General features: G+C 39.1%; 106 protein-coding genes, 13 tRNA genes and 2 pseudogenes (2 of these 121 cut by a window edge). 70 read left to right on the forward strand and 51 right to left on the reverse strand.

Translation table 11 applies throughout. The annotated features are described in order from the left end of the window. The 3 genes from I6F43_RS20095 to I6F43_RS06905 all read right to left on the reverse strand — a co-directional run. Positions 1 to 301, reverse strand: the 5' portion of a protein-coding gene (locus I6F43_RS20095) for a hypothetical protein (RefSeq protein WP_231614035.1). 14 nt of this gene lie to the left of the window's left edge; 301 of the gene's 315 nt are visible here — the first part of the coding sequence; it begins with the start codon at positions 299 to 301; its stop codon lies off the left edge, out of view. A gap of 512 nt (positions 302 to 813) precedes the next feature. After that, positions 814 to 2,679 (reverse strand): DEAD/DEAH box helicase, encoded by a 1,866-nt coding sequence (locus I6F43_RS06900; protein WP_007585469.1) that lies wholly within the window; start codon positions 2,677 to 2,679, stop codon positions 814 to 816. A 160-nt stretch (positions 2,680 to 2,839) separates the two neighbouring features. Then, positions 2,840 to 3,103 carry a GrxA family glutaredoxin gene (locus tag I6F43_RS06905; RefSeq protein WP_007585470.1) on the reverse strand — a complete coding sequence of 88 codons (264 nt, stop codon included), beginning with the start codon at positions 3,101 to 3,103 and terminating at the stop codon, positions 2,840 to 2,842. Positions 3,104 to 3,360: 257 nt separating this feature from the next. Between I6F43_RS06905 and I6F43_RS06910 the strand changes: the two genes are divergently transcribed. The 9 genes from I6F43_RS06910 to I6F43_RS06950 all read left to right on the forward strand — a co-directional run bounded on the left by I6F43_RS06910 (position 3,361) and on the right by I6F43_RS06950 (position 13,174). Next, positions 3,361 to 4,398 carry a response regulator gene (locus I6F43_RS06910; RefSeq protein WP_010554674.1) on the forward strand — a complete coding sequence of 346 codons (1,038 nt, stop codon included), beginning with the start codon at positions 3,361 to 3,363 and terminating at the stop codon, positions 4,396 to 4,398. Between the two features lie 22 nt (positions 4,399 to 4,420). Further along, positions 4,421 to 5,029: an isochorismatase family cysteine hydrolase gene (locus tag I6F43_RS06915; RefSeq protein WP_024608891.1), complete on the forward strand. Its 609-nt coding sequence runs from the start codon at positions 4,421 to 4,423 to the stop codon at positions 5,027 to 5,029. Beyond that, the gene (locus I6F43_RS06920) at positions 5,022 to 7,832 is read left to right on the forward strand and encodes a PAS domain-containing hybrid sensor histidine kinase/response regulator (protein WP_197101588.1); all 2,811 of its coding nucleotides are present in this window, start codon (positions 5,022 to 5,024) and stop codon (positions 7,830 to 7,832) included. Before I6F43_RS06915 ends, I6F43_RS06920 begins: the two co-directional genes overlap by 8 nt. A gap of 602 nt (positions 7,833 to 8,434) precedes the next feature. Then, a complete protein-coding gene (locus tag I6F43_RS06925; RefSeq protein WP_024591629.1) occupies positions 8,435 to 8,725 on the forward strand; it encodes a hypothetical protein in 291 nt (96 codons plus the stop codon). Positions 8,726 to 9,152: 427 nt separating this feature from the next. After that, positions 9,153 to 9,965, forward strand: a complete 813-nt coding sequence (locus I6F43_RS06930) for a putative bifunctional diguanylate cyclase/phosphodiesterase (RefSeq protein WP_231388455.1) — start codon at positions 9,153 to 9,155, stop codon at positions 9,963 to 9,965. A 108-nt stretch (positions 9,966 to 10,073) separates the two neighbouring features. Continuing rightward, complete coding sequence (locus I6F43_RS06935; RefSeq protein WP_101216632.1) at positions 10,074 to 10,448, forward strand: Hpt domain-containing protein; 375 nt, start codon at positions 10,074 to 10,076, stop codon at positions 10,446 to 10,448. A gap of 9 nt (positions 10,449 to 10,457) precedes the next feature. Continuing rightward, positions 10,458 to 11,855, forward strand: coding sequence for a sigma-54-dependent transcriptional regulator (locus I6F43_RS06940; RefSeq protein ID WP_197101590.1), 1,398 nt, complete (start codon positions 10,458 to 10,460; stop codon positions 11,853 to 11,855). A gap of 112 nt (positions 11,856 to 11,967) precedes the next feature. Next, complete coding sequence (locus I6F43_RS06945; protein ID WP_007585494.1) at positions 11,968 to 12,498, forward strand: peroxiredoxin-like family protein; 531 nt, start codon at positions 11,968 to 11,970, stop codon at positions 12,496 to 12,498. A 229-nt stretch (positions 12,499 to 12,727) separates the two neighbouring features. Then, positions 12,728 to 13,174: an Hsp20 family protein gene (locus tag I6F43_RS06950; RefSeq protein WP_007585496.1), complete on the forward strand. Its 447-nt coding sequence runs from the start codon at positions 12,728 to 12,730 to the stop codon at positions 13,172 to 13,174. Positions 13,175 to 13,234: 60 nt separating this feature from the next. On the opposite strand, the gene I6F43_RS06955 is transcribed toward I6F43_RS06950, so the two are convergent. Further along, positions 13,235 to 14,791, reverse strand: coding sequence for a cryptochrome/photolyase family protein (locus I6F43_RS06955; protein WP_101217269.1), 1,557 nt, complete (start codon positions 14,789 to 14,791; stop codon positions 13,235 to 13,237). 191 nt (positions 14,792 to 14,982) lie between these two features. Next, entirely contained in the window at positions 14,983 to 15,444 is a 462-nt protein-coding gene (locus I6F43_RS06960) for a globin domain-containing protein (RefSeq protein WP_007585499.1), read from the reverse strand. A gap of 430 nt (positions 15,445 to 15,874) precedes the next feature. Between I6F43_RS06960 and I6F43_RS06965 the strand changes: the two genes are divergently transcribed. From I6F43_RS06965 to I6F43_RS07085, 25 genes and pseudogenes are all read left to right on the forward strand, one after another. After that, a tRNA-Met gene (locus tag I6F43_RS06965) sits at positions 15,875 to 15,951 on the forward strand. A 281-nt stretch (positions 15,952 to 16,232) separates the two neighbouring features. Further along, positions 16,233 to 16,688 (forward strand): ribosome maturation factor RimP, encoded by a 456-nt coding sequence (gene rimP, locus I6F43_RS06970; RefSeq protein ID WP_002958482.1) that lies wholly within the window; start codon positions 16,233 to 16,235, stop codon positions 16,686 to 16,688. Between the two features lie 39 nt (positions 16,689 to 16,727). Then, positions 16,728 to 18,227: a transcription termination factor NusA gene (gene nusA / locus I6F43_RS06975; RefSeq protein WP_007585502.1), complete on the forward strand. Its 1,500-nt coding sequence runs from the start codon at positions 16,728 to 16,730 to the stop codon at positions 18,225 to 18,227. Between the two features lie 25 nt (positions 18,228 to 18,252). Further along, the gene (gene infB, locus I6F43_RS06980) at positions 18,253 to 20,913 is read left to right on the forward strand and encodes a translation initiation factor IF-2 (protein WP_007585504.1); all 2,661 of its coding nucleotides are present in this window, start codon (positions 18,253 to 18,255) and stop codon (positions 20,911 to 20,913) included. Positions 20,914 to 21,069: 156 nt separating this feature from the next. Beyond that, positions 21,070 to 21,555: a 30S ribosome-binding factor RbfA gene (gene rbfA, locus I6F43_RS06985; RefSeq protein ID WP_007585506.1), complete on the forward strand. Its 486-nt coding sequence runs from the start codon at positions 21,070 to 21,072 to the stop codon at positions 21,553 to 21,555. Next, entirely contained in the window at positions 21,539 to 22,498 is a 960-nt protein-coding gene (truB, locus tag I6F43_RS06990) for a tRNA pseudouridine(55) synthase TruB (RefSeq protein ID WP_007585508.1), read from the forward strand. Before rbfA ends, truB begins: the two co-directional genes overlap by 17 nt. Before the next feature lie 153 nt (positions 22,499 to 22,651). Then, a complete protein-coding gene (gene rpsO / locus I6F43_RS06995; RefSeq protein WP_007585509.1) occupies positions 22,652 to 22,921 on the forward strand; it encodes a 30S ribosomal protein S15 in 270 nt (89 codons plus the stop codon). Positions 22,922 to 23,541: 620 nt separating this feature from the next. After that, on the forward strand, positions 23,542 to 25,668 hold the full coding sequence (gene pnp / locus I6F43_RS07000; RefSeq protein WP_197101592.1) for a polyribonucleotide nucleotidyltransferase: 2,127 nt from the start codon (positions 23,542 to 23,544) through the stop codon (positions 25,666 to 25,668). 142 nt (positions 25,669 to 25,810) lie between these two features. Beyond that, complete coding sequence (gene nlpI / locus I6F43_RS07005; protein WP_197101594.1) at positions 25,811 to 26,689, forward strand: lipoprotein NlpI; 879 nt, start codon at positions 25,811 to 25,813, stop codon at positions 26,687 to 26,689. Next, positions 26,676 to 27,851 (forward strand): hypothetical protein, encoded by a 1,176-nt coding sequence (locus I6F43_RS07010; protein ID WP_197101596.1) that lies wholly within the window; start codon positions 26,676 to 26,678, stop codon positions 27,849 to 27,851. The genes nlpI and I6F43_RS07010 overlap by 14 nt, the downstream gene beginning before the upstream one ends. A 215-nt stretch (positions 27,852 to 28,066) precedes the next feature. Continuing rightward, on the forward strand, positions 28,067 to 30,859 hold the full coding sequence (locus I6F43_RS07015; RefSeq protein ID WP_033027043.1) for a monovalent cation/H+ antiporter subunit A: 2,793 nt from the start codon (positions 28,067 to 28,069) through the stop codon (positions 30,857 to 30,859). Beyond that, positions 30,859 to 31,212: a Na+/H+ antiporter subunit C gene (locus I6F43_RS07020; protein WP_010554685.1), complete on the forward strand. Its 354-nt coding sequence runs from the start codon at positions 30,859 to 30,861 to the stop codon at positions 31,210 to 31,212. The genes I6F43_RS07015 and I6F43_RS07020 overlap by 1 nt, the downstream gene beginning before the upstream one ends. Further along, on the forward strand, positions 31,209 to 32,726 hold the full coding sequence (locus tag I6F43_RS07025; RefSeq protein WP_197101597.1) for a monovalent cation/H+ antiporter subunit D: 1,518 nt from the start codon (positions 31,209 to 31,211) through the stop codon (positions 32,724 to 32,726). Before I6F43_RS07020 ends, I6F43_RS07025 begins: the two co-directional genes overlap by 4 nt. Then, positions 32,726 to 33,262, forward strand: coding sequence for a Na+/H+ antiporter subunit E (locus I6F43_RS07030; RefSeq protein ID WP_007585523.1), 537 nt, complete (start codon positions 32,726 to 32,728; stop codon positions 33,260 to 33,262). Before I6F43_RS07025 ends, I6F43_RS07030 begins: the two co-directional genes overlap by 1 nt. Then, on the forward strand, positions 33,256 to 33,525 hold the full coding sequence (locus I6F43_RS07035; protein ID WP_007378493.1) for a K+/H+ antiporter subunit F: 270 nt from the start codon (positions 33,256 to 33,258) through the stop codon (positions 33,523 to 33,525). The genes I6F43_RS07030 and I6F43_RS07035 overlap by 7 nt, the downstream gene beginning before the upstream one ends. Positions 33,526 to 33,534: 9 nt before the next feature. Further along, positions 33,535 to 33,867 carry a Na+/H+ antiporter subunit G gene (locus tag I6F43_RS07040; RefSeq protein ID WP_007585525.1) on the forward strand — a complete coding sequence of 111 codons (333 nt, stop codon included), beginning with the start codon at positions 33,535 to 33,537 and terminating at the stop codon, positions 33,865 to 33,867. A 130-nt stretch (positions 33,868 to 33,997) separates the two neighbouring features. Continuing rightward, complete coding sequence (locus I6F43_RS07045; RefSeq protein ID WP_010554687.1) at positions 33,998 to 34,495, forward strand: DUF2059 domain-containing protein; 498 nt, start codon at positions 33,998 to 34,000, stop codon at positions 34,493 to 34,495. A 508-nt stretch (positions 34,496 to 35,003) separates the two neighbouring features. After that, complete coding sequence (locus I6F43_RS07050) at positions 35,004 to 35,447, forward strand: MerR family transcriptional regulator (protein ID WP_010554688.1); 444 nt, start codon at positions 35,004 to 35,006, stop codon at positions 35,445 to 35,447. Then, positions 35,437 to 37,683, forward strand: coding sequence for a heavy metal translocating P-type ATPase (locus tag I6F43_RS07055; RefSeq protein WP_197101599.1), 2,247 nt, complete (start codon positions 35,437 to 35,439; stop codon positions 37,681 to 37,683). The genes I6F43_RS07050 and I6F43_RS07055 overlap by 11 nt, the downstream gene beginning before the upstream one ends. Before the next feature lie 20 nt (positions 37,684 to 37,703). Beyond that, complete coding sequence (locus I6F43_RS07060; protein WP_197101601.1) at positions 37,704 to 38,057, forward strand: cupredoxin domain-containing protein; 354 nt, start codon at positions 37,704 to 37,706, stop codon at positions 38,055 to 38,057. 70 nt (positions 38,058 to 38,127) lie between these two features. Next, complete coding sequence (locus I6F43_RS07065) at positions 38,128 to 38,343, forward strand: TIGR02450 family Trp-rich protein (protein ID WP_007585532.1); 216 nt, start codon at positions 38,128 to 38,130, stop codon at positions 38,341 to 38,343. Between the two features lie 615 nt (positions 38,344 to 38,958). Next, the gene (locus I6F43_RS07070; RefSeq protein ID WP_007585535.1) at positions 38,959 to 39,171 is read left to right on the forward strand and encodes a calmodulin; all 213 of its coding nucleotides are present in this window, start codon (positions 38,959 to 38,961) and stop codon (positions 39,169 to 39,171) included. 178 nt (positions 39,172 to 39,349) lie between these two features. Beyond that, the gene (locus I6F43_RS07075; RefSeq protein ID WP_197101603.1) at positions 39,350 to 39,556 is read left to right on the forward strand and encodes a calmodulin; all 207 of its coding nucleotides are present in this window, start codon (positions 39,350 to 39,352) and stop codon (positions 39,554 to 39,556) included. A gap of 382 nt (positions 39,557 to 39,938) precedes the next feature. After that, positions 39,939 to 40,133, forward strand: a pseudogene (locus I6F43_RS07080) (EF-hand domain-containing protein); the annotation flags it as partial. A gap of 233 nt (positions 40,134 to 40,366) precedes the next feature. Further along, positions 40,367 to 41,314, forward strand: a complete 948-nt coding sequence (locus tag I6F43_RS07085) for an EAL-associated domain-containing protein (protein ID WP_165725690.1) — start codon at positions 40,367 to 40,369, stop codon at positions 41,312 to 41,314. 35 nt (positions 41,315 to 41,349) lie between these two features. Here I6F43_RS07085 and I6F43_RS07090 read toward each other — a convergent pair whose 3' ends face one another. Next, a complete protein-coding gene (locus tag I6F43_RS07090; protein ID WP_165734803.1) occupies positions 41,350 to 42,969 on the reverse strand; it encodes a M28 family metallopeptidase in 1,620 nt (539 codons plus the stop codon). A gap of 142 nt (positions 42,970 to 43,111) precedes the next feature. Between I6F43_RS07090 and I6F43_RS07095 the strand changes: the two genes are divergently transcribed. After that, positions 43,112 to 43,261 carry a hypothetical protein gene (locus I6F43_RS07095; protein WP_007585545.1) on the forward strand — a complete coding sequence of 50 codons (150 nt, stop codon included), beginning with the start codon at positions 43,112 to 43,114 and terminating at the stop codon, positions 43,259 to 43,261. 105 nt (positions 43,262 to 43,366) lie between these two features. Here the strand turns inward: I6F43_RS07095 and I6F43_RS07100 are convergent, their stop codons facing one another. Continuing rightward, positions 43,367 to 43,606 carry an RNA recognition motif domain-containing protein gene (locus I6F43_RS07100; RefSeq protein WP_007585551.1) on the reverse strand — a complete coding sequence of 80 codons (240 nt, stop codon included), beginning with the start codon at positions 43,604 to 43,606 and terminating at the stop codon, positions 43,367 to 43,369. Positions 43,607 to 43,862: 256 nt separating this feature from the next. Here I6F43_RS07100 and I6F43_RS07105 point away from each other — a divergent pair, with 256 nt between their 5' ends. Continuing rightward, positions 43,863 to 45,149, forward strand: a complete 1,287-nt coding sequence (locus I6F43_RS07105) for a VCBS domain-containing protein (protein WP_197101605.1) — start codon at positions 43,863 to 43,865, stop codon at positions 45,147 to 45,149. An 80-nt stretch (positions 45,150 to 45,229) separates the two neighbouring features. Here the strand turns inward: I6F43_RS07105 and lipA are convergent, their stop codons facing one another. The 13 genes from lipA to leuS all read right to left on the reverse strand — a co-directional run bounded on the left by lipA (position 45,230) and on the right by leuS (position 57,983). Then, a complete protein-coding gene (gene lipA, locus I6F43_RS07110) occupies positions 45,230 to 46,195 on the reverse strand; it encodes a lipoyl synthase (RefSeq protein ID WP_002958515.1) in 966 nt (321 codons plus the stop codon). Then, positions 46,192 to 46,845, reverse strand: coding sequence for a lipoyl(octanoyl) transferase LipB (gene lipB / locus I6F43_RS07115; protein ID WP_197101607.1), 654 nt, complete (start codon positions 46,843 to 46,845; stop codon positions 46,192 to 46,194). Before lipB ends, lipA begins: the two co-directional genes overlap by 4 nt. 19 nt (positions 46,846 to 46,864) lie before the next feature. Then, positions 46,865 to 47,143, reverse strand: coding sequence for a DUF493 family protein YbeD (gene ybeD / locus I6F43_RS07120; protein WP_002958517.1), 279 nt, complete (start codon positions 47,141 to 47,143; stop codon positions 46,865 to 46,867). Positions 47,144 to 47,318: 175 nt separating this feature from the next. Next, positions 47,319 to 48,482, reverse strand: coding sequence for a serine hydrolase (locus I6F43_RS07125; RefSeq protein WP_010554697.1), 1,164 nt, complete (start codon positions 48,480 to 48,482; stop codon positions 47,319 to 47,321). Between the two features lie 99 nt (positions 48,483 to 48,581). Continuing rightward, a complete protein-coding gene (locus I6F43_RS07130) occupies positions 48,582 to 49,346 on the reverse strand; it encodes a septal ring lytic transglycosylase RlpA family protein (RefSeq protein WP_010554698.1) in 765 nt (254 codons plus the stop codon). After that, positions 49,346 to 50,452: a rod shape-determining protein RodA gene (gene rodA / locus I6F43_RS07135; RefSeq protein ID WP_007585558.1), complete on the reverse strand. Its 1,107-nt coding sequence runs from the start codon at positions 50,450 to 50,452 to the stop codon at positions 49,346 to 49,348. Before rodA ends, I6F43_RS07130 begins: the two co-directional genes overlap by 1 nt. Next, positions 50,449 to 52,317 (reverse strand): penicillin-binding protein 2, encoded by a 1,869-nt coding sequence (gene mrdA, locus I6F43_RS07140; protein WP_033012431.1) that lies wholly within the window; start codon positions 52,315 to 52,317, stop codon positions 50,449 to 50,451. Before mrdA ends, rodA begins: the two co-directional genes overlap by 4 nt. Before the next feature lie 9 nt (positions 52,318 to 52,326). Then, positions 52,327 to 52,797 (reverse strand): 23S rRNA (pseudouridine(1915)-N(3))-methyltransferase RlmH, encoded by a 471-nt coding sequence (gene rlmH, locus I6F43_RS07145; RefSeq protein ID WP_007585562.1) that lies wholly within the window; start codon positions 52,795 to 52,797, stop codon positions 52,327 to 52,329. Between the two features lie 37 nt (positions 52,798 to 52,834). Next, on the reverse strand, positions 52,835 to 53,152 hold the full coding sequence (rsfS, locus tag I6F43_RS07150; protein WP_007585564.1) for a ribosome silencing factor: 318 nt from the start codon (positions 53,150 to 53,152) through the stop codon (positions 52,835 to 52,837). A 55-nt stretch (positions 53,153 to 53,207) separates the two neighbouring features. Continuing rightward, positions 53,208 to 53,843 carry a nicotinate-nucleotide adenylyltransferase gene (gene nadD / locus I6F43_RS07155; protein ID WP_024609291.1) on the reverse strand — a complete coding sequence of 212 codons (636 nt, stop codon included), beginning with the start codon at positions 53,841 to 53,843 and terminating at the stop codon, positions 53,208 to 53,210. Between the two features lie 21 nt (positions 53,844 to 53,864). After that, the gene (holA, locus tag I6F43_RS07160) at positions 53,865 to 54,902 is read right to left on the reverse strand and encodes a DNA polymerase III subunit delta (RefSeq protein WP_010554702.1); all 1,038 of its coding nucleotides are present in this window, start codon (positions 54,900 to 54,902) and stop codon (positions 53,865 to 53,867) included. Then, positions 54,902 to 55,393, reverse strand: a complete 492-nt coding sequence (locus I6F43_RS07165) for an LPS-assembly lipoprotein LptE (RefSeq protein WP_010554703.1) — start codon at positions 55,391 to 55,393, stop codon at positions 54,902 to 54,904. The genes holA and I6F43_RS07165 overlap by 1 nt, the downstream gene beginning before the upstream one ends. A gap of 1 nt (position 55,394) precedes the next feature. After that, positions 55,395 to 57,983: a leucine--tRNA ligase gene (gene leuS / locus I6F43_RS07170; RefSeq protein WP_007585573.1), complete on the reverse strand. Its 2,589-nt coding sequence runs from the start codon at positions 57,981 to 57,983 to the stop codon at positions 55,395 to 55,397. 196 nt (positions 57,984 to 58,179) lie between these two features. Here leuS and I6F43_RS07175 point away from each other — a divergent pair, with 196 nt between their 5' ends. From I6F43_RS07175 to I6F43_RS07195, 5 genes are all read left to right on the forward strand, one after another. Continuing rightward, positions 58,180 to 58,638, forward strand: coding sequence for a zinc ribbon-containing protein (locus I6F43_RS07175; protein WP_007585575.1), 459 nt, complete (start codon positions 58,180 to 58,182; stop codon positions 58,636 to 58,638). 77 nt (positions 58,639 to 58,715) lie between these two features. After that, positions 58,716 to 61,139, forward strand: coding sequence for a Lon protease family protein (locus I6F43_RS07180; RefSeq protein ID WP_231614036.1), 2,424 nt, complete (start codon positions 58,716 to 58,718; stop codon positions 61,137 to 61,139). Then, the gene (locus I6F43_RS07185; RefSeq protein ID WP_007585579.1) at positions 61,139 to 61,615 is read left to right on the forward strand and encodes an FKBP-type peptidyl-prolyl cis-trans isomerase; all 477 of its coding nucleotides are present in this window, start codon (positions 61,139 to 61,141) and stop codon (positions 61,613 to 61,615) included. The genes I6F43_RS07180 and I6F43_RS07185 overlap by 1 nt, the downstream gene beginning before the upstream one ends. A 25-nt stretch (positions 61,616 to 61,640) precedes the next feature. Beyond that, positions 61,641 to 61,895 (forward strand): hypothetical protein, encoded by a 255-nt coding sequence (locus I6F43_RS07190; protein ID WP_101164092.1) that lies wholly within the window; start codon positions 61,641 to 61,643, stop codon positions 61,893 to 61,895. A 146-nt stretch (positions 61,896 to 62,041) separates the two neighbouring features. Continuing rightward, entirely contained in the window at positions 62,042 to 62,578 is a 537-nt protein-coding gene (locus I6F43_RS07195) for a hypothetical protein (protein WP_197101609.1), read from the forward strand. A 21-nt stretch (positions 62,579 to 62,599) separates the two neighbouring features. On the opposite strand, the gene I6F43_RS07200 is transcribed toward I6F43_RS07195, so the two are convergent. Next, positions 62,600 to 63,124: a CIA30 family protein gene (locus I6F43_RS07200; RefSeq protein WP_197101610.1), complete on the reverse strand. Its 525-nt coding sequence runs from the start codon at positions 63,122 to 63,124 to the stop codon at positions 62,600 to 62,602. 82 nt (positions 63,125 to 63,206) lie between these two features. Beyond that, a complete protein-coding gene (locus I6F43_RS07205) occupies positions 63,207 to 63,974 on the reverse strand; it encodes a hypothetical protein (RefSeq protein WP_197101613.1) in 768 nt (255 codons plus the stop codon). A gap of 180 nt (positions 63,975 to 64,154) precedes the next feature. Between I6F43_RS07205 and I6F43_RS07210 the strand changes: the two are divergent. Then, a pseudogene (locus tag I6F43_RS07210) lies at positions 64,155 to 65,230 on the forward strand (alkene reductase). Between the two features lie 65 nt (positions 65,231 to 65,295). On the opposite strand, the gene I6F43_RS07215 reads toward I6F43_RS07210, so the two are convergent. Then, positions 65,296 to 65,844 carry a hypothetical protein gene (locus tag I6F43_RS07215; protein WP_197101615.1) on the reverse strand — a complete coding sequence of 183 codons (549 nt, stop codon included), beginning with the start codon at positions 65,842 to 65,844 and terminating at the stop codon, positions 65,296 to 65,298. Between the two features lie 17 nt (positions 65,845 to 65,861). Beyond that, positions 65,862 to 66,437, reverse strand: a complete 576-nt coding sequence (locus I6F43_RS07220; protein WP_165721397.1) for a hypothetical protein — start codon at positions 66,435 to 66,437, stop codon at positions 65,862 to 65,864. Between the two features lie 223 nt (positions 66,438 to 66,660). Here I6F43_RS07220 and I6F43_RS07225 point away from each other — a divergent pair, with 223 nt between their 5' ends. Both I6F43_RS07225 and I6F43_RS07230 read left to right on the forward strand, forming a co-directional pair. Further along, a complete protein-coding gene (locus tag I6F43_RS07225) occupies positions 66,661 to 67,671 on the forward strand; it encodes an RDD family protein (RefSeq protein WP_197101617.1) in 1,011 nt (336 codons plus the stop codon). A 41-nt stretch (positions 67,672 to 67,712) separates the two neighbouring features. Continuing rightward, positions 67,713 to 68,978, forward strand: coding sequence for a hypothetical protein (locus I6F43_RS07230; protein ID WP_007585594.1), 1,266 nt, complete (start codon positions 67,713 to 67,715; stop codon positions 68,976 to 68,978). A gap of 54 nt (positions 68,979 to 69,032) precedes the next feature. Here the strand turns inward: I6F43_RS07230 and lnt are convergent, their stop codons facing one another. The 5 genes from lnt to miaB are packed head-to-tail and all read right to left on the reverse strand — an operon-like array spanning position 69,033 to position 74,491. Then, entirely contained in the window at positions 69,033 to 70,583 is a 1,551-nt protein-coding gene (gene lnt, locus I6F43_RS07235) for an apolipoprotein N-acyltransferase (RefSeq protein ID WP_197101618.1), read from the reverse strand. Then, on the reverse strand, positions 70,564 to 71,448 hold the full coding sequence (gene corC / locus I6F43_RS07240) for a CNNM family magnesium/cobalt transport protein CorC (protein WP_007585597.1): 885 nt from the start codon (positions 71,446 to 71,448) through the stop codon (positions 70,564 to 70,566). The genes lnt and corC overlap by 20 nt, the downstream gene beginning before the upstream one ends. 22 nt (positions 71,449 to 71,470) lie before the next feature. Beyond that, complete coding sequence (gene ybeY / locus I6F43_RS07245) at positions 71,471 to 71,929, reverse strand: rRNA maturation RNase YbeY (RefSeq protein ID WP_002958542.1); 459 nt, start codon at positions 71,927 to 71,929, stop codon at positions 71,471 to 71,473. Positions 71,930 to 71,933: 4 nt separating this feature from the next. Continuing rightward, entirely contained in the window at positions 71,934 to 72,992 is a 1,059-nt protein-coding gene (locus I6F43_RS07250; RefSeq protein WP_007585598.1) for a PhoH family protein, read from the reverse strand. A 50-nt stretch (positions 72,993 to 73,042) separates the two neighbouring features. Continuing rightward, positions 73,043 to 74,491, reverse strand: coding sequence for a tRNA (N6-isopentenyl adenosine(37)-C2)-methylthiotransferase MiaB (gene miaB / locus I6F43_RS07255; RefSeq protein ID WP_101216148.1), 1,449 nt, complete (start codon positions 74,489 to 74,491; stop codon positions 73,043 to 73,045). Between the two features lie 169 nt (positions 74,492 to 74,660). On the opposite strand from miaB, the gene I6F43_RS07260 reads away from it, so the two are divergent. After that, a complete protein-coding gene (locus tag I6F43_RS07260; protein ID WP_197101619.1) occupies positions 74,661 to 75,917 on the forward strand; it encodes an FAD-dependent monooxygenase in 1,257 nt (418 codons plus the stop codon). Between the two features lie 154 nt (positions 75,918 to 76,071). Beyond that, positions 76,072 to 77,655, forward strand: a complete 1,584-nt coding sequence (locus I6F43_RS07265; protein ID WP_197101620.1) for a putative bifunctional diguanylate cyclase/phosphodiesterase — start codon at positions 76,072 to 76,074, stop codon at positions 77,653 to 77,655. Between the two features lie 41 nt (positions 77,656 to 77,696). On the opposite strand, the gene I6F43_RS07270 is transcribed toward I6F43_RS07265, so the two are convergent. The 18 genes from I6F43_RS07270 to lolB all read right to left on the reverse strand — a co-directional run bounded on the left by I6F43_RS07270 (position 77,697) and on the right by lolB (position 84,523). Beyond that, positions 77,697 to 77,771 (reverse strand) — tRNA-Gln (locus tag I6F43_RS07270). 39 nt (positions 77,772 to 77,810) lie between these two features. Continuing rightward, positions 77,811 to 77,895: transfer RNA gene (locus tag I6F43_RS07275), tRNA-Leu, on the reverse strand. 71 nt (positions 77,896 to 77,966) lie between these two features. Then, positions 77,967 to 78,041: transfer RNA gene (locus I6F43_RS07280), tRNA-Gln, on the reverse strand. 38 nt (positions 78,042 to 78,079) lie between these two features. Next, positions 78,080 to 78,164: transfer RNA gene (locus I6F43_RS07285), tRNA-Leu, on the reverse strand. Between the two features lie 71 nt (positions 78,165 to 78,235). After that, a tRNA-Gln gene (locus I6F43_RS07290) sits at positions 78,236 to 78,310 on the reverse strand. Positions 78,311 to 78,348: 38 nt separating this feature from the next. Continuing rightward, positions 78,349 to 78,433 (reverse strand) — tRNA-Leu (locus I6F43_RS07295). 71 nt (positions 78,434 to 78,504) lie between these two features. Continuing rightward, a tRNA-Gln gene (locus tag I6F43_RS07300) sits at positions 78,505 to 78,579 on the reverse strand. 38 nt (positions 78,580 to 78,617) lie between these two features. Next, positions 78,618 to 78,702, reverse strand: a tRNA-Leu gene (locus tag I6F43_RS07305). 90 nt (positions 78,703 to 78,792) lie between these two features. Then, positions 78,793 to 78,869 (reverse strand) — tRNA-Met (locus tag I6F43_RS07310). Between the two features lie 5 nt (positions 78,870 to 78,874). Next, positions 78,875 to 78,949: transfer RNA gene (locus I6F43_RS07315), tRNA-Gln, on the reverse strand. 39 nt (positions 78,950 to 78,988) lie between these two features. Then, positions 78,989 to 79,073 (reverse strand) — tRNA-Leu (locus tag I6F43_RS07320). 47 nt (positions 79,074 to 79,120) lie between these two features. Then, positions 79,121 to 79,197 (reverse strand) — tRNA-Met (locus I6F43_RS07325). 332 nt (positions 79,198 to 79,529) lie between these two features. Next, positions 79,530 to 80,621: a redox-regulated ATPase YchF gene (gene ychF / locus I6F43_RS07330; protein WP_007583951.1), complete on the reverse strand. Its 1,092-nt coding sequence runs from the start codon at positions 80,619 to 80,621 to the stop codon at positions 79,530 to 79,532. Positions 80,622 to 80,674: 53 nt separating this feature from the next. After that, complete coding sequence (pth, locus tag I6F43_RS07335) at positions 80,675 to 81,259, reverse strand: aminoacyl-tRNA hydrolase (RefSeq protein ID WP_007583954.1); 585 nt, start codon at positions 81,257 to 81,259, stop codon at positions 80,675 to 80,677. A 19-nt stretch (positions 81,260 to 81,278) separates the two neighbouring features. Then, a complete protein-coding gene (locus I6F43_RS07340; RefSeq protein ID WP_008171830.1) occupies positions 81,279 to 81,890 on the reverse strand; it encodes a 50S ribosomal protein L25/general stress protein Ctc in 612 nt (203 codons plus the stop codon). A gap of 149 nt (positions 81,891 to 82,039) precedes the next feature. Continuing rightward, on the reverse strand, positions 82,040 to 82,987 hold the full coding sequence (locus tag I6F43_RS07345) for a ribose-phosphate pyrophosphokinase (RefSeq protein ID WP_007583957.1): 948 nt from the start codon (positions 82,985 to 82,987) through the stop codon (positions 82,040 to 82,042). Positions 82,988 to 83,075: 88 nt separating this feature from the next. Then, positions 83,076 to 83,933, reverse strand: a complete 858-nt coding sequence (gene ispE / locus I6F43_RS07350; protein WP_010554716.1) for a 4-(cytidine 5'-diphospho)-2-C-methyl-D-erythritol kinase — start codon at positions 83,931 to 83,933, stop codon at positions 83,076 to 83,078. A gap of 2 nt (positions 83,934 to 83,935) precedes the next feature. After that, entirely contained in the window at positions 83,936 to 84,523 is a 588-nt protein-coding gene (lolB, locus tag I6F43_RS07355) for a lipoprotein insertase outer membrane protein LolB (RefSeq protein WP_101164113.1), read from the reverse strand. Positions 84,524 to 84,606: 83 nt separating this feature from the next. Between lolB and hemA the strand changes: the two genes are divergently transcribed. The 14 genes from hemA to I6F43_RS07425 all read left to right on the forward strand — a co-directional run bounded on the left by hemA (position 84,607) and on the right by I6F43_RS07425 (position 99,911). Next, a complete protein-coding gene (gene hemA, locus I6F43_RS07360; RefSeq protein WP_010554718.1) occupies positions 84,607 to 85,863 on the forward strand; it encodes a glutamyl-tRNA reductase in 1,257 nt (418 codons plus the stop codon). 7 nt (positions 85,864 to 85,870) lie between these two features. Further along, positions 85,871 to 86,956: a peptide chain release factor 1 gene (gene prfA / locus I6F43_RS07365; protein ID WP_007583962.1), complete on the forward strand. Its 1,086-nt coding sequence runs from the start codon at positions 85,871 to 85,873 to the stop codon at positions 86,954 to 86,956. A gap of 2 nt (positions 86,957 to 86,958) precedes the next feature. Further along, the gene (prmC, locus tag I6F43_RS07370; protein ID WP_010554719.1) at positions 86,959 to 87,798 is read left to right on the forward strand and encodes a peptide chain release factor N(5)-glutamine methyltransferase; all 840 of its coding nucleotides are present in this window, start codon (positions 86,959 to 86,961) and stop codon (positions 87,796 to 87,798) included. Between the two features lie 54 nt (positions 87,799 to 87,852). Further along, a complete protein-coding gene (locus tag I6F43_RS07375; RefSeq protein WP_007583964.1) occupies positions 87,853 to 89,397 on the forward strand; it encodes a response regulator in 1,545 nt (514 codons plus the stop codon). A gap of 29 nt (positions 89,398 to 89,426) precedes the next feature. Beyond that, complete coding sequence (locus I6F43_RS07380) at positions 89,427 to 89,801, forward strand: SirB2 family protein (protein WP_007583965.1); 375 nt, start codon at positions 89,427 to 89,429, stop codon at positions 89,799 to 89,801. A 149-nt stretch (positions 89,802 to 89,950) separates the two neighbouring features. Continuing rightward, positions 89,951 to 90,778: a tetratricopeptide repeat protein gene (locus I6F43_RS07385; RefSeq protein ID WP_007583966.1), complete on the forward strand. Its 828-nt coding sequence runs from the start codon at positions 89,951 to 89,953 to the stop codon at positions 90,776 to 90,778. 14 nt (positions 90,779 to 90,792) lie between these two features. Continuing rightward, positions 90,793 to 92,046 carry a DUF819 family protein gene (locus I6F43_RS07390; protein ID WP_007583967.1) on the forward strand — a complete coding sequence of 418 codons (1,254 nt, stop codon included), beginning with the start codon at positions 90,793 to 90,795 and terminating at the stop codon, positions 92,044 to 92,046. A gap of 9 nt (positions 92,047 to 92,055) precedes the next feature. Beyond that, positions 92,056 to 92,910 carry a 3-deoxy-8-phosphooctulonate synthase gene (gene kdsA, locus I6F43_RS07395; RefSeq protein ID WP_007583968.1) on the forward strand — a complete coding sequence of 285 codons (855 nt, stop codon included), beginning with the start codon at positions 92,056 to 92,058 and terminating at the stop codon, positions 92,908 to 92,910. A gap of 121 nt (positions 92,911 to 93,031) precedes the next feature. After that, positions 93,032 to 93,934 carry a transcriptional regulator GcvA gene (locus I6F43_RS07400; protein ID WP_002958561.1) on the forward strand — a complete coding sequence of 301 codons (903 nt, stop codon included), beginning with the start codon at positions 93,032 to 93,034 and terminating at the stop codon, positions 93,932 to 93,934. A gap of 2 nt (positions 93,935 to 93,936) precedes the next feature. Further along, positions 93,937 to 94,572, forward strand: coding sequence for an alpha/beta family hydrolase (locus I6F43_RS07405; RefSeq protein ID WP_165721403.1), 636 nt, complete (start codon positions 93,937 to 93,939; stop codon positions 94,570 to 94,572). Between the two features lie 19 nt (positions 94,573 to 94,591). Beyond that, positions 94,592 to 94,960, forward strand: a complete 369-nt coding sequence (locus tag I6F43_RS07410) for a DUF423 domain-containing protein (protein WP_165721404.1) — start codon at positions 94,592 to 94,594, stop codon at positions 94,958 to 94,960. 17 nt (positions 94,961 to 94,977) lie between these two features. Further along, complete coding sequence (gene rlmM / locus I6F43_RS07415; RefSeq protein ID WP_007583974.1) at positions 94,978 to 96,063, forward strand: 23S rRNA (cytidine(2498)-2'-O)-methyltransferase RlmM; 1,086 nt, start codon at positions 94,978 to 94,980, stop codon at positions 96,061 to 96,063. 16 nt (positions 96,064 to 96,079) lie between these two features. Further along, positions 96,080 to 99,388 (forward strand): PKD domain-containing protein, encoded by a 3,309-nt coding sequence (locus I6F43_RS07420; RefSeq protein WP_197101621.1) that lies wholly within the window; start codon positions 96,080 to 96,082, stop codon positions 99,386 to 99,388. 1 nt (position 99,389) lies between these two features. Beyond that, entirely contained in the window at positions 99,390 to 99,911 is a 522-nt protein-coding gene (locus I6F43_RS07425) for a hypothetical protein (RefSeq protein ID WP_024593858.1), read from the forward strand. A gap of 72 nt (positions 99,912 to 99,983) precedes the next feature. Here the strand turns inward: I6F43_RS07425 and cysZ are convergent, their stop codons facing one another. Further along, positions 99,984 to 100,694 (reverse strand): sulfate transporter CysZ, encoded by a 711-nt coding sequence (gene cysZ, locus I6F43_RS07430; protein WP_010554723.1) that lies wholly within the window; start codon positions 100,692 to 100,694, stop codon positions 99,984 to 99,986. Positions 100,695 to 101,006: 312 nt separating this feature from the next. Between cysZ and I6F43_RS07435 the strand changes: the two genes are divergently transcribed. The 6 genes from I6F43_RS07435 (at position 101,007) to speB (ending at position 109,087) form a co-directional block, all read left to right on the forward strand. Next, the gene (locus I6F43_RS07435; RefSeq protein WP_197101651.1) at positions 101,007 to 103,259 is read left to right on the forward strand and encodes a sensor domain-containing phosphodiesterase; all 2,253 of its coding nucleotides are present in this window, start codon (positions 101,007 to 101,009) and stop codon (positions 103,257 to 103,259) included. Positions 103,260 to 103,602: 343 nt separating this feature from the next. Further along, entirely contained in the window at positions 103,603 to 104,064 is a 462-nt protein-coding gene (locus I6F43_RS07440; protein ID WP_007583982.1) for a GNAT family N-acetyltransferase, read from the forward strand. A 233-nt stretch (positions 104,065 to 104,297) separates the two neighbouring features. Continuing rightward, on the forward strand, positions 104,298 to 105,167 hold the full coding sequence (locus I6F43_RS07445) for an MYG1 family protein (RefSeq protein WP_197101622.1): 870 nt from the start codon (positions 104,298 to 104,300) through the stop codon (positions 105,165 to 105,167). Positions 105,168 to 105,244: 77 nt separating this feature from the next. After that, complete coding sequence (locus tag I6F43_RS07450; RefSeq protein ID WP_007378102.1) at positions 105,245 to 105,577, forward strand: YnfA family protein; 333 nt, start codon at positions 105,245 to 105,247, stop codon at positions 105,575 to 105,577. 669 nt (positions 105,578 to 106,246) lie between these two features. Continuing rightward, positions 106,247 to 108,160, forward strand: a complete 1,914-nt coding sequence (speA, locus tag I6F43_RS07455) for a biosynthetic arginine decarboxylase (protein WP_197101623.1) — start codon at positions 106,247 to 106,249, stop codon at positions 108,158 to 108,160. Between the two features lie 3 nt (positions 108,161 to 108,163). Next, positions 108,164 to 109,087, forward strand: coding sequence for an agmatinase (speB, locus tag I6F43_RS07460; protein WP_197101624.1), 924 nt, complete (start codon positions 108,164 to 108,166; stop codon positions 109,085 to 109,087). Between the two features lie 55 nt (positions 109,088 to 109,142). Here the strand turns inward: speB and I6F43_RS07465 are convergent, their stop codons facing one another. From I6F43_RS07465 to I6F43_RS07475, 3 genes are read right to left on the reverse strand one after another with little or no spacing between them, the layout of a single operon-like run. Continuing rightward, positions 109,143 to 109,541, reverse strand: coding sequence for a DoxX-like family protein (locus I6F43_RS07465; protein WP_197101625.1), 399 nt, complete (start codon positions 109,539 to 109,541; stop codon positions 109,143 to 109,145). Next, positions 109,528 to 110,550: a M48 family metallopeptidase gene (locus tag I6F43_RS07470; RefSeq protein WP_197101627.1), complete on the reverse strand. Its 1,023-nt coding sequence runs from the start codon at positions 110,548 to 110,550 to the stop codon at positions 109,528 to 109,530. Before I6F43_RS07470 ends, I6F43_RS07465 begins: the two co-directional genes overlap by 14 nt. A 9-nt stretch (positions 110,551 to 110,559) precedes the next feature. Beyond that, positions 110,560 to 111,669 carry a YjgN family protein gene (locus tag I6F43_RS07475; RefSeq protein ID WP_165721407.1) on the reverse strand — a complete coding sequence of 370 codons (1,110 nt, stop codon included), beginning with the start codon at positions 111,667 to 111,669 and terminating at the stop codon, positions 110,560 to 110,562. 394 nt (positions 111,670 to 112,063) lie between these two features. On the opposite strand from I6F43_RS07475, the gene I6F43_RS07480 reads away from it, so the two are divergent. From I6F43_RS07480 to I6F43_RS07495, 4 genes are all read left to right on the forward strand, one after another. Next, the gene (locus tag I6F43_RS07480; RefSeq protein ID WP_008171772.1) at positions 112,064 to 112,267 is read left to right on the forward strand and encodes a DUF1656 domain-containing protein; all 204 of its coding nucleotides are present in this window, start codon (positions 112,064 to 112,066) and stop codon (positions 112,265 to 112,267) included. A gap of 5 nt (positions 112,268 to 112,272) precedes the next feature. Then, on the forward strand, positions 112,273 to 113,133 hold the full coding sequence (locus I6F43_RS07485) for an efflux RND transporter periplasmic adaptor subunit (RefSeq protein WP_197101629.1): 861 nt from the start codon (positions 112,273 to 112,275) through the stop codon (positions 113,131 to 113,133). Positions 113,134 to 113,143: 10 nt separating this feature from the next. Further along, the gene (locus I6F43_RS07490; protein ID WP_197101631.1) at positions 113,144 to 115,180 is read left to right on the forward strand and encodes an FUSC family protein; all 2,037 of its coding nucleotides are present in this window, start codon (positions 113,144 to 113,146) and stop codon (positions 115,178 to 115,180) included. 76 nt (positions 115,181 to 115,256) lie between these two features. Beyond that, positions 115,257 to 115,343 carry the beginning of an RNA methyltransferase gene (locus tag I6F43_RS07495; protein WP_197101633.1) on the forward strand. Its footprint extends 645 nt past the window's final position, so the window shows 87 of its 732 coding nt (coding positions 1–87); the start codon lies at positions 115,257 to 115,259; its stop codon lies beyond the right edge, outside the window.

Consider the following 115,343-nt stretch of genomic DNA (forward strand, 5'->3'; position numbering starts at 1 on the left):
CTCTCACTATATAGCCAAATAAGTTGGCCTCACCAACAATATACACATAATCGTTTTTGTTGTTCATTATTGTAGACTTAGCGTCGTACCACCTAAAATCATGAATTTTATTCGTTTTAGGGTCTTTGAAGTATAAATGAGTACAACTATCTTCATACTCGGTGCCACACTTTTGTACATCGGTCAGTATATATTCCTTATACCAATAGCCGCCTTGCGTGTAGTAAGCCCATAATTTAATGGGATCAGAGATAAAAATATAGAGTATTCCATAGATTAATAAAGGGGATAATGGGTACATGAAAATGGATGCCAATTTCATTTTTGTATCTGAAAAATTGTATTTAAGTGATTCTCTATATTTACTGCAGCGTTTGTATTTATTGAATATAAGTATATTTAAATAGATAAATAGTGCGCAACAGATAATAGGGACGGCTATAAAGAAAACAACGTCGTATAGCTCATTTGAGATGAATGGTGGATCTGTAAAGTCCATTAAAATAGGAATAGTGATGCATAATAAAATGGAGAGTATTATTGCTACAAAGAGCAAGTTGTCGTAAATCTTTTTCAATTTTTAATTCATCCGTGAACTATAGCCTTTGTTTAGTTTACAGAATTTTTGTTATTTTAAAAATCAGAGGAATATATTTTTAGGCATTAAGTAACCCGAACTCAGGCTAAAAAAATTATCTCAAGCTGCTATTGAATTGACGCGAAGGTTTACTTTGTATTCACTGTGGCAGCAGCTTAAAAACAAAAAAACCTTGTCACTTTCGTGGCAAGGTTTTTTTATTAAAGAGTCGTTGCTTATTTAGCTGTGAAGCTTACTGGGCGACGTTCTTTACGAGGGCCAGTACGCTTATCACCGCGTTGGCTATCGTCTTTATCTTTACTAAAGGTGCGCTTTTTGTCACCAGCTGGACGCTCAGAGCGTTCTGCACGTGGCTCAGCAGGGCCTTGATCTTGTGTAATTGTTAAGCCCATAGGACGTTTACAAATAAACACTTTTTGGAAATGATCAAGTACATCTTTAGGCATGTTTTGCGGTAATTGAACCGTACTGTGATTGTCGTGTAAACGAATATCACCAATAAACTTGCTTGAGATGTCAGCTTCGTTAGCGATAGCACCAACAATGTTCTTAACCTGAACACCGTGTTCACGACCTACTTCGATACGGTAAGTATCCATAGGGCCTGCATCACGACTGTTACGTTCGCGAGGTTTACGCTCAGCGCGTTCACCACCACGTTCGCCGCCACGTTCGTTACGACGTCCACGGTCACCACCGCGATCATTGCGGTCGTTACTACGTGGGTTGCGATCGTTACGCTCGTTACGTTCACGAGGTTGAATCTTAACTTCTTCAACTTTAATTGGAGACTGTTGCTGTGCTAAACACAGTAACGCACCCGCTAAGCTTTCAAGAGGAAGTTCAAGTTTTTCAGCCATGTTAGTAGCTATCTCGTTAAAGAATGTAATATCTTTGTTTTCAAGCGCAATAGTTAATTTTGCTTGTAACGCTTCAATACGTTTTTCTTCAACGATTTTTGCAGTTGGTAATTCAACTTGTGCAATTTCAGACTTCGTATGACGAATGATATTTTTAAGTAAATAACGTTCGTTATGTTTTACGAATAAAATTGCTTTACCAGTACGACCAGCACGACCTGTACGGCCGATACGGTGAACGTAGGCTTCAGAATCTTGTGGTATATCGTAGTTGATAACTAAGCTTAAGCGGTCAACATCTAGACCACGAGCAGCAACGTCTGTTGCAATAACAACATTTAGCATGCCGCTTTTTAAGCGTTCTACAGTGCGTTCACGTGCTTGCTGGTTCATATCACCATTAAGTGGAGCAGCAGAGAAACCTTCGCGCTCTAATAACTCAGCAAGTTGTACTGTATCGTTACGCGTACGTACGAAAACAATAGCACCTTCATACTGTTCAGCTTCTAAGAAGCGAACAATAGCTTTATTTTTATGTACGCTTGCATTCCAAAACACTTGCTCAACAGATGATACTGTAGAGTTACGCGCAGAAATATGAACCTGTTCAGGATTGTTCATATACTTGCTGCTGATGTTTTGAATTTGCTTAGGCATAGTCGCAGAGAAAAGACATGTTTGCTTTTCGCGCGGTGTTTTTTCCATGATGCTTTCTACATCATCGATAAAGCCCATACGTAACATTTCATCGGCTTCATCAAGTACAAGTGCTTGTAGAGCATCAAACTTGATAGTGCCACGGTTAATGTGATCGATTAAACGACCTGGAGTTGCAACAATAACCTGAGCGCCACGACGAAGTGCGCTTAATTGGATACTGTAGCTTTGGCCACCATATAGTGCCAATACTTCAATACCACGAACATGTTTAGCATATTGTTCGAATGCCTCAGCAACTTGGATCGCAAGCTCACGTGTTGGTGTGAGTACAAGGATCTGTGGCTGTTTCACAGACGGGTCAATATTATTTAGTAATGGCAGTGCAAATGCTGCGGTTTTACCTGTACCCGTTTGAGCTAGTCCCAGTACGTCCTTTCTTTCTAGCAATAACGGTATACATTGAGCTTGGATTTCAGATGGTGTCTTGTAACCCAACTCTTCAACTGCCTTCAAAATTGCAGGAGAAAGATTTAGAGATTCAAACGTGACTGGTTCTGACATTAATACGCCTCAACGAATTTAAAGAGGCGCGCATTATATAGGATTCGCGAGGCAAATGCTTGTATAAATTGAAACTAATTTGTATGTGTTTGATGTTGGTTGAAATTTAACCAGCTCAATGTAGGGTTTATTAAACTGGTTAACATATTTAATACAAAGCTTATTTATACAAGCCTAGGTTTTCTTTTGCGTAAGCTTCAAATTCTGTAAATCCACCAATGTGATTTTGGTCTACAAAAATTTGTGGAACAGTAGGGCAAGGCTTACCCGCTGACTTTTCAAGGTCGGCTTTACTAATGCCTTCTTTAATTATGTCAATGTAACGAAATTTAAAGTCATCACGTTCATTTGATAATTGCTCAGCAACATCTTTCGCACGAACACAAAATGGACAGCCTTCACGGCCAAAAATTACGGTTAACATAGCTTTCTCCTCAATTTGATTAATATCAGTTTAAATGAATGGAAAATTATTTAAAGAGAAAAAAATCGATTGCACCATTCTAATAAAAGCATAAATCATATTATGCATAGCAATATGATTTGCAAAATGCGAATGAAAAACCAGAGCCCTGTTTGTCTAATACTTAAGTCTATGAATGCAAGTATGTTTACAAGAATTAATTTATGGCACATAACTTGATGGTGTAGAGCTATACATTGGGTTAACGAGAATGCTTTATGAATATTAATAGTCACGTTTTAGAAATTATCCAAGGGGTAATAGGTAAATATTGTGAAACCCAAAGTCAAAAATTCTCTATTACCTTAATCAACAAGTTGCAATGTAACTACGTTTGTTTGCAAATTCCGCCAGAGCAAATGATTGCACAATGCGAGGCGTTTCTTACTCCGGCGCTAGCAGCAGTAAAGCAGTGCTTTTTACTTAACCTCGAAGCAAATATTCAGGGAGTTAGTATTCACTATCAGATTGATGATTCTGAACAAGTAAACACGTTGGATTTTCACGGGCTCTTAGCAACTAAAGAGTCTGTTAGTTTAGCGCTTGATGTTAGACAAAATGTAGACGTTTTAACTGATTGCGAAGCGTTACTCAAAAGCTGTTTAAAAATGTCAGCTAATACTCACGATCGTTTTGGTTTAAATTTTAAATTATTTAATAGCACGCTTAGAGAGTCTGCACAGCTAGAGGATTTACGCCATCTTAGTGGTAACGCATTAATTGATAAATTAAATAGTGACAGCTTAAATACACACATAAAGTTGTGCTCTATTAACGACATTTACGAGCTGAGCCAAGCTCATAAACTATCTAAAAAAATATTAGGCTGGCCATTTTTTGATACCGACTTAATTACTATTTTAACAACATTTCACACACAAACACGTTTATCGGTATTAGTAGCAGACGACAGCTTACCGAGCCAAATTGCTACAAAAGTAATGCTTGAAATGCTGGGCTGCTTAGTAACGTGTGCAGAAAATGGTGCCAGTGCATTAACACTTGCTCAAAATGAACCATTTGACTTGCTACTTTTAGATGAGCGTATGCCAGGAATGTTTGGTAGCGATGTGGCGCAGCAATTAGTTAGGCAAAATACACCTAATAACAATACTCCTAAAGTTATTTTAACGGGGTTAACAGGCGATGAGCAAATAGCTGAGTTGTTTGATAAAGGAATTACTCACTATTTACAGAAGCCAGTGACAAAAGCGGTACTTGAGAAATTTATTAAACCTTGGCAGTTAGCCTCTTAAATTGATTAATAAGGAGAGAGTTATGGATGATTTCTCTAAGACAGCACCTATTTTAATTGGTTTTCAAAACAATTACTTTTTGCCAAAAGGCATTTTGTATGACGAGGTTGAAGAGTCATCAAGAATTACTGGCGTGGGGGAAAATACACTCTATTTATTGACCTTCTGCGCAGAGCAATTTGCTTTAGTTATTAATACACCCATTCACTTTACGCAAAACTATAGCGAGCTTAAAAATCCGATTGGTATATTAAAAGTCATTGCGGTGGGGGCATTTAAAGCAGGTTCGTACGGTGCTCAAACCATTAAGCAGCTAGACCTTTTTAGTAATATTATAGAGGTGGTATTTGGGAAAAGAAGTTTAAATGCTTTTACACATATAGGTTTAGCCGAAAACATCAAAAAACATGGGGCCACTAATATAATTTTAGCGGGTACTGTGTCTTCTATCTGTATTGATTCAACTGTGCGCACTGCTGTTGCACGTGGTTCTAATGCCACTATTTTAAGTGACTGCACACCGAGACGCACTTCTTTTGAACAAGCATTCTACCGTGAAAAGGTTTCCCTTCTTTATGCACGAGTTTGTCAGAGTAATACTTTTATAAAGTATTGGAGAGATCATGAATAATAATGATGAGCTACAAGTTCAAATCCAATATGCACTAGTTGAAAAACTTTCCAATAGTAATCGACGTCAAGCAAAGCTATTAGCTATTTTAGATGAGTGTATTTTTGAGTGTGATAAACATTTGAATTTTACTTATATTAATGAAGCTTGGGAGAAGAAGTTAGGTTACTCAACCGATTCATTAATTGGCTCCAATATTACTAAGTTAATGAATTGCGATGATATTATGCATTTTGTCGCATACAGCTGTTGTTTGCTAGAAGGAAAGAAGGCACCCAGTGTAGAAATACAAATTAAAAGCAATATCGGGCTGATGAACTGGTTTGAGTTAAGGTTAGTTTATGATGAAAAAAGCGGCTTTATAGGCTCGTTCTATGACATTCAACGTCATAAAGATTCTCAATTATTGCTCACACAACAACAAAAATATGTAAAACGCTTATCGCTTGTTGCGAGCCATACAAATAACTTAGTAATAATTACAGATAAATTTGGCGTAATTGAGTGGGTTAACAATAGTTTTGAAGTACTTACAGGTTACACCTGTGATGAGGTTATAGGCACTAGCCCTGGTCAATTACTGCAAGGGCCAAAAACATGTGAAAAAAGCCGTAAGGTTATGTCTCATGCCGTAAAAAATGGACTTCCTTTTCAAGTTGAAACTACAAATTACGATAAAAACGGTAATATTTATTGGGTTGCTATTGATGCAAACCCAGTGCGAGATGATGAAGGTAAAGTAAAGCATTTTATCGCTATAGAAACTAATATCACGCAGCGAGTTAAAGCTGAACAAGCAATGGCAGAGATAGAATATAACTATCACTCTGTCGTAGATAATATTCCTGATATTGTTTTACGCCTTGATACATTTGGCAACCTATTATTTATAAATCAAGCATGGCAACGCGTCTTACACAGCAATGTAGATGAGAGCCTTGGCTTACCTATAATTAAGTTTATAGCAAAAGAAGATGTAGAAAAAATTAGTAGCACTTTGCTTGATTATAAACATGGTAAGCGTGATATACGTCGCTTTGATATACGTTTGATTAATGCACAAGGGATAAATAATTGGGTTGAAATGACACTTACTCCCATTGTGGGTGGCTACGAAAGCGATTTGTTATCTATTGCCGCAACACTTGTTGATATACAAGAACGTATTGAAAGCGAGCAAATATTGCTTGAAGCTAAACATCAGGCAGAAACATTAGCTGAGTCTAAAAGCCGATTTATGGCAAATATTAGCCATGAAATTCGCACGCCATTAAATGCCGTTATTGGCTCTGCAGATATTTTGCATCATACCGGTTTAACTTCTGAGCAAATGCGTTACACACAAATGATTAAAACAAGCTCTGATGCATTACTGAGTGTATTGGATGATGTATTAACGTATTCGCGTTTTGAAGCACAAGCTATAACACTCGATAATCAGCCATTTAGTATTGATACGTGTATTGAAGAAGCAATAGATATAATTTCCCAAAGCGCTTTGCAAAAAGGGCTTGAGGTTGTTTTTGATTTTTATCCTAATGTACCAGCTCAAGTAATTGGTGATCATGTACGTATAAGGCAAATAGTCATAAATTTATTAGCCAATGCGATTAAGTTTACTCAGCATGGTGTAATAACGGTTACTGTTAAGTGCACTCATATTGAAGGTAATAATTTAAACCTTTATATATCTGTAAAAGACACTGGAATGGGAATCGCAAAAAATAAAATAGAAAGTATGTTTATGCCTTTTATTCAATCAGATAATTCAATTACCCGAAAACATGGTGGTAGTGGCTTAGGCCTTGCGATATGTAAGCAAATTTGTGATGTAGTAGGGGGAGATATTTCGGTTAACTCTGAGCTCAATAAAGGGAGTGAGTTTATCGTTAATTACCCGTTACAAATAGACACAACCGACTCAATATTGCGAGAGGGGTTTGCAGCACGAAGTAAAAAGCCAAGAGTATGGATTGTAGGACATAACCAAATTTTAAAAACCGCGTTGGAGCACACACTCACTCGGTTTTCTATCGCTTTTGAGCACTATGAAATATGCCCAGATATCCCTGAGTATGATAGTTTTCCTGATGCAATTGTATTAACTGATCCTCCAATGCTAGCCCAAACACGCGAGTGTATAAATACATATAACTCCCTTAATTCACCGTGTTTACTTATCTTAGACTTACTAGGTGAAAGCTTATTACCGCAAAATCTTAACGACAGAGAGCTTAGGTTAAATGGCCCTTTTAAAGTATCGCATGTACCGCGAGCAATTAGTTTATTGGAAGAGCAGTTATTTCATTTAGATATTATATTTACTAATCGTGAACAAAAAGAAGCCTTAGAAAGCTCTTCAGGGTTAACTCAGTTGAATGGGACCAATGTATTGGTTGCTGAAGATAATACTAATAATCAAATAGTAATAAGACAGTTTTTAGAGCAAAAAGGTTGTCGGGTATATGTTGCTAGCGATGGGCAGGAGGCAATAACCAAGGCTAAAAACAATAAACTTGATATTATTTTTATGGATATCCAGATGCCAATACTAGATGGGATCTCTGCAACTAAAGCAATCAGAAAGTTAGGTATAGTCACCCCTATAATAGCGCTCACAGCAAATGCAATTCATGGTGATAAAGAGCGATTTATTGAAGTGGGGATGAATGATTATTTAGCTAAACCAATTGTAAGTGAAACACTTTATTTATTGCTTGATAAATATGCACCAAAGCAGGCTATTGAATCTAAGCATTTAAAGCTTACTCGTTTAGCGCAAGTGTGGGAAAAGCTGAGCTGAGCAATGAAGGTTAGGGTCTGTTGAACTTTCAGGGTTAAATTTGCAGCAGTCTGTTTGGTATTTAGGCCAGGCAGAGCCTATGCAGTGTGGTTATTCCCCATAAATGGGCGATAACGTAGCATTAATGCCAAACAGGCGCTGCCCAAAGGGTTCTTCCTAGGGGCTATTTACTCTTTGTTGCTCGGTTTTTACTTAGCCCGCTAGGTTACAAACCTCGCGCCGCGATTAAACCGCCTCTAGTTTGAACAAATTTTAATCCGCAAAGATCAACAGACCCTAATATAAAAAGTGGGTTTGTGTTGCATAAAACTTGATAAACGAAGAAATTAACCTAGTATTTTAGGAGTAAGTTAAATTTATTTTTTAGTATTTAATGAGTGTTTTTATTATAGTTTTTCAATTTGATTCGCAAATTGCAATTCAAAATAAAAATACAACGTTACGAATTATTTTTGGATTCTAAATTACATTTTTAATTTTTTTAATACTTTGATTTTGTTGTTTATTTTATCTTTCGTTTGTTTTTGTTTAGTTGGCACGGCTTTCGCAACATATTAAATATCAAATCAAGACGAATTTAGTTAAATTTTAAGGGGTGCAAAATGCAAACAAACACAAAAGCTAAACAACAGCCTAAAGGTAACAATTGGGTACTAACACCTGAAATTATGGTTTTGTCTATTTTGCTTGTTGCCACTTTAATAATAGGTATTACAGTTTTACGAGGTAGCGATTCGATTGAACCGTTGGCAGATATACAGCCAATTACTTTTACACAAGCTGATGTTGAAAACGCACAGTTGATGAGTAATACATTTGACTCGCAAAATACTAACTATGCACAACATGTAACTGCTCCTAAAAACGAAAATAACGACACTCTTTCAAACTAGAGACTTTTGCGCAGGTAACTATTTATAGTTGCCTGCGTTTTTTTATGTTCCTACCACCGTTTTAACTTTCTATCCCTCCCTATAAAATTAGCTATATGCTTTTAAATTTAGATTGTGCTTAACCTAAACAGGGTTTTATCAAAGCTTTCTCTTTTCTCACCTACAATTGCTAACACTAGCTTTAGTAGCAGCTATTAACTGGCTTATCTGTGCTTTATAGGCTCGATTAAGCGCTCATTTGCCAATTTAGGTGCATAGCAAACTGAATTGCAAAATGCGAATAAAGTGGGAGAACTAAAATCTTTTAACCTTCCAATTTAACCGCCTGAATCTATTGGTTTTTATTTCTATTTTTCCACATTTAAAATGGCCTGTAAATTGCTACTCATTATAATAAGTCACTAAGAGTGAAAAACGGAGCAAAATCATGAGTGCGTTTAAATACCTAGAATCGGAAAGCCCAGTCAATCTCGCAAGATGGCATGAGTTAGAAAGAATCATGTCTGATTCAATGCAAAATAATTATTTTAAAATGGTTTATCAACCGCTTGTATCATTAGGAACGGGAAAGTTGGTCGGCTTTGAGTCGCTAGTAAGGTGCCAATCACCGCGCTTTGGTATTGTAGGCCCTGATGAGTTTATCCCGCATGTAGAGCAATCGGGAATGATTTTAGAATTAGGTGACTGGATTTTTGAGCAATGTTTGTCTGATCTAAAACAGATGCGACATTTTGGTATGACAGATATTGCTGTTTCTTTAAATATTTCACCGGTACAAATTTTAGATGGTGATGTGTTTTCAAAAGTAATGGCTTTGCTAGAAAAGCACCAAATACCACCACAAGCCATTAAAGTTGAATTAACGGAAACAGCGCTAATTCATAGTCCTGATAAAATAGCTAAGGCGTTTGAAAACTTCCATAAAGAAGGCGTAAAGGTGTGGATTGATGATTTTGGCACTGGGTACGCGTCTTTAGGTCTACTTCGTCAATTTGATATCGATGGTTTAAAAATTGATCGCAGTTTTGTAAGTGGTATTGCAACTAATAACGAAGACTTTACGTTATGTAGCGCAATTATTGCGATGGCTCAACGATTGGGCTTACAAACTGTAGCAGAAGGCATTGAAGAGAATGAGCAATTACAAATATTAGAACAACTTGGTTGTGATATTGCTCAGGGGTACTTGCTCGATAAGCCGCAAACATTAACAAAAAGTATTGATACCTGGGCTCTGTAATTGTTTATATTCATTTTGATTTGCAAAATGCAAAAAACAAATTACTCTTAAACTACAATTCTTACATTTTATTAGTGTACGAAGCTTTAACTTACACAAAGGTTATCTATGCCTATATCAGAGCAGTTTATCGATAAAAGTATTACGGAGCTAAATGTTTTAATTCAACTTGAAAAGGATGTTGGAATAAGCGTTTTAGCTCGATTAGTAAACTTATTTATCGATGAATTAGTTACTATGGCTAACCAATTAGATACGGCAATTAATAATGCAGATATTATAAAAATTAGAGAAATAATGCATGTTTTGAAAAACTCGGCTGCCTTATATGGAGCCGCTCCTTTAGCTGCATTGGCAACACAGTTACACGATTCACCACCACCAACCACAGAAGAAAATTTGCACGCAGCGCTTGTTATTAAGCATAACTTGGATAAAACCAGAGATGCATATCAAATAATGAGTAAGAGTATAGCTATCTAGGAGAAAGCCGTGTCAGATATAATGGGTAAAGGCCTTGTTTATATTGTTGAAGATAGCATCGCAAGTGGTGCTTTGTACGCCAGTCAGCTAGAGCAAGTAGGTTTTGAATGTAAGCATTTCGCAGATGGATATTCTGCTTTGGTCGGTATTAAAGAAAAAATGCCTGCGGTGATAGTACAAGATGTATGCTTGCCTGATATAAGTGGGCTTGAAGTTTTACAATTTGTAAATAAACAAAAAAATCCTGCTAATGTAGTCATGATCACCTCAAATAGTTCTATTGATATTGCAGTGGAAGCTATGCGTTTAGGTGGCTTCGATTTTTTAGAAAAACCCTTCACAAGTCAGCGACTTATTAGCTCAGTAGAAAGTGCGTTAACACCCAAAGAGCAAGCTAAAGTACAACCTTTGGTTCAAAGCAGTGATAAAAGCCAAGATTTTGTTGGTGAATCTCTCGCAATGAAAACCGTTTTTAGATTGCTAGATAGCGCAGCTAGAAGCAAAGCATGCGTATTTATTACAGGTGAAAGTGGAACCGGTAAAGAAGTATGCGCACAAACCCTTCATGATTCGAGCCCTCGCAGCCAAGGCCCTTTTATTGCTATAAACTGTGCTGCGATCCCTGCTGAGTTATTTGAATCAGAATTTTTTGGGCATGTTAAAGGGGCATTTAGTGGCGCTTTAAGCGATCGTAAAGGCGCAGTTGAAGTGGCCAACGGCGGTACGTTATTTCTAGATGAACTATGTGAAATGGAGCTTAACTTACAAGCTAAGTTATTGCGCTTTTTACAAACCGGCATATTTAGCAAGGTTGGTAGCAGCGAGGTATTACACAGCGATGTTCGCTTGGTATGTGCAACCAACAGAAATCCAATAATAGAGGTAGCAGAGGGGCGCTTTAGAGAAGATTTATATTATCGTTTAAATGTTATCCCCGTAAAGCTCCCGCCTTTAAGGGAGCGCGGAAACGATATTTTACTGCTCGCTGAGTATATTTTAAAACAAAAAAGCGATAGCAACGCTAAACATTTTATTGGCTTTTCTGATGAAGTTAAGGCGCTTTTTTGTAATTACGATTGGCCAGGTAATATACGCGAACTGCAAAATGTAATTGAAAATACAGTCGTTATTAATGATGGCGATGTAATAGAAAGAGATATGCTACCAAATTCATTTGGTCTAGGCGCTGTAAAACACTCAAGCTCAGCTAAGTCAATTCACAATACAAACGATCAGAGTGTTCAATTATCTCCTATGTCGGTTCACGATATAGAACCATTATGGCAAGTTGAAAAAAGGGCTATTGAAAACGCAATCAAAAGCTGCGAAGACAACATTCCTCTTGCTGCTGCTTATTTAGGGGTAAGTGCATCTACCATTTATAGAAAAATAAAGGGATGGTCTTAAAGCTTTAATAGATTTTAATTGCAATTTTAGGTTGAATTAATAAAAGTTACCCTAAACTCTATGTGTGAGAGCAAAATTAATTTTTAATCTGAAATAGTAAAAGGAGATCGCAATGAGTAACACTAGTTTAAAACCTGCGGATATTATGCCATCACTAGTAGTGAGTGATGTTGATGAGAAAAAGGTAGATTTAGTTGACAGAATAAGTGACTCTCCGTGGAAAATGATTGTTGTTTATCGAGGCCAGCACTGCCCTAAATGTACTGCGCAACTCAACGAGCTTGCTAAAGTTCATAAAGACTTTAAAGAGGCTGGAGTTGAAGTGGTTGCAGTAAGTGGTGATAGCCATGAGCAGCTTAATAAACATCTTGAAAAAATAGATATTAACTTCCCAATTTACTATGGTTTAACAATCGAACAAATGACTGATTTAGGGCTACATATTAGCGAGCCTCGCAGTGGTGCAGAAACTGATCATCCATTTGCTGAACCAGGAATTTATGTGCTTAATGAAAAAAATCAGCTTCAAATGGTAGATATATCAAACAGCCCGTTTGTTCGTCCTGATTTAGAGCAACTGCTAGGTGGGATTAAGTTTTCAAGAGAAAACGACTATCCAATCCGGGGCACATTTATTAAATAGTATTCATTTTAAATGGTTTCAAAAAAGGCACTCTTCAGTGCCTTTTTTATTTATTTTTAATAAATTTACTTGAAAACAATTTTACCGTCCATATATAGTTAAGTAGGACGCCTGATGGGTCCTAAATTAAACTTAAACAATTGAAATTTATATTATTAATTAAACTTTGCTTGAGCTTGTTCAATAGAAAAGCACATGCAAAATATCGCTTAAATATGAGGATATTATTATGCGTACAGTAGACTTATCACCACTTTATCGTTCATTTATCGGCTTCGAACATTTAGCATCACTTATGGATGCGGCAGCTAATACAGACAAGCAGCCGAGTTTTCCTCCTTACAATATAGAAGCACTCGATAAAGACAAATACAGAATCACTATGGCCGTTGCCGGTTTTAGTGATAGTGAATTAACCATTGAGTCAGAAAACAACACATTAAAAGTTGCAGGTATTAAAGCTAATAAAGATGAAAATAATGAACGTAAGTTTATTCATCAAGGTATAGCAGAGCGTAACTTTGAACGTAAATTTCAGCTTGGAGACCATGTAAAAGTACTTGGTGCCGATTTAGCTAACGGCTTATTAAGCATAGAGTTACAGCGTGAAATTCCTGAAGCACTTAAACCACGTAAAATAGAAATTGGTAATAGTAATCTAATAGAAGGTAAATAGTCTTCTAAAGTACATATTCCCCTGATTATTTAGCCGCCTCATTTGAGGCGGTTTTTTTACTTAAAGCGCTTCTAAATTATTAAGGTAGTAGGTTGCTTGTTGCAGCGTTTGTTCTTGAAGTGTTTCATCTTGTTTATCCCAGTTTTTATATACCATACCAATACGTGGGTTCTTCTCTAGCCTGTCTCTGTGTCTATTCATGAAATGCCAATACAAGCTATTTAGCGGGCAAGCTTTATCTCCTACTTTTTGTTTAACATCGTACTGACAGCTTTTGCAATAATCGCTCATTTTATTAATGTAGTTACCGCTTGCAGCATAAGGCTTTGTTGCAATTATTCCATCATCGGCAAACTGACTCATGCCTCGGGTGTTGGGCATTTCTACCCATTCTATGGCATCTATATAAACGCCTAAGTACCAGTTGTCTACGTCATCAGGGTTTATTCCTGTGAGCATGCAAAAGTTCCCAATAACCATTAGGCGCTGAATATGATGAGCATAAGCGGTTTCAAGGCTTTGCTTGAGTGAGTGGCTTAGACAATTCATTTTTGTAGAGCTGTTCCAAAAATAAGATGGCAGTTTATTTTTGGCTTGTAATTGATTTTTAACTGCGTAGTCGGGCATGTTAATCCAATAAATGGCACGTACATACTCTCTCCAGCCTAATATTTGCCTAGTAAAGCCCTCTACTTGCGAGAGGGATATTTCATTGGGTCTTTGTTCGTATTCGCTTATTACACGTTTGATTACATATAACGGGTGGAGTATTTTTGCGTTTAGGGCAAACGATAAACGGCTATGGTACAGGCTGGTATTGTTTTTACTTTGATCTGTCATCGCATCTTGAAAGTGACCAAAGCGACTAAGTAAGTGCTCACAAAAGTATTCAAGAGATTCAATCGCTTGTTTACGCGTTGTTGGCCACTCCAGTGAATGTTCATTTATTTCACCCAAATAAGCGACGTTGTGTTTATTTAAACGAGAAATAATGCTGCTAACATCAGTATTGAATAACTTAGGCTCTGGGATGTCGGCTAAGTCTTTTTTAGAAAATTTATTACGATTATTACTATCAAAATTCCATTTGCCACCAGTTGGCTTTGCATCATCAATTAATATATTAAATTGCTTACGCATAGCACGATAAAAGTGCTCCATTGTTACATGTTTGTTTTTTGTAAAGCGTGTTTTTATATCGGTGAACGGTAATAAAAAGTGTTCAGTATCTGTAGCAATTACATTTAATGAGCTATCACTCTTAAACTTAGCTAATTGAGATTTTAGCCTAAACTCGTCAGGGTATTGATATTCAATAGAGTCGCATTGGTATTTATCGGCAACTCGCTTGAGTAATTCAATCAAGTCCTTGTCGTCATCGGTATCATCAAGTGTTAAATGTAAAACATTAAAACCTGCCGTGTTTAATGCAGTTGCAAAGTTTTCCATAGCATTAAAAAAAGCACACAGTTTTTGAATGTGATGTTTAACGTAGTCAGTTTCTTGTTTTAGTTCTGCGATGAGGTAAAGCGTGTCGTCGTCTTTTTGCTTGTACCATGAATGAGATGGGTTTAGCTGATCGCCTAGTATTAGTCTGAGTGTTTTGTGATGGGTCATAGTAAAGCCAAATTTTTTTATACGGACGTATTTAATTAAAGGATCGTTTTACTATTTAACTACGAGTGAATAGAGCAAAAAGGCTTAACCGATTATCAAGGCAATAAAGGCGTGTTGGATCATGGTGTGCAAATGAGTTTAATTAATGGGGAGGTTAAGTAAGTTAAATTGCCACCCCTAAAATTTTATATTTAAATTTTATTACTTTGCTTTTGCTGCATTTTTTGTTGTAACGAAACCACATTAGATACATTAAATAGAATATTGCTGGCAAAGTTTTCAAAATATTTAAGGGCTTTTTTCCAAGCGAGCTGGCTCTCAGGAGTAAAGTGTTTACCAAGGTGCTCTTTAAGGGTTTCGTAAAACGCATCAGATAATAGTGCAATGTCACTTTGCGAAACACTGCTTTTTTTTAGGTACATTAAATGATGTGCTAAAAAAGGAGCTACCGATGCTGGCTTATCTAAATGTTTAACAATTCGTTCTAACACACAAAAAAGGGTAAAACTCTTTTCGTTAAATTGTAAGGCTGTTGGGTAATTCATTTCAATGCTAGATTCAGCCAATTTACTGTGAAATCGAGCCGTGAATGCATGAAAATTTGGCTTAATAATTGTTAAGTTATTTAACAATGCTGATTGTTGTTGGTTCATTTTTATCTCGCTGCAGTGAGTAATAACTATTATTATTAAGTGGCATAAAATTGATTATAGCGGGCAGATAAAATTCTGCACGTTTTTTTAGTGTTAAAGTATGGGTTTTAGTTATATCAATTTATTTTCTAGTAAATTGTAAGCATCTAGAAGGTACTAAGGTAGCTCAAATTTAGTTTGTTTGATTTTCACTCAAAAATAATAAGCTGTAATATTTAATAATTTAGAGACAGCATTTTATAAAATTGATTGATTACTTATGTTACTTATATATACATTAAATTAGCATCTTGACGAATTGGAAATTTTACAAACTAATTGCGTATTATAGTTGCTAATCATCCCGTACATCCTTATAATAGCGGCCATTGTTTAGCATGTTGTAAAACAGCTAACAGCGATATTAAATTTAAAGTTTGATATCTATTGGCGCGGGATGGAGCAGTCTGGTAGCTCGTCGGGCTCATAACCCGAAGGTCGTCGGTTCAAATCCGGCTCCCGCAACCAATTCTACTAGTAGGTATTACCTTACTAATTTATATCGCGCATTCTAAGTAATGCGCGTTTTGCGTTTTAGACTATGTAGTTTAATTAGGTCAGTTTACTGACTCGCAACCAAGCTTGGCCCTAGGCCACACAGTTTTATGCTTTATTGGTGTGACGCCCCGCTTGGTTCGGGGCGTTGTTGTATCTGCACCTTGCGATTTGTGGCAATTGTCATCAAATTAAAACTTAAACTCAGTATTTTAGGGCTATAAGCCCTTTTTTTGTTTGTATGGAGGATTTTCGTGACAAAACTTGAACAAGATTTAGTAACCATGTTAACGCCTGCGGTAGAAATGTTAGGCTTTGAATTGCATGGTCTTGAATTTGTGCAAGCGGGTCGCCATTCTACCTTAAGAGTATATATTGCTCATGAGGATGGGATCTCAGTTGATAACTGTGCGGATGCAAGTCGCCAAATTAGTGCGATTTTAGACGTCGAAGACCCAATTACAAATGAATATGATTTGGAAGTATCGTCTCCTGGTGTTGATCGTCTATTATTCAAACAAGATCACTACGAGCAGGCGCAAGGAGAGGAAGTACGCGTGCGTACTAAACTTCCACAGGATGGTCGTCGTAATTTTAAAGGCGACTTAGTAGCAGTTAGCAGCGATATGATCACACTATCTAGCGATGGTGCAGAGCATCTGATCATGCTTAGTAACATCGAACGTGCGAATTTAATCGCGAAGTTTTAAATTCGAGTGCGAAGGAATAGGGCAAGCGAGGCATTACCCATGGCAAAAGAGATATTATTGGTTGCTGAAGCCGTTTCCAATGAGAAAGCGGTTCCAAAAGAAAAGATTTTTGAAGCTCTAGAGTTCGCTTTAGCGACAGCTACAAAGAAAAAACACGATGGCGAAATTGAAGTACGCGTAGCAATTGACCGTAAAACCGGTGATTACGATACGTTCCGTCGTTGGCAGATTGCCGCTGTATTAGAAGATGGTTCTTTAGAGAACCCATACAGCGAAATCACTCTAGAAGCAGCACAGGTTGAAGAACCTGATTTGCAAATGGGTGATTATGTTGAAGAGCAAATCGACTCAATCAAATTTGACCGTATTACAACACAAATGGCTAAGCAAGTTATCGTACAAAAAGTACGTGAAGCTGAGCGCGCTTTAGTTGTTGAAGCATACAAAGATCAAGAAGGCGAGCTGGTAACGGGTGTTGTTAAAAAAGCAACTCGCGATGCAATCGTACTTGATTTAGGTAACAACGCAGAAGCGGTAATTTATCGTGATGACATGTTACCACGTGAAAACTTCCGCCCGGGTGACCGTATCCGTGGTCTTTTATATGAAGTTAAGCCTGAAGCACGCGGTGCACAATTATTTGTAACGCGCTCTAAACCTGAAATGCTAATGGAATTATTCCGCATTGAGGTGCCAGAAATTGGCGAAGAGATGATTGAATTACGTGCAGCAGCACGTGATCCAGGTTCACGCGCTAAAATTGCTGTTAAATCTAACGACAAACGCATAGACCCAATTGGTGCATGTGTTGGTATGCGTGGCGCACGAGTTCAGGCTGTATCGTCAGAACTTGGCGGTGAGCGTGTTGATATCGTACTTTACGATGACAACCCGGCACAATTTGTTATCAATGCAATGGCGCCAGCAGAAGTTGCTTCAATCGTAATGGATGAAGACACTCACTCAATGGATATCGCTGTAGAAGCAGATAACCTAGCGCAAGCAATTGGTCGTAATGGTCAAAACGTTCGTTTAGCAAGTCAGTTAACTGGCTGGGAACTAAACGTAATGACTGTTGAAGACATGCGTACTAAAAATGAAGCTGAATCTGATAAGTTACTTAACTTATTCACTGAAAATTTAGAAATTGATGATGAGTTTGCATCATTACTTATCAACGAAGGTTTCTCGACACTTGAAGAAGTGGCGTATGTACCAGCGTCTGAATTTTTAGAAATTGATGGTCTTGATGAAGAGACTGTAGATTTACTGCGCTCACGCGCAAAAGATGCATTGACAACTAAAGCACTTAAAACGGAAGAAAGCTTAGATGGCGCAGAGCCAGCTGAAGACTTACTTGCGCTTGAAGGCTTAGAGCGTCACTTAGCATTTGTTATGGCAAGCAAGGGTGTTGTTACACTTGAAGACTTGGCAGAACAAGGTATTGACGAATTAGTTGATATCACAGAACTTTCATCTGAAAAAGCGGGTGAACTGATTATGGCTGCACGAAACATTTGTTGGTTTGCAGACGAGTAATTTATTAACGGAGGTATTACACACTATGGCAGAAGTAAATGTTGAAAAACTAGCCGGCGATATAGGTACGACTGTTGATAAATTGCTACAGCAGTTTTCACAAGCAGGTATCACTAAGCAAGCAACTGATAACGTAACAGAAGCTGAAAAAGCAACGTTACTTGATCATTTAAGCAAGCATCATGGCGGTACAGGTTCAGATGGCCCAGCGCGTATGACTTTACAACGTAAGAGCAAAAGCACTTTAAGTGTTACGGGCTCTACTGGTAAAGCAAAAGATGTTCAAGTTGAAGTTCGCAAAACACGTACTTACGTGAAGAAAAGCGCAATGGAACAAGAGCAAGAGCAAGCTCGCTTAGCTGCTGAAGAAAAAGTGCGTCTTGAAGAGCAGCAAAAAGCTGACCAAGAAGCCGCAGAATTAAAAGCGAAACAAGAGGCAGAACGCAAAGCGAAAGAAGAAGCCGACCGTAAAGCCAAAGAAGAAGCTAAACGCAAAGCTGATGCAGAGCGTAAAGCGAAACAAAAGCAGATGACCCCAGAGCAAAGTGCTAAGTCTGAGAAAGATCGCATAGAAGCTGAGCGTCTGCAAAAAGAAGCAGAAGAGGCCGCATTGAAGAAAGCTGAAGAAGAAGCGAAACGTCAAGCAGAAGAAGCAAGAAAGCTAGCTGAAGAAAACTCGGCACGCTGGAAGAAAGAAGAAGAAGAACGTAAGAAACGCGAAGAAACAGCGGATCACCATCTTACGACTTCTACTTATGCACGTGAAGCAGAAGATGTTGCCGATGCTCGTGATGAGCAAGGTACACGCCGTGCTAAGAAAAAGAAAAAAGCGCCAGCAAAAGATAAATTTGCAGCGTCAAGAGGCCGTAACAAGTCTAAGTTAAAAGCACCTGCATCATTACAACATGGTTTCCAAAAACCAACTGTTGATGTTAAAAATGAAGTGCGTATTAGCGAAACAATTACAGTAGCTGAGCTTGCATCACGCATGGCCGTTAAAGGCGCTGAAGTTGTTAAAACAATGATGAAAATGGGTGACATGGTTACTATTAACCAAGTGATTGACCAAGAAGCTGCACAATTAGTTGCAGAAGAAATGGGTCACAAGGTTATCATTGTTAAAGAAAACGAATTAGAGCAAACAGTACTTAATGACCGCCACGAAGATGGTAAGTCAGAGCCACGTGCTCCAGTAGTAACTGTAATGGGTCACGTTGACCATGGTAAAACATCAACTCTTGATTACATTCGTTCTGCGAAGGTTGCTTCTGGCGAAGCCGGTGGTATTACACAGCATATTGGTGCATACCATGTTGATGTAAACGGTCACATGATCACCTTCTTAGATACACCAGGACATGCTGCATTTACTTCAATGCGTGCTCGTGGTGCTAAAGCGACTGATATCGTAATCCTAGTAGTTGCAGCAGATGATGGCGTTATGCCACAAACTAAAGAAGCGGTACAGCATGCTCGTGCAGCTGGCGTTCCTTTAATCATCGCAGTAAACAAAATGGATAAAGAAGGCGCAGATCCAGATCGTGTTAAAAACGAACTTGCTGTACTAGACGTTATTCCAGAAGAATGGGGCGGCGATACGCAGTACGTTCATATCTCAGCTAAAACTGGCTTAGGTATTGACGACCTTCTTGAAGCAGTATTGAACCAATCTGAACTTTTAGAGCTTTCTGCACCTACTGAAGGTATGGCGGCTGGTGTTGTTATTGAATCTCGTCTTGATAAAGGCCGTGGTCCAGTAGCATCAGTACTTGTTCAATCTGGTACGCTTAACCAAGGTGACATTGTATTATGTGGTCTTGAGTACGGCCGTGTTCGTGCAATGCGCGATGAAAACGGTAAAGACATTAAGTCAGCTGGTCCATCTATCCCAGTTGAGATTTTAGGTCTTTCTGGTATTCCTGCTGCAGGCGACGAAGCGACTGTAGTTAAAGATGAGCGTAAAGCGCGTGAAGTTGCTTTATACCGTCAAGGTAAGTTCCGCGATGTTAAACTAGCACGTCAGCAAAAAGCTAAGCTTGAAAACATGTTTACTAACATGACTGAAGGCGATGTTTCTGAAGTTAACGTGGTACTTAAAGCAGACGTTCAAGGTTCTATCGAAGCAATCTCTGATTCACTAACTAAACTTTCTACTGATGAAGTGAAAGTGAAGATTGTTGGTTCAGGTGTTGGTGGTATTACCGAAACTGATGCAACACTAGCTGCAGCGTCTAACGCAATTGTAGTTGGCTTTAACGTTCGTGCTGATGCTTCAGCTCGTAAAGTTATCGAGACTGAAAACTTAGACCTACGTTACTACAGCGTAATCTACAGCTTGATTGACGAAGTTAAACAAGCAATGTCAGGTATGCTAGCGCCAGAGTTTAAACAAGAAATCATTGGTCTTGCTCAAGTTCGTGACGTATTCAAGTCTCCAAAAATTGGCGCAATCGCTGGTTGTATGGTTACTGAAGGTGTTATTAAACGTAGCGCTCCAATCCGTGTACTACGTGAAAACGTTGTTATCTATGAAGGTGAACTTGAGTCACTTCGTCGCTTTAAAGACGATGTTGCTGATGTTCGTAACGGCATGGAATGTGGTATCGGCGTTAAGAACTACAATGACGTACGTGTTGGTGACCAAATCGAAGTATTCGAAACAGTTGAAGTACAACGTACTCTATAATTGTTACTAGGGAGTATTGAACGCTCAGGTTAACGCCGGACGTTCTACACACCCTACGCTAAGATTTTAAATGGGGGCTTAGCCCCCATTTGCATATCCATTATTTAGTTAACTTATTATTTAATTTCAATAAGTTATTATTTTAGGACAAGTATAATGAGAGAATTTTCTCGCACTGATCGTGTTGCACAGCAAATCCAAAAAGAGATTGCTGTAATTTTACAACGCGAAATTAAAGATCCACGCTTAGGTATGGTGACAGTGTCAGCGGTAGAAGTATCGCGCGATTTATCTTATGCCAAAATTTTCATTACTGTGTTTAACACACAAGATGAAGACGCAGCAAAGCAAAGCGCAAAAGTACTTAATGAAGCAACGGGCTATATTCGCTCGTTACTTGGTAAGCGTATCCGTGCACGTATAATGCCTGAGTTAAAGTTTGTAGTTGATAACTCATTAATGGAAGGTATGCGTATTTCTAACTTAGTGGATTCTATTATCCGCGAAGATAACGCAAAGCATGTAGATGAAGACGTAGAAAGTGTTGATGCTGCTGATGTTTCAGATAGCGAAGAAGGTACTGATCACGTAGACGATACAGATAGCGAAGAAGGCACTGATACAGATGGCAAAGCGCAGTAAAGGCCGTGCAGTTGACGGTATTTTGTTGTTAAACAAACCTGAAGGCATTTCATCAAATAAAGCATTACAGCAAGCAAAAAGTGTTTATTTTGCGCAAAAAGCTGGGCACACAGGTGCTTTAGATCCACTTGCTACAGGTATGCTGCCAATTTGTTTTGGTGAAGCGACTAAGTTTACGCAGTTTTTACTCGATACAGATAAAACCTATATCGTTCGTGCACAACTGGGTGAGCGTACAACAACATCAGATTCTGATGGCGAAATTGTTAGCACTAAAGATGTGAACGTTACACGTGAACAGCTAACAAAAGAAATAGCTGCTTTTGTTGGTGAGTCTGAACAATATCCGTCAATGTACTCAGCTCTTAAGTACCAAGGTAGACCGTTATATAAGTACGCGCGCGAAGGTATTGAAGTTCCTCGTAAATGCAGAAAAATAAACGTGTTTAGCTTATCGTTTGACGAATTTGATGAACAAAGCAACGTATTACAAATGACGGCCCATGTATCTAAAGGGACCTACATTCGTACAATCGTTGATGATTTAGGCGAAAACCTAGGCTGTGGCGCACACGTTATTATGCTCCACAGAACCGCTGTTGGTCAGTATCCGGCAGATAAAATGGTCTCGCTTGATGAGATTGAAGCGTTGCTTGCTAAAGCGAAAGAAGAAGAGCTTGCGCCTTCAACTTATTTAGACTCGCTATTGCTACCAATTGATACTGCTTTAACTGATTTACCCGTTGTTGAAATTACAAAAGAACAAGGGGGAATTTTTAGTCACGGGCAAGCTGTAGAATTATCAATCGCTTTACCTGATGGTGCAATTAAAGTTGTTGCGGATAATATATTTATTGGTACTGGTGAGCGTAACTCAAACGGTCATTTAAAGGTTAAACGTGGTCTTGCTAGTCAGCAAGACGATTACGTGAAGCCTGAATAAGCAACTAATGTGCCTAACGGTGGCTTATTAGTTGTAGTTGGGGATAATTAGCTTGTAGTTATTCCTACAGTTGGTAGAATACGCCCGCTTAATCGTTTTGGCTGAATTAGTGATCGGCTAAGACACCTTTTAAATTTAATTTTTGGAGTTACTATGTCACTAAGCAATCAAGAAAAAATCGATATCATTGCTAAATTTGCACGTGCAGAAGGCGATACAGGTTCATCAGAAGTACAAGTAGCATTACTTACTTTTGACATCAACAAGCTTCAAGGTCACTTTGCTGATCACAAGCATGACTTCCACTCACGTCGTGGTCTGCTTCGTAAAGTAAGCACTCGCCGTAAACTACTTGATTACCTTAAAGGTAAAGACATCACTAGTTATACTGCGTTAATCAAAGAACTTGGCCTACGTCGCTAAGAACTAGATTATAGAAAAAGGAGCTTTTTAGCTCCTTTTTTTGTGCCTGAAATTTGTGTTTCCAAATTAAGAAAATTCTTAAACCTATTGAATTATAATATAAAACCCCCATTTCATAGCCTACCAATAGCTGTTGTATTTACCCGCTAATTAGCCCAGTTTAAATCTAGTAGCTAGTGTGTGTTGACCTTTCGTGATTAATTTTGCAGCTGTATGTTTGGTCTTTAGGCAAGGCAGCGCCTATGTAGTGTGGTTATTCCCCATAAATAGGCGATAACGCAGCATAAATGCCAAACATGCGCTGCCCTGCGGGTTCATCCTAGGGGCGATTAACTCTTTGTTGCTCGATTTTTACTTAGCCCACTAGGTTACAAATCTCGCGCCGTGATTAAATCGACCCTAGATTGAACAAATTTCAATCCACAAAGATCAACACACCCTAGACTCGCATTTTGAAGCAGCTTTGGTATATACTATGCGCGTAGGTAAAAAGGTTTATCTACGCTTATTCACATCATTGCCAATTGTAGTACTTAATTGATTTCCAACTGAATACAATTATGTACTGTAATTGGTACTTTGATGACAACTTATTAGAATACATTTAAGGAATATTTTAAGTGCAAGCAATTATTAAAGAATTCAAACTAGGTCAACATACAGTGACTCTAGAAACTGGTGCAATCGCTCGTCAAGCAGACGGCGCTGTACTTGCAAGCATTGGCGACACTTCAGTTTTAGTAACTGTTGTTGGTAAGCGTGAAGCACAACCTGGCCAAGACTTTTTCCCACTAACAGTTAACTACCAAGAGCGTATGTACGCTGCTGGTCGTATCCCAGGTGGTTTCTTAAAGCGTGAAGGTCGTCCTAACGATGGCGAAACACTTATTGCACGTCTTATTGACCGTCCAATTCGTCCACTTTTCCCAAGCGGTTTTGTAAACGAAGTACAAGTTATTGCTACTGTTGTTTCTGTTAACCCTGAAATCCAACCTGATATGGTTGCGATGATTGGTACTTCAGCAGCACTTGCTATCTCTGGTATCCCGTTCAGTGGTCCAATTGGTGCATCTCGCGTTGGTTACATCAACGGCGAATATGTACTTAACCCTACATTAAAAGAGCTTGAAGAAAGCCAACTTGATTTAGTGGTAGCCGGTACTGATAAAGCGGTACTTATGGTTGAATCAGAAGCTAACGTACTTGCAGAAGACGTAATGCTTGGCGCTGTTGTATATGGTCATGAGCAATCTCAAGCGATCATCACTGCAATCGAAGAATTTAAAGCAGAAGCAGGCAAGCCTACTTGGGATTGGACTGCACCAGCTAAAAACGTTGCACTAGAAGATAAAGTTGCAGCAATTGCTGCTGATAAAGTAGGCGCAGCTTACTTAATCACTGATAAAGTAGCGCGTAAAGAAGCACTTGGCGTAGCTAAAGATGAAGTTGTTGCAGTGTTAACAACTGAACTTGCTGAAGGCGAGTCTTTAGATAAGCAAGAAATTGGTAAAATATTCGGTTCACTTGAGAAGAAAATCGTTCGTGGCCGTATCGCTTCTGGCGAAAAACGTATCGATGGTCGTGAACCAGATATGATTCGTGCACTAGATGTAATGACTGGCGTATTACCGCGTACTCACGGTTCTGCTATCTTTACTCGTGGCGAAACTCAAGCGTTAGTAACAGCTACACTTGGTACAGAACGTGATTCACAGTTAATCGACGATTTAACTGGTACTCATAAAAACCACTTTATGCTTAACTACAACTTCCCTCCATTCTGTGTAGGTGAAACTGGTTTTGTTGGTTCTCCTAAGCGTCGTGAAATCGGCCATGGTAACCTTGCTAAGCGTGGTATTGCTGCTGTAATGCCAACATTGACTGAATTCCCATATTCAATCCGTGTAGTATCTGAAATCACTGAATCAAACGGTTCATCTTCAATGGCTTCTGTATGTGGTACTTCACTTGCACTTATGAATGCTGGTGTACCAATTAAAGCATCTGTTGCCGGTATTGCGATGGGTCTAGTTAAAGAAGACGATAAATTCGTTGTTCTTTCTGACATCTTAGGTGATGAAGATCACTTAGGTGACATGGACTTTAAAGTTGCCGGTACTGCTGCTGGTATTACAGCACTTCAAATGGATATCAAAATCGAAGGTATCACTCAAGAAATCATGCAAATTGCGCTTAAACAAGCAAAAGCTGCACGTTTACATATCTTAGAAGTGATGGATGAAGCAATTTCTGCTCCTTCTGAAGAGCTATCAATGTTTGCTCCTCGCATATACACAATGAAAATCCCACAGAAGAAAATCGCTGAAGTTATCGGTAAAGGTGGCGCAACTATTCGTCAGCTTACTGAAGAAACTGGTACAACGATTGAAATCGGTGACGACGGTACAATTAAAATTGCCGCTACAGATGGCGAAAGTGCAGCTAATGCAATTAGCCGTATTGAGCAATTAACAGCTGAACTTGAAGTAGGTACTATCTACGAAGGTAAAGTTGTACGTATTGTTGATTTCGGTGCGTTTGTAAACATTCTTCCTGGTAAAGATGGTCTAGTACATATTTCTCAAATTAGTACTGAGCGCGTTAATAACGTGGCTGATCACCTTTCTGAAGGTCAAGAAGTTAAAGTTAAAGTACTAGAAGTAGATCGCCAAGGCCGTGTACGTCTAAGTATTAAAGAAGCAATGGAATCAGCAGCACCTGCAGCTGACGCGCCAACTGACGCGTAATTGTTAACTTATTAATCTAGTTATATTAGCTAGATGATAAAAAAGGGGCTGTTTAGCCCCTTTTTTTTATGCTTTAATGAAACCTTATTGGACAAGGTCTGTCTTATATTAATCGCGATATATCTTGGTATTAAGGATTTTAATGATACTCAAACATTTAGCTTTGGCATCTTTTGCTATTTTGTCTTTAAGCGCTTGCCAAACTACAACAGATTCAGAACCAACCCCGATTGTTAATGTGCCATTTACTGCACCTTTAGCCTCTGACTTTAGAAGTGAAATTGCTATTGCACGCTACTCGGAGTTATTGAATAGGGCTGACTTAAGCGAAGAGCAACAAGCTAAGCTTTATTACGACCGTGGTGTACTTTTCGATAGTCTAGGTATGACCACTCTTTCGCGTATTGATTTTAACCGCGCAGTAAAACTTAAGCCTGATTTAGCTGAAGTATATAATTTTTTAGGTATTCAACATACGCTTATGCAGCAGTACGAAAAAGCCTATGAGTTTTTTGATTCAGCTCTTGAGCTTGATGAAGAGCATGAATATGCTTATTTAAATAGAGGTATAGCCCTTTATTACGGCGATAGAGCTGGCCTTGCTAAAAATGACTTTAACGAGTTTTTAGCCCGTTCTCCTAAAGATCCGTACCGTGTTTTATGGGTTTATTTAGCCCAGGCACAAGAGGATAAAGTAATCGCACTTGATGCACTTAAACAAAATGCGACTGCGCTTGATGATTCGCAATGGGCGTATCAGTTAATTTCTCTTTATACGGGCGATATGAGTGAACATGCATTTTTATCAGGCATTAGTGATGGTGTTAGAACTGAGCAAGAATATGCGCAGCGTTTATGTGAAGCTTATTTTTACTTAGCCAAAATGCATCAAGCAGCGGGTGAGCTTTATTTAGCATCAGACTATTTTAGGCTTGCGCTAGCAACCAATGTACATGAGTTTATTGAGTACAAATATGCGCGTTTAGAACTTGAGTTGATGGAAGGTGTTGACGCAAGTTAAGCGTTTTAAATTAATAGGTGTATTACTATGTTGTTTGTTAATTACAGGCTCGAGTAATCACCTTGGCGCTATTGGCTTTTGGCATGTTTTAAATACAAAAGCCAATGTTCTACAAAGTTATTGGAATTCACCAGCTTATTTTTCTGATCACCTAGAGCAGTTACCAAAGACCTCTTTAGCTATACTTGCTCGCAGTAAAGTTTCCTCAGCACAATATATGTATTCTCTTAAGCTTATTAAAAGTAGTCAGAGTGATACTGCAAAACAATTTTGGCTCTCCGCTATAAATGACTTAACAATCCCAGAGCGTAAAATATTAGCAACAAAGTTACTTGAGCAATCACGTTGGAGCGATTTAGAGTTACTCGCTAGTAAAAACAAATTACCAGCAGGGGATGTACTAAATCATCTAAAACTTCAGTTAAAAATACCACAGAGTAAAATATCTACTGCGTTTATCCACGATCTCGGTTTTTCATCTTTAAAAAATATAAGTAAGCCTAATAAGCAATGTATATTTAACGTGCTGACTATGAGCGATCATCGCAGTGGCTTATATAAACTTACAGAGTTTATTAATGCTTATAATAAACAACCAGAGCCCCGTGAAAATATTTTTTGCTTTTCAAAACCCGTTTACGTTGCGGGTATGCTTGAGTGTAAAAGTAGTACTAGTCAAATAGCAAAGTGTGACTGGCAATCATCTAAACTTAATAGCCAGCTTCCTAACAATTTTGATTTTATAGTGATGATGCCAAAAGGCGGAACGGCTAATGTTACGAATGGGACAATGCTAATAAACTCAAAAGCAAAATACAGTGTGTTTTTGCATGAGCTGATGCATTTTAACGGTTTTGAAGATGAATACGCTTTGCCTAAAACTAAGCAAGCATGGTTGTGTGCAAAAACAGGTTTTGTTGCACCTAATTTATTTATTTCTCATGGTGAGTCGCCGCCAACAGGTTGGCATAAAGCAAAGAGTTGCCAGGTAGGAGGTATTGCTTATAAACCTAGTGAAAATTGGTCTATTATGCAATATCAGCAGTTAGGGCTCTCAGCGCAGTATAGACAACTTTGGTTGAAACATTTAGATATGACCAATGGTAACTTTCATCGTCACCCTGGCGCGCTTACATTTGCAAATAAGGCCATATTAAATTAACAATTATCAGTATTAATTAATTGTTTTTTTAGGCTTAATAAATTGTTAGTTCTTGTTTAAAAAACACCCATACAGAACCGCTTTTTATAGACAAAATCAGTGTTTTTCAGTATAACTATAGTCATTAATGTCGTTTAAAAACAGGCAGTAAAAGCATCACTTAGTATTAAAAAGAGATGCCCTAATAAACTTATGATAATAAAAGGCCCTACATTATGACTTTGCTCTGGATACCCTTGTTATCCTTAATTGGCAGTGTTATTTCTGCATGCACAGGTAAGTTATCCCGCAATTTAAGCACTAGTTTAACGGCTCTTGCGCCTTTGACGGCTTTGGGGATTACTCTATACCATGCACCTGCCGTTTTAGCGGGCGAAACCATTCGTTATTCTTTAGCTTGGATCCCGTCAATAGGACTCGATTTGTCTCTGCGGTTAGACGGCCTCAGTTTATTGTTTATGTTTATGATTTTAGGCATAGGCTTGCTCGTTATCCTCTACACCCGTTACTACCTAAGCGCTAATGACTCAATGGCTAAGCTATATAGTTACTTAATGCTATTTATGACTGCAATGCTTGGTATTGTTATGTCTAACAACGTCATTCAACTGTGGTTGTTTTGGGAATTAACGAGCATCAGCTCATTTTTATTAATTAGTTTTTGGTGGCATAAATCAGAAGCGCGAAAAGGCGCACGTATGGCGCTTGCTGTAACAGGCGCGGGCGGTTTAGCGTTACTTGCTGGATTGATGCTATTAGGTGATATTGTTGGTAGTTACGACCTAGATGTTATTCTAGCGAGTAAAGCAATAATTCAATCTCATGATTTATACGAAGTAGCATTGGTATTGGTGCTACTGGGTGCGTTTACTAAATCGGCACAATTTCCATTTCACTTTTGGCTTCCTCATGCAATGGCTGCGCCTACGCCAGTAAGCGCGTATTTACATTCTGCGACGATGGTAAAAGCCGGTATATTTTTGTTAGCACGTTTTCATCCTGCTTTGGCAGGCACCGATACTTGGTTTTTACTTGTCGGGTTAACGGGTTTAGCTACGCTGTTGTTTGGTGCTTATATAGCACTATTTAAACACGACTTAAAAGGCTTGTTAGCCTATTCAACAATAAGCCATTTGGGTTTAATAACGCTATTACTCGGACTTGATACTGAGCTTGCGACTGTTGCTGCTATTTTTCACATAATTAACCATGCAACGTTTAAAGCGTCGTTATTTATGGCCGTTGGTATTATTGATCACGAAACGGGTACGCGCGATATGCGTAAATTAAATGGTATGTGGCGATACTTACCATACACTGCAACGCTTGCGATGGTCGCGGCGGCTGCAATGGCAGGAGTTCCTTTACTAAATGGCTTCTTGTCTAAAGAAATGTTTTTTGCAGAAACGCTACACCAGCAAGTGCTTGGTTCTATGTCGTGGTTAATTCCAGTACTGGCAACTGTTGCAGGTGCATTAGCTGTTGCGTACTCAGCACGCTTTATTCATGACGTGTTTTTTAATGGTGAACCAATTGATTTACCTCGTACGCCGCATGAGCCACCGCGCTATATGCGTGTACCAATAGAAATACTCGTTGTGATTTGTTTGTTAGTGGGTATGTTCCCGCACTTTACAATTGATGGCATTTTATCTGCGGCGTCTTTAGCTGTACTTGGAAAAGAAATGCCAGTGTACGAATTAGCTATCTGGCACGGGTTTAACTTGCCTCTACTAATGAGTGCGATGGCGATTGCTGGCGGCTTATTTATTTATATTAATCGTAAATATCTATTTCAATTTCAAGCATCGTTACCACCTCTAAACGCTAAAAAAACGTTTGAACGTGTGATATTAAGCGTTATTGCTTGGTGTCAGTCAAAGGTAAGCAGTACAGAAAATGGATCGCTGCAGCGCTACCTTGTAATTATGCTAGCGGTAGTATTGCTGTGTGCGGGTTGGCCATTATTTGAAATGCAACAACTTGCCGGAAGCATGCCACTTACCCCTGTTGATGTGCACAATGCAATTGGTGCAGGCTTATTGATTATTGGTGCTCTTGCCACCGTTATTTGGCATCGCTCTCGAATGGTATCGCTATTAATGCTCTCAATTGTAGGATTAATGGTGTCGGTTGTATTTACACGCTTTTCTGCTCCAGATTTAGCGCTTACGCAGCTAACTGTTGAGGTTGTTACTATTATTTTACTTATGCTGGCATTGTTTTTCTTGCCTCAGCATACGCCAAAAGAATCAAGTTCATTACGCGTACTTCGAGACTTAGCAATAGCCTCTACGTTAGGTGTAGTGATAGCGAGTATTTGTTATGCATTACTTACACGTCCATTAGATTCAATCTCAGACTTCTTTATTGCTAACGCTAAAATTGGTGGCGGTGGTACTAACGTAGTTAACGTTATTTTAGTCGACTTTAGGGGCTTTGATACGCTTGGTGAAATTACCGTATTAGGCATTGCCGCATTAGGTATATTTAAAGTACTTTCTCGAATCCCATTATTTATGCCAGCGAGCGACAGCGAAGGGCGCCCATGGGCACGAGAGCGCCATCCAATATTACTGGCGAGTATTTCACAAAGTTTATTACCGCTTGCGTTATTAGTTTCTGCATATATTTTCTTACGTGGGCATAACTTACCTGGTGGTGGCTTTATTGCTGGGTTAGTAACGTCAATCGCGTTTATTTTGCAATACATGGCGCATGGTACAGCATGGATAAACGAACGCTTTGATGTTAATTATCGCAAAATTATAGCCTCAGGCATTGGTATTTCTTTGTTTACAGGTGTGGGTAGTTGGTTCTTCGATAAGCCATTTTTAACAACTTGGTTTGACTACTTTGATATTCCGTTTGTCGGTAAAACAGAGCTTGCCAGCGCGATTGCATTTGACCTAGGTGTTTACTTAACTGTTGTAGGCGCTACGTTAATGATTTTAGCAAGCTTAGGTAATATGACAGCAGATACCCAGAAAAAAGAGGTAAATATTTAATGGAATTATTGTACGCATCTTGCGTTGGAGTATTGGTCAGTTGCGGTGTGTTTTTACTGCTAAGAGCTCGTACGTTCCCTGTAGTACTTGGGCTTACTATGATTTCATACGCTGTTAACTTATTTTTGTTTTCAGCAGGTCGCCTTACTATTAATAAAGCGGTAGTACTTGGTACTGGCACAGAATACGCCGATCCTCTACCTCAAGCATTAGTACTAACTGCAATAGTGATTGGTTTTGCGATGACTGCATTTGTGGTTATTTTGGCAATACGTGGGCGCGCCGATTTAGGTAGTGACCATGTTGATGGTTATGTGCCTAACACCTCTGCAGATAATAAGGAGCAAAAATGATCCAACATTTAGCTTCGCTACCTATTTTATTACCTATGTTGACGGCAGTTATTTTATTGCTGCCGCCATGTGGTAAAAGCGTCAAAATTCGCCGCTTAGTTTCAATTGTAATGGCAATAGCTACTTTTGCCATTAGTGTGCTTTTACTTGTACATATTAATAATACAGGTATTAATGTTTACGCTATTGGTAGTTGGTCTGCACCATTTGGGATAGTCTTAGTCGCTGACATGTTATCTACCTTATTGGTTACGTTAACTTCACTTTTAGGTTTGGGCGCTATTTTATATGGTAGTGCTGGCGATGATGAAAAGGGCAGCTTTTATCATCCACTTGTCCACTTTTTAATATTGGGTGTAAATGGCGCGTTTTTAACTGGCGATTTATTTAACCTATTTGTTTTTTTTGAAGTGTTACTGATTGCATCATATGCACTGTTAATGCACGCAGGTGATAAACAAAACACTCGTGCGGCACTGCAATATGTAATATTAAATTTAGTTGGCTCAAGCGTGTTTTTAATCGGTTTGGGTATTTTGTACGGTGTACTTGGTACGCTTAATATTGCAGATATGGCGCAAAAAGTATCACAGCTTTCGGGCGATGATGTATACCTAGCAAAAGCAGGTGGTTTATTACTACTCATTGTATTTGCTTTAAAGGCCGCACTATTACCTCTGCATTTATGGCTTCCAAATACGTATTCAAGCGCTAAACCTGTAGTTGCAGCATTGTTTGCGATTATGACCAAAGTAGGCGTTTACGCCATGCTTCGTGTTTACACGGTGATATTTGGCGAACAAGCAGGAGCGCTTGAACATATGGCGCAGCCTTGGCTTTGGGGCTTAGCAATTGCCACCATTATAGTGGGTGCCATTGGCGTTATGGCAGCGCAAGACTTACGTAAACTCACCTCTAACTTAGTATTAGTATCGGTAGGTACGTTGGTTGCGCTAATTGCATTGCAAAATGTAAATGCCACTGCTGCACTTTTATATTATTTAGTGCATTCAACAGTTGTTAGTGCCGCACTGTTTTTACTAGCAGACCTTGTTTCTACGCAGCGCGGTAAAGTTGGTGATAGGCTAGTAGCGGGTCGCTCTGTTAAACAACCATTTTTATTAGGTGTGTGCTTTATTGTTGCGGCTTTAACTGTAGTTGGTATGCCGCCACTATCAGGCTTTGTAGGTAAAATTTGGATACTTAAAGCCACATTAAATAGTGAGCAAGCTTTACTATTTTGGCCTATATATTTAGTAACAAGCTTCGCGTTGTTGGTAGCGCTTTCGCGTGCTGGCACGACCTTGTTTTGGGAGCATAAAAGTAAAAATAGCGAAAATGCAGATTGTGCAAATGCACACCCGTTGCAGGTAATTGTAATTATAGGTTTACTTGCGTGTTCGCCATTGCTCGTTATTTTTGGCGGACCAATAAGTGAATACATGCTAGGTGCTGCTACTCAGTTACATGATATAAGCGGCGGTATTAATGCTGTACTTAAAGGAGGCATGTGATGAGATTACAAGCCCGTTTTCGTTGGTTACCAACGCCATTTCGTAGCTTATTTTTGTTTATGGTTTGGCTATTGTTAAATAATAGCGTGTCGGTAGGGCACTTAGTATTAGCGACTATTTTTGCAATACTTATCCCGATATTAAGTTTTTCGCTTCGCGAGCCTCAGCCACTAATTTTAAAGCCGGGCTTGGCTCTTAAGCAGTTGCTTATTGTGCTGTACGATATTGTCGTAGCAAATTTACAAGTGGCTTTACTTATACTTGGGCCATCTAAAAATTTGCGTCCGGCATTTATAAAAGTACCGATAGATTTAACTCATGATATGCCAATTACCATATTGGCCAGTAGTGTATCGCTTACACCCGGTACAGTGAGTGCAGAGGTTTACCCAATTGCTGAATCGTTACCTGAGGGTGAAGAGCCAACACAACGCTACTTATTAATACATGTGCTTGACCTTAAAGATGAAGAAGCACTTATCAAACAAATAAAACAACGCTACGAAGCTCCACTAAAGGAGATATTTCAATGTTAGACACCGTATTACTCATTGTTTTTTCGATGATTGGCTTATCATTATTGCTTAATTTATGGCGATTGATCATTGGTCCATCAGTGCCTGATCGTGTTTTAGCGCTCGATACAATGTACATTAACGTCATTGCACTGATTATTTTATATAGCATTAGTATGGATACAGGGCTTTATTTTGAAGCTGCACTGCTTATTGCCATGCTAGGTTTCATAAGTACAGTTGCAGTGTGTAAGTATTTACTACGTGGCGATATAATTGAATAAGGTGAAAACATGATCAGCGAATGGGTTGTATCAATATTATTGTTATTTGGTGGTACGTTTATTTTAATTGGCTCAATAGGCTTAGTTAAACTACCTGACTTTTTTATGCGTTTGCATGGGCCAACTAAAGCAACAACGTTGGGCATGGCAAGTATGCTAATTGCAGCTATGGTTTATTTTGCAAATTCAGGACATGGCCTAAGTGTTAAAGAAATACTCATTACTATATTTTTACTAATTACGGCACCGATTAGTGGTTACATGCTAATAAAGTCAGCTATTCATCATAAGCTAAAAGCCAAAGAAGGCACTAAAGGCCTAGATAATGTAGAAGACGATTAACATAAAAATATATTTATAAAAGGCCGAATAAATTAATTTTATTCGGCCTTTTTAGTGACTGCTTGTACCCTTTACAAGACTAATTAATAATGTAACTATAAAACGATTATTTATATGAAAGGATATTATTATGGGTAAGGTACTACTTTTATCATTACTGATTTTTTCTAGTAGTTTATATGCTGAACAAAATACTAAGCAGCAAAAAATAGATGAACTTATTAGTGTAATGAATTTAGATTCAATGGTTGACTCTATGTACGGCCAGGTTGAAGGTATGATGAAAGGCATGTCAGACCAAATGGGCGTTAAGCCTTCTGAACAGGCAATTTTTGATAAGTACTACAGCGACATGACGACGGTATTAAAAACCGAAATGAGCTGGGCCAAAATGCAGCCGATGATGATTAGCGTGTACGACAAACATTTTAGTGAGCAAGAAATTGCCGATATGCTAGCGTTTTATAAAACAGATACAGGGCAAAAAATACTTGAAAAAATGCCTGTTGTAATGCAAGAGTCTATGCAAATGTCACAAAGCTTAATGAAAGATGCTATGCCTAAAATACAAACTTTAGCGCAGCAACTAAGCGACGAATTAGAGCAAAGCCGTAGCGAATCAAACTAGGGCAGCGCATGTTTGGTATTTATGCTGCGTTATCGCCTATTTATGGGGAATAACCACACTACATAGGCTCTGCCTTGCCTAAAGACCAAACAGTCTGCTGTAAATTAAACCACCAATGATCAACACGCCCTTAGATTAATACGCGCCTTACTTAGGCGCTTCTCTCCTAAATTACCCCCCTCCAGATAATACACGCCCGATATCAGCTTAAGTTAATTATGTTTTTGTCACTATACTAATGAGCAACAATACTTAATCAATTTGAGGGATTAAATTCGGCGCTAACTGCGTTAAACATTTTGATATACGATTGCATGGATGCAGAGGCAATTAGTGATAACAACTAAATAACGAAACCTTTGCCTTGTTATCAACACGATTTTCTTGTCTTAAATAGGTTACTTAATTAAGCGAATTGGTATTATTTTATTAGTTTTAAAATAGTCATTGACCTATGTGTTGCACCTAGGTTTATTATGAAGCTACTGAAACACGACGGAGCTAAATTATGTATGTTAAACAACTCGCCAAGTTAATGGGCGTGACTGCCGATACTGTTCGTCATTACACACGTGTTGGGTTACTTAACCCAATACGCAGTGAAGAAAATGGCTATCAAGAGTATACAAAGCAAGACCAGCAGCGTTTAAAGTTTATTATTAGCTCTCGTCAACTTGGTTTTTCACTCAAAGATATTCAACACATTATAGGCGAGTCAGAGCAGGGGAATTGTCCTTGTCCGTTAACGCGTAAACTCATTACTAAACGCCTAGAAGAAACCGAAGCACTATTTCAAGAAACATTAAAATTACGAAACAGAATGCATGCAGCTCTGGCGCAATGGGATACATCAGCCGATGGTGCAAATGCCAGTGACGTGTGTAGTTTAATAGAATCATTTGTTGATCCAATAAACGATTCTGCAAATAAGGAGCAGCGTAATGACGACTAATACAAAAGACACCGCGCAAAACTTTATTATTGAAGGTGCTAATTGCGGCAGTTGTGTGGCTAAAATTGAAAAAGCCCTTAATAGCGTGCAAGGCGCGCAAAACGTGGAAATGAACTTTGCACAGCGTACTGTCCGTGTAGAAGGTAAAGCCTGCGAAAGCACGCTTATTAAAGCAGTCGAAAACATTGGTTATTCAGCTAAGCCAATGAGTAACGAGTCTGATCAAGATGCACTTGATGAAAAAGCAAAGTCGGACGAGGCACATTACAAAAAGCTAATGCGTAATATGATATTAGCGTTAGGGGTCGGTGCGCCGTTAATGATATACGGGCTTATTTTTGACATGAGTGTGACCACCGACACACAACGAATAGCATGGTTTTTAGTGGGTATAGTCACGCTTGTGGTTATGGCTATATCAGGTAAACAATTTTACAACGGTGCATGGCAGGCCTTCAAAAACCATGCTGCCAATATGGATACATTAATAGCGCTTGGTACAGGTACTGCGTGGTTGTATTCAATGTTTGTGGTAATAGCACCAAACTTATTACCGGAAGTTGCAAGACACGTATATTTTGAAGCATCATCGATGATCATCGGTTTAATTAGTTTAGGGCTCGCTTTTGAAGTAAAAGCACGTGGGCGCACCTCACAAGCAATTAAACGCTTAATTGGCCTGCAACCAAAAACTGCACGCGTAATTCGCGATGGGCAAGAGCAAGACATCGACATTAGTGATGTTGTAAAAAATGATGAAGTACGCGTACGTCCGGGTGAAAAAATCCCTGTGGATGGCGATGTTATTGAAGGCAGCAGTACGGTTGATGAGTCAATGCTTACTGGTGAGCCAATGGCTGTAAGCAAAAAAACGGGCGACAAAGTCGTTGCCGGAAGTATTAATAAAAGTGGCACTTTATTATTTAAAGCCACGCACATTGGTAGCGAAACCACACTTGCCAATATTATCAATATGGTAAAGCGTGCACAAAACTCTAAGCCATCAATAGGGCGCTTAGCTGATGTTATATCAGGAATATTTGTACCAACAGTCATGATTATTGCAGTACTTGCTGGCCTTGCATGGTTAAACTTTGGACCTGAGCCATCAATTGCTTATGCCGTTGTTGCAATAACCACTGTACTTATTATTGCGTGTCCTTGTGCGCTAGGACTCGCAACCCCTATGTCGGTTATGGTGGGTATTGGTAAAGCTGCAGAGTCAGGAATATTAATTCGAAATGGTGAGTCGCTGCAAACAACATCTAAAATCACCACCATGATTTTAGATAAAACAGGCACTATTACTCAAGGCACACCGCAAGTTACCGATGTAGTTACGTTTAACAACAGTGATGAAAATACAGTAATGCAACGTGTTGCAAGCCTTGAAAGTAGCTCAGAGCATCCACTGGCAGAAGCAATTACGGCACACGCTAAAAAGCAGGGCTTAACTTTAAGTAAAGTAGCCGACTTTAACGCAATTACAGGTAAAGGTGTAACTGGCAGTGTTGACGGGCAAACATTGTTGTTTGGTAATAAAGCGCTAATGGATAAATATGATGTAGCCGTTGATGATGCAACCGAGCAAGCTCAAACACTTGCCAGTGATGCTAAAACGCCCATGTATTTTGCAAGTAATAATAAGCTCCAAGCTATTATTGCAGTAGCAGATCCTATTAAAGAGGATTCAGTTGAAGCTATTAAACGCCTGCAAGATAAAGGTATCCACCTAGTTATGCTAACAGGTGATAACAAAGCCACTGCACAAGCCGTTGCTAAGCAAGTTGGTATTGATGACTTTATTGCAGAAGTAATGCCCGATGATAAAGTAAACGAAGTAACAAAGCGCCAAGCAAACGGTGAAATAGTGGGTATGACAGGTGACGGTATTAACGATGCCCCCGCACTTGCGCAAGCCGATGTAGGGTTTGCAATTGGCACAGGTACCGATGTTGCAATAGAAAGTGCAGACATTACCTTAATGCGTGGTTCGTTACATGGCCTTGCTGATGCAATTGCAGTGAGTAATGCAACTATTTCAAATATTAAACAAAACCTATTTGGTGCCTTTATTTATAACGTGGCGGGTATTCCGATTGCAGCCGGCGTGTTGTATCCATTTTTTGGAATACTACTTAACCCTGTTGTTGCCGGTGCAGCTATGGCACTTTCATCGCTTACAGTGGTAAGTAACGCTAATCGCTTACGTTTTTTCAAACCAAATAAATCGTAATTTAAGCTAAGGAGTACATTATGTTGATGATTAATATAGGTGGTGCACTGTTAATAGCCGCAATTATTTATTGGTTTTGGCTATACAAACCAGAGCAAACACAAAGTGATGACAACAAAGTAACGATAGTCGTTGATAACGGTGTTTATAAGCCAGGACACATTAAAGTGGCAGCCAACAAAGAGGTTGTACTTACCTTTGATAGAAAAGACAGCGCGCCGTGCGCCGAAACCGTGGTATTTCCACAGCTTGATATAAGTAAAACGCTGGCAATGGGTGATGGCAATACAGTTAAACTACCTGCGCTTGAAGCCGGTGAGTATGACTTTCATTGCCAAATGAAAATGTACAAAGGCAAGCTAGTTGCTCAGTAACCTGAACTAAGTAGGTGTTGGGGTCGTATAGTTGCCTTATATAAGTTATGAGTAGGAGTGGTTACATTAAATGAATAAATTAAACCCTAAAAAATTATTGAATAGTAAATGGACCGCAACACCTTCTATAAATAAAGAAAAACACTTCATTATTGTTGAGGTGGAATTTGATGAAGATGGCAACGTAATTGAGTGTATTACTGAGGCTGTTATGTCAAAAAATCAATATCCAATTAGTTGGCGAGATTTAAAAGATAACCAAAAGTGGCTGCAAGGGTGGAAGTAGTTTAAATCTACATAGTTTACCTCACTCCAATAGCGGCACATTTGCAGATAGCTGGCACACGATGTAGGTTTGCTTAACTCAAGCGAACCTATATTTTACGGCGCATTAAGTTATGAACTCAATGCTATAACTTAGCTCATATATCACATTCTTCCTGAGTAATTCGCCATTTGGCAACAAAACAGTTAATTTCAAAATATCCTTCCCAAATCTTTATAATAAATCTCAAAAATAATGTAACTGACTAATTATAAATGAATTAATTTTTTAATAGCCTCGAATAAATCCTATGCTACTTCCATGTTCATATTCAGTTTATTTTGAAGACTAACCCAAACGCCCCCCTTATTGGCTTTTTAGCAAAAGTGTGTCTTTTTAATTAAACTTAACTAATTGATTTATAATGGCTTATTGTTTTTAGTTAAATGGCTGTTGCTAAATAGCAACAATAACACCTCCCCAAATTAAGCTTCTTTCGCTTTATATTGTTTAACTCATTGTTTTCAAATAATAAATAAAAAGTGGCACCGAAGTTGTAATACCTAGAGTGTATTAAGCAAAACGTGATGAAAGCCAAAGGCCTTAATCGCAACAACCCAATGAAGGAATACTATTATGAAAACATTTCAATCAACACTAGTACTAATGGCGCTAGCTTCTTCATCAGCGGCTTTTGCAGCAACAGATTTTGATACGCTAGACGTAGATGGTAATGGCGCAATCAGCCAAGCCGAAGCTTCAGTAGATGCTGAGCTTTTAAGCAAATTTGAAGAACTCGATACAAACCAAGATGGTGAGCTATCTGAAGATGAGTTTTCTAAGGCCTAAAATTAAAGCCTTAAGCAGTTTAAGCAGTTAATGCTCTGTAATGTTATCTAAATTCTGAGTTGCCAAAGACAACCTAAGTAGGCAAGGGAGCCTACTAAAAAGAATAACCAGGAAGTGACTAGAGAGCACTATAGAGCAAATTTATTTAGGACACCGCATACTTTTGAAGGATTAAATTATGAAAAAGCTACAATCAACATTTGTACTTATGGCTATTGTTTCTTCGTCAGTAGTATTTGCAAACACAGACTTTGAAACACTCGACGCAGACGACAACGCTTCAACTAGCCAAACTGAAGAATCGGCGCAAGTGATAGAGCAATTTGACGAGCTGAATGTTCAAAGTAGCGGTGGTCCGACAGAAAATGATTTTTTTGAATATTAATTTATAAACACTTTACTCCTAAAGGATCTTTGAAAAGGACTTCTTACCTCTAATCAGGTCACCCCTAATCAGGCTCAAAGCCTAAGGAAACGATTATGAAAACACTACACAAAACTTTAGGGCGTATTGATCTTTGTGGATTGAAATTTGTTCAATCTAGGGGAGATTAAATCGCGGCGCGAGGTTTGTAACCTAGTGGGCTAAGTAAAAACCGAGCAACAAAGAGTTAATCGTCCCTAGAAAGAACCCAAAGGGCAGCGCATGTTTGGTATTTATGCTGCGTTATCGCCTATTTATGGGGAATAACCACACTACATAGGCTCTGCCTTGCCTAAAAACCAAACATACTGCTGCAAATTCACCCGCCAAAGATCAACACGCCCTACCACTTGTAGCCCTTGCTTCTTCTTCAGCGGCGTTTGCTGCGGTAGATTTTGATTCTTTTGATACTGATGGCGACGGCGTAATTAGTAAAACAGAAGCCCAAGTAAACTCGCAACTAGTACAGCTTTTTGATCAATTAGATGCAGATGGAAATGGCGAATTATCTAAAGAAGAGTTTTCGAAGGTTCAGTAACAGGCTCTATATTTAAGTTAGTCGTAAAGCCTTACCAGTCATACTCACAAAGCAGCTAAGTAATTAATACTTAGCTGCTTTTTTGTGCATTTAATTTAATATATTACTTTTTAGTCACCAAAGTAGTGCAAAACACGAGTTTGAATATCATTAAGTTGCTGATTGTTAGGTTATTTTATTGTTGGTTTTAAACTTGCAAATCTATTTATAACTTAGGTCAATGAGTATTTAAAATGGCGCGAATGAGTTATATCAGTAGTGTTGAGCGCTACCACGAATATGAGCATGTAATACACAGCTTACTTGAATCTATTTTGATGAGTATTGAGGATGGGTTAACTAAGGAGCGTGATACCCGCTACCTGATTAAGCAGTACCCATTTTTAGAATTACAATATTGTTTAAATGCAGAAGGTTTGCAGCAGGGTAATAATGTCTGCTTTAAACGGGCATATAGAAAAAAGCTAGGTGAAAGTGGTAATCAACAAGATTTAAGCGAGCGCCCCTATTTTTTGAACGCTAAAACAAGTGATAGGGTGTGCTTTACTGATCCCTACATTTCTATAGCGACTAACCATTTATGTATATCGGCGATTAAAGAACTAAAAAAACCAATTAATAATCAACATTACTTGGTCGTTGATGTGAGCTTAACGCAGCTTATTGAGTTTGTAATGGGTGATACTGCGCGCGCTAATATGTCGCCTTACTTTAAAGCGGGTTACGGTATTATTGTTGCGTGCTTATTTTGCTTAGTATTATTTTTACTGAATATCGTTTTTAATGATATATACGCGCTATTAACCCATGTAGATACCTCATCAGACCCACTTGAACCCTTTAGTATCATTATTTACATCACCCTAGCATTAGCAGTATTCGATTTAGGTAAAACAATACTCGAAGAAGAAATCCTTATGCATAAGGATATTTTTAGGCACTCATCTACGCGGCGCACTATTACACGGTTTATATCTACCGTGTTAATTGCTATATCAATTGAGGCGTTGTTAACTATGTTTAAAGCGGCGTTGGGGCAATCGGAGTATTTAATGCCTGCAATAGCGATGATGCTTGCAGTAGTGGGGCTTTTAATTGCACTAGCTATTTATGTTTATTTAGGAGCAAAGGCCGAAACGCTATTAATGCGGGCTCGTTTAAAACAAAAATCCTCCAAGTAGGAGGATTTTTATATTACATAACTATTAATAGTTATTTATTGTTTATCTTGCGCGCGTTTGGCTTTAAAGTCAGACTCGCTCGTCCACTTTGGCCAATCGCCATTGTTTGCAAGTTGAGTGGCTATATCAACAATAAGATCTATATCTTGCTTAACACCACCTAACGACCAATCAGCAGAGTAGTCGTCTGCTTCTTTATGGTACTTATGCGCAATGTACTCAGGATCGGTATCGCCCAGGCTCATAAATAATAAACTAGGCACGCCTTGCTTAGAAAGTGAGAAATGATCAGATCTAAAAAACAAGCCATTTTGCGGGCGAGGATCCATTTTAACAACACGGCCTTGTGATTTTGCAGCCTTTGCTAAATAGTTTTCCATTGTCGATAAATCTTTACCGTATTGTAAAATGTAGTCAGTGCCATCAAGCACGTTCATGCCATCAATATTTAATAGACCGACCATTTTTTTTGTAGGTACAACCGCACCCGATGCAAATTCTTCAGAACCAATTAACCCCGTTTCTTCTGCTGTAAAGTTAGTAAAAATAATTGAGCGTTTAAATGGTTTTTGCTTGTTCATTTTGCTCATGATGCGTGCTATTTCAAGCGTGGCTGCAGTGCCTGAAGCGTTATCTACTGCGCCGTTATAAATCTTAGGGCCAGTATCCGTTTGTTTAGTACCAAAGTGGTCCCAGTGAGCGCTAATAACAACGTATTCGTCAGGTGATTCGCTACCTGTAATTTGTGCAACTACGTTATGCGATTTTGCATGAGATACTTCGTTTTTAAAGGCAAGGTTTGCTTTTAAGTTGAGTGGCGTCGCTTTAAAGTCATCATTTAATGCTGCTTGTTTTAAATCTTGATAGTTAAGCTTTGCGGCGTTAAACATTTTCTCAGTCGCATCAAGTGTTAGCCAGCCCATAACCGGTAATTTAGACGCGTTTAAATTGTTATCCATTAACGTGTATTTAGTGCCGGTGTTTGAACTTTCAACTACGCCCCAAGGGTATGCCGCAGGTGCTGTTTCATGAACAATAAATACAGCCTTTGCACCTTGGCGAGCGGCTTCTTCATATTTATAAGTCCAGCGACCGTAGTAGGTCATTGCATTACCAGTAAAAAGGGCATTGTTTTGAGTAGCAAAGCCTGGATCGTTAACTAGCACAACCACTGTTTTACCCGTTACATCAATATTTTTATAGTCATTCCAGCTATATTCTGGCGCATTAATACCGTAGCCCGCAAATACAACGTCAGAGCTTCTTACATCAATTAATGGCTGAAGTTGCTCGGTACGTGCGGTAAAGTCTTTGCCTGATTCAAAGCTCAAATCACCTACCTTTAACTGCATGTCCTGATTAGCTGTCACCATTGCCATTTTTACAGGCTGTAAGTATTTACCTTTATAAGCACCGGTTAAACCCAGCGCTTTATATTGCTCGCTTAAGTAGCCTACTGTTTTCACTTCGCCATGAGTAAGCGGGCCTCGGCCTTGAAAGTCATCAGAGGCTAGCGTTTTAATATGCTGTTTAATATTGCTAAGGCTTACACCGGCTGTATTTTCTAATGGGGTTTGTTCGCTTGCAGGCTCTGAGCAGCCAAAGAGTGCAACTAGCAGGCTTAGGCTAGCGCTTTTTAAAAGAGTAGATGCCATAGTCTTCATATTGTTATTTAATTAGGCTTTCAATATAAAGGAAGCACCGCAGCGATGTCGAATTTTTATAGAGAACTTTTCATTCAATTGCAGATTGATTTTATAAGGTGTATAAATAACGAACAACCTAAAGGAGCACATAATGAGCCAATGTAAAAAAAGTGGGTATTTATTTATAGCGAGTGGCATTGCATTTTTTGCTGCTGCAATATTAGCTGAGCAGGAGACATTTTTTGTGCTGTCTGCTTCTTTTATAATATTGGGCACTATAAGTATAAAAAAAGCGGCTTAATAACCGCTTAGTTTTTTAGCTAAATATAAAGCTTAAATACAATACTTGGCACTAAAAGCAAAAAACCAGCATTAGCTGGTTTTGTAGTATAAGTTGCAGTTAGCTTTATGCGTCTGCAAGCTTTACGCGGATCTTACTTTTATCAACAGTAGATTGGTTAAGTGCTTTAATGGCGCTTTTACTTTCTATGTCGTTTGGCATTTCTAAAAAGGCAAAGCCTTTAGATTGGCCAGTTTCTTTATCAAGTACCAAGTTGCAGGTAGTCACTTTACCGTGCTCTGCAAATAAAGTACGAAGCTCATGCTCAGTGGTAGCACGAGACAAGTTACGAACTAATAGTTTCATAATGAACCTAAATAATTATGTCAGTACTAATTATCTCAAGTAACTCAGCTTTAACCTAATTTTATTTTAAAACATATATAAATAAACGTTCTATAGGAATAATTGTTTGTATCACACTGAAAAAACATAGCTTTTATAATTTTAAATGGATTGCCATTAAATTGGTCATGTTAATTGGTAATTGAGTTGTGGTTATTTGCATAGTTAATTGGTAAGTTTATGTTTTATTAACTTACTATTAACTATAAAGCTAACAATGCCTAAATATAATCTTAAACTGCGTAATGTAATTACAACCGCACTTCTATCTTGTTTAGTTGTTGGTTGTGGCAGCTCTGGCTCTGATTCTACGGTGCAAAATAATGAAGCGATTACTTTAAAAACTCCAGCAATAATTGGTGGTAATAGCCGAGGCGAAGTTATTAGTGATAGTAATGATGCAATAACAGGCTCATTAACCATTACTGATCAACAATCCGGTGAGGCTGCTTTTATAGCACAAGAAAATAGCGCTACAAGCTATGGTTTTTTTAGCTTAAATGCTGGTGGATATTGGTCATACACACTTGATGATTTAAATGCTTCAATAGCATCTTTAAGGGAAGATGAAACACTGCAAGACACAATAACAGTAAACTCTTTAGATGGTACTGGCGCACAAATTATCATAACAATTGTTGGTGCACCAATAACTCAAGCTGATGGCTTTGAGAACATCTCGCACGTGTTATTGCAATCAGATGGCGTAGATTCGGGACTTGACGCATACACACTTATTGAAAATATATTCGGCGAAGGGTCAATTGAATCTCCAGACTTATACGCTGGCAATCATGAAAGTGTTGTCCATATTATCGAAGGTACCGATACGATAATTGGTAACCATTTTGTATTTTTAGCCCACCGAGATGATGACCAAGATAAAGACAAAGGTGCAAGTGACAGGCAACGCAACGAAATAAAAACCTACGATAAATCACCGCAAGAAACACTGGCGTTTGAGGGGGAGACATTTCAATATAGCTGGAAATTTAAAGTAAGTAGCGAGCTTGAGCTTACGAGTAAGTTTAGCCATTTTTTTCAAATAAAAGCCCGTAACGAAAGTAACGACAACACCAATGGTAATGACGATCAGCCTATTATCACTCTCTCAGGTGCACAAAAAAACAGTACAGGCAATCAACTGCAAGTGCGGTATAGCGCAGGCTTTGACGAAAACGGTAACAGCACGGGTCTTGATAAAAACTTAATTGAAACCGACTGGTCTTTAATTACAGATGAATGGGTCGAGGTATTTGTACAAGCTACATTTAGTGAAAGTGGTAAGCTTGATATGACATTAACGCGCTTAAGCGACAACGCAGAGATATTTAATATAAGCGAGCAAAACATAGATATGTGGCGCGGCTTTAATGATGATGATTTTGCTCGTCCTAAGTGGGGAATATACCGCTCAATTGTTGAAACCGACAGCCTTCGAGTTGATGAAGAACGTGTTAGGTTTGCTGATTTTTCTATCACAAGAGGTAAGTTAGCGCAGTAAGCTATTTTATCAATTAGCATGAAAAAGCCGTTAATAATTATGCATTATTAACGGCTTTTTTTATTCTTTGATAAAAATAGTTATTTTACTTCTTTGCCCGCTGCTTGTTGATCAGCATGGTAGCTTGAGCGTACAAACGGACCTGAAGCCGCGTGAGTAAAGCCAATTTCGTCTGCATACGCTTTTAAGCCGTCAAACTCTACTGGTGGCACGTAGCGTTTAACCGGTAAGTGATGCTTAGATGGTTGTAGATATTGGCCTACAGTTAGCATGTCAACGTTGTGTGCACGTAAATCGCGAAGCACTTCTTCAATTTCGCTAATTTCTTCACCTAAACCTACCATTAAGCCTGATTTAGTTTTAACTTCTGGGTGAGCTTCTTTAAAGCGGCGAAGTAATTCTAATGACCATTTGTAGTCAGCACCTGGGCGAGCTAGTTTGTATAAACGTGGCGCAGTTTCAAGATTGTGGTTAAACACATCTGGTGGTGTCTCGATTAATATCTCTAATGCGCGGTCCATACGACCACGAAAATCAGGTACTAAAATTTCGATAGTGATAGTTGGATTATGTTTACGAATCTCGCGAATACAATCGGCAAAATGCTGTGCACCACCATCACGTAAATCATCACGATCAACTGAAGTGATTACAACGTAGCTTAGCTTCATATCTTTAATAGTAAGTGCTAGCTTTTCAGGTTCAGTGGCATCAGGTTTTAATGGGCGACCATGGGCAACATCACAAAATGGGCAACGACGAGTACAAATAGCACCTAAAATCATAAAGGTAGCTGTACCGTGGTTAAAACATTCAGACAGGTTAGGGCACGAAGCCTCTTCACATACCGAGTGTAAGCCATGCTTACGTAGCGCTTTTTTAATGCCGTCAATGCGATCGGTTGATTTAGGTAAGCGAATTTTTAACCATTCTGGCTTACGCAACATTTCAGTTTTTTCTGTAGGTAAAACTTTTACTGGGATCAACGCCATTTTTTCTGCGTCGCGTAGTTTTACACCTGGTTCCATTTTGACTGGTTTATTCATTCGTTTTCAAACCCTTCAGTATGCTTAACCTGTGTTGCATTAAGCTTCTTGATCATGTGTTTCACCAATCCTTCACCTGCACTTTCTAGGTTTTGAGGACCATCTAATTCTCTAGTTTGCACCATATTCATGCCCGCATAACCACATGGGTTAATGCGTAAAAATGGACTTAGGTCCATGTTAACATTTAATGCTAAGCCATGAAACGAGCAACCACGACGAACCCTTAACCCAAGGGATGCAATTTTGCTGTCGTTAACGTAAACACCGGGTGCATCAGCTTTAGCATAAGCTTCAATACCATACTCGGCGAGTGATTCAATAATGCACTCTTCAAGCCATGTAACCAGTTCACGTACACCAATCTTTAAACGACGTAGATTAAATAATACATACATCATTTGCTGGCCAGGGCCGTGATAAGTTACTTGTCCGCCACGGTCAACTTTAATCACCTCAATGTCGCCAGGAGCTAGTAAGTGTTCGTCCTTACCAGCCTGACCTTGGGTGAATACACTCTCGTGCTCTACAAGCCAAATTTCATCTGGCGTATTTTCATCACGGGTGTCGGTAAAGTCCTGCATTTTTTGCCAAATTGGCATATAACGCTGACGACCCAGTTGGCGTACGATCAAAGTGTTTTCGTTCACAACAAATCTCAACTATGGCTTAAAGCATGTGGCGTACGTCATCAATATTGCTGATCACGTTGTAAATTTCTTCAATGTGTTTGCCACTAGTAACCGTTGCTACAAGGCTTACTGACTCGTAATTACCTTTGCTGCTTGGTTTTACTTTAGGGGCGTAATCGCCAGGTGCTATTGGTTGTAACTTAGCTAAAATTTGATCAGTTAAGTTTACATTAGCTAAACCCATTATTCTGAATGTAAATGGGCAAGGGTACTCTAGGTACTCATCAAATTTAGTATCTTTAACAGGTTGAACCACGACGGTGACTCCTCATACAAAAGTGTGGACTCTATGCAAGCTTGAAGCTTAATACAGATAGGCAATTAGCAGTCTTGCTTATATGGGGCGCATTCTAACATTTTTCAAGCAAAAAAAAACGCCTCACAGTGGAGACGTTTAAATTAGTTACCCTAGTTAATAGGGGAGCTATAAATTACTGCATGATCTGTAAACGTAAGTAATCATAAATTTTGCTAAAGAAGCTGCCTTCTTCCACTTCTTCAAGTGTTACTAGTGGGTATTGAGCAATATCTTCGCCCTCTAGTTGTAAGAATAACGTACCTACTTTAGTACCTTTAGCAAGTGGTGCTTCAAGTGTGTTATCTAGCTCAAAGTTAGCTTTAAGGTTTTTATGCTGACCACGTGGGATAGTAATCGGTGTATCTTCTAAAATACCTAAAGATACATTTTCTTTGTTACCCATCCAAATACGTTGTTCTGCAAAGCTATCGCCTGCTTTGTACGGAGTAATTGTTTCATAAAAACGAAAACCATAGTTAAGTAGTTTTTTACTTTCTACTTTACGAGCTCGTTCGCTGGTAGTACCCATAACAACAGCAATTAAACGCATATCGTTTTTAGTTGCTGAGGTAACTAGGCTGTAGCCAGCTTCTGATGTATGACCAGTTTTAATACCGTCAACATCTAAGCTTTCGTCCCACAATAATGAGTTACGGTTATATTGCTTAATGCCGTTATAAGTAAACGATTTTTGCTTATAAAGTGCATATTCATCTGGCACATCACGAATAAGTGCAGCACCAAGTGTCGCCATATCGCGAGGCGTTGTGAAGTGCTCGTCAGTATCAAGGCCGTGGCTGTTGATAAAGTGGCTGTTGCTCATACCTAATTTAGCAGCATGGGCATTCATTAAATCAGCAAATGCGCTTTCGCTTCCAGCAATATGCTCAGCCATTGCAACACATGCATCATTGCCTGATTGGATAATAATACCGTGGTTAAGCTGATCAACGCTAATTTGTTTACCTACTTCAATAAACATCTTTGAAGATTCTGGAAAGTTTTTAGCCCATGCTTTTTCGCTTACCGTTACCATATCGGTAGTGGCAATATTACCTGCTTTAATTTCAGTACCAATTACATAACTGGTCATCATTTTAGTTAAACTTGCAGGTGCTAGCTGTGTATCGGCTTCACCTTCAGCAATAACTTTACCTGTTGTAAAGTCGACTAAAAAATAACCTTTTGCATTAACTTGAGGTGGTGCCGGAATAATTTGGGCGCTGGCTGAAAATACGGCGGCTGTACAAACTAGGCCGCATACACCTTTGAGGATTTTATGTTTAATAGATTTCATCATACTCATTAATGGTTAAAGTTAAAGATTCGCGTTACGCCATTTTATACCCAAACCAGCCCAAGATGCGAGCATTCTGGGGTAGTTTGGGTATTAGTCTTACTGAGTGTAAAGCAAGAACGCGTTTTGAAATTGATTTTGTTTTAATTTTTTTAATACTTCGTCTGCATGAGGGGTGTCTTTTATTGGCCCTAAATGCAGTCTGTAAATGTCGTCTTTTTGAACGATATTTGTTGGTAATTTGTATTGCTCTCGCAATGTGCTGGCAAGCGCTTCAATATTAGCAAGTGTACTACCTGCAGCTACCTGAATATAGGTTTGACGCGCAGTTGCGCCCGCAAGCGTAACGGCTTCTAGCTTAACCTTTGCTGTACCATGGGTGTAATAGCCAAGCTTGTAAGCGGCTGCGTACGAAAGGTCAATTATTCTATCGTCATGAAACGGGCCCCGATCGTTCACGCGAACGATTACCGATTTACCATTTGCTGTATTGGTTACTTTAACAAAGCTAGGTAGTGGCAGCGTTTTATGCGCTGCGGTCATGGCAAACATATCATACGTTTCACCATTTGAAGTGTGATAACCATGAAATTTACGACCATACCAAGAGGCAATGCCTTCTTCACTAAAGCCTGTTTCATCAAGCATGGGTGAATAACTTTTACCAAGCACTGTATATGGGCGACTAGCGCTGGCGCTTTTAGTTACTTCGGTAACTATAGCGTCTTGCATCTCAAGTGTAGTCGGGGCTCTAAGTGGTGCTGCATCATGGCGCATGCTATAACGGCTACTTGAGCCGCTACTACATGCACTTAAAAGCAAAATTAATAACGTGGTAAATATAAGCTGGTTAGTGTGTCGCATTATTTTAAAAGCATCCTTTTATCTGTTGCGATTGACATAATAATGCCAAATCCTGCCATTAACGTCACCATCGATGTGCCACCATAACTAATCAGTGGTAAAGGTACGCCTACAACAGGTAATAAACCCGATACCATGCCTATGTTTACAAATACGTACACAAAAAAGGTGAGGGTGAGTGCGCCTGCGAGCAATTTACCAAATGCATCTTGTGCATTAACAGCAATGTATAAACCACGGCCAATAATAAATAAATAGAGACTAAGTAAAACACATACGCCAAATAAACCAAATTCTTCGCTTAAAACCGAAAATATAAAGTCGGTGTGGCGCTCTGGCAAAAATTCTAATTGCGATTGCGTACCAAGCAGCCAGCCTTTACCTTCTATACCGCCTGAGCCAATAGCAATTTTAGATTGAATAATATGATAACCCGAACCGAGCGGATCGCTCTCAGGGTCTAAAAAGGTGAGTACACGCTGCTTTTGATAATCGTGCATACCGTAGTGCCAAAATGGCCATGCGGCAAGCGCTACTATAGAGCTTAAAAAGCCGATTAAACGCCAACTTAATCCAGACAAAAACAAAACAAATATACCTGAACTTGCAATAAGTATAGCGGTACCTAAATCGGGTTGTTCTTTAATTAATAATGTAGGGAGCATTACAATCATAAAGCCAATAATTAAGTGCATTGGCCGAGGAGGTAAGTGATTTCGCCCTATATACCAAGCTACCATCATGGGGACTGCCAGCTTCATTAATTCTGCAGGTTGAAACCGTGTCACCCCTAAATCGAGCCATCGCTGTGCGCCTTTTGAGCTTACGCCAAATAAAAGTACACCCACTAGCATTAATAAACCAACGCAATAAAGTGGGATCACTAAACGCTTTAATGTGGCAGGCGAAAACTGGGCCAAAACAACCATAGCAACAACCGCACCGCCCATACGAGTCATGTGCCTAATCATCATTGAAGAGTCTTGGCCGCTTGCGCTGTAAACAACCATTATGCTACCAGCCATCATTATGAGTAATGCAATAAGCAGTGGTAGGTCTAGATGCATACGCATCCAAATAGAGCGTTTATCGTGCAAAGCGGTCATGGTGTATCGTTCCTTGCAAGATTAACTGGATTAGCTGCAAAGTAGTAATCCATAAGTTGGCGAGCAATTTGAATACCGCCGTGGTTGTTTTCTAATACAACAGAAACCACAATTTTAGGATCGTTGTAAGGTGCAAACCCTACGTAAATTGTGTTGTCACGCTGGCGCTCTTTAAGCGATTCTGCATCGTAGCGTTCACCTTGGGCAATACTAACTACCTGTGCAGTACCCGTTTTACCAGCCGAGTCGTAGTTAGTGCCTTTAAATGCTTTGTGCGCTGTGCCTGATATTTTTTGAACTGTATTATGCATTGCATCTAACGATACCTGCCAATGGCGTGGATCTTTTAAAATAACAGGAGGTTTTTCTTCGTTGTTAATTTGCGTTATGTCGCTATCTTTTTTTATTACTTGCACCAAATGAGGTGGATGATTAATACCACGATTAACTAATATGTTAGTCGCATTTGCAATTTGAATTGGTGTAGCAGTCCAGTAACCTTGACCAATACCTACCGAAATAGTATCACCACGCCACCAAGACTCTTTAAAGCGTCCTTCTTTCCATTCTTTTGAAGGTAGAATAGCAGTAGTTTCTTCATGAATATCAATACCTGACAAATCGCCGTAGCCAAAACGGGCCATAAAATCACTGATTTTAGTAATGCCTAATCGATAAGCCGCATCGTAAAAATAGGTATCGCACGACTCTTCAATCGCCTTGTATACATCCACATGACCATGGCCCCAACGTTTCCAATCTCGCCATTTGTGTTCAACATTTGGAATTTGAAAAAAACCAGGATCCCACATTGATGTTGATTCATTTACTATATTTTCTTCAAGTGCTAATACAGCCATTAAGGGTTTTACCGTAGAGGCAGGCGCATAACGACCTTGCGTAGTACGGTTTATTAACGGACGGTCTTGGTTAAGTAACGCTTTATAATTTTTGCTGCTAATGCCGTGTACAAATAAATTTGGGTCGTAACTTGGGTTTGAATAAAGCGCCAGCACGCCACCATCTTTTGCATCCATCACTACAACAGCGCCACGCATATCTTTAAGCCCATGCTGTGCAATTTGTTGCAAGCCAATGTCTAAGGTAAGTACTAAATCGCTACCAGGTTGTGGCTGGGTCATGCTTAGAGTGCGAATTACACGGCCACGGTTATTAACTTCTACCCGTTGTGAGCCCACTTTACCGTGCAATGTCTCTTCATAGTATTTTTCTAATCCGAGCTTGCCAATATCATATGTAGCACGGTAATTGGTTGCACGATCTTCTTGTTCTAATTGGTTTAGCTCTTTTCTATTAAGTTTGGCAACATATCCAAGCGCATGCGTTAGCGTGTCGCCAAATGGGTAGTAGCGAGCCAGACGTGCCTCAATACTAAAACCAGGAAATTTATGCTGATTAACCGAAAATTTCGCCACTTCTGTTTCGTCTAAGCGGGCTTTTAATACTTGTGATTTAAAACGACGGGTGTGTTTTATATCTTTTAAAAAGTCTTGTTTATCTTGCTCTGTAATCGCAATTATTTTACTTATTTGATCAAGCGATTCGTCAAGGTCATCTACCTCTTCGGGGATGACTTCAAGGTTGTAAACAGGTTTGTTTTCAGCAAGTAGCACACCGTTACGGTCGTAAATTAAACCACGGTTGGGTGCAATAGGAATAACTTTAATGCGGTTATCGTTGGAGCGGGTTTGGTAGTCTTGGTGATCTTCTACCTGAATAGTATAAAGATTAGAAAGTAATACAGCGACTAATCCTAATACAAAAACAAAACCCACGAATGCTCGCCTAGCAAATAAGTTTGCTTCTGCGGAGTGGTCACGAATAGTGGGTCTATGTTTTAGCATGGCAAGGGGTTACTCGCGATGATAAGGATGGTTGTTATTTAAGCTCCAGCCTCGGTAAAGGCTCTCTGCAACAATTATACGCACCAAAGGGTGCGGCAATGTTAAATTAGATAACGACCATTTTTGCTCAGAAGCTGCAATGCACTCTGGAGCAAGTCCTTCAGGTCCGCCAATAAGTAAACTTACATCGCGGCCATCGAGTTGCCATTTTTCCATATTTTTAGCAAGTTGGTGAGTATCCAGCGCTTTCCCTGTTACCTCTAACGTTACAATACGATTGCCTTTTGGAATAGCCGCTAATGTTTTTTCACCTTCAATGTGTAAAATACGTTTTATATCTGCATTTTTACCACGTTTTCCGGCTTGAATTTCAATTAACTCTAGGGCCATATCTTTAGGGAAGCGGCGCTGATATTCTGCAAATCCCGTTTCTACCCATGCTGGCATTTTAGTACCAACAGCAATCATTTGTATTTTCACGTATTACTTCCAAGCATTGTCTAAAATGAGTGAGCGTTTAGCCCCACAGTTTTTCTAGATCGTAATAGCTACGTGCTTCGTTTTGCATCACGTGTACAACCACATCACCTAAATCAACCAGTGCCCATTCGCCGTCGCCTTCACCTTCATAACCTAATGGCTCTGAATCTGCATGACGCGCTTCTTTTGCTAAGTGATCGGCAATTGACTGTACGTGGCGTTTAGAAGTACCAGAACAAATTACCATGTAATCTGTGATATCTGATGTTCCAGTAACGTCAATATGAACGATGTCACGCGCTTTCATATCGTCAATTTTGTCCATAGCAAAGGCGAGTAGTTGTTTTGAATCCAAGGTTTTGTCTCAATTTAAAAATTTAATGGCGCGCATTTTAACACGCTAGGAGTTTTTAAGCATCAATTTGATAGAGCTGATGCACTTCTATGTAATGACTCACTGCATCGGGCAATAGTTCATTCTTTTTATTACTTTTTTTCAGTTGTTCGCGAATGGTGCTTGAGGCCGCATCGAGCATTTCGCCCGGTAAAAAATAAAGTTTACCTGCAAGTGAGTGTTTAAGTGCCGCTACTTCGCCGGCATTTGCGCGTTGCATATAGCTTTTGAGCTCACCTGTTACAGTGCAATGTTGAGCAGGGCGCTGGTACACCACAATATGGCAAAGCTGCGTTATTGCCTTCCACTCAAACCACTTATCTAGGTTGTTAAATGAGTCCATACCAATTAAAAATAAAATAGGTGTAGTGGGGTGCTCTTTACGAAGTTCTTGTAAGCTTAGCAACGAATACGATGGACCGGTTCGATTAAGTTCTCTTAAATCGAGTTCAAAATGAGGATAAGGTGCAATAGCTGCGTTGAGCATATTAATTCGGTGCTGCGTACTAATACCCGGAGCTGCTTTATGTGCAGGTAATGCACAGGGCATAAAATAAAGCGTATCCAAATTAAACGCATTTACGCATTGCTGCGCCATATTTAGATGGCCTAAATGGACTGGGTCGAAAGTGCCACCAAAAATTGCGATCATTTAACACCCATTAGCTATTTATTAATTAACCGCGTGGCACGGCATAGGAATGTTGAGCGGCTGGCAAAATTTAATACAAATATGAGCAAGCGCTTGGTAAGGTGCAATTAAATTACCTTGCTTGTAACTGGCATCAAACAACGCAACATCACTGTTTATTTGTTCTAGTGTATGCATGTTTAAACGGTTAATAGCATTTTGAACTGGACCTTGTTGGTTTTTCCAAATTGCTTTTTGTTTAAATAAATTAGCGATAGGTTCGCCATTCAGTAAACCAAGTTGCACACTTATAAGTGTATTAAGCTCTTTGGTTATAGCCCACAAAATACTCACCACTTCGGTGTTATCGCTGGCAAGTTTGTTTAATACTTTTATAGCTTGTTTGGCGTGACCATTTAATAGCGCATCGCTTAAATCAAAAATATCAAACTTGGCTTGGTTTAACAGACCTTGCATTACTAATTGCTGAGTAATTAATGCATTGCCGTGCAGTAGCGAGAGCTTTTCAAGCTCCTGAAAACAGGCTAACAAGTTGCCTTCGGTGGCATTTATTAAGCTTACTTTGGCGTCGCTTTGCATATTAAGTGATAAACGTTGGCATTGCTCATCAAGCCATCGTTTTACATGAGAGCCCGTAAGCGGGTAGCAAGGTACAAATACACCTTGCTTATCAAGAGCTTTAAACCATGCTCCACGTTGTACTTCTTGGCTGGCTTTAGCGCCTTTAACAATTAAAATAGTATCGGGATTAACCAGCTCAACTACTTTTTTAAAGGTGTTGCTGCCAATAACGCCTGGCTTTTGTTGGTTTAAATCAAGCTCAATAATAGTGCGGGCGCTAAACAGCGACATACTTTGGTACTGGGCTATAATTTCTTGCCAATCGAATCCTTGCATTAAAGTAAACTTAATTACTTCATCAAAACCTTGTTGCTTAGCACTGTCGCGAATTTGTTGTACGCACTGCGCTTCTTGAAAAGGCTCTTCTCCAAATACTAAATAAAAGGGCTTTAGCCCTTTATTTAATTCACTCGGTAGTTGATTAGCGTAGCAGCGCATTATAGTTGCGACAGCTCTCTAACAATACGACGACTGGCTTGCTCACGAATTTCGCTAATAAGTAGCTCAAGCTCTTTTGCTTTTGCTAATGCATGATCCGGATCATCTTGGTAATTACGATAAAGCTCAAAACGTTTTTCTATCGCTTTTTCACCAGGGCGTTTAACTACATACGATACGCCATAAGCGAGCTCGTATTCAGCAACTTGGCCGTTTTGGAACAGCGAAAGTGTTTGGCGTTCAATGCTTTCTTTGCGTAAATACAGTTGGGCTTTATCTTTAGCTGACGATACTAACTCTACGTTACTCGCTTTAAGCTCTTTTTTAAGCTCAGTGAATAAAGTCGATTTTTCGTCATCGCCTACAAGTGTTAGCTGTTTTAAGTTATCAGGCAGGCTAGAGGCTTTTTTTAAATGAAAGCCACAGCTTGATAACAAAAAACAGACTAGCACTAAGGCTAGTCCATTTTTAATGGCGTTAAATGCAGCCATATTAGTTAGCTACCACGTTAAGTAGCTTGCCTGGTACGTAAATGATTTTACGAATGGTTGAGCCATCAGTAAATTTAGTTACGTTAGATTCTGCAAACGCAAGGGCTTCTACTTGCTCTTGAGTTGCACCAGCTGCCACTGTTAACTTAGCGCGAAGCTTGCCGTTTACTTGTACGATGATTAGTTTTTCATCTTCAACAAGTGCAGACTCGTCAACTTTTGGCCATGCAGCATCTAAAATCTCGCCTTTTTTACCAAGCTCTTTCCAAAGCTCATGCGATAAATGCGGAGTAATAGGTGCAAGCATAATAACTAATGCTTCAAGTGCTTCGTTAGCAATCGCTACATCTTGTTTGTCGCTCAGTGGTGCTTTTAATAACTTATTAGAAAGCTCCATAATGGCTGCAATAGCGGTGTTAAAGGTTTGACGACGTTCAACATCATCAGTCACTTTAGCAATTGCTTTGTGTAAGTCGCGACGTAGTACTTTTTGCGGGTTAGTTAGCGCTGATTTATCAAGTGCTTGGTAACCTACTGTTTTAACGTCTACCGCGTATTTCCATACACGTTTTAAGAAACGATGTGCGCCTTCAACGCCTGAGTCTGACCATTCAAGCGTTTGCTCTGGTGGTGCTGTAAACATCATGAATAAACGCACTGTATCTGCACCATACTGGGCAATTACATGTTGTGGGTCTATACCATTGTTTTTAGACTTAGACATTTTGCTCATGCCTGATGAGAATACCGGCTCGCCGTCTTCCTTATGCCATGCTTTAGTAACGCGGCCTTTTTCGTCGGTTTCGGTGTTTACATCAGTTGGCGAAATCCAAATGTCGCCGCCTTTTTCATCTTTACGATAAAATGTTTCAGCAAGTACCATACCTTGACAAAGTAAGCGGTCAAACGGCTCGTCTGAATTAACTAAACCAAAGTCACGTAATAATTTATGGAAAAAGCGTGAGTACAATAAATGTAAAATTGCATGCTCAATACCACCAATGTATTGGTTTACTGGTAACCAGTAGTTAGCAGCCGCTGGATCTAGCATGCCTTCGTCGTAGCGTGGGCTACAGTAGCGTGCGTAGTACCAAGACGATTCCATAAAGGTGTCAAACGTATCAGTTTCGTGAAACGCAGGTGCGCCATTTACTGTTGTTTTAGCCCACTCTGGGTCTGCTTTAAGTGGTGAAGTTACACCGTTCATTACCACATCTTCTGGTAAGCGAACTGGTAGCATATCTTCTGTTGCAGCAAGTTCTTTACCATCTTCATCGCTAAGCATTGGAATTGGAGAACCCCAATAGCGCTGACGGCTCACACCCCAGTCACGCAGGCGGAAGTTTACTTTACGCTCACCAACACCGAGTGCTTCTAATTTATCGGCAATCGCTTTAAAACCAGCTTCAAAATCAAGGCCGTTAAATTCACCCGAATTTACAAGTACGCCTTTATCGGTAAATGCTGATTCTTTTAGGTTTACTTCAAGATCTGAACCTTCAGCAGGCGCAATGACTTGTTTTATATCTAGGCCGTACGCTGTTGCAAACTCAAAGTCGCGTTGATCGTGTGCAGGTACTGCCATTACAGCGCCTGAGCCATAATGCATTAATACAAAGTTAGCAACCCAAATTGGTACTTGCTCGCCCGTTAATGGGTGAGTGGCGTAAAAGCCTGTTGCTATGCCTTTTTTCTCCATTGTTGCCATGTCTGCTTCGGCAACTTTGGTGTTTTTGCATTCTTCAACAAACATTGCAATAGCATCGCTATTTTTAGCGGCTTCTTGTGCAATAGGGTGACCACCAGCAACAGCAACATACGTAACACCCATAAAGGTATCTGGACGTGTTGTGTATACGCTAAATGTTTCGTCGTTATCGGTGCGTTTAAATTCAATATCACACCCTTCAGAGCGGCCAATCCAGTTGCGCTGCATTGTTTTAACTTGCTCTGGCCAATCTTCTAACTTGTCTAAATCGTCAAGTAGCTCTTGTGCGTAGTCGGTAATTTTAATAAACCACTGTGGAATTTCTTTTTGCTCAACCACAGCGCCTGAACGCCAACCGCGACCATCAATAACTTGTTCGTTAGCAAGTACAGTTTGATCCACTGGATCCCAGTTAACTGTCGACATTTTTTTATACACTAGGCCTTTTTCGTAAAGCTTAGTGAAAAACCACTGCTCCCACTTGTAGTATTCTGGATGACACGTCGCAATTTCGCGATCCCAGTCATAACCAAAACCTAATTGCTTAAGTTGGGTACGCATGTAATCAATATTTTCGTATGTCCACTTAGCTGGTGCTGTTTTGTTTTTAATAGCAGCGTTTTCTGCAGGTAAACCAAACGCATCCCAACCCATAGGTTGCATTACGTTTTTGCCTTGCAGGCGCTGGAAACGAGAAACAACATCACCAATGGTGTAGTTACGCACATGACCCATATGCAGTCGACCACTCGGATAAGGGAACATAGAAAGGCAGTAATACTTTTCTTTGCTCTCATCTTCAGTGACTTTAAATACCTGGTTTTCTTCCCAGTAGCTTTGTACTTTTGACTCTATATCTTGCGGGTTATATTGCTCTTGCATCTATGGTTCCAGACTTCTTGCAAACTAATAAAAAATTGCCGTTAGGATACCCCAAATAAAACACTATTCACAGCGTCAAAAACATGCTTTTATTAAATTGTAACTTTCAGTGCAGGTTAACCTGCCTTTTTATAGTGTGGTTAGCTAAAGACATAAGTTACAGACTGATTTAACAGCAATTTTGAAGGAGTAAAAAATGACTGATTACAAAACATGGCTTAGCAGTTTTACCCATTGGATAAAAGATGTGAAAGAGCATGGTTTAAAAGATGTGGTTTCTGGGTTTGTTGAATCTGAGCAGGCGCTTAAAGATTTAAGTCAAGAAAGATATGAGCTCTACAAAAGTTATTTAAAGAATGATATTGAACATATAGTAGAGAACGAATCACACTATAATTCGCTTGCATGGCAAGAGCTTAAAGAGTCTCTTTGGTTTGAACTTTCGCACATAGAAGATAAAACTCAACTTGAGTGGCAATCTCTTAGCCAAGATTTTAAGCACAATGGTGTGTATCACGCAGGCGAATGGATAGCCATGGGCACATTAGTATGTAAGAATTGCACCCATAGTTACGATGTTTATCACGCTACACAAATTACACCGTGTATTGAATGTGATGGAATCTATTTTAGTCGTAAGGCACTGCACCCTTAAATATAAGTATTAAGTGGCTGCGGGCCACTTAATACGCCCAAAGGCCAGCGAATATGCTGGTAAAAAAAGAAGTTAGAATGACGAAAAAATTGCTGCCACTATCTGTTTCAAAGCTCGCACCGAGTATTTCTACTAATCACGTAAACACGTGTATGAACAATCCATACCCAGAGCAACTTACGTTTATAGGCCAACAACGCGCCCAAAGTGCTTTAGATTTTTCATTAGGGATGGAACTGCCGGGTTACAACGTTTATGTAATGGGCGAGGCCGCTCACGGGCGCTTTACGCTTGTTAAAGATAAACTTAAACAACACGCAAAAGACCGCTCAACGCCAAACGAATGGTTATACGTAAACAATTACGATGACCACAGAGAACCTATTGCGCTGTTTATGCAACCAGGCCAAAGTAAGCAACTTAGTGACGATATAGATTCATTTTTAGATGAAGTACTCGACACCTTTCCTGCGGCATTTGATAACCCAGCGTATCAGCGTAAGAAAAAATCAATCGATCGTGAATTTAACGATGCCTACGACAGTGCTATTACCGCAGTAGAAATTGCGGCGTTTGAGCAAAGCGTTGCATTAGTTGAAGAAAAAAATTCAGTAGGGTTTGCACCACTTGTAGATGGTAAACAATTAAGCGACAGCGAATTTGGCGAACTTGAAGAAACGTTACGTGAAGAGTTTTTTGAAAAAATTGAAAAGCTAGAAGATGCATTAATAGAAGCGTTAATAGAGCTGCCACGTTGGAAACGCGAATCAAAAGAAAAACAACGCAACCTTAAAAAATCGACTGCTGAGCAAGCCACTAAACCACTTTTAAAAGACTTAGAACATAAATATGCCACGCATATTGGTGTACTGCGCTATTTAAAAGATATACGCGTTGAAATTATAGACGCGGTACTTGAATGGCTAGATGACGAAGATGAAAGTGAAGAAAGCAAAGAAGACTTTGATCGCAAAGGCATGCTTACCGACTTTTTTGCACCTAACATTTTAGTTGAGTTTAAAGAAGACGACGCAGCACCGGTTGTGTACGAGCCCAACCCAACGTTTGGCAATATATTTGGCAAAATTGAGTATTCAACATCTCAAGGCTCTTTAATTACCTGTTATCGCTCAATTCAGGCTGGTGCATTGCATCGTGCTAATGGCGGCTATTTAATTATGGACGCTGAAAAAATCATGGCAAACCCACAGGTGTGGGATGGTTTAAAACTCGCGTTAAAAACACATCAAATTAAAAACGACTTACCGTATCAAGACAGCACAGTAGGGACTAGCTTTACACTTCGCCCGCAGCTTATACCGCTTGATGTTAAAATTATTTTATTAGGTTCGCGCGAGTTGTACTACACCATAGGTGAATACGATGAAGAATTTGCAGAGCTATTTAGAGTATTAGCCGACTTTGATTACTACTTGCCAAGTAGCGATAAATTGCAATACCAGTTTATTACTAAAGTAACCGAGTATTGCGAGCAAACATTAAAGTGCACTGCAACGCAGGCTGCTATGGTGCGTTTACTTAAATTTAGTTACCGCCAAGCTGAGCATCAAAATAAATTATCAGCGCGTTTTGCTGATGTACTTGAACTTATTGCAGAAGCCAGTTACTACGCTAAACAAGACAAATTAGCCGTTATTGACGCGCACCATATTGACGAAGCCATTGGAGGCAAGCAATACCGTACCGGCCAAATTAGCGAAAATATGCTCAGTGATATAAAAGAAGGTCACACACTTATTGCAACCGACGGCCAAGCCATTGGTAAAGTAAATGGCTTAACCGTATTACACATTGGCGATACCTCATTTGGTACCCCTGCGCGTATTACGGCAACGGTTTATGCTGGCGCCGATGGCGTAATAGATGTTGAACGCGAAGCTGAGCTTGGTAAAGCAATTCACTCAAAAGGTGTTATGTTGCTTACCGGTTATTTAGGTAATAAATATGCGCAGCACTTTAGCTTAACGCTTAGCGCTAATATTGCCATTGAGCAAAGCTATGGTTACATAGATGGCGATAGCGCATCTTTAGCAGAGCTGTGTGCGCTTATTTCGTCTATTACAAGCCTACCTATTAGCCAATCAATTGCGCTTACAGGCTCTATAAACCAACACGGCGATGTACAAGCCATTGGTGGCGTAAACGAAAAAATAGAAGGCTTTTTTAAACTGTGTAAAATGCGTGGTTTAACAGGTTCGCAAGGCGTTATCATTCCTAAATCAAACCAAGTTAACTTAGTGCTTGATGACGAAATACTTAATGCGGTTGAAGCGGGTAAATTTAATATTTACGCAGTTGAAACCGTAGACCAAGCGCTTAACTTGTTAATGGATATAGAAGCTGGCGATATTATTGATGACCAGTATCCAGAAAACTCAGTAAACGGTATTGCACTTGCTCGCCTCAAAGAGATTGCCGACATAGTAAACGGCGATGATGACGAAAAAGACGAAGAGCTAGACAACGAAAAAGGTGAATGATGATTAATATAATTTTGGCGGTAGTTATCGCCATTTTTTGTTTTTTAATATTTCAAAATAGTAAAAAAGCAAAACAACAAGCAGGCATAAATGCACAAATAGGTGCAGACTATTTAGCCGCTAACGCAAAGGTAGAAGGCGTAGTAGAAACGACTTCTGGCTTGCAGTATAAAGTAATCCATAAAAGCGAAAACGAAAACACACCAACCCCAAAAAGTATGGTTAACGTGCATTACCACGGCACACTAATCGACGGCACTGTGTTTGACAGTTCAGTAGAGCGTAAAACACCGATTAGCTTTGGTTTACACCAAGTTATTAAAGGTTGGACTGAGGGTTTACAACTTATGAGCCCCGGCGATAAATACACGCTATATGTACCGCACCAATTAGCGTACGGCGAAAAACGTGTAGGGAGTATTCCTCCTGCCTCAGTACTTATATTTGAAGTAGAGTTACTGGCAATTGAGTCTTAGTGATCAAATAACAAGGAAGTAAATTATGAATAAAGACGAATTACTTAAAATAGCTAGGGGGGATATTAACTTTACCTTTCAATCTATTATTTATGCATTAGCGCTATGCTTACTAGTTGCAGCTGTTTTTTTACTAGAAATGAGCGTTAACCTACAAATGGGTTTAATAGTTTGTATTATCGGTGTGTTTGGAATGACTATTTATAATAATTTAAATACTCGCCTAAATGCGGCGCTTGCACTTATTGCGCTCTCACAAGATAACCAAAGCACTAAGTAAGCAACGAGTTAGTTTAATAAATTGGTATAAGCCCTACTTTAATAAAGTGGGGCTTTTTGCTTTTAGCTAACAATAAAATTTACTCAAGAATTTTAATACGAGGTCGATACCTATAAAAGAGACAAAGCTATTTTAGGGATAAAATAATGAAGATTTCACCGACTCCCATTGCATACCAAGTACACAGCTCAAATGCTCAAACTTTAGCGCAATCAGATAAACTACCTGTTGAAAAAGCGAGTGAAGAAAAGAGCGAGGAAGAAAATGAGGAAGAGCCAAAATATGTGTTATCAAAGTTTCTAGATACCAAAGCGCAAGAATATAGTGAAGATAACGCTACGTTTGGCAATCAATATAAAAACCTAGAAAAAGTATACAAGCACTTCGCTGGGCGAGTTATTGCGCTGCAAGAGCAAATTAATAAACTTAAACAAAGCCCCGTACAACGTAGTTTAACTATAAACACTTCTGCAAGTGAGCTAAATAAAAGTGATGCAAATTCAGTTTTAGATGCTGACCACCTAGGTGCAAAAAAATATAAAAACACACAGCAACAAGAGCAGATAGATATGTTAGAGCTGCAATTAGGGGAGTTAAAGTCAGAGCAAGCAGCAATAAAACAACAAATGGTTGAGCTGGTTATTAGTGAAATGAAGAGACGGGGCGACGACTATACTATTTAGCGCCACCAACATGCTGGTGGGCTAGCTTTTAAACTCAATTTTACCCACTTCAAGTTTAAACTTACCTTCTTGCTTGCCTGCAATCATAAAGCCTAGTTGTTTTATGTCATCAAAATCAATAATCGGTTGTTGCTCAAGCACGCGGCCGCGATACGTTAAAGTAAAATCACTCGGAGCAAAGTTTATATCTACCCATTCATTTTTTACTGTTTTAAATGAGTGGGTGTACGCTGCGCCATCAAGGTAATTGGTAGTTCTGAGCCTAAGCTGATAGGTTTGTCCATCGCCTTTAACGCGCAGTGCTATAGCTTTAGTATTTTGGCTTTGTGTATTTAGCTCTGTACGTATTGATGCAAAACCGCCGTTATTATCAAGCGAAACATTGCCTGTAAAAAGCAAACTTTTTTGAGTTTGAGTGAATTGGCTATTAGATACACCGCCCATTACTGAGTCGTTAACAACGTACCAGCGCTGATTTGCATTCGCTTGTGCACTTACAGCTAATAAATTAAATACAAAAAGTGATGATAGTTGCTTTGTTGTCATACGTGTTTCCTAATTGGCATTAAGTAAGTGGAGTACTTATAACCAATACGCTTTAATAACGTATTTGTTCACTAATTTAAAACTAATTATTTTTACGAGCCCACTTATCCATAATTTTATTAAATAATATTTCATCATCAGTTTGCTCACCAGGGCAGGTCTGCGCGCTACCTTGAGGCATGCCATTACTACCAAATACGGTTGAAGTATCAATTAAATAGCATTTACCGTTAAATTTTTCTAATCGTCGTGTGCCTATTGTATTTTGGCTAATAACTTCTGATTTTTGTGATTTAACCGGTGATTTAATTGTGGGGGTGGCAGCTATTGCATCATCAGTACTACCTGAGTTATCTGCTTCGCCAAACGTGACCATTTTTTTATGCGTTAAGTTATTTATAGGTGCGCCATAAATAGGCGCATACGGGTTAAGTTTTTTAAACGTTTGCGTGTTGGTATTAATGGTGTGGGCAGGGGGTTGAGGTTTATTTGTAATAGTGGACTTTGTTACTGTTGTTGTTTTTGGTTTTTCGTCACGTTGTTTGGGTGCTTTAGTAACTTGTGTTTGAGTTGTAGGTATTTTATTAGTGCTTACAGATTCAGGTGCTTTTTTTACCTCTAACTTTGCAGGCTCAACAATCGGTGCGTTAGTGGTGGTGTTAACGGTGCTGAACTTAGGTTGCGTTGATAAGTTAACCATTACATAAGCGTTTATTACGGTGTCTTTTTTTGTTTGAGGTTCTTCAACCTTTATTTTTTGCGAAAGTAATTTATGTGAAAGTAATAAGTACAGCAACACGCCATGTATACATAACGAGATAACCCACGGCCACGCATTCCCTTTATTCACATCAAACCCTCAACTTAATAGTGCTGTTAAGAGTCAATAAAATACATTTAGTTCACCTAAAGTTAATGTGTTTTACTTTGTAGCTTTATTGCAGATACAACAAAACTATTTTGCAGTTTTTGTTGTTTTTGCATGTGCTTGGTTACGTTATTATGAGCGCAATCAAACTTAGGAGGCATTATGACATTACTTTTTGAACCAATAGAACTTGCAGGCAAAACATTAAAAAACCGTATTGTTATGCCCCCAATGACTCGCTCGCGTTCAACACAGCCTGGCGATATAGCTAACGACTTAATGGCAACATATTACGCACCGGGCTAATTGTAAGCGAAGGCACACAAATTAGTGAGCTTGGTAAAGGTTACGCTTGGACTCCGGGTATTTATTCAAATGAGCAAGTTGCAGGCTGGAGTAAAGTAACCCACGCAGTACATAGCGCTGGTGGCGTGATGTTTGCTCAGCTTTGGCATGTTGGCCGTGTAACTCATAGTGACAACACCGGTGGCGTGCAGCCTATTTCAGCCTCGGCCATTGCTGCAAAAGACGTAAAAGTATTTGTAGATACAAACGGTGCGCCGGGGTTTGTAGACACCCAACTCCCACGCGAAATGAGCAAACAAGATATTACGCATGTAATAGGCGAATTTCGCCAAGCTGCTAAAAATGCAGTTAATGCAGGATTTGATGGCATAGAGCTTCATGCTGCTAATGGTTACCTTATTAACCAATTTTTAGATTCAGAATCAAATGCTCGCACCGATGAATATGGTGGCAGCGTGCAAAACCGAATACGTTTTTTAATTGAAGTGGTAAATGCTGTTAGCGACGAAATTGGTAGCAGCAAAGTAGGCGTAAGACTAGCCCCGTTAACAACTCTTAATGGCACAGTAGACGAAAACCCTGAGGAAACTTATTTAGCGGTTTCTGAGGCATTAAATAAAGCCGGTGTAGGTTACATGCATATAGCCGAAGCCGATTGGGATGACGCACCTTTAATGAGTGTTGAGTTTAAACACGCTATTCGTAAAGCCTACAGCGGTGTATTAATTTACGCAGGCAAGTATACCAAAGAGCGCGCAGACAAAGCACTTAGCGAAGGCTGGGCCAATATGATTGGCTTTGGTCGCCCGTTTGTATCAAACCCAGACTTACCAGCACGCTTAAAGCAAGGCAAGCCTCTTAACAGCCACAACCCCGACACTTTGTTTGGTGGCGCAGAGCAAGGCTATACCGATTATCCAGTTACAAATTAAATTTATATATAAATAAGGAGCTGTAGCATACAGCTCCTTATTTGTTTTAATTACACTGAGAGTACTTACTTAATTGCAGTAATAAACTCTTCGTCAGAATACAAGTTCCTAAGTAATTTTTGAACAAGCTCTACATAGCTTCGTTGACCATTTGGGATTGCAATTGCGCCAATAAATGAAGAGTCGAAATCATGTTCAGCTGAAATTACTTTTTCAAATAAAATTGCATCATCCTCTGAAACAACAAAATTTACTTTTATAAATGAATTCCCCTCTGAGAACCCTGTTACATCAATATCTTGGTCAATAACCTTGCCAGTCACTTGCTTTTTAGCAACACCAGACCAAAGTTTAGCCAGTTTTAATTCTTGTATTAAAGCGCTCTCAATATATTCACCATAGCTGTTGCCTACAGATGAAACAAGAGGAGAGCCTCGAAGTGATATCTTATTTAATTTTTTTTCAGATTCAATTTTTCCGACTGAGACTGGTGTATTAGACTCTTCTTTTAGTTTAGAAACGTTACTGATATCTGCACTATAAGGTGGAACTTGAATGGTACATGCACTTAAAAATAAAGCCGCGATTAAACCTAGTGAACTTTTATACTTCATTTTATTTCTGTCCTTATTTATAAATTTGATTGATCAAGTTCTACAACTAGTTTGTTAAATGCTTCTTCTGTTGCACGTTTTGCAGATAAAGAAAAATCATTTTTAAACTCATCAAATTCAGCTTTGCCAAAACCTTTAACTTCACTATTCCATGCTATATCGCCATTGTTATTTAAAGTTTTACAGTTTAGTGTGAAAGTAAATTCTGTAGGAGGCCATGTGAATAAGCTATCTGAGCTAGATTGCGTTGTTATTGTCGGTATGAATACATACTCAATTTTTTTATCTTTTAAAAATGTACTATCAGTTAATGATTCAAGCTTATAAACGTTTTCAAATTTATTAGAAAGCACAGTATACAACGCTGCTTCTGTGTCTTTATAAGGTTTATAACTAACATTATCGCCACCACCGCCAGGTGTTTTTACTTGTTTTTTTATATCATCTTCAGAAATATAATAACCTACAACCGATCCTGATTTATTTTCTGTAACCTGAAGTTTTTCAGTGTCTGGATTTAAACTTATTTGGTGGGCACAGCCACTCAAAATAAGGACCGAAAACAAGAAAAACACGTTAGTTAATAACTTCAAAATATACTCCATATATTTAATTTTTAGTGTAAAAGCAGTTTCAGCATCAATATATGTTCAATAGTTACTTTTGTAAATTATGTTAACTTTATATTTGTAAACGGTTGTAACTTTTAGTGTTTGTGGGGTCGGTTTTCTTAAAAATAAAGCAGAGTTAATCTTGAGCAAAAAATAAAAAACGCGTAAGTTAACCGGGTTACCTATTTTAATAACAAGAAAATAAATGAAAGCCAAAGAGATAGAACAATTAGAATTATCAAACTCTGAAACCCGAGAAGTTGTTACCCCCTACGCCTTTAAAATTGACAGTGCTTTACTGGGCTTACCTTTAGCTACGCCAATTCGGCGTGCATTAGCTATTATAATTGATGTTGCACTGATATTTTTAGCGGCCAAACTCAGCGCGGCTTTAATAGCATTTGTTGCTGCAATGGCTTTTTATAAAGGTACGGCACAGCAATACCTTCCAAAAATGTCGAATGTGTGGCGAAGGATCTTAAAAATAACGGCAGCAAGTATTTTATTTGTAAGCGCACTTACTGTGCTTTCAATTGGCATTGATTACCTAGAAGACGAAAACGCTGATCAAGGTTTAGCTGTTCAGGGCGTAAAAATACAAGATGAAATTCAGCTTACCGCCACAGAAAAACAACAGGTAAATACTTATTTAGCGCAAACAGCTGATGACAGCTGTGAGCAACCTTGCCAACAAAACGCGCTTGATAATTTAATAGGGCAAGTTCCCAAATTAGCAGAAATGGATGACCTACAAAACCCACAACTTGCTACCGTACTTTTACAACTTTTAGTACTCAGTGAAAATAACGAAATAAAGCCTGCGCAGTTAATAGAAGAAAAACCTGCACAAACAACCACAAATAGTATTTTGCAGTGGAGCAAAGGCATTATTCAAGACTTGGGCTTAGGTTTTGGTTGGGCTGCTGTTTACTTTACGTTGTTCTCGCTGCTTTGGCGCGGCCAAACACCGGGTAAAAAGGTTTGTAATATTCGTGTGGTTGCCTTAAGCGGCGAGCCATTAGGTTTATTAGACTGTTTTGGTCGCTACGGCGGCTACGGTGCAGGGTTTGCCACCGGGCTGTTAGGGTTTTTGCAGATATATTGGGATCCAAACAGACAAGCTATTCAAGATAAAATATCAGCGACGGTGGTTATTAAAGGTAACTTGAATCAAGTTGTAAATGTGGAAACGGTAGAAGAAGCAGTGAAGGACTAACTCCAATTAACATAATTTAATTAAACTATAGGTATATCTATTTGGAAGTCTTACTTGAAGGATTAAATAATGAAAATGAAAGTAATCATTTTTTGAGATCTTTATGGGCAAGTATTAGAGATCACTTTGGTAAGTGTGCTTGGCATTACTCTCCGTATAAAAAGCTAGGTTCTAAACAAATAATTTTAGGACGTATGAACTATAAAGCTAAAGGTTCTTTCGAGGTTTCGGTCAGGTATAAACAAAAAGGAAATTTAGTCGCGGTCATGTTCTCTGATTATATCGAAAGTGATGAAATTATAAGCGACCTAAAAGTTATTAGAGAGCTAGTTAAAAATAGTTTAGATTATAAAAAACTGATTTCTAAATTCAGATTTAGTACTTCTCTTGAAGTTATTAGGGGTTCTATTGCCGCATACTCAGGTAAAAGTTTTGTTTTAAAACCAACAGGTAATAGCTCAATTAAATTGATAGTTGATATTAATGGTTATGATACTAAAGATGCAGAAGCTAAAGCAGCAGAAAAAATTAAAACGATTATTGAAATTTTAACTGTTAGTACAAACTGTTTGATTATTCGAGATACTCAAAGTGACAATGATTCATCGTTTTCAAGTATTGAAATTAATAAATACTCTAGAGATATAAGTTGGGTTGATGCTAAACCAATAGCTGATGGCTTAGTTCAAATCTCAGAAAAAACCTGTTTCCTTATTGATTACATACTGAGTAATGATATTTACTCTTATGAAATTCAATTACTCTTGAATTCTTATGCTCATTTTTCATCAGGCAGATCTTTAGATTCATTTACCTTAGATACATATTCCCCAACTCCGAGAATAGGGGAGGCAAGTGATGAGGGGAATACTGACTTTCAGAGCGATTTAAGATTCTCTAATGCAGCTAAACTTCATCCATCATCAAGTGAAGATGCAATGATACTTTATATATCTTCATTAGAAGTTGCGTCGTTGATTGGAGCTTCGAAGAGTAAAAAGTGTGATAGTTGTGGTCAACAAGTACATTCGATCTCAGATAGAGTGAGAAGTTATGTGGGAAAAGATAGCAATAATGACCCATTAGTTAAAATAATTAATTCATATTACGGTTTAAGATCAAGATACCTTCACCAAGGAACTAGGTTTGTCGATAATTCATATTCAGGCAGTGCGGTACCACTATTAGATAGCAATACAATGAGTAACGCTAGAGAGTACTACCAAGTTAGTCTGCTAAATTTAAGGGAATGGTGTAGCTACTTACTAAGGTTATCTTTAGAAGAAATGGCTTTAGAAGCTAATTAAACACTTTAAAAATGTAGAGCTAAATATGTAGGCCCTACATCTTAAATAGCGAGCTTAACTTCTAAACCTAACCCCAAAACCACCAAGACCCATCAACAACACAAATCCCCACACAAACATGTTGCCGTATTGGCTGTACACGCTGTCGCCTTTTATAAGCTTAATGTTGGCTTTCAATATTGTAGCTTCAAACTGAGGCATGGTTTGTTGTGTGCGGCTTATAGGGTCGTATACGGCGCTTACACCATTGTTGGTAACTCTTACTAGAGGGCGTTGTAGTTCGAGCGCGCGCATACGGGCTATTTGCATATGTTGCAAAGGCCCAATAGAGTCGCCAAACCAGGCATCGTTACTTACCGTAAAGAGTAGGTCAGAATCGCTTTTGTAATTACCGCGTACTAAGTCGGCAAAAACAATTTCGTAGCAAATAGCGGGTAGTAAGTTATAGCCATTGGCGCGTAAGTTGTTTTGCACTTTGTCGCCACGGGTAAACGATGACATAGGTAAATCGAATAACGGGGCAATAGGGCGCAAAAAATCTTGAAACGGTACAAATTCGCCAATAGGTAATAGCTGGTGTTTTTGATAGCGGTTTTTATCAAGATAATGGTAATGCCCGTGCTCGTCGCCGCGCTCTTTATTACCGACTACAATAAGTGTGTTAAATATGTTTTTGGTGTCTCGCTGGTAGTCAACAATACCGGTAACAAGGGCGGTTTTATTAAACGAGGCGGCACTGTCTAAATTGGCTAAGTAGGAATCAGCAAGCATTTCTATTTCAGGCACTGCGGCTTCTGGCCATACTATTAAGTCGGCATCCCAATGTGGGCGTGTCAGGTCTTGGTATTTGCTCATTGTGGTCCAAAACTCACTTGGCTCAAAGCGCAGGTGTTGCTGTATGTTCCCTTGTACGAGCAATACTGACATGTTTTTATCTGTGTAATGAATACTACCTGTGGTGTTTGCGCCTGTAAAAATAAGCGCAACAGCTGTAGCAGTAACCGCTGGGGTTTTAAAATCTTTTTGGGTAAGTCTATATAGTGCAAAGCCAATAGCGACACAGGTAAGTGTTAAGCCAAACTCGCCAATATAAGGGGCAAGCAACCTTAAAGGTCCGTCGGTTTGTGTGTAGCCAAAACTTAACCACGGGAAACCGGTAAGTACGGTGCCACGTAAATACTCACTAATTGCAAAGCAGGCAATAAGTAATGCGCCAAAGCTTTTAGGGCCACTGGCAAAGCGTGTAGTTGCCCAAAAGGCAAGTGCGGGAAATAACGCTAAGTAGGCGCACAAAAAAGCCATTAACGAGAGCGACGCTATAAGCGGCATACCGCCAAAGGTGGCAATAGAAACATGTACCCAGCTTATACCTGCACCAAACCAGCCTAGGCCAAATATAAAGCCATATTTAGCAGCGGTTTTTGCGTGTGCTTTACCGGTATTATTGGGGTTGACGCAAAAAATTATGGCACCAAGGCTAATAAATACGATGGGCCAAATTTCAAAGGGGGCGTAGCCAAAAGTTAAAACAAGGCCCGCAACGAGTGCGAGCCATGCTTTTTTATCTTTTGCTAATAGGGTAAGTCTAGTTAGCAGTTTCTTCACTGTCGTTATCATCAGCCTTAGGAACGGTGACTTGCAGTTGCAAAATACGACGATTGTCGGCGTTGGTTACTTTAAATTGGTAACCTTCTATGTCAATCGTTTCACCACGGCTTGGCATATGGCCAAATGCGTGCAGTACAGTTCCGCCAATAGTATCGGCTTCGTCTGTGCTGTAGCCTGTTTTAAAATGCTCGTTAAAGTCATCTACAGGTGTGAGTGCTTGCACTACGTGAACATGTTTAGCAAGTCGACGAATATCTTGATGTTCTTCTTCTTCGTCGTGCTCATCTTCGATTTCGCCAACAATTATTTCAAGAATATCTTCAATCGTTACCAAGCCCGATACGCCGCCGTATTCGTCAATAACAACAGCCATATGGTAGCGTTGCTGACGGAATTCGTTTAGCAATGTATCAACACGTTTGCTCTCAGGTACTACCATTGCTGGGCGTAAATAATCGCGTATTGATGGTAAATGCTCGTCTTTATTTAAGATCAGTGGCAATAAATCTTTAGCGAGTAAAAAACCTTCTACATGGTCTTTGTCTTCAATCACCACAGGAAAACGTGAGTGAGTTGAGTCAACCATCATTGGAATTAGCTCTTCAAGCGGGCTGTCGATCTCAAGAGTGATCATTTGTGAGCGCGGAACCATTATGTCTCGCACTTTAAGCTCAGACACGCCAAGCACACCTTCTATCATCTCTTTTGTTTCAGGATCGATTACGTCTCGTTCTTGCGCATCGGCAATAACTTCGACCAGCTCTTCTCTATTCTGGGGTTCCCCTTGCAACATTTGGGCTATTCTGCCCAACCACGTTTTGCCAGAAGAACCCTGGCTAGATTGCGAGTTACCGTCGCTCATTGCGTCTAATTGCTCCGTTAATTTAAATATCGTCCCGGTATGGGTCTGCTATGTTTAGCTCTGCAAGTAATTGCTTTTCGATGCTTTCCATCTCTAAAGCATCGTCACTCTTTATATGGTCAAATCCAAGCAAATGCAAGCATCCGTGAATAACCATGTGAGCAAAGTGGTCATGAAATGACTTCTCTTGCTCAATTGCTTCAGCTAATACAATGGCTGGGCAAATAATTAAATCACCAACCAAGGGAATATCTATTCCTGGTGGTGCTTCAAATTCGAACGACAGTACGTTGGTCGGTTTATTTTTACCGCGATAGTCGTTATTAAGTTGTTGCGATTGCGCTTCGTCGCTAATAACGATACTGAGTTCTGACTCGTCACGGTATTGGCTAAGGGCTTTGTCAGCCCACAGTGCAAATTGCTCTTCGCTTGGGAGGTTGTCAAACTCACAGGCTATTTGTAAATCAAGTTCGGTTGTCAAAGTATTACTCTTTAGTAGTAGGCTGTTGAAGAGCAGCGAGTGCGTCTTTTGCATTTTGCTTTTCAATGCGCTTTAGTCGCTCGCTTTCGTCGTTTCGCTCGTAGGCTTCAACTATGCGTGCTACAACAGGGTGGCGTACTACGTCTTGGGCTTTAAAGTAGTTAAAGCTAATTTCGTTTACGCCATCAAGTACTTCCATTGCATGGCGAAGGCCTGAGCGTGTTCCACGAGGTAAATCGACCTGTGTTATATCGCCTGTAATAACCGCTTTTGAGTTAAACCCTATACGGGTTAAAAACATTTTCATTTGCTCAGCGGTGGTATTTTGGCTTTCATCTAAAATAATAAAGGCATCGTTTAAAGTGCGTCCGCGCATGTAAGCAAGCGGAGCGACTTCAATGATATTTTTTTCGATGAGTTTTTCTACTTTTTCAAAACCTAGCATTTCAAAAAGAGCGTCGTAAAGAGGGCGCAGGTACGGGTCTATTTTTTGACTTAAATCGCCTGGTAAAAAGCCAAGCTTTTCGCCCGCTTCTACAGCAGGGCGCGTTAATAATATGCGGCGTATTTCTTGGCGCTCAAGGGCGTCAACGGCGGCAGCAACTGCAAGGTAGGTTTTACCAGTACCAGCAGGGCCAATACCAAAGGTAATGTCGTGGTTTAAAATATTAGCCACATAAACACCTTGGTTATCGTTACGTGGTTTAATCACACCACGGCGCGTTTTAATCACCATTTCTTTGCCGTAAGCGCTGCTTGATGCGTCTTGCTCTAGGGCTTTTGATTCGGTAATAGCTAAATGAACGGCTTCGGGTTCTATTTCGCCTAAAACACCACGAACTGGCTGAGTATCAACATAAAGGTTTTTTAAGATTTCTACAGCGCCGGCGCAGTTGTGTAGTTTACCGGTTACTTTAAAAAAGTTGTCACGGTGAATTATTTCAACAGCCAGGTGGCGTTCAATTTGTTTGATGTTTTCGTCAAACGGGCCACATAAAGAAGAAAGGCGTTTGTTATCGGCAGGTTCTAAATAAATCTCTAATGTTTTTAACTGATTACTCAAAATTGCTTCCTATAGTACTGCGCCAGCGTTAACTGGCGCTAATAGTATGACTAAGGAACGAAAGAAGCTACGCCAATTTCGTTAACAGTGTCTGGTTTTGGCTCTGCAGCTGCAGCTTTAGTTAAAATAGCTGAAGGCGCGATTTCACGTCGTAAGTTCATTTCTGATTCTGTACGAATTAAGTCACCACGTAAAGAGTTAGGTAGTGCTTCGGTAATACGTACGTCAACAAACTGTCCGATCACTGTGTGCGGGCCAACAAAATTTACTACACGGTTATTTTCGGTACGGCCACGTAATTCCATCGGGTTCTTTTTAGAAGGACCTTCAACAAGTATACGTTGCTCTGTATCGAACATTTGACGACTAATTTGCTGCGCCATTTGTGTAATACGGTTTTGTAGTAAGTATAAGCGTTCTTTTTTCTCTTGCTCTGTTACGTCATCTGGCAAATCTGCCGCTGGCGTACCTGGGCGGGCACTGTAAATAAAGCTAAAGCTCATATCAAAACCAATGTCGCTAATAAGCTTCATGGTTGCTTCAAAGTCTTCTTTACTTTCGCCGGGGAAACCAATAATGAAATCTGACGACATGCTTAAGTTAGGGCGAATTTTGCGTAACTTACGAATTGTCGATTTGTATTCAATTGCCGTATGGCCACGTTTCATTAGGTTTAATATACGGTCTGAACCACTTTGTACTGGTAGATGTAAGTGATCTACAAGCTCTGGTACATCAGCGTAAACGTCGATGATATCAGGCGTAAATTCTACCGGGTGCGATGTGGTGTAACGAATACGGTCAATACCATCAATAGCAGCAATAAGACGAATTAAATCTGAGAAGTAACATATTTCGCCATCGTGCGTGTCCCCGCGGTATGCGTTTACGTTTTGGCCTAGTAGGTTTACTTCACGTACGTTTTGCTCAGCAAGCTGTGCAATTTCAAGTAGTACGTCATCTACTGGGCGGCTAACTTCTTCGCCGCGAGTATATGGTACAACACAAAAAGTACAGTATTTAGAACAGCCTTCCATAATTGATACAAACGCAGATGGGCCATCCGCTTTTGGCTCTGGCAGGCGGTCAAACTTTTCAATCTCTGGGAATGAAATATCAACAACCGATGAGCCTTTGTTGCCTTGCACTTGTTTAATCATTTCTGGTAAGCGGTGTAGCGTTTGCGGGCCAAAAATAACATCTACAAATGGTGCGCGTTGGCGAATAGAGTCACCTTCTTGTGAGGCAACACAACCACCTACACCAATTATTAAGTCTGGCTTGTCGTCTTTTAACAATTTCCAACGACCTAACTGGTGAAATACTTTTTCTTGTGCTTTTTCACGAATTGAACAGGTGTTAAGTAAGATTACGTCGGCATCTGTTGCATCATCAGTTAGCTGGTAGCCGTTGGTGGCATCTAAAAGTTCAGCCATTTTCTGAGAGTCGTATTCGTTCATCTGACAACCCCAGGTTTTAATATGCAGCTTTTTGCTCATTGAAATATTGCCTCGTGTTCAATTCGATAGTGGCACAAAAATGTGCTAGAAACAGGATTAAGGAGCAAGCATGCTCACTTAAAGGAGGCGTATTTTAGCTGGATACCCGCCCAGATCCAAGTATAGTTTTCATGTTTGTGATCTCAAATCAATACGGGGCGAGTTTAATGTGCTGTTAGGGATATCCTCTGGTATAAAACAAATTAATTTTGATACAATCAAAACAGACTCAAGTAATAATAAAATGATGAAAAACATGACCAAAAATAATGTGATAGTGGTTGGCGGGGGCATGGTTGGCGCGGCTATGGCGATAAAGCTGGCTCAGCAAGGCTTTGGCGTGCGCATAATTGAAAAACACCTAATAGACCCATCGCACATTCTTAGTAGCGATAAGGTGGATATTAGAGTGTCTGCTATTAATCGTTTTTCAGAAAATTTACTTGATGAATTAGGGGCTATGCCTCTTTTAAGGCAAAACCGTATAGCGCCTTATCAACAATTAGAGGCTTTTGAGCGCGGTGGTGACAATTTATTATTTGATTGCGCCGACATAAACACGACACATTTAGGCCACTTGATTGAAAATAGTTTAATTCAAGCAAGTTTGTGGCAGCAATTTGGGCATTATAAGATTGAGGTTATTGAGCAATCATTGCCGGTAACTAAAATAGAGCAAACGGATGATTTAATTACGCTTGTGTATGGTGATCAAACCTATACGGCTGATTTAGTAATTGCCGCCGATGGTGGGCAATCGCAGCTGCGTGCTAAAGCTAATATTGGTATTACGGGTTGGCAGTACCAACAGCATTGCATGGGGGTATTAATTAAACTCGATGCACCGCAACAAATTAAAACATGGCAACAGTTTACACCAAGTGGGCCGTTAGCATTTTTACCAATGCAGGCACCGTACGCTAATTTAATTTGGTACGACGATGCAAATACATTGCAAGCATTTAAAGGGCTAAGCCCAACTCAGTTAAAAACGCACATTCTGAATAAATTCCCAGAACTTGCTGGAGACTTTGAAGTACAAACCCATGCGATATTTCCGCTAACTCGCCAACACGCTAATAATTATTCGCAAGGGCGCTTGGTTTTAGTGGGCGACGCTGCACATACAATTAACCCACTTGCAGGGCAGGGCGTTAATTTAGGTTTTCAGGACGTAGTGGCACTTGCTGAGGTTTTAAACGAAGCAGGAGATATAGGTTGCCCACTAAAACTTAAAGAATACGAGCGAGCTCGCCGCAGGGCTAATTTATTAATGATGAGCATGATGGACGCGTGTTACTTTGGGTTTTCTAATCAAATTACGCCACTTAAATGGGCACGTAGCCAGTTTTTAAAAATGGTTAATAATACGGGGCCAATAAAAAACTGGGTTTTAAAATACGCAATTAGTGGTGATTTAGGCTAAATTTAAAGTAGATATTAGAAAGGCTCATTTATGAGCCTTTTTTTATGTCTGTTTTTAAGTCAGCAAATAGTGACTCGGCTATATTGAACACGGTTTTAATTTAACTGGTGTTACATCACTAAATCGCAATTTAATAACTTTAAAGAGCCTGTGTGTGGATAATTTTTTTACAGTAATAATTATTTTAGGTGCGCTACTGCTTGTTGCTAGCTTAAAAACAACCGTTAAAGTTTGCAAAAAAACATCGCAAAGAGCATGGAGTGTACTGCTATGCGCTATTATTTTTTTTATTATAGGGTATTGGTGGATACTTTATTATTTTTCAAACCACGACATTGCACCCGTCGTTATGAATATGGTGGCTATGTTGTTACTTGGCGGTGGTGGGTTTGTTTTTTTAGTTATTAAACTGAGTTTAAAAAGTATTCTTAAAATAGAGCAAGCAACGCAGTATCAAAAATATCAAACTGAGCACGATAACTTAACAACTCTACCTAACCGCGATAAATTTTTTAAATCTCTGAGTAAACAAGTTGAATATCCTTCCCCATTTTCACTATTTTATATCGACTTAAATAACTTTAAACAAATTAATGATGCGTTTGGGCATCATTGTGGGGACCAATTATTGACTGCATTTGCCAATAAACTAAATAAAGAATTATGCGGCATTGCTAAGTTATATCGAATAGGTGGCGATGAGTTTGCATTTTTATTGCATACCGATACAGATGAAAGCATGAATTATTGTGTAAACATTATAAACTCAGCCGTCAAAAGTCCGTTTTGTACGAATGAGCAAATGGTTAAAATACAATTAAGTATAGGCGTAAGCCGTTTTCCTGATGATAGTCGATTGCCCGATCAGCTATTAAAAAAAGCTGACTTGGCACTGCATGAAGCTAAAAAAACATTTCAACCTTTGGTAAATTACTCATCTGCAATAGGTAAACGAGCTGAGGACTTTTTTGATTTATCAGCCAAAATTAAAGTGGCATTACATAAAGATGAGTTTGAGCTTTATTTACAACCCATAATGGACTCTAAAGATCTGCAATTACATGGCCTAGAAGCGCTTATCCGATGGCCGCAAGATGATGGTAGCTTTATTAGTCCAGAAAAGTTTATAACCGTAGCTGAGCGTACAGGGCTTATTTTTCCTTTATCGAAATGGGTTGTACAAGAAGCCGTTAATCATATTAGAAAGCTCAAGCTATTTGGTTTCACCGGTACTATACATGTCAATTTATCAACGAAAGATATTGAAAGCAGCGAGTTTTACGATTTTATAATTAGTTTACTCGCAACCGACCCTACATTAAGCGACTCGTTAATTTTTGAAATTACAGAAGGTGCAATGATGACAAACATACCGGCTGCTAGAAAAATGATGCAACAGTTGAGTATGCGCGGGTTTAAATTTAGTGTTGATGACTTTGGTACTGGCTTTTCGTCACTGTCGTTATTAAGAGAGCTGCCAATTAATCAAATAAAAATTGATCAGTCGTTTGTCAAAGATATGCTTACTAACTCGCCTGATTACGCCATTGTAGAATCTACATTGTTTTTAGCGAGTCGATTAAATTGCGATGTAGTTGCTGAAGGAATAGAAACTAAAGAGGTAGAACAGGCGTTGTTGAGTCTTAACTGTGATTATTTACAAGGGTATTTATATAGCAAACCAATAAATATAGATGAATTTATAAATGTTTATTTAAGTGCAGAAAAAGTAAGTTGAATTTAATGTGTATTGAGAAGTTTTAGACAGGGGAGTCAAATTGGCTGGGATACCAGGATTTGAACCTGGGAATGCCAGGATCAAAACCTGGTGCCTTACCGCTTGGCGATATCCCAACTATAAATTTGAATTAGTTTTAGTTCTTAATAAGAACATGGTGCGGAAGGAGAGACTTGAACTCTCACAACCTAAGTTACTGGAACCTAAATCCAGCGCGTCTACCAATTCCGCCACTCCCGCATCACTAAGTTGCTAATTTAAACTCTAAGCTAGAGCAATTCTTTTATCCAACTTTCCTTGGTAGAAGAAGTTGGCTGGGATACCAGGATTTGAACCTGGGAATGCCAGGATCAAAACCTGGTGCCTTACCGCTTGGCGATATCCCAACAAAGAATTCTTTATAATTTTAGTTCTTATAAGAACATGGTGCGGAAAGAGAGACTTGAACTCTCACAACCGAAGTTACTGGAACCTAAATCCAGCGCGTCTACCAATTCCGCCACTCCCGCATCAACAATTTGCCAATTTAAACTCTAAGCTAGAGCAATTCTTTTATCCAACTTTCCTTGGTAGAAGAAGTTGGCTGGGATACCAGGATTTGAACCTGGGAATGCCAGGATCAAAACCTGGTGCCTTACCGCTTGGCGATATCCCAACAAAGAATTCTTTATAATTTTAGTTCTTATAAGAACATGGTGCGGAAAGAGAGACTTGAACTCTCACAACCGAAGTTACTGGAACCTAAATCCAGCGCGTCTACCAATTCCGCCACTCCCGCATCATTAATTTGCCAATTTAAACTCTAAGCTAGAGCAATTCTTTTATCCAACTTTCCTTGGTAGAAGAAGTTGGCTGGGATACCAGGATTTGAACCTGGGAATGCCAGGATCAAAACCTGGTGCCTTACCGCTTGGCGATATCCCAACAAAGAATTAATGATAATTTTATTTCTTATCAAGAAATGGTGCGGAAAGAGAGACTTGAACTCTCACAACCGAAGTTACTGGAACCTAAATCCAGCGCGTCTACCAATTCCGCCACTCCCGCATCGTTTGTACAATAAAGTACAGGTAGTTATTTTAAACTCTTCATTGAGCTGCAATTTAACTCTTGCAGAGCCATTTCTAAAAGAAGAAATGGTGGCTAAGACGGGATTTGAACCTGTGACCCCATCATTATGAGTGATGTGCTCTAACCAGCTGAGCTACTTAGCCATTGTTGGCTGGGATACCAGGATTTGAACCTGGGAATGCCAGGATCAAAACCTGGTGCCTTACCGCTTGGCGATATCCCAACAATAACAATTGATAGTTTTAATTCTTATCAAGAATTATGGTGCGGAAGGAGAGACTTGAACTCTCACATCCTAAGATACTGGAACCTAAATCCAGCGCGTCTACCAATTCCGCCACTCCCGCACACAAGGTAGTTATTTTAAACTCTTCATTGAGCAACAAAAAAATAATGGTGGCTAAGACGGGATTTGAACCTGTGACCCCATCATTATGAGTGATGTGCTCTAACCAGCTGAGCTACTTAGCCATCTTTTTTTGTTAGCACTTCATCGCTGAGTGCGGGGCGTATTATGCTGATATGACCCAAATTCGTCAACACCTTTTTTGCAAAAAAACACTTAACTGTGTTTGTTTGCAGGAAAATTAAGCTAACAGGCTAAAATTTAATAAAAATGCTGTTTTTTTAGCTGCCTTTAAGGCGCGGAATCTTAATTAACCCTGTACTTCTTTAATTAAGCGATATTACAAAGATAGACTAGTTGAGGCTAATTATTATTTTTATAATGCTTAAATACAAAAAAGGCTCGTAAAAACGAGCCTTTAAAAATTATTACCAAGTGAAATTGGTTTAATTTGTACTTATACGTTGAACAAGAAGTTCATTACATCGCCATCTTTAACAATGTACTCTTTACCTTCTTGACGCATCTTACCTGCTTCTTTTGCGCCACTCTCACCTTTAAAGGCAACAAAGTCGTCAAAAGCAATAGTTTGCGCACGGATAAAGCCACGCTCGAAGTCGGTATGGATTTTACCCGCTGCTTGTGGTGCTGTTGCACCTACAGGGATTGTCCATGCGCGTACTTCTTTTACGCCAGCTGTGAAATAAGTTTGTAATTGTAGTAATTCATAACCACCACGAATAACAAGGTTAAGACCTGGCTCTTCTAGACCAAGATCAGCCATAAACTCTAGCTTGTCTTCGTCATCTAGTTCTGAAAGCTCAGACTCGATAGCGGCACATACAGGAACAACAATCGCATCTTCAGCTGCGGCAATAGCGCGTACGCGGTCAAGGTATGGGTTATTTTCAAAACCATCTTCAGCAACGTTTGCAATATACATTGTTGGTTTAATCGTTAAGAAGTTAATAGAGCTGATTGCTGCTTTTTCTTCTTTAGTTAGTGCTAGACCACGTAAAGTTAAGCCTTCGTCAAGATGCACTTTTACTTTTTCAAGTACAGCATTTTGCTCTTTAGCGTCTTTGTCGCCACCTTTTGCTTTTTTTGAATTACGGAAAAGGGCTTTTTCAGCGCTATCCATATCAGCAAGTACTAACTCAGTGTTGATTACGTCAATATCGTCAGCAGGGTCAATAGTGCCTGCTACGTGGATGATGTTTTCATCTTCAAAACAGCGAACTACGTGGCCAATTGCATCGGTTTCACGAATGTTAGCTAAAAACTGGTTACCAAGGCCTTCACCTTTAGATGCGCCTTTTACTAAGCCAGCAATGTCTACAAATTCCATACTGGTGGTAAGAACTCGTTGAGGATTAACTATTTTAGCAAGTTCGTCTAGACGAGGATCTGGCACAGGTACCACACCTGTATTAGGCTCAATGGTACAAAAAGGAAAGTTAGCGGCTTCAATACCCGCTTTAGTTAGTGCATTGAAAAGCGTTGATTTACCAACGTTAGGCAAGCCAACGATGCCACATTTAAAACCCATAGTAAGATACCTTGTTTAGAATTCGTTTAAACGGTGTACTTGGACCCAAGTTACTAGGGTTTAAACGAATGTAGTCTGTTTTGTGCTTTTAACACACCATCTTTTGCAAGTATTTCCATGCAACGAACTGCTTCATCAACAGCAGCATCCATTTTTTCTTGGTCTGCTTTGGCCGCTTTTCCAAGCACCCAACCAGTAACCATTTCACGATGCCCCGGATGACCTACACCAATGCGCAAGCGCATAAAGTCTTTTTGATTTGCCATTTTTGCAATAATGTCTTTTAAACCATTATGACCGCCATGCCCGCCGCCTTTTTTTAACTTGGCAACGCCTGGGTCTAAATCCAATTCGTCATGGGCAACTAAAATGTCCTCGACAGGGATTTTGAAAAAATTAGCTAAACTACCGACCGCTTTACCACTTAAATTCATGTAAGTAGTGGGGATCAATAATTTGAATTCTTGGCCTTGAATGATCACTTTGCCTGTAAGGCCGTGATATTTAGGATCGTATTTTAGGGTGCAGTTGTAGCGTGCAGCGATTTGCTCGATGAACCAAGCACCTGCATTGTGGCGTGTGTTTGCGTATTCGGGGCCTGGATTAGCCAGGCCCACAAGCATTTGAATAGAATTCAAGGTTGCGAGACCTTAAAAATTATTCTGCTGCTGCAGCGTCGTCTTCAACTGGAGCTGCTTTGTTTGCTTTGATAGTCAGGATAGACTGATCATGGCCTTCGCCTTTACCTAAATCTACAGAGCTAACGCCTTTAGGGAAAGTAAGGTCAGAAATATGAACAGAATCGCCAACAACAAACTTAGAAACATCTACTTCAATGAATTCTGGAAGTGCTTTTGGAAGACACGTAATTTCAACTTCAGTTAACTGGTGAACAACAGTTGCGCCAGCTTTAGTTACAATATCTTCACCGATGAAGTGAAGAGGAACTTTAGTTTGAAATTTATGAGTAGCATCTACACGTTGGAAATCAAGGTGAGTAAGCTTAGGCTTGAATGGGTGACGTTGGATATCTTTTAAGATTACTTCAACAGCTTCGCCATCTACGTTAAGCGTAAGGATATGCGTGTAAAAACCTTCGTCTTCTTGTGCTTTGATCATATCTTTATGAGCAAAAGTAAGAGATAAAGCTTCTTTGTCAGCTCCGTAAAGGATTGCAGGAACTTTGTCTTCGCGACGTAGGCGGCGGCTCGCACCAGTACCAGTTTCTACGCGAAGTTCAGCGTTATATGTATAAGTTTTGTTAGACATGATGTCTCCAGTTATTAAAATGTGTAGGGCCTTTGCGACCAAGGTCCCTAGCCAAAAGGCGCGCTATCATACCACCACGCCCAGACAAAATAAACATCGCTTACAAAAAAAGCGCCAAAAGGCGCTTTTATACTCAGGAATGTTTAATTTTAGTGTTCAAACATCGCTGAGATAGATTCTTCGTTACTAATACGACGAATAGTCTCTGCTAACATGTCAGCAAGCGTAAGTACCTTAATTTTATCAAGGGCTTTAAGCTCGTCAGATAGCGGAATTGAGTCAGTTACAATTACTTCGTCAATCATCGAGTCACGTAAGTTTTCTGCTGCTTTACCTGAAAGAATAGGGTGCGTTGCGTATGCAAATACGCGTTTAGCGCCATGTTCTTTAAGTGCTTCTGCGGCTTTACATAACGTACCACCGGTATCAATCATATCATCTACGATAATACAATCACGACCTTCAACGTCACCAATAATGTGCATTACTTGAGAAACGTTTGCTTGAGGGCGACGTTTATCAATGATTGCTAAATCGGTATCGTTTAGTAGTTTTGCAATTGCACGTGCGCGTACAACACCACCAATATCTGGAGATACAACAACGACGTCTTCAAAGTCGCGTTCTTTCATATCTTCAAGTAATACAGGGCTGCCAAATACGTTGTCTACTGGTACATCAAAGAAGCCTTGGATTTGTTCAGCGTGTAAATCAACCGTAAGAACACGGTCAACACCAACGCTTGATAAGAAATCGGCAACAACTTTAGCGGTAATTGGAACACGGGCAGAACGTACACGACGGTCTTGGCGCGCATAACCAAAATAAGGAATGACGGCAGTAATACGACCTGCAGATGCACGACGTAGAGCATCAACCATAACGATAAGTTCCATTAGGTTATCGTTTGTAGGGGCACAGGTTGATTGCAAGATAAAAACGTCCGAGCCACGAACATTTTCATTTATTTGAACACTGATCTCACCGTCGCTAAAACGGCCAACAACAGCATCGCCTAATTCAATATATAAACGTTTTGCAACTTTTTGAGCTAACTCAGGTGTTGCGTTACCAGCGAAGAGCTTCATGTCAGGCACGGTAGGGTTCCTCAGGCACTGAATATTTGGACTAACGAGCAATGATAAATACCACTGCGAGTTAACTTATGATTACTTGTACGTTACTTCATTGATCGAATATGGCGGTTAACTCCGTATGAGCAGGTGAGACATTTGCGCTTGAAGCCACAAAACCCTGCCAAGTATGGGGGAGATTTTCAAGTACATCTTGTGCTTGAACTTGACTAGCAAATTCGACAAAACAACATGAACCTGTTCCGGTCATCTTCGACGGTGCGTATTTTAGCAACCACTGGAGGGTTTTTTCAACCTCGGGGCAAAGCTTTTTAACTAAAGGCTCACAATCGTTGGTTAAAGTATGGTGTTTCCAATCGCCTATTATTTTTGGTGTGTCGCGTTTTAAATCTGGATGTGTAAATATTTTTGCGGTACTTACATGTTGGTTTGGGTGTACAACGCAGTACCATTTTTGTTCAAGTTTTACCTGGTGTAATTTCTCACCAATACCATGCGCTATGGCGCTTTGCCCTTGTATGAACACCGGAACATCAGCCCCTAATTTAAGTCCTAATTGGGCTAGAATTTCTAAATTTAGTTCTAATTTCCATAATTTATTTAGGGCTAATAAAGTACTTGCGGCGTCGGATGAACCACCTCCAACACCTCCGCCCATCGGTAAGCGTTTAATTAAATTTATTTTCACACCCAAAGAGGTTTTACAGTGTGTTTGTAATAATAAAGCCGCTTTATAGATGAGATTATCATTTAGGGGTATGTCTTTAGTATCACCACCGACAGAAATACCACCGTCTGTTGTTAGCTCAAAATGCAACTCATCACCAAAATTTAAAAAAGTAAATAAGGTTTCTAGTTCATGATAGCCATCTTCTCGGCGAGCATTAATATGTAAAAATAAATTGAGTTTTGCCGGGGCAATAAGTGAAAAAGAGGTTTTGTTATTCATACTTATTTAAACTGCCAATCGTAGAGTTGAATTTTTATTTTTATTTGTTGATGCTTTAACGTCAGTTTAGTTGGTAACCAGTAACCTGCGTTTTGTACGTAAGTGCCGTAATCTATTTGCCATTTCTTGCCTGTATTATCAAACCATAATACTTGCTTTGCACGGCCTAGTTCATCAACGACTAAACTTTGATCGTCAATGGTGCCCTTAAGCCAGTTATCGGCGTTATCAACAGGGAGTGTAAAACCGGTTAAACGCTTTAAAAGCTCTGCAGCATTAGTATCAAAGTACTCATCGCCGTCAAACTCTAATTCAGCACCATTTGCTGTTTGTTTAAGCGACAAAATACGAGTACCAATAAAAGTAGTCAGTATTAAATTATTGGAATTTGTTGTTTGCTGCCAATTTAAGTTTGCAGATTGACGCTCTTCTGGGCTTATAAACGCGAGTTTACCCTCGACCTGCCAAGTTTTTTGAGCAGCTAAACGTGGCTTCCAATCATCATAAAGTGTTGTTTTTGTATCAATTTGATGGGCACAGCCACCTAATAATAAAAAAAACATGAATAAAATCAAATATTGTCGAATCAAATGTTGTTCCTTACTTTCCATATTCCGCTGATTTTTGGTAAAATTACCGCCTTTGAAGTAGGGCTCAGCAATATTTGGCAAATATGACCATAATAGCACTAGGTATAAATCACAAAACCGCATCCGTAGAATTACGCGAAAAAGTGGCTTTTTCGCCTGAGCAAATTTCAGAGGCGTTGCAACAATTAAGTGGCCATGCCGACTTTAATGAAGCTGTTATTGTGTCTACCTGTAATCGAACCGAGATCTATTGTAGCCTCGCTCAGCAAAATTCCCAAACACTGTTAACGTGGCTTGCCAGTTTCCATGGTTTGGATGAACATGAACTGAGCAGCAATATATACTGCCATGAAGGTAATGACGCCATTAACCACTTAATGCGCGTAGCGTGTGGGTTGGATTCTCTTGTGTTAGGCGAGCCGCAAATTTTAGGGCAAATAAAGCAATCGTTTTTTAGTGCTAAAACCCACGATGCAATAGGGGTTACTTTTGATAGGTTGTTTCAAAAAACCTTTTCGGTAGCAAAACAAGTTCGTACTGAAACAAATATAGGCGCAAGTGCCGTGTCGGTTGCATTTGCGGCTGTTAACTTAGCAAAACATATTTATGGCAAGCTTGATCAAACCAATGTGCTATTGATTGGTGCTGGTGAAACCATTGAACTGGTTGCTAAACATTTATATCAAAATGAGCCTAAAAAAATAACGGTAGCTAATAGAACAATTGAACGTGCTCGCAGCCTTGCTGATGAAGTGTCGGCAGATGTTATCGCACTTGCACAGTTGCCAGAACGTTTACATGAAGCCGATATAGTCATTAGTTCTACCGCCAGTACTTTACCTATTATTGGTAAAGGGGTGGTTGAGCAAGCGCTTAAGCAGCGCCGACACAAGCCTATGCTATTTATAGATATTGCGGTTCCGCGCGATATAGAAAGCCAAGTAGGTGAGCTAGATGCTGCCTATTTATATTCCGTTGATGACTTACAAACCATTGTAAGCGAGAATATGGCAGCGCGTGAGCAAGCTGCACAGCAAGCGCAAATAATTATTACTGAACGCACCAAAGAATTTGCAATGTGGATGCGCTCACTCGATTCGGTAGATTTAATCCGCCATTATCGAAATGATGTACAAACAATTAAGTCAGAACTTGTAGAGCGTGCTGTTAGTCAGCTAAATACAGGTAAAGATGCAGAAAAAATTATATTAGAGCTCGCCAATAAATTAACCAATCGCTTAATGCACGCGCCTACCCGTGCAATACAAGACGCAGCGAAAAAAGGTGAAGTGGCGCAGCTAAACCAGTTGAAAAAAATGTTAGGTATTGATCAGGAATAACCGTTAAATGAAAGAGTCTGTTTATAATAAATTAGAAACCTTAGTAGAGCGTTACGAAGAAGTACAAGCGCTGCTAAGCGACCCGTCGGTCATTAGTGATCAAAATCGTTTTCGTGGGCTTTCAAAAGAATACTCTGAGCTTGAAGAGATTGTAAAAACGTTTTTAACTTACAAAGAAACGCAAGATGATTTAGCCAGTGCAGAAGAAATGCTTAAAGATTCTGACCCTGAAATGCGTGAAATGGCGCAAGAAGAATATAAAGAAGCTAAAGCACAAATTTTGGTAATTGAAGATCAAATTCAAGTATTAATGTTGCCAAAAGATCCGCGAGATAATAACAACGTGTTTGTTGAAGTACGCGCTGGAACAGGCGGTGATGAAGCGGCTATTTTTGCTGGCGACTTATTCCGTATGTACAGCCGCTATGCAGAAACTAAAAAATGGAAAGTAGAAGTTGTGAGCACCAATGAAGGTGAGCACGGTGGCTACAAAGAAGTTATTGCAAATATTAGTGGCGAAGGCGTTTACGGTCAATTAAAGTTTGAATCAGGTGTACACCGCGTACAACGTGTGCCAGAAACTGAGTCACAAGGGCGAGTTCATACCTCTGCGTGTACTGTTGCGGTAATGGCGGAAGTACCAGAGGCCGAAGCGATACAAATTAATACCGCAGATTTAAAAGTTGATACATTTCGTGCATCAGGCGCAGGTGGTCAGCACGTTAATAAAACAGATTCTGCTATTCGACTTACACATATACCTACCGGTGTTGTGGTTGAGTGTCAGGATCAGCGTTCACAGCATAAAAACCGTGCTAAAGCTATGTCAGTACTTGCAGCACGTTTGCAACAGGCTGAAGATGAAAAGCGCCATGCGGCAGAAGCATCTGAACGTCGTGACTTAGTAGGTAGTGGCGATCGCTCTGAACGTATCCGTACTTATAACTACCCACAAGGTCGTATTACCGATCACCGTATTAACTTAACACTTTATCGTTTGAATGAAGTGGTAGCGGGTGATTTAAGCTGCGTTATTGACCCATTAATGCAAGAACATCAAGCTGACTTATTAGCGGCTATGGGCGACGAGTAATCGTGAGCCAAACTCTTGAACAAGCTATTGCTGCAGGCGCTAATTTATTAGCACCTAGCAGCGAAAGTGCTAAATTAGACGCACAAGTTTTACTTCTACATATTCTTCAAAAACCTCACAGTTACCTTTTTACTTGGCCAGAGCATGCGCTTAATGCCGAACAACAACAGCAATTTAATACCTTTTGCCAAAGACGTTTAAACGGTGAACCTGTTGCACATATTACGGGGCAACGTGAATTTTGGAGCTTATCGCTTGAAGTTAACGCAACAACTTTAATACCTCGACCAGATACCGAAACGTTAGTAGAACAAGCACTTGAAGTGGCTGTACCTGCTACAGCTAAAGTGCTTGATTTAGGCACGGGTACTGGTGCAATAGCACTGGCATTGGGTAGTGAAATGCCTAATTGGCAAATTATTGCAGTAGATAGAGTAAGCGATGCAGTTGCACTGGCTACACGTAACCAGCAGCGATTGGCAATTAATAATGTACACGTTAAGCAAAGCAACTGGTTTAGCGAGTTACATGGTGAGAAATTCAACCTAATTGTCACTAACCCGCCTTATATTGAAAGCAGTGATATACATTTAAATCAGGGCGATGTGCGCTTTGAGCCTTTGTCGGCATTAGTGGCTGATGATTGTGGAATGTCTGATATTAAACAAATAATTACACAATCACGTGACTATTTGTTATCTAGTGGCTATCTTTTAATAGAACACGGTTTTGAGCAAGGTGAAGCTGTTCGTCATTTTTTCAAAAAAATGGCATTTGTGAATATTAAAACAGTGAAAGACTTTGGTGATAATGACCGTGTAACGTTTGCACAGTGGCCCTAAAGAATAATAATTGCCTGCTAGTGCGTTAAATAATGCCATGAAGGAATTTCGACTATGATGGGTGATTTTTTATTTTCAGATGAGCCAGAAGAAGCAATCAATGAGATTGAACTCGGTACCTGGAAAGTATTAATCGTTGATGATGAACCTGAAGTTCATGCTGTTACAAAACTAGCGTTGAGTGATTTTGAGTTTCAAAATAAACGCCTAGAATTTATTAGTGCGTACTCAGGTGCTGAAGCAAAAGAGCTTGTGAAAGAGCATCCAGATGCAGCCATTGTACTACTTGATGTAGTAATGGAGACCGATGATGCCGGTTTGCAAGTTGCTAAGTTTATTCGTGAAGAAGCTAAAAATAATCATATTCGAATTATTTTAAGAACGGGTCAACCTGGTCAAGCACCTGAACGACAAGTAATTATTAATTATGATATTAACGATTACAAATCTAAAACAGAACTAACGGCTCAAAAGTTATTTACTGTTATTATGTCTAGCCTGCGTTCGTATCGGGATATTATTTCGATTGAGCAGTCACGCGAAGGGCTTGAGAAAATAATTATAGCGTCCCGTGATATTTTTTCAGCGCATTCAATAGAGCACTTTATTGAAGGCGTTATGCAGCAGTTAACTTCTTTACTCGGTATTGCTGATCAAGCTATGTATGCAACTACTTTAGTTGCGCAAAATCCTGAAGCACAAAATAATAAAAAATTAATTGTTTGCTCGGGTACCGGTGACTTTGAAAAAAGTGAAGGTAAAGAGCTCGATGAGGTATTACAAGCTGAACAGTTAAGTGCATGTCATCAGGCGCTTAATGAAAAAAGCATTATTTATAAAGATAACTACTTATTTGCGTATTGTAGCAGTGAGTACAATCATAATTCGATGCTATTTATATCAGGTATTCCAAAGGATTTAACGGATACTCAGCGCCATTTAATTAAGATTTTTTCTCAAAACGTGCAACTTGCGTTTGAAAATGTACAACTTCAGTCTGAAATAGAAGCAACGCAACAAGAGCTTGTTTACAGGTTAAGTGAAGCGGTAGAGCAACGCTCAACAGAAACGGGTAATCATGTTAAGCGTGTAGCACATATTTGTCATATATTGGCACAAGGGTATGGCTTATCTAAGCATGATGCTGATTTAGTAAGGTTGGCGTCGCCTCTTCATGATGTAGGCAAAGTGGGCATTCCTGATGCGGTATTAAATAAACCAGCAAAGTTAGACGCCCAAGAATGGGAAGTGATGAAAACCCATACTGATAAAGGCTATACTATTTTAAAAGACTCGCCGCATGAGATTGTTAGTGCAGGCGCAATTATTGCAAAAGAGCATCATGAAAAATGGGATGGCTCTGGTTACCCACAAGGTTTAAGCGGAAACGCAATTAATGTATTTGGTCGTATAGTTGCACTTGCTGATGTATACGATGCACTTCGCCATAAACGATGCTATAAAGAACCTTGGACACTGCAAAACGTAGTTGATGAAATTAACGCTCAAAAAGGCACACACTTTGAACCAAAATTGGTTGAAGTATTTAACGAGAAGCTTGATGAGTTAGAAGCGGTTCTTAACCGTTTTCCTGATTAAATTTTTATAAAACAGAAGTACAGGGGCATATGGATTATTTAGCAGTAAAGCATTCACACATGGCAATTGCGATGTTGAGTGTGATTTTATTTTATGTTCGCGCATTTTCGCGAATGGGCAGTGGTAAATTAGCAAAAAATAAAGCGGTAATGATTGGTAGTCATAGTATAGATACTTTGCTATTAGTGTCTGCACTTACGCTTATATTTATGGCTAAAATTAACCCGTTTGAACAATATTGGCTATTAGAAAAAATAGTTTTAGTGGTTATATATATTGGTATTGGGGCTAAAAGCGCCAGACAAACTAAAATGACGGCTAAAGTTGCTTACGTTTTAGTTAACACTGCTGTTATTTTAGCGATAGGTTATTTAGCGACGTCTAAATCAGCTTTTTTGCTTTAAGTAATACCTGACTATTTGAGCTTTATAGTTGTTTTATAAAGCTCAAATACGACTCCCTCTCAGAAAATATTCAAAAACATCTCTATATTGGTATATAGCTTTAAAGTTAGGTAAACTACGCCTTCGTTTTCTAAAATGTTGCAGTATTAATGACTACCCTCGGGTTTGACGAACACGATGAATCTTATCTTGATGATGCTTACGATGAATTTACACCTCCAGCGATTTACCGCTGTATTAAAGCAGAGTCAAAATGGGACCCTCAGATAGATTTAACACCATGTTATGAAACTTTAACTGACTTTGAACAGCAAATTTCAGCGCTGTGTTTAAAAGTGAGTGATGAGCACGATCGCTTCGAAAAATTATTAGATATGTTTTACAGCGATTGGCTATTTAGTGCCTCAGGCTTAAAAGTGCCAGAATACAAATTAAATACATTAAGCTATACGCTTTCTATGCGTAGTGGCTCACCAACAACGCTTGCAATTATACTTTGTCACTTTTTACAACAAGCTAACTTTGATGCAAATCTTAGTCTTACGCTGGGTGATGTTGGTGTTCATGTGGCGATAAGTGATGAAGAGGGCTACATAATTGAGCCAAGCAGCGGGCAACAAAGCTGGTATATCATCCCTGAAAACGCAGATGAAGATGATGGGCAAGAACAAGAACCTTTAGAGTTAATTTTTGATGACGAAGTATATAAGCTATTTTTAGCTCAGCAAAAATGGTCTTTCATTAGCGAAAACAAATTTGGTCATGCTTTGACCTGTGTAGAGATGCTAATGGAGCTAATAGGCGACGACCCGTATGAGAGACGCGACAGAGGTTACTTATTAAATCAGCTCGGTTGCCCTAAAATGGCACGTGATGATTTACAGTTTTTTGTCGATGAGTGTCCGGATGATCCTGCAATAGAGATAATTCAACACCAAATAGAAGAACTAGAAGATAATAATAAAACGCACCATTAAGAATAGGAATAATTATGGTTGAAACTCAAAGCGCATTAATTACAAATGATGCCGTTGTGCTTGGTTTGCTTGCTATTATTTTGGGGTTTATTTTTAAAACCTCAAACAGTGAGCGTCCAGCTTTAAAACGATTTTATAAATACGTACCTGCTTTACTACTGTGTTACTTTTTACCTTCACTATTAAATACCTTTGGTATTGTAGACGGTAATAAATCCAATGTTTATTATGTGGCTTCGCGCTACTTATTGCCTGCTTGTTTAATACTGCTTACCATTAGTATTGATTTAAAAGCTATTATTAATTTAGGCCCGAAAGCCCTCATTATGTTTTTAGTGGGTACACTCGGTATTGTTATTGGTGGGCCATTAGCTATTTTAGTCGTGAGTGCATTTGATCCAAGTATTGTTGGTGGTCATGGGCCCGATGCAGTATGGCGCGGTATGACAACCGTTGCGGGTAGCTGGATTGGCGGTGGTGCTAACCAAGCCTCAATGAAAGAGATGTTTGAAGTGGGTGGTGATATATTTTCTGTAATGATTACAGTAGATGTAATAGTCGCGAATATTTGGATGGCTGTTTTATTGTTAATGGCAGCAAACCATAAAAAGATTGATGCAGCTACGGGTGCTGATACAAGCGCAATTGAAGATTTAAAAAAACGTGTTGAAGCCTATCACGCTGAACATGCCCGTATTCCTACTCTTAACGATTACATGACGCTGCTTGCAATTGCATTTGGTATAACCGGTTTAGCGCATTTTTGTGCTGACTTTTTAGGTCCGTACTTTGGCACGACTTATGAGTGGGCAAAAGAATACAGCTTAAACAGTAAATTCTTTTGGCTAATTGTTATATCAACAACGATTGGCATAGGCTTATCGTTTACTAAAGTGAGACAAATAGAAGCGTTTGGCGCTTCAAAAGTAGCCTCTAGCTTTTTGTATATTTTAGTTGCATCGATTGGTTTGCATATGAATGTAACCGCTATTTTTAATAACCCAGGGTTATTTTTAGTTGGTGCCATTTGGATGTTAGTGCATGCAAGCATAATGTTAGTAGTAGCTAAACTAATTAAAGCACCGTTATTTTATATGGCTGTGGGCTCGCAGGCTAATGTGGGCGGTGCAGCGTCTGCACCTGTTGTAGCATCAGCATTTCACCCTTCGCTTGCGCCTGTTGGTGTCCTGTTAGCTGTACTGGGCTATGGTGTGGGTACTTATATGGCTTATATTTGTGGATTAATGATGCAAGCAGTTGCACCGTAAGGAATTTAAATGAAAGACCAAATTATTAAAATTAATGAAATTGAACTAGCAAACAACAAACCGTTTGTATTGTTTGGTGGTATTAACGTATTAGAATCTCGCGATTTAGCTATGCGTGTTGCAGAGCATTACGTAGAAGTTACGACGAAACTCAATATTCCTTATGTATTTAAAGCGTCATTTGATAAGGCTAACCGTTCTTCAATCAATTCGTACCGTGGTCCGGGTATGGAAGAAGGTTTAAAAATATTTGAAGAGATTAAAAAGACTTTCAACATACCGCTTATTACTGATGTACATGAACCGCATCAAGCAGCACCTGTTGCTGAAGTTGTTGATGTAATTCAGTTACCAGCCTTTTTAGCACGTCAAACAGATTTAGTTGTGGCGATGGCTAAAACAGGTGCAATTATTAACGTGAAAAAACCACAGTTTTTAGCGCCGCATGAAATGCGCCATATCATTACTAAATTTAATGAAGCGGGTAATAATAACATCGCACTTTGTGAGCGTGGTTCTAGCTTTGGTTATAACAACCTAGTGGTTGATATGCTGGGTATGGATGACATGAAAGCAATGGCGCCTGTTATTTTTGATGCAACACATGCACTTCAGCGCCCTGGTGGCCGAGCTGACTCTGCTGATGGTCGTCGAGCACAAGCAGCAGAGCTTGCACGCAGCGGTATGGCGCTAGGTATTGCAGGTTTATTTATTGAGGCGCATCCAAACCCTAACGAAGCTAAATGTGATGGCCCATGTGCGCTAGCGCTTAGTAAGTTAGAAGGGTACTTAACGCAAATGAAAGCGGTTGATGATTTAATTAAAAGCTTTGCCCCACTTGATACAAGTGCAAGCGATTTATAATTAAGCATGATGTTTATTAAAAAGCGACTCAGGTCGCTTTTTTTATGCCTTTAATATACACAAACTTATATGATGTATATAATCTCACGCATAAGAAAAACTAATTCTAAGCTTGGTTATTATGTCAAGACGGGTACCTCCATTAAACGCATTAAAAGCCTTTGAAGCGGCTGCGCGTCATTTAAGTTTTACTAAGGCTGCAGAAGAGCTCTATGTAACGCAGGCGGCAGTAAGTCATCAAATAAAAACACTTGAAGAGCATTTAGGTTTAAAGTTGTTTTTACGTAAAAACCGCTCATTATTATTAACTGAAGAAGGCCAAGGCTATTTTTTAGATATAAAAGAGATTTTTACTCAGCTTATTGATGCAACTGAAAAGCTATTAGCCCGTGGTGCTAAGGGCTCATTAACAGTTAGTCTAACACCAAGTTTTGCTATTCAGTGGTTAGTGCCTCGTTTGAGTTTGTTTAATGAGTTACACCCAGAGATAGACGTGCGAATAAAAGCACAAGATCAAGATGAAAACTCACTGACTGATGACGTAGATATTGCTATTTACTATGGAAGAGGTCATTGGAATGGCGTACAAGCGTACAAACTTCATACCGAGTATTTAGTACCACTTTGTAGTCCTATGTTATTAAGCGGATTAAAGCCGCTTGATCAACCTAGTGATTTAGCGCATCACACCTTATTGCATGACACCACACGTAAAAACTGGAAAACGTGGATGAAAACTGCAGGCGTGCGTAACATTCAGGTAAATCAAGGACCTATATTTAGTCACTCATCAATGGTGTTACAAGCTGCAGTACATGGGCAAGGTGTGGCAATTGGTAATAGTGTATTAGCTAAACCCGACATAGATGCAGGGCGTTTGGTTATTCCGTTTAATCACAGTCTAGAAAGTAAAAATGCATATTACTTAGTGCTTCGCGAATCGCAAACCGAGCTTGGTAAAATAGTTTCGTTTAAAGAGTGGATGCTGAGCTTAGTAGAGCATGAGCAAGAACATGAGTATTAATAATGATTGAATGGTTTAAAAGCACCGCACAACCTGCAATTGCACAGTTTATATTTGCGCATGGTGCAGGTGCCGGTAGCGATTCTGACTTTATGCAACATATGGCAAAATTAATAAGCGAGCAAGGTGTTGATGTTGGTTTATTTGATTTTGAATATATGCAAATTGCTAAACAAACTAATAAACGTAGGCCTCCTGAGCGAGCGCCAAAGCTACTTATTTATTATGAGCAAGTGCTTGGTCAGGCGCAGCCAGATTTACCGTTATTTATAGGCGGTAAATCGATGGGCGGACGCATGGCATCAATGCTTGCGTGCAGCACAGAGCAAAGACTTTCAGGTGTTATTGCATTTGGTTATCCATTTCATCCGCCGGGTAAACCAGAAAAGTTACGCACCGATCATTTTGCTGATATTGTTTGTCCTTTTTTAGTATTACAGGGCGAGCGAGATACATTTGGTACACGTGAAGAACTGCTTACTATGGAAATGCCAAAACAGCCTTTACTCACATGGCTGGCTGATGGCGATCATTCATTAAAACCACGTAAAAAAAGTGGCGTAACTGAACTGCAAAATAGAGAAACAGCAGCGTTAAGTGCCGTTGAATTTATTAAGCAACAAGTAGAGATGTGTTAAGACTCGATTAGGGGATTAGATGATTAAATTATTTTTAATGGCCGGCAGTATTTTTTGTATGCTCTCGGTTATGTTAGGTGCATTTGCTGCCCATGGTTTAAAAAGCCGCTTATCGGAGTATTCATTAGGGGTTTTTAAAACAGCTGCTGAGTATCAAATGGTGCATGGCCTTGCACTTATTACGGTGGCTATTTTAATTAAATGGGGCATAAACCTGAGTTGGGCTGGTGGCTTTTTTATAACGGGCACACTACTTTTTAGTGGCAGTTTATATTTACTCGCTCTAACAGATATGAAGTGGCTAGGGCCGATAACACCGCTTGGTGGATTGTGCTTTATTATTGGTTGGATTGTTATTTTAGTGCAAGTCGCACGATTTAAGTTTTAAAGAGTTTAAGGGTTAATATGTCTAGTGTTGTGATTTATTGTCGTAGTGGTTTTGAAAGCGATGCCGCTGCTGAAATAACGTTTCATGCTGCAGAGCAGGGTTTTGCAGGGTATGTAAAAGCAAAGCCAAATACAGGTTATGTTGTTTACGAATGTTTTGAAGCGCATCACAGCGACGAAATAATCAAAAAAGTCGATTTTAAAAATATGGTGTTCGCACGCCAATGGTTTGCCGGTACATTACTTGAAAACATGCCAGTAGAGGACCGTGTAAGTGCAGTAGTTGAAGCTGCTAAAGATTTTACATTGTGCTCAGAGCTGCGCGTAGAAACGCCAGATACAAATGAAGGCAAAGAGCTTTTAACGTTCTGTAAAAAAATATCAACGCCGCTTAAAAAAGCCCTCGAAAAACAAAATACAGTACTGCGTGAGCCAAAAGCAAACCGCCCAGTAATGCATGTCATGTTTTTAACAAACAATACGGCTTATGTTGGTTACTCGTATAGCTTTAATAATTCTCCATTTTTCATGGGTATTTTACGCCTTCGTATGCCAAGCGATGCACCGAGTCGTTCAACGTTAAAACTCGACGAAGCGTTTAATGTATTTATTCCTGAGCAACAACGTGAATCACGCGTGGCAGCAGGTATGCGCAGTGTTGATTTAGGTGCATGCCCGGGTGGTTGGACTTATCAGCTCGTACGCCGTGGTATGTTTGTAAGTGCGATTGATAACGGCCCAATGAATGACGATTTAATGCAAACGGGTCAAGTTAAACATTTTAGAGCAGATGGTTTTAAATATCGCCCAGAAAAAAGAAATATTACTTGGTTAGTGTGCGATATGGTGGAAAAACCAACCAAAGTGACTACGCTAATGATTGACTGGGCAGTAAATGCATACGCAAAAGAGTTTATATTTAACTTAAAACTACCTATGAAAAAACGCTTTGATAGTGTTTATGAATGTCTTTCGATGATAAGAAAAGAGCTTGAGAAACATAGCATTAATTACGAGTTACAAGCTAAACATCTCTATCATGATCGTGAGGAAATAACCGTTCATTTAAACGTTACTAAGGTGCCACAAAATTTGTATAGTTAATATGTAGAGGCTAAAAGTGGTAAAAAACAATATTAATAAATGGCTAAGTTTACTTTTTTTATCACTTTTAATCACAGGTTGTGGCGGCGGCGGAGAAGGTAGTGATTCAACTACGCCCTCTGGTAACGCTACGCCCAGTGTTACGCTCTCTGTTAGTAGTAACGTTATTGTCTCTAACCAATCGTTTACTATTACTGCGCTTGCAAGTGATAGTGACGGGCAAATAGCCAATTATCAATGGCAACAACTTAGTGGTCCTGAATTTACATTTATTGTTAATGGCAATACGCTTACAGCCACTGCACCGAGTGTAACCACTGACACGACCTTTAGTTTTTCAGTTACTGTTACTGATAATTCAGGTGCTACTGCACAACAAGTATTTTCAGGCACTATCACTTCTCAAAATAATGCACCTACAGTTAATATTACAGGCCCAAGTAGTGCACTTGCTAACACACAAGTAAGCTTAGTTGCTAACGCTCAAGATACAGATGGAACCATAAGCACTATTAGTTGGATTCAGTCTGCGGGAGATAATGTTGATTTTAGCCAGTCAGATGGTGTACTTAGTTTTACTGCCCCCAATGTATCTGAAAATACAACGCTAGGCTTTAGCGTAACCGTAACAGATAATGCCGGTAAAAGCGCTCAAGCGAGTAAAACGGTTTTAATTAATCAAGTAAATAGCGCGCCAACAGTCATTGTTACAGGCCCAGAAGAAGCTGAAAAAGATGACAGTGTAACCCTAGTTGCAGATGCACAAGACAGCGATGGTAGTATTAATAACATAACCTGGCAGCAAACAAGTGGCCCTGTAGTTGAATTTACCCAAACAGAAACAAGTATTAGCTTTAATGCGCCCACTGTTGCGCAAAATACCAATGTAACGTTTGTAGTAACTGTTACCGATGACGATAACGCTACAAATAGCGCCCAGAAAATAGTTGTAATATTAGCCCCAAATAATCCACCGGCTGCCGATGATGTAAATATAAATGTGCAATATAACCAAGCCACGGAATTTAGTTTAGTGGTTAGCGACGCTGATAACGATAGCGTACAGATTGACTTTGGTGATGATTTAAATGGAGCGCAAATCAGTGTTATTGATGGCCAAGCCTTACGTTTTAGTTACACACCTCCTGCAAACAGTATCACTCCACAAAGCTATACGTTAACGGCGACTGATACAAAAGACACAACCGAATTTGTACTGAGTGTTACCGTTATTGATTCAACGCCCGCTACAATTAGTAATGTAACGCCCCAAAATAGTAATGACCCAGTCTTTGTAGATAGCCCTGTTAGCATTACATTTTCAGATATTATGCTCGTGAGTACTTTAGCCGTTAACTCTAGTAGTGGTACTTGTACTGGAAGCGTACAAGTGTCAGCAGATAATTTTACTACTTGCTTGGCCTTAACTATTGAAAGTTTGTCGGGTACTACCAGCGACACAAGTACTTATTTTCATACTGTAAATTTAAGCGCAAGCTTTGATGAAGACACTCAATATATTGTTCGTGTTACAGCTGATTTAGCTAATTTTGATAGCACAACTATTTTGGCGCAAACTGCCACCTCGTTTACAACTTCTAGCCAAGATATAAAAATAACAGAGCTTTCATCTGTGCAATTTAGTAATGGCTTACCTTGGATTGAACTTTATAACGGCACCGGTGCGACAGTAAATTTACAAGACTACTCTCTTAAAGCTCGCAGTATTAATATGTCTGATAGTACGTTGAGTGATGAGCAAATATTTACGCTGCCTAATAAAGAGCTTTTAAATGGCGCCTATATTATTTTACAAAGCCGCTTTGGCGATGATTTTTTAGCAAGTGCGTCATTAAATAACACTAAGCTTGTGCTTGTTGGTAGCGCGAATGATCAAATTAGGCCTTATTGGTACATAAATGGTTTTGCAGAATTACTTAATAGTGCGGGTACACAAACTATCGACTTTGTTAAGTTTGGAAATTCAACCCAAGAGCCTGTAACAGCCTCGCAGTGGCAAGGCGAAAATGCTGCACAAATACTGCCAGAGCAGGGCGCCAGCTTAAAGCGTACGCTCGGCGCAACCGATACCAACCAAAATACAGACTGGAACTACTCAGTATTCAATACTCCGGCAGGGCCTAACGATATAACTTGCTCAATAGATGATGATGAAGACGGTATTCCAGATTGCGCAGAGGTAGAGGGAGCAACATTTGGTGGGCTGCCTTTATATGAATGGGGAGCGCGTACTTCACAAAAAGATATATTTATTGAAATAGATTATATGGATAGTAGTGATGTTGGAATAACCCCTCATCGAACTGCACTTGAAAAAATTGTTAGTGTATTTGCAAGTAAAGGCTATACCGTTCATTTTGATGTAGGTGACTTATTTGATCAAAATAGCGATATTGCGCCGCAAAACTTTGATTTAGGTGGCGGAAATGTTGTCCCTTTTAATAGTTATACTCCGTTTGAGTACGATTTAAGTAGCCCTAATTTGTTTGCTTATAAAATGGAATATACCGATATAACCCGTAGACCCATTTTTCATTACTTATTAATGGCAAGTAGTGGAAATGAAGATGGCAGTATTAGTGGGTCGGGTATTGCTGAGATCAGCGGTAATGATTTAATGGTAACTATGGGCGGCTGGGGCTTAACGCTCGATACGCAAATAGCAACCAATGTAACTTATAATTATCAAGCATCAACTATCTTTCATGAGCTAGGCCATAACTTAGGCTTATACCATGGTGGCGATGAAGAGGTTAACTTTAAGCCTAATCATTTAAGCTCTATGAATTATTTATATCAATTAGCGGGTTTATCAACAATAGGTAATAACGAAGGCGATCGTTATTATGAGCGTTTTTATCCAGGCAATGCTAGCTGCGATATTACACCAAATACTAATAGTCATTTAGGCTCTACAGATGATTTTATTATTGATTATTCAAGTGGTAGTTCAGCAGATTTAAATGAGAGCACAATACTTGAAGCACAGGGGTTAAATCGAAATGGCTCACTACCTGTTGATTTTAACTGTAATGCAATTAACACCGAAAGCTTAACCAGCTTTGATACTAACCAAGATAATACAATATCAATACTTAGTGATGTAGATGAGTGGAGCATGCTTAATTTGCAGTTTTATATGCAAAGTGCAGGTAATCGATTTGGCGTGCCAAATACTAATAATAGTAAGGTGTATAATTTACAAAGCTCACCTACTAATATTGAAACGCTGCCCAGTTATATAAAAGAAGCGCAGCCAAGTAGTGCAATTATTGCTGAGTTAAAAGCAATTAAAGAGCATTAATATGAAACTAGGGTTAAGTATTAAGTTTATTGTTTGTAGTAGTTTTTTAAGCTTACTAATAGCGTGTAGCGATACTAACAATGCACGTGAATGGTTACTAAAAAATGACAATTTATATTACAAAAATATAGCTATTGAATGGCGAGTTGAATCAGTAAAGGGCTGTAAGACATGCGTTATAAACCAAGATGTTGTTTATCAGCCTGAAGGCATTAGTAGTTATAATACGTTAATGCAGAGTCAAAATTGGGTGGCGGTACATGAGTTAAGTAAAATCAATGTTATCCGTTTAAAGATGCCAGACCAAACACCTTACTTATTCGTAGAGCGTATAAAAGGGCGAACACTAAAGCTGTTTGATCAGCAGCAAAACTACAGTATAAAAATTGGTGAAGTTACAGCCGTTAATTTTAACAATCAGCGCTTTAGTATTTTGATTAAAAAATTTGAAGAAGTAGATAAACAAAGTGTCGCATTACCAAGGCGTGCATCGCTTGAGTTTATTGCTTTAAAAATAGATTGAAAAAGCACCTTAGGTGCTTTTTTATCTCGGGTGCCGTGACCTTTGAATATTGAAAAATCAGCAACCTCTTAATTAACTACGGTATTTTGGTCTATAATTATCGACCCACAAACGTGTTGCACCACACACAGCTACAGGCATAACTATTAAGTTTACAAAGGGTATAGCCGTTAATAACATAACAGCAAAACCAAACCCGTATGATAAACCTTGCTTAGATTTTAAATCGTCTTTCATCTGCTTAAAGCCAATTTTATGGTTATCAAACGCATAGTCTTCATACTGCACCGCGTACATCCAACAGGTAAACAAAACCCATAGTATTTGGCCAATGACAGGTAAAACCCAAAGTAGTATGAAAAAACCAATAGCGCGAGGAAGGTAATAGCACAACTTCGTCCACTCACGGGCAAGCATTCTAGGTACATCTTTAACTAATTCGGAAAAACCATCATCGTTAATTTTTTGACCCGTTAAATAAAGCTCAACTTTTTCGCTTAATAAAGCATTGAATGGGGCTGCAATAAAATTAGTGATTATAGTAAATAGCATACTGTAGCTAAATAATACGACTAATACAGCAATTGGCCACATTAGCCATTCAAGCCAGCTTAACCATTCTGGTAGCATGTTACTGATGTAGCTAAAGCTATCACTTAGCCATCCAAATAAGAAAAACAACGAACTACCAAATAGCAGAACATTAATTAAAAGCGGTATAAGTACGAAGCGCTTTAACCCTTTTTGGCTAATTAATTTAAATCCCGAAAAAAAATATTCCATACCTTGTGTGATCTGCACTGTAACCTCAAAAAATATTTACCATTAGTTATAGTATAAATAGCTTAATAATTTTGAACAGTAATTTTAAGTAACAAAGTGTTAGCTTTAATGTTGCGGTTTTGGTTATATAGTAACTACAGGTGTTTAGTAATATGCAATTATGATTAATCAATGTAGACCCGGTTAGTTTTTTATTAATAAAAGAATGAACTTACTAATCATGACTATACTGAACTTTACTACGTAGAAAAAAAGCATCTGTTTGAGGCTTTTTGTTGTATCAATATGTATAAATAATGCGAGCAAGTGAAAATGGGTACGGATAGGTTAAAAAAGTTATTATCTCACCAGCAAGGCATTTTATCTAAAATTGCATTAGGGGTACCTTTAAATGAGGTGCTTACTGAAATTTGTTTATCAATAGAGCAGATTATTAATGATGAATCTGCTAGGTGTTCTATTTTATCAGTTAAAGGCCAGCAGCTTTTTCATTGCGCAGCCCCTAATATTCACCCAGAGTACTGTAGTTTGCTTAATGGAGTTCACATAGGGCCAAAAGTAGGTTCATGTGGTACTGCAGCATTTTCGAAATCGCGCACAATTGTAGAAAATATTGAAACCTCACCGCTTTGGGAGGACTTTAAAGATTTAGCGCTAAAGTTTGATCTTAAGTCATGCTGGTCAACACCTATTTTTTCAACTCAAGCTGATTTGTTAGGCACCTTTGCTATTTATCACAGCACCCCTAAAGCCCCATCAGAGCAAGATTTAGAACTAATAGATTTTTTTGTGCACTTTTCAAGTATTGCTCTTGAGAAAAGTAACGAATTTGAGAAGGCAAAACAGCTTGTCTTTAATTTACAGCACAGTAATGAAAAATTTAAAGCCTTCACCAAAGTAATGCCCGACCTCATCCTCATTTTAAGTGAGGATGGCACATATACCGATGTTTATGGTACCTCTAATGAGTTACTGCTTGATTCGACCACGGATCTTATTGGCGAAAATGTTAAAGACCTACTTCCTCAAAAAGATGCGCAGATGATAATGGATGTCATCGAAACAACACTCTCGACTAACGAGATGCAAATATTTGAATATGAATTAAATGTTCCCAAAGGGGGCATAGTTTTTGAGGGACGAGCTGCCGCTTTAGATCATTACAATCCCAGTAGTCCTACAAAAAGACATGTAGTATGGATGGCCAGAGATATTTCAATAAAGAAAAAGGCTGAGCAAGAAGTTCATAAGCTCGCATTTTACGATCCATTAACTAATCTTCCAAATAGAAGGATGCTTAGCGACAAATTAAGCCGATGTGTAGAGAGTGTTAAGCGTAACAAAAATATAGGGGCATTATTATTTTTAGACCTAGATAACTTTAAGCGTATTAATGATTCACTTGGGCACAGTGCGGGTGATGAAGTACTTGTGGAATTATCAAAAAGGTTAAGCGCAATAATAAAAGGCTCAGATACACTGGCCAGAGCGGGTGGTGATGAATTTATTATTTTGCTTAAACACATAGGGCAAAATACAAAGCAGGCAATTCTAGAATGTAAAGCCGTCGCTAAAGAAATTCAAAGAGCTTTTCATGATAAGTTTGAAGTGGGCAACCTTGCATTTCAAGTAAGCTGTAGCATCGGTATTTGCCTAATTGATAGCGTAAACGCACAGGCTGACAATATATTAAAATTTGCAGATACTGCTATGTATTGTTCTAAAAATAAAGGGGGTAATAGCAGCAGCTTTTACGACCCAGCCTTGCAAACACTACTTGAAAAGCAAACAGAGCTAGAAACCGACATAGTGAGAGCAATTGCGTCTAATGAGTTTTGTGCTTACTTTCAGCCACAAGTTAATACGCAGGGTGATGTTGTTGGTGCTGAAGCACTTATTAGGTGGAACCATCCTCAAAGAGGGCTGATAACAGCAAACGAATTTATACCTATTGCAGAGCAATACGGACTTATTCAAAAACTACAAAATATTGTTTTGCATGATATATGTATTTTAATTAATGAGCTTAAAGCAAGCGCTATCATTGACGACTCGTTTAGTGTTTCAATTAATATTAGTCAAAGTCAGTTCAATTCATCAAATTTAAAAGGTGAGCTGTTCAACACTATCAATGAATTTGATATTCGAGCATCACAAATTAAGTTAGAAATAACCGAGTCAATGCTCTCTAGTGATATAGATTATACAATTAGGCAAATGAAAGAGCTCATTGCGGCTGGCTTTTTATTTTCGATTGACGATTTTGGAACTGGATACTCTTGCTTAGCTTACTTAAGTGCGTTTCCTGTTAAAGAATTAAAAATAGATAAAAGCTTTATTGATAAAATTTTAGATAATGAGATTGGCTTTAATATCGCGCAAACAATTATCAGTTTAGGAAAAAGCTTAAACTTAGTGGTCGTTGCAGAAGGCGTAGAAACAACAGAGCAGTATGACTTACTTAAAAAAATGAATATTGACACTATGCAAGGCTACTTAGTTGCAAAGCCGATGGATAAAGAACGTTATTTAAAATGGCATAGTGCTAATAGCAATCCGCAATAATACTTAATCAATTAGAGGGATTAAATCTGGCGGTAACTGTGTTAAAAAATTCTGTCTTGTTATCGACACGATTTTCTTATCTCAAAATAGATCATTTAATTGAGCAAATTGGTACGAAATGCTCTTAGAGCTTAATTACTTAAAGGCCAGTATTTACTAATTGGTAATAACCTAACAAAAACTTCCCATATGCAAGGTCATTTTACTTTTTCTAGCTGCTAAAATTCCTCAAACTATATGCTAAATAAGGACTAAAGATTTTTTGGTTAAACAATGCTAAGCTATGCCCGCTTGAATATATTATTTAAAGCTTAATAAACTTATAACAATGAATGGAAGCTTTATGCAGTTAGTCGATTTGAACCCTAATGATCCCGATGTAGTAAATGTATTTGACGATATAGACCGACTTATAAATTCTTTATACCCTGTTGCTACAGCGCAGTCTCTGGAGTTAAACGAATTAACCTTACCTAATGTGTATGCTATTGGTTTAAAAACTGATGAAGGTATTATTGCCTGTGGTGCGATTGTAGAGAAATTTGATACTCAGCCTTATGGCGAAATAAGACGTTTATATGTAAAACCAAGTCATCGTGGTAAAGGGCTATCAAGACGTATTATGCAGATTTTATTACATCAAGCTGGCGAAAAGCAAATCCCGTTAATACGTTTAGAAACAGGTCCAAAACAAATAAAATCAATCAATTTATATGAAAATTTAGGCTTTAAACGCTGTAGCAGTTTTGGCTCATATGTAGATAATCCACAAAGTGTATTTATGGAGTTAGGGCTTAGCCAATAAGCTTATTAACGCTACGACATGTTAAAGCTTAATGTGTCGTAAATATCTGGCCTCATTATTACCTTGTAATAAAAGTCATACTCAAGCTATTAACTATAAAAGCAGCTTTTATAGTGATGCAAAAAATACTTCACTGTTTTTAACACCTGTCTTCGTATAAAATCTGCCTCGATAATTAGTGACTAACTTACAAAGCGAGAATTTTTATCTTTTCTAAAAGTAGCAATAAACAAATGAGCGAAATAACAGTAGTAACCCACAATGGTAATTTTCATGCAGATGACGTTTTTAGTATTGCGGTACTTAAACATGTTTTGCCAACGTTTAAACTGGTACGTACTCGCGATAAAGCGCTTATAGAGAGTGCCGACTTTGTAATTGATGTAGGTGGCGAATACGATCCTGAAACTAATCGCTTTGATCATCATCAACGCGGTGGTGCAGGCGAGCGAGAAAATGGCATTCCTTTTTCATCATTTGGTTTAGTGTGGAAAAAATACGGCTTAGCGCTGTGTGATGATAACCAAGCCGTGGCTGATAGAGTGGATTCAGGCTTAGTTTCAACCATTGATGCCATTGATTGTGGTCATGTTGAAGGTGTATCAAAGGGAATAAGCTTGAGCCAAACAATCTCAATGTTTAACCCTACGTGGGAAGAAGAGAGTAACTTTGATACCTGTTTTGATGAAGCCGTTGAATTTGCAGCACGTATGCTGACTCGTTTTATCGCTTCAGCTCACGGTAGTGTTAATGCAAAAGAGATTGTTGCTAAAGCAATTGAAAATGCAGACGATGCCAGAGTAATCGTGCTTGAAAAGTACACACCGTGGAAAAAAACAGTGCATATTTTATCAAGCGATGCGCTATACATGGTTTACCCATCGCATTCTGGGCAATGGATATTACAAACAGTACCCGTTGAGCCTGGCTCGTTTGAAGATAGAAAACCGCTTCCTAAAGCATGGTCAGGTTTATCTGATCAAGCGTTTGTAGATGAAACCGGTATTGATGACGCTGTGTTCTGTCACAATGGCTTATTTATAGCGGGCACTAAGTCGTTTGAAAGCACAATGAAACTTGCCACCATGGCGCTTAGCGAATAACAACGCAGATTCATAACGAATACTAAGCATAACAATTTATATAGATTGTTATGCTTGTTATCTTAGCGTGGAGCATTATGTTTGAACTAAAAACAATCGCACTTTTTACTATTACAGCCTTAGCAGAAATAGTGGGTTGTTATTTGCCTTACCTTTGGCTTAAGCAAGATAAAAGTATTTTACTTTTAATTCCAGCGGCTTTAAGTTTGGCACTATTTGCATGGTTGCTATCTTTACATCCTACTGCAGCAGGGCGCGTGTATGCAGCTTATGGCGGCGTATATATTTGTGTTGCGCTATTATGGTTATGGGTTGTTGATGGCGTAAAGCTTACTATGTGGGATATTATTGGTGGTTTAGTTGCACTGCTAGGTATGGCTATAATTATGTTCGCACCAAAAAGTGCATAGCTGGCTCATACTCAATAAATAAAAAGCGCCTATTTATAGGGGGAAACACATATAGACCCTGCCTTGGCTAAAAACTAAATGCACAGCTGCAATTTCTACCTCCAAAGATAAACACACCCTTGTGTTGTTTAAAGTCCTACCTCGATTATTTTCAAACTGCTAATAAAATATAACAACTTCAATACGACAGGTAGTACCTAACGCTACATATGCGCCAAGCAACTATTGAAGCTGGTGGATGTTATGCTGAGCGTTTTAGAAGTGCAAATTATATTTAATTTAAAAATACATGGGTATTACTTGGTCACAACACGTTGGCTAAACTGTAAGTAATTGAGGTGTTGAGAATGCCTTGCTCTAATCCATCAAAAGTAAATTCTATAAAAAAGTAACTCAAGATTAATTTTAGTGAGTGAGCTAACTCATTTTTGCTAATAAAATTTATAATGAGTCATTTAAAAACAGCCATTTTTTACAGCTTTTCTTATCTTTAATAATCATCAAAGTCCTATTTTATATACGCTAGAGAGCAATACGTGATTGGTCGTTTTATCAACATTAAAAATCACTCGTTACGAGTAAAAATACTTGTTGGACTTGAATGTCTATTTTTCTTTTAATGCGCGGCACTAGCCGAGTCGGCATTAATTAAATAAAAGAGAAAGATAAATGAAAGAAACAACATCACTAGAACAAGCTCGTACGAGCTACAATGTTCGTCATTGGAGCCAAGGTTTTTTTGGTATTAATGATCAAGGTGATGTGTATGTTGCGCCCAAGGCTCATGCACCAGAGCAAACTATTGCATTAACAGATATTGCAAAGCAACTACAAGATAAAGGTTTAAGCTTACCTGCTTTAGTTCGTTTTCCGCAAATTTTACACCATCGTGTACACAGCTTATGCGGCGCATTTAATACTGCGATTGAAAACTATGGTTACCCTAAAGACTACTTATTAGTTTACCCAATAAAAGTAAACCAACAACGTGAAGTGGTTGAAGAAATAGTAGCAAGCCAAGCACAAGTAGAAAAAAAGCAACTTGGTTTAGAAGCAGGCAGCAAGCCTGAACTACTTACGGTATTAGCACTGGCTGAAAAAACCAGCGCTGTTATTGTATGTAATGGCTACAAAGATAAAGAATACGTACGTTTAGCACTTATTGGCGAAAAGCTAGGTCATAAAGTGTATATCGTACTTGAAAAGCTTTCTGAGCTAGACATGGTACTTAGCCAAGCAAAAGAGCTTAACGTAAAACCACGCATTGGTATTCGTGTACGTTTAGCGTCGCAAGGTAAAGGTAAATGGCAAGCGAGTGGCGGCGAAAAATCAAAATTTGGTTTATCTGCATCGCAAGTTTTGCATGTAGTTAATCGTTTAAAAGACGCAGACCAACTTGATTTACTTCAGCTAGTACATTTTCACTTAGGCTCACAAATGGCGAACATTCGTGACGTACGTTTAGGTGTAAGCGAAGCGGCGCGTTTTTACTGTGAGCTACGTAAGTTAGGCGCAGAAATTGATTGCCTTGATGTAGGTGGCGGTTTGGCTGTTGATTACGACGGCACACGTAGCCAGTCGCATAACTCTATGAATTACAGCTTAGCTGAGTACGCAAATAACATTGTGTACACCATTGGTGATACATGTAAGCAATATGAGCAACCAATGCCGACTATTATTTCTGAGTCGGGTCGTGCGCTTACGGCGCATCATGCTGTGCTTATTTCTAATGTTATTGGTACTGAAAGTTACACGCCAGAAGAGTTAGTAGCGCCAGCGGCAGATGCACCCCTGTTATTAAAAAACATGTGGGCATCGTTTGTGCAGTTAACTGATTTAACGGATGACCGTGCATTAATTGAAATCTATCACGACAGTCAAGGCGACTTAGCTGAAGCACATAACCAGTTTGCACTCGGTTTATTAGACTTATCGCAACGTGCATGGGCTGAGCAAATTAATATCCGTATTTGTTATGAACTTAACAAGCACATGGATAATAAAAACCGTTTTCATCGTCCTATTATTGACGAGTTAAACGTACGTCTAGCCGATAAGTTTTTTGTAAACTTTTCGTTATTTCAATCGCTTCCAGACGCATGGGGCATTGATCAAGTGTTTCCGGTATTGCCATTAAGTGGCTTAACTGAAGCACCAAAAAAACGTGCTGTATTACTTGATATAACCTGTGATTCAGACGGTGCACTTGAGCATTACGTAGATGGACAAGGCATTGAAAGCACACTACCTGTACCAGAGTTTAGCGCTGATAAACCTTATTTAATGGGCTTTTTCTTGGTGGGTGCTTATCAAGAAATTTTAGGTGACATGCATAACTTGTTTGGCGATACGCACAGCGCAATTGTTAATATGGATGAGCAAGGCGTTGCAAGTATTACCGAGATAAACCAAGGTGACACTGTTGCCGATATGATGCGCTATGTACATTTAGATGTTGAAAGTTTTCAGCAATCATACGAGCAGTTAGTAAGCACTAAAATTGAAAAACACGAACAGCAAAGCGTTTTAGACGAGTTGCAAAGCGGCCTTGATGGCTACACTTATTTAGAAGAGTTATAAGCAATGTCGACTTTGTTTGGTCACGCAGATCACTCATTGTACTCAAATGGGATGACGTTTTTACGTCGTCCTATGGTGCAAAATATTAATGCAATTGATGCAGACGTAGTCGTTTTAGGCTTACCGTTTGATTTAGCGACATCGGGTCGCCCTGGTGCACGCTTAGGTCCTGATGCGATTCGTCGTGCGTCGGTTCATTTAGCATGGGAAGACACTAAGTACCCGTGGACGTTCCCGTTGTTTGAGCGTTTAAAAGTTTCAGACGCAGGGGACTTTACTTACCCTGTTGGCGATCCTGAGTATTTTACTGCGCAACTAGAAATGGCTGCTGAGCAAATACTTCGCCAAGGTAAAACGCTATTAGGTTTAGGGGGCGATCACTTTGTGACGCTTCCGCTATTACGTGCTCATGCAAAAATACATGGCAAAATGGCATTAGTACATTTTGATGCGCACACCGATACCTATAGCAATGGCTCGCGTTTTGATCACGGCACTATGTTTTATCATGCACCAATGGAAGGGCTGATTGATGTTGAGCACAGTATACAAATAGGTATTCGTACCGACTTTGATCAAAGTAAACATGAGTTTGCTGTGATTGATGCAATGCAAGCCAACGATTTACATGCAAATGATATTGCAGCGCAAATACTTGAACGAGTAGGTGACCTACCTGTTTACTTAACGTTTGATATAGATTGTTTAGACCCTGCGTTTGCGCCTGGTACAGGCACTCCTGTGTGCGGTGGTTTAACGTCAGATAAAGTACTTAAAGTACTGCGTGCGCTAAAAGGCATAAACATGGTAGGTATGGATGTGGTAGAAGTATCACCTTCGTACGACCAAAGTGAGCTTACCGCAATTGCCGCAGCAACCATTGCGAGCGAATTACTGCATTTGTGGACGCATAAAAATAAGTACTAACTTTACAAATTAAATACTACAAAAAAGGGTATGCGCTTGCATACCCTTTTTTTACTTAGAGGTATCGATTATTCAGCAGCTTAATTTCCTTTAACCAAATAACGCTTAGCCCAATAAGAGGCAGGTTAGTAGTTACAGGGTTAAATGCTTCAATAAGCAATTGTGGCTGCACTGCAACTACAGCGAGTAGAAGGCCAATTAATGCTAAAATATTTAAAATTACTAAGTGTTTATTTTTATAAAACACAAATAAACACAATCCAAATATAATTTCGCTAAAACCCGCCGAACGTGTAATTAAGTCAGACACTTCTGCTGAAAAACCAGCACTGCCAGTCATTAATTTTTCAAGTGGTGCAATATGATAAAGCTTTGGAAAAAAGCCATGATATATCCAACTTAAACTCACTATGTAGCGAGCAAGTTGAATATAACCGCGATTATTTCCTAGCATTGTCAATACGCTCTTGTGCACTTGGGTGGCTAGATAAGTACTCTAAAAAGTCATTTACTTTTTCGAGGTGTTCGTTTTCGCTGGTATGGCTTTCTTGTAGGGCTTCTATTGCATCAGCAAAGTCATTACTCGAATACCCAAGCGACTCTAATTGAGTGAGTGCAAAGGTATCTGCCTCGCGTTCCATATCTCGTGAAAACCCTTGCTGAGCAAACGATGCACCTGTACCTAATGCAACCTCTGCAACCCCTTCTAAATCACCAAATACAACCGCTAGCACAATCGTACTTGCGGCAGATTGTGCTGTAATACGTACGCTATGCTGGTGGACTACATGGCCCATTTCGTGTAGCAATACCGCTTTTAGTGCATTGGGTTTATCGGCAAGTAAATTTGCTAAATCATCTGTGACCACGATACGGCCATGGGGTAGTGCAAACGCGTTAGCACCAAAGCTGTCTGATTTATAAAACGATAATCTATAAACCGATTGATCAAGCGATAACGCATTAAGCATATTTGTAAAATGTGTTTGTACTTTAGTTTGCTGCTCTGCGGGCAGCTCACTTGGGTCAAGCGCAATCTTTTTAATAAGTGTAAAGCTTTGCTCTCCCATTTGTTCCACAACATTACGTGGCAGGGTATCAACACTGTAAACAGCAATAGCCGGTACCGCTTTATAAAGTACTAACCACATAAAAAGTGGTGTAAATATGACTGCGGCTAAAATTGCCCATTTACTTTTTTCAAGGCGCTCCATTATGTGATGGTTATTTTCTTTAAATGGCCATCTGTAACTTACATCTTGAGGAATAAAACGACTGCCATCTTCAAAGTTTAGTTCGTCAGCAAGTCCTGCCATCCCCGAACTTAATTTTAGACTTGAGATTGCGTGGCGAGCTATAACGTGTTCATCGTTAATAACTTCAATGTGTGTGTCGCTAATAGTTGCAACACACACTTGATAGTTACTCGATGCGATGGGGAAAAAATGTCCCTTTACATGCATAGTGAGCTCTTAAGTTAGAGAAAGGTCAATATCAAATACGTTTGCAGCTTCTTCAGCAAATGATGATTGCTGTTCTTGCGCGGTATCAATTAGGTTTAATGCACCAGGATAAATAGTGACGTTAGTTACATCAGCGAGCATTTTTGATGTACGTACTTTTGTCCATGGGTATGCAAGGCCTAAAGAAAATACAATAGCCAACATATTAGTGAGTAGTAAAACAGCGAAAGGAATTGGTTTTAGCTCAGATTTAAATGTAGCAACGCCTTCAAAATGGCTGTTATCAAAAATGTGATTTCTAATAGCGGCGTGCCATACAGCAGAAACAATGGCAATCATTAGCACATAGGCAATCATCATAAAGATAGGAAGCATAACCATAGCTGCAGAATTTTCTAAATTTTGTTGGTTTTCAATATCTACTAAGTTGAGGCCAAATAATCCTAAAATCCCCATAAATACCACCATGGTGATAGAGCTCACTACAAAGCAAATAAGCGCTGTTAAGTAATAGGTTTCGCCTTTTAGATTTACAGTAAGCGGTTTGTCACCGTAACTAATATTGCTATGGATATAGCTATCAATACGTTTTATAACGTAAGGCATTAATAAATAAAGTGTAAATATGCTGGCAATAGGTAAAAGTATAAAGTTAACAAAGGCTTCGCCATAGCTGCCTTTAAAAGCAAAGCGAACATTACGATGGCGGGTCATACGCAGATTAAAACGTAAACCTTGGTTAATAATCCATGGCATTAAAAAGATAAAACCAAGAGCAATAAACAGGCCTAAAATAGGCATAAAGCTAATAGAAAATGTATAAATAAAAAATACAATAACCGCTAAAATCCGACCTTTTAAAATTTGTATTGGCGTTGCTAGGTAGTCAAAGCTATGACCATCTATACGGGTGTGGCCGTAAAAATAGCGATGCGTACGTACTTTAGCCCACGCTGAGTATATGCCAAGCGTAATAACGCTAAGTAATATATTTACAATCCAAATTCCAAAAAACTCACCGCCTTTACCACTAAACTGCACTTTTCCGCTAAAAATTGGTTCAGCAGGCTCATTTATTGGTGGGGTTGTTTCAGATGGGGTAGGGTGTATTGATTCCATTAAAATTATATCCATGTTGTTTTTTTGTTAATTTACCCATTTTTAGTGCAAAATTCAATGTTTATAATTATCTCACCCTTCTGTAAACAGCTATAAATAGGCGTTTTAAGTATTGAGTTAAATACTCTAATACTTTTTTATAAATAAACCTCGCTGGTTTTATTTATTTGGCTGGTAACTGGGAACTTTAGCTTTTTAATATGCGATTTAGCTACTATACATAGTTAATGCTGCTTAAATGTAATGGCATTAATTATGTATTAAGCACACCTACGTACAATTAAGCTAATTGATTTATATGCCAAAATAATAGATTGTAAGAGTAGTGGGGATGTAAATTTATTTAGGTTTTACAGCTTTTATCACCGCTTTAAATAACATTAGGATATTTATTATGTTTCAAGCAGTCGTGTTAGGGGGATTAGAGTTTAGCCCGCTGATTGTTTACTTCCCAATTGCGTTTATTTTAACAGCGCTGACTCGTTTTGCTTTGCATCGACTAGATTGGCATGACCGTATTTGGAAAGTGGCTTGGTTTGAAGTGTCACTATTTGTTTGTTACTTGGCACTGGCCGTCTATTTACTAAGTGGAAGATAAATTGAATGATTAAATATCTGCGTATTACTTTTACTATCTTGGTTGTTATAGCTGCGGTTTTTGCTGGGCGTTGGGTATGGACTGACTACATGCATACTCCTTGGACGCGCGACGGTCGCATTCGAGCAGACATAGTTACAGTTGCTCCAGACGTGTCGGGTTGGGTGACTGCTTTAAACATTAAAGATGGTCAAAACGTACAAAAAGGCGAAGTACTTTTTAATGTTGATCAAAAGCGTTACCAAGCAGCGCTTGATAAAAGTAAAGCCAATACAGAAAATACGCTATATACATGGGAGCTTGCTAAACATAAATACGAAAGACGTGTTGAGCTAAACACTCAACAGGCAATAAGTGAAGAAACGCTAGAATCAACACGTATCAATACTAAAATTGCTGAGGCAAATTATAACCTAGCTAAAACAGAGCAAACAATTGCGCAATTAAATGTTGATAGAACTAAAATTGTTGCGCCTGCATCGGGACAAATAATTAATCTGAATTTACGCCAAGGTAACTATGTAGCTCAAGGCACACCTGTGTTTGCTATCGTGCAGTCAGATTCATTTTACGTAACGGGTTACTTTGAAGAGAGTAAAATACCGCTTATTTATCCTGATCAAAAAGCTAAAATAGCGCTTCTAAGCGGTGGTAAGCAATTAACGGGGCATGTAGTGAGTGTAGGTAAAGCAATTGCAAATACGAATACACAAAGTAACGGGCAGCTTTTACCGCAAGTGCAACAAACATTTAATTGGGTACGTTTATCGCAACGTATTCCTGTTGATATTAAGTTAGATTTATTGCCCGAAGATACACAGTTAAGCGCAGGAATGACCGCCACAATACATCTCGCTACACGTTAAGGGGAATATAGTGGGCGTTGTATTACAAAATTTGTTTTTTCCTAAAAAACAGTCAATCATTTTTGCGATTAAGGGCGTTATAGCCATGGTAATGGCGCTTACTATCGCTATGTGGCTTAATCTTGAAAGACCTTATTGGGCGCTAGTCTCGGCTATATTTTTGCAATTACGCCCGCAAAGCGGATTGGTTATTGAAAAAGCAATTTGCCAAATAATAGGCACCATAGTGGGTGGTTTATTTGGCATATTGCTTTTAACTCAGTTAATTCTCTACCCTTATTTAGCGCTCGGTGCACTTGCATTATGGTTGGGAGTAAACTCTGCGTTATCGGCAATGGTACGCCAAGCAAACTTTGTTTATGCGTTTGCTATGGCAGGTGTAACAGCCGCTATTATTGTACTTTTAGTCATGGTTACTCCGGCAATGGTGAGCAGCCAAAGCATATTTGATATTGCACAAGCGCGCGTGAGTGAAATAGTAATAGGCTCAATATGTGCAGGCCTTGTGAGCCATTTGTTTTGGCCTGTAAAAGTTAAACACTTACTGCAAGTACAAGCGCGGTCGGTTATAAACCAAACGTTAGATTATTTAGTAACTGAGCTTGATTCTAAAGGCTCGCACGAAAATCGCCATCAGCAAATAGATGGCATTATGGCAACATTAGGATCAATAAACGAAGACTCCAGCGCAGTAAGGTACGAAGGGCCAAAAGGTCCAGGGCGCTCACGTGCTGCAAATCAATTGTCGCAAAAAGTACTTTCTTTACTGGCTTCAATTCAAATAATTGGTCGCCTGCAACGAAACCACGCAGACCTTATTACTCCCACATTAGACAAATTAATAAGTAAACTTAAACACGTATTCGCGCAAATTAAAGAATCTGACGATTTTGATTACTGCGCCGAACAAGTTAAAACGCTGCGTAAAGAGCTAACCGACTATAGAGCAAATACGGTGTGTGATTCGCCATTTGAATCTCACATGCTCAACGTAAGCTTAGAAGTGGCAGCCGACTTAACAATTTTACTACGGGCATACAGAGCGTTAGAACAACGCGATAAAACATTATTAAATGCACCCAGTATGCTTACATATCGCGACCCATTAGCGGGCATTATTGTTGGATTTAGAACTGCTTTGGTGTTTTCTATCGGCGCATTTATTTGGATTAATACAGGTTCTTCAGCTGCATTATTAATTATGATATTACCGGTCATATTTTCGATAATGCTGGCGAGAATACCCTTGGCTATTTTACAGGTTGTAATTAAACGTTTATTGGCAGGTATAATTGTTGCTACTTTTGTAACTATTTTTTATGCGTTAAATTTACTGTCGCAAAGTGGTGGGCAATTAGAAATATTGTTGCTTGTATTAGCTGGTCCGTATTTTTTGGGTTTACTTTTACTCGCTGATCAACAAACGCTGCCATACGGCTTAGGGTTTTGTATTCCATTTACTATTTTGGTTAGACCCAGCACGGATATGAGCCTAGCGTTTTCAATTGATTATACACTTAGTTCTGCAATCGCTATTTTTGCTGGCGTGAGTATTTTATTTTGGATTTTTCAGTTATTTACAGGACCAAGTGTTCAGTTACTTGTTCATCGTGTTTTTAAGGCTACCTATAAAGATTTACTCGAAATAAATACCCATCAAACTCCGAGTATTTGGTACAACCGCCGCATGGCAGATAGGTTAATCCGTTTAACTAATTACGATCAGGGTTCACACTCACGCGCTATTACCGATATGGCTCTTACCGGTCTAAACTTAGGGCATGCTTCAGTGCGATTAAACTCAATTTGCGAAAACCTTGCTGGTGACACAAAGCTAAAATACTTAAATGAGTGGCAACACACGTTGGCTGATGCATTTATGCTGGCTACCAAAGGTAAGTTTGATGAAAAATTTAAGAAAGCGTCTGATAATCTTTATAACGAATTAGCCGCATCTGTTGGTGATTCAAACCAATTAGAGGCAATAAAAGGCATGTTTATTCGCATTAATCTGACCTTTGAAAGAAGTGCCAGCAAGATAAATTAACCCTATTCGCTGCTTTTCGAGTTCAGATGTTATAACGAAATCTGTTATACTTAATGGACAATTTTATGGGGCTGTTATGATTTCAAAAAACCAACTCAAACTTATTCGCCAACTTGGCCAAAAAAAGTACCGAAAGCAATATAATCAATACCTTGTACAGGGT

This window comes from Pseudoalteromonas sp. NZS71_1 (genome assembly GCF_015864305.1).
Lineage (GTDB): Bacteria > Pseudomonadota > Gammaproteobacteria > Enterobacterales > Alteromonadaceae > Pseudoalteromonas > Pseudoalteromonas arctica.

What these genes read in the sequence shown, in the direction of transcription:
- I6F43_RS06900 (WP_007585469.1), bottom strand. Translation starts at nt 2,679, where the DNA reads ATGTCAGAACCAGTCACGTTTGAATCTCTAAATCTTTCTCCTGCAATT.
- I6F43_RS06905 (WP_007585470.1), bottom strand. Translation starts at nt 3,103, where the DNA reads ATGTTAACCGTAATTTTTGGCCGTGAAGGCTGTCCATTTTGTGTTCGT.
- I6F43_RS06910 (WP_010554674.1), top strand. Translation starts at nt 3,361, where the DNA reads ATGAATATTAATAGTCACGTTTTAGAAATTATCCAAGGGGTAATAGGT.
- I6F43_RS06915 (WP_024608891.1), top strand. Translation starts at nt 4,421, where the DNA reads ATGGATGATTTCTCTAAGACAGCACCTATTTTAATTGGTTTTCAAAAC.
- I6F43_RS06920 (WP_197101588.1), top strand. Translation starts at nt 5,022, where the DNA reads ATGAATAATAATGATGAGCTACAAGTTCAAATCCAATATGCACTAGTT.
- I6F43_RS06925 (WP_024591629.1), top strand. Translation starts at nt 8,435, where the DNA reads ATGCAAACAAACACAAAAGCTAAACAACAGCCTAAAGGTAACAATTGG.
- I6F43_RS06930 (WP_231388455.1), top strand. Translation starts at nt 9,153, where the DNA reads ATGAGTGCGTTTAAATACCTAGAATCGGAAAGCCCAGTCAATCTCGCA.
- I6F43_RS06935 (WP_101216632.1), top strand. Translation starts at nt 10,074, where the DNA reads ATGCCTATATCAGAGCAGTTTATCGATAAAAGTATTACGGAGCTAAAT.
- I6F43_RS06945 (WP_007585494.1), top strand. Translation starts at nt 11,968, where the DNA reads ATGAGTAACACTAGTTTAAAACCTGCGGATATTATGCCATCACTAGTA.
- I6F43_RS06950 (WP_007585496.1), top strand. Translation starts at nt 12,728, where the DNA reads ATGCGTACAGTAGACTTATCACCACTTTATCGTTCATTTATCGGCTTC.
- I6F43_RS06955 (WP_101217269.1), bottom strand. Translation starts at nt 14,791, where the DNA reads ATGACCCATCACAAAACACTCAGACTAATACTAGGCGATCAGCTAAAC.
- I6F43_RS06960 (WP_007585499.1), bottom strand. Translation starts at nt 15,444, where the DNA reads ATGAACCAACAACAATCAGCATTGTTAAATAACTTAACAATTATTAAG.
- nusA (WP_007585502.1), top strand. Translation starts at nt 16,728, where the DNA reads ATGGCAAAAGAGATATTATTGGTTGCTGAAGCCGTTTCCAATGAGAAA.
- infB (WP_007585504.1), top strand. Translation starts at nt 18,253, where the DNA reads ATGGCAGAAGTAAATGTTGAAAAACTAGCCGGCGATATAGGTACGACT.
- rbfA (WP_007585506.1), top strand. Translation starts at nt 21,070, where the DNA reads ATGAGAGAATTTTCTCGCACTGATCGTGTTGCACAGCAAATCCAAAAA.
- truB (WP_007585508.1), top strand. Translation starts at nt 21,539, where the DNA reads ATGGCAAAGCGCAGTAAAGGCCGTGCAGTTGACGGTATTTTGTTGTTA.
- rpsO (WP_007585509.1), top strand. Translation starts at nt 22,652, where the DNA reads ATGTCACTAAGCAATCAAGAAAAAATCGATATCATTGCTAAATTTGCA.
- nlpI (WP_197101594.1), top strand. Translation starts at nt 25,811, where the DNA reads ATGATACTCAAACATTTAGCTTTGGCATCTTTTGCTATTTTGTCTTTA.
- I6F43_RS07015 (WP_033027043.1), top strand. Translation starts at nt 28,067, where the DNA reads ATGACTTTGCTCTGGATACCCTTGTTATCCTTAATTGGCAGTGTTATT.
- I6F43_RS07020 (WP_010554685.1), top strand. Translation starts at nt 30,859, where the DNA reads ATGGAATTATTGTACGCATCTTGCGTTGGAGTATTGGTCAGTTGCGGT.
- I6F43_RS07025 (WP_197101597.1), top strand. Translation starts at nt 31,209, where the DNA reads ATGATCCAACATTTAGCTTCGCTACCTATTTTATTACCTATGTTGACG.
- I6F43_RS07030 (WP_007585523.1), top strand. Translation starts at nt 32,726, where the DNA reads ATGAGATTACAAGCCCGTTTTCGTTGGTTACCAACGCCATTTCGTAGC.
- I6F43_RS07035 (WP_007378493.1), top strand. Translation starts at nt 33,256, where the DNA reads ATGTTAGACACCGTATTACTCATTGTTTTTTCGATGATTGGCTTATCA.
- I6F43_RS07040 (WP_007585525.1), top strand. Translation starts at nt 33,535, where the DNA reads ATGATCAGCGAATGGGTTGTATCAATATTATTGTTATTTGGTGGTACG.
- I6F43_RS07045 (WP_010554687.1), top strand. Translation starts at nt 33,998, where the DNA reads ATGGGTAAGGTACTACTTTTATCATTACTGATTTTTTCTAGTAGTTTA.
- I6F43_RS07050 (WP_010554688.1), top strand. Translation starts at nt 35,004, where the DNA reads ATGTATGTTAAACAACTCGCCAAGTTAATGGGCGTGACTGCCGATACT.
- I6F43_RS07055 (WP_197101599.1), top strand. Translation starts at nt 35,437, where the DNA reads ATGACGACTAATACAAAAGACACCGCGCAAAACTTTATTATTGAAGGT.
- I6F43_RS07060 (WP_197101601.1), top strand. Translation starts at nt 37,704, where the DNA reads ATGTTGATGATTAATATAGGTGGTGCACTGTTAATAGCCGCAATTATT.
- I6F43_RS07065 (WP_007585532.1), top strand. Translation starts at nt 38,128, where the DNA reads ATGAATAAATTAAACCCTAAAAAATTATTGAATAGTAAATGGACCGCA.
- I6F43_RS07070 (WP_007585535.1), top strand. Translation starts at nt 38,959, where the DNA reads ATGAAAACATTTCAATCAACACTAGTACTAATGGCGCTAGCTTCTTCA.
- I6F43_RS07075 (WP_197101603.1), top strand. Translation starts at nt 39,350, where the DNA reads ATGAAAAAGCTACAATCAACATTTGTACTTATGGCTATTGTTTCTTCG.
- I6F43_RS07085 (WP_165725690.1), top strand. Translation starts at nt 40,367, where the DNA reads ATGGCGCGAATGAGTTATATCAGTAGTGTTGAGCGCTACCACGAATAT.
- I6F43_RS07090 (WP_165734803.1), bottom strand. Translation starts at nt 42,969, where the DNA reads ATGGCATCTACTCTTTTAAAAAGCGCTAGCCTAAGCCTGCTAGTTGCA.
- I6F43_RS07095 (WP_007585545.1), top strand. Translation starts at nt 43,112, where the DNA reads ATGAGCCAATGTAAAAAAAGTGGGTATTTATTTATAGCGAGTGGCATT.
- I6F43_RS07100 (WP_007585551.1), bottom strand. Translation starts at nt 43,606, where the DNA reads ATGAAACTATTAGTTCGTAACTTGTCTCGTGCTACCACTGAGCATGAG.
- I6F43_RS07105 (WP_197101605.1), top strand. Translation starts at nt 43,863, where the DNA reads ATGCCTAAATATAATCTTAAACTGCGTAATGTAATTACAACCGCACTT.
- lipA (WP_002958515.1), bottom strand. Translation starts at nt 46,195, where the DNA reads ATGAATAAACCAGTCAAAATGGAACCAGGTGTAAAACTACGCGACGCA.
- I6F43_RS07125 (WP_010554697.1), bottom strand. Translation starts at nt 48,482, where the DNA reads ATGAAATCTATTAAACATAAAATCCTCAAAGGTGTATGCGGCCTAGTT.
- I6F43_RS07130 (WP_010554698.1), bottom strand. Translation starts at nt 49,346, where the DNA reads ATGCGACACACTAACCAGCTTATATTTACCACGTTATTAATTTTGCTT.
- rodA (WP_007585558.1), bottom strand. Translation starts at nt 50,452, where the DNA reads ATGACCGCTTTGCACGATAAACGCTCTATTTGGATGCGTATGCATCTA.
- mrdA (WP_033012431.1), bottom strand. Translation starts at nt 52,317, where the DNA reads ATGCTAAAACATAGACCCACTATTCGTGACCACTCCGCAGAAGCAAAC.
- nadD (WP_024609291.1), bottom strand. Translation starts at nt 53,843, where the DNA reads ATGATCGCAATTTTTGGTGGCACTTTCGACCCAGTCCATTTAGGCCAT.
- holA (WP_010554702.1), bottom strand. Translation starts at nt 54,902, where the DNA reads ATGCGCTGCTACGCTAATCAACTACCGAGTGAATTAAATAAAGGGCTA.
- I6F43_RS07165 (WP_010554703.1), bottom strand. Translation starts at nt 55,393, where the DNA reads ATGGCTGCATTTAACGCCATTAAAAATGGACTAGCCTTAGTGCTAGTC.
- leuS (WP_007585573.1), bottom strand. Translation starts at nt 57,983, where the DNA reads ATGCAAGAGCAATATAACCCGCAAGATATAGAGTCAAAAGTACAAAGC.
- I6F43_RS07175 (WP_007585575.1), top strand. Translation starts at nt 58,180, where the DNA reads ATGACTGATTACAAAACATGGCTTAGCAGTTTTACCCATTGGATAAAA.
- I6F43_RS07180 (WP_231614036.1), top strand. Translation starts at nt 58,716, where the DNA reads ATGACGAAAAAATTGCTGCCACTATCTGTTTCAAAGCTCGCACCGAGT.
- I6F43_RS07185 (WP_007585579.1), top strand. Translation starts at nt 61,139, where the DNA reads ATGATTAATATAATTTTGGCGGTAGTTATCGCCATTTTTTGTTTTTTA.
- I6F43_RS07190 (WP_101164092.1), top strand. Translation starts at nt 61,641, where the DNA reads ATGAATAAAGACGAATTACTTAAAATAGCTAGGGGGGATATTAACTTT.
- I6F43_RS07195 (WP_197101609.1), top strand. Translation starts at nt 62,042, where the DNA reads ATGAAGATTTCACCGACTCCCATTGCATACCAAGTACACAGCTCAAAT.
- I6F43_RS07200 (WP_197101610.1), bottom strand. Translation starts at nt 63,124, where the DNA reads ATGACAACAAAGCAACTATCATCACTTTTTGTATTTAATTTATTAGCT.
- I6F43_RS07215 (WP_197101615.1), bottom strand. Translation starts at nt 65,844, where the DNA reads ATGAAGTATAAAAGTTCACTAGGTTTAATCGCGGCTTTATTTTTAAGT.
- I6F43_RS07225 (WP_197101617.1), top strand. Translation starts at nt 66,661, where the DNA reads ATGAAAGCCAAAGAGATAGAACAATTAGAATTATCAAACTCTGAAACC.
- corC (WP_007585597.1), bottom strand. Translation starts at nt 71,448, where the DNA reads ATGAGCGACGGTAACTCGCAATCTAGCCAGGGTTCTTCTGGCAAAACG.
- miaB (WP_101216148.1), bottom strand. Translation starts at nt 74,491, where the DNA reads ATGAGCAAAAAGCTGCATATTAAAACCTGGGGTTGTCAGATGAACGAA.
- ychF (WP_007583951.1), bottom strand. Translation starts at nt 80,621, where the DNA reads ATGGGTTTTAAATGTGGCATCGTTGGCTTGCCTAACGTTGGTAAATCA.
- I6F43_RS07340 (WP_008171830.1), bottom strand. Translation starts at nt 81,890, where the DNA reads ATGTCTAACAAAACTTATACATATAACGCTGAACTTCGCGTAGAAACT.
- ispE (WP_010554716.1), bottom strand. Translation starts at nt 83,933, where the DNA reads ATGAATAACAAAACCTCTTTTTCACTTATTGCCCCGGCAAAACTCAAT.
- hemA (WP_010554718.1), top strand. Translation starts at nt 84,607, where the DNA reads ATGACCATAATAGCACTAGGTATAAATCACAAAACCGCATCCGTAGAA.
- prfA (WP_007583962.1), top strand. Translation starts at nt 85,871, where the DNA reads ATGAAAGAGTCTGTTTATAATAAATTAGAAACCTTAGTAGAGCGTTAC.
- I6F43_RS07375 (WP_007583964.1), top strand. Translation starts at nt 87,853, where the DNA reads ATGATGGGTGATTTTTTATTTTCAGATGAGCCAGAAGAAGCAATCAAT.
- I6F43_RS07380 (WP_007583965.1), top strand. Translation starts at nt 89,427, where the DNA reads ATGGATTATTTAGCAGTAAAGCATTCACACATGGCAATTGCGATGTTG.
- I6F43_RS07385 (WP_007583966.1), top strand. Translation starts at nt 89,951, where the DNA reads ATGACTACCCTCGGGTTTGACGAACACGATGAATCTTATCTTGATGAT.
- I6F43_RS07390 (WP_007583967.1), top strand. Translation starts at nt 90,793, where the DNA reads ATGGTTGAAACTCAAAGCGCATTAATTACAAATGATGCCGTTGTGCTT.
- kdsA (WP_007583968.1), top strand. Translation starts at nt 92,056, where the DNA reads ATGAAAGACCAAATTATTAAAATTAATGAAATTGAACTAGCAAACAAC.
- I6F43_RS07400 (WP_002958561.1), top strand. Translation starts at nt 93,032, where the DNA reads ATGTCAAGACGGGTACCTCCATTAAACGCATTAAAAGCCTTTGAAGCG.
- I6F43_RS07405 (WP_165721403.1), top strand. Translation starts at nt 93,937, where the DNA reads ATGATTGAATGGTTTAAAAGCACCGCACAACCTGCAATTGCACAGTTT.
- I6F43_RS07410 (WP_165721404.1), top strand. Translation starts at nt 94,592, where the DNA reads ATGATTAAATTATTTTTAATGGCCGGCAGTATTTTTTGTATGCTCTCG.
- rlmM (WP_007583974.1), top strand. Translation starts at nt 94,978, where the DNA reads ATGTCTAGTGTTGTGATTTATTGTCGTAGTGGTTTTGAAAGCGATGCC.
- I6F43_RS07425 (WP_024593858.1), top strand. Translation starts at nt 99,390, where the DNA reads ATGAAACTAGGGTTAAGTATTAAGTTTATTGTTTGTAGTAGTTTTTTA.
- cysZ (WP_010554723.1), bottom strand. Translation starts at nt 100,694, where the DNA reads ATGGAATATTTTTTTTCGGGATTTAAATTAATTAGCCAAAAAGGGTTA.
- I6F43_RS07435 (WP_197101651.1), top strand. Translation starts at nt 101,007, where the DNA reads ATGGGTACGGATAGGTTAAAAAAGTTATTATCTCACCAGCAAGGCATT.
- I6F43_RS07440 (WP_007583982.1), top strand. Translation starts at nt 103,603, where the DNA reads ATGCAGTTAGTCGATTTGAACCCTAATGATCCCGATGTAGTAAATGTA.
- I6F43_RS07445 (WP_197101622.1), top strand. Translation starts at nt 104,298, where the DNA reads ATGAGCGAAATAACAGTAGTAACCCACAATGGTAATTTTCATGCAGAT.
- I6F43_RS07450 (WP_007378102.1), top strand. Translation starts at nt 105,245, where the DNA reads ATGTTTGAACTAAAAACAATCGCACTTTTTACTATTACAGCCTTAGCA.
- speA (WP_197101623.1), top strand. Translation starts at nt 106,247, where the DNA reads ATGAAAGAAACAACATCACTAGAACAAGCTCGTACGAGCTACAATGTT.
- speB (WP_197101624.1), top strand. Translation starts at nt 108,164, where the DNA reads ATGTCGACTTTGTTTGGTCACGCAGATCACTCATTGTACTCAAATGGG.
- I6F43_RS07465 (WP_197101625.1), bottom strand. Translation starts at nt 109,541, where the DNA reads ATGCTAGGAAATAATCGCGGTTATATTCAACTTGCTCGCTACATAGTG.
- I6F43_RS07470 (WP_197101627.1), bottom strand. Translation starts at nt 110,550, where the DNA reads ATGCATGTAAAGGGACATTTTTTCCCCATCGCATCGAGTAACTATCAA.
- I6F43_RS07475 (WP_165721407.1), bottom strand. Translation starts at nt 111,669, where the DNA reads ATGGAATCAATACACCCTACCCCATCTGAAACAACCCCACCAATAAAT.
- I6F43_RS07480 (WP_008171772.1), top strand. Translation starts at nt 112,064, where the DNA reads ATGTTTCAAGCAGTCGTGTTAGGGGGATTAGAGTTTAGCCCGCTGATT.
- I6F43_RS07485 (WP_197101629.1), top strand. Translation starts at nt 112,273, where the DNA reads ATGATTAAATATCTGCGTATTACTTTTACTATCTTGGTTGTTATAGCT.